The sequence below is a fragment of the Hymenobacter lucidus genome, assembly GCF_020447265.1.
Taxonomy (GTDB): Bacteria; Bacteroidota; Bacteroidia; order Cytophagales; family Hymenobacteraceae; genus Hymenobacter; species Hymenobacter lucidus.
Genome location: NZ_JAJADR010000002.1, coordinates 230,686 through 344,539 on the forward strand (window position 1 = coordinate 230,686; position 113,854 = coordinate 344,539).

Annotated in this window: 98 protein-coding genes and 1 tRNA gene (1 of these 99 cut by a window edge); 37 read left to right on the plus strand and 62 right to left on the minus strand. The window is 60.5% G+C overall.

The genetic code is table 11. The features are described 5' to 3' along the window. Positions 1-86 precede the first annotated feature (86 nt). From LGH74_RS07705 to LGH74_RS07725, 5 genes are all read right to left on the minus strand, one after another. The gene (locus LGH74_RS07705) at positions 87-1,586 is read right to left on the minus strand and encodes an NCS1 family nucleobase:cation symporter-1 (RefSeq protein WP_226174163.1); all 1,500 of its coding nucleotides are present in this window, start codon (positions 1,584-1,586) and stop codon (positions 87-89) included. Positions 1,587-1,818: 232 nt separating this feature from the next. Beyond that, positions 1,819-3,429, minus strand: coding sequence for a family 43 glycosylhydrolase (locus LGH74_RS07710; protein ID WP_226174165.1), 1,611 nt, complete (start codon positions 3,427-3,429; stop codon positions 1,819-1,821). Between the two features lie 260 nt (positions 3,430-3,689). Then, positions 3,690-4,751: a glycoside hydrolase family 43 protein gene (locus LGH74_RS07715; RefSeq protein WP_226174167.1), complete on the minus strand. Its 1,062-nt coding sequence runs from the start codon at positions 4,749-4,751 to the stop codon at positions 3,690-3,692. Between the two features lie 5 nt (positions 4,752-4,756). Then, a complete protein-coding gene (locus LGH74_RS07720; RefSeq protein WP_226174169.1) occupies positions 4,757-5,848 on the minus strand; it encodes a glycoside hydrolase 5 family protein in 1,092 nt (363 codons plus the stop codon). A 60-nt stretch (positions 5,849-5,908) separates the two neighbouring features. After that, on the minus strand, positions 5,909-7,012 hold the full coding sequence (locus tag LGH74_RS07725; protein WP_226174171.1) for a LacI family DNA-binding transcriptional regulator: 1,104 nt from the start codon (positions 7,010-7,012) through the stop codon (positions 5,909-5,911). Positions 7,013-7,335: 323 nt separating this feature from the next. On the opposite strand from LGH74_RS07725, the gene LGH74_RS07730 reads away from it, so the two are divergent. The 3 genes from LGH74_RS07730 (at position 7,336) to LGH74_RS07740 (ending at position 11,636) form a co-directional block, all read left to right on the plus strand. Beyond that, positions 7,336-9,456 carry an alpha-L-arabinofuranosidase C-terminal domain-containing protein gene (locus tag LGH74_RS07730; RefSeq protein WP_226174172.1) on the plus strand — a complete coding sequence of 707 codons (2,121 nt, stop codon included), beginning with the start codon at positions 7,336-7,338 and terminating at the stop codon, positions 9,454-9,456. Between the two features lie 18 nt (positions 9,457-9,474). Beyond that, on the plus strand, positions 9,475-10,476 hold the full coding sequence (locus LGH74_RS07735) for a glycoside hydrolase family 43 protein (protein WP_226174174.1): 1,002 nt from the start codon (positions 9,475-9,477) through the stop codon (positions 10,474-10,476). Positions 10,477-10,640: 164 nt separating this feature from the next. Next, entirely contained in the window at positions 10,641-11,636 is a 996-nt protein-coding gene (locus LGH74_RS07740; protein ID WP_226174176.1) for an arabinan endo-1,5-alpha-L-arabinosidase, read from the plus strand. Positions 11,637-11,716: 80 nt separating this feature from the next. Here LGH74_RS07740 and LGH74_RS07745 read toward each other — a convergent pair whose 3' ends face one another. The 19 genes from LGH74_RS07745 to LGH74_RS07835 form a co-directional block, all read right to left on the minus strand. Continuing rightward, positions 11,717-13,768, minus strand: coding sequence for a glycoside hydrolase family 127 protein (locus LGH74_RS07745; protein WP_226174178.1), 2,052 nt, complete (start codon positions 13,766-13,768; stop codon positions 11,717-11,719). Positions 13,769-14,002: 234 nt separating this feature from the next. After that, positions 14,003-15,760 carry a family 43 glycosylhydrolase gene (locus LGH74_RS07750; protein WP_226174179.1) on the minus strand — a complete coding sequence of 586 codons (1,758 nt, stop codon included), beginning with the start codon at positions 15,758-15,760 and terminating at the stop codon, positions 14,003-14,005. 174 nt (positions 15,761-15,934) lie between these two features. Further along, positions 15,935-17,635, minus strand: a complete 1,701-nt coding sequence (locus LGH74_RS07755; protein ID WP_226174181.1) for a sodium:solute symporter family transporter — start codon at positions 17,633-17,635, stop codon at positions 15,935-15,937. Between the two features lie 190 nt (positions 17,636-17,825). Further along, positions 17,826-19,316, minus strand: coding sequence for an L-arabinose isomerase (gene araA, locus LGH74_RS07760; RefSeq protein ID WP_226174183.1), 1,491 nt, complete (start codon positions 19,314-19,316; stop codon positions 17,826-17,828). A gap of 137 nt (positions 19,317-19,453) precedes the next feature. Then, positions 19,454-20,155 (minus strand): L-ribulose-5-phosphate 4-epimerase, encoded by a 702-nt coding sequence (locus LGH74_RS07765; RefSeq protein ID WP_226174185.1) that lies wholly within the window; start codon positions 20,153-20,155, stop codon positions 19,454-19,456. Continuing rightward, positions 20,152-21,873 (minus strand): ribulokinase, encoded by a 1,722-nt coding sequence (locus LGH74_RS07770; RefSeq protein ID WP_226174187.1) that lies wholly within the window; start codon positions 21,871-21,873, stop codon positions 20,152-20,154. The genes LGH74_RS07765 and LGH74_RS07770 overlap by 4 nt, the downstream gene beginning before the upstream one ends. Positions 21,874-22,006: 133 nt before the next feature. Further along, complete coding sequence (locus tag LGH74_RS07775) at positions 22,007-23,212, minus strand: aldose epimerase family protein (RefSeq protein ID WP_226174189.1); 1,206 nt, start codon at positions 23,210-23,212, stop codon at positions 22,007-22,009. Positions 23,213-23,501: 289 nt separating this feature from the next. Next, the gene (locus LGH74_RS07780) at positions 23,502-25,214 is read right to left on the minus strand and encodes a family 43 glycosylhydrolase (protein ID WP_226174191.1); all 1,713 of its coding nucleotides are present in this window, start codon (positions 25,212-25,214) and stop codon (positions 23,502-23,504) included. Between the two features lie 46 nt (positions 25,215-25,260). After that, positions 25,261-26,334: a glycoside hydrolase family 43 protein gene (locus tag LGH74_RS07785; protein WP_226174194.1), complete on the minus strand. Its 1,074-nt coding sequence runs from the start codon at positions 26,332-26,334 to the stop codon at positions 25,261-25,263. A 101-nt stretch (positions 26,335-26,435) separates the two neighbouring features. Further along, positions 26,436-27,968: a RagB/SusD family nutrient uptake outer membrane protein gene (locus LGH74_RS07790; RefSeq protein WP_226174202.1), complete on the minus strand. Its 1,533-nt coding sequence runs from the start codon at positions 27,966-27,968 to the stop codon at positions 26,436-26,438. Positions 27,969-28,020: 52 nt separating this feature from the next. Then, positions 28,021-31,050 (minus strand): SusC/RagA family TonB-linked outer membrane protein, encoded by a 3,030-nt coding sequence (locus tag LGH74_RS07795; protein WP_226174210.1) that lies wholly within the window; start codon positions 31,048-31,050, stop codon positions 28,021-28,023. A 452-nt stretch (positions 31,051-31,502) separates the two neighbouring features. Beyond that, positions 31,503-35,009, minus strand: a complete 3,507-nt coding sequence (locus LGH74_RS07800; protein WP_226174212.1) for a PAS domain S-box protein — start codon at positions 35,007-35,009, stop codon at positions 31,503-31,505. Between the two features lie 310 nt (positions 35,010-35,319). Then, positions 35,320-35,407, minus strand: a tRNA-Ser gene (locus LGH74_RS07805). Between the two features lie 65 nt (positions 35,408-35,472). Next, the gene (locus LGH74_RS07810) at positions 35,473-36,561 is read right to left on the minus strand and encodes an asparaginase (protein WP_226174214.1); all 1,089 of its coding nucleotides are present in this window, start codon (positions 36,559-36,561) and stop codon (positions 35,473-35,475) included. 118 nt (positions 36,562-36,679) lie between these two features. After that, entirely contained in the window at positions 36,680-37,447 is a 768-nt protein-coding gene (locus LGH74_RS07815) for a TatD family hydrolase (RefSeq protein WP_226174216.1), read from the minus strand. 91 nt (positions 37,448-37,538) lie between these two features. Then, the gene (locus tag LGH74_RS07820; RefSeq protein ID WP_226174218.1) at positions 37,539-38,642 is read right to left on the minus strand and encodes a glycosyltransferase; all 1,104 of its coding nucleotides are present in this window, start codon (positions 38,640-38,642) and stop codon (positions 37,539-37,541) included. 6 nt (positions 38,643-38,648) lie between these two features. Then, positions 38,649-39,290 (minus strand): polysaccharide deacetylase family protein, encoded by a 642-nt coding sequence (locus LGH74_RS07825; protein ID WP_226174229.1) that lies wholly within the window; start codon positions 39,288-39,290, stop codon positions 38,649-38,651. Between the two features lie 47 nt (positions 39,291-39,337). Further along, the gene (locus LGH74_RS07830; protein ID WP_226174231.1) at positions 39,338-40,468 is read right to left on the minus strand and encodes a glycosyltransferase family 4 protein; all 1,131 of its coding nucleotides are present in this window, start codon (positions 40,466-40,468) and stop codon (positions 39,338-39,340) included. Positions 40,469-40,533: 65 nt separating this feature from the next. Then, complete coding sequence (locus LGH74_RS07835; protein WP_226174241.1) at positions 40,534-41,913, minus strand: oligosaccharide flippase family protein; 1,380 nt, start codon at positions 41,911-41,913, stop codon at positions 40,534-40,536. Between the two features lie 302 nt (positions 41,914-42,215). Here LGH74_RS07835 and LGH74_RS07840 point away from each other — a divergent pair, with 302 nt between their 5' ends. Next, entirely contained in the window at positions 42,216-43,304 is a 1,089-nt protein-coding gene (locus LGH74_RS07840) for a GumC domain-containing protein (RefSeq protein WP_226174243.1), read from the plus strand. Between the two features lie 10 nt (positions 43,305-43,314). After that, positions 43,315-44,772, plus strand: coding sequence for an O-antigen ligase family protein (locus LGH74_RS07845; protein WP_226174251.1), 1,458 nt, complete (start codon positions 43,315-43,317; stop codon positions 44,770-44,772). Positions 44,773-44,979: 207 nt separating this feature from the next. On the opposite strand, the gene LGH74_RS07850 is transcribed toward LGH74_RS07845, so the two are convergent. The 6 genes from LGH74_RS07850 to LGH74_RS07875 all read right to left on the minus strand — a co-directional run bounded on the left by LGH74_RS07850 (position 44,980) and on the right by LGH74_RS07875 (position 50,951). Beyond that, entirely contained in the window at positions 44,980-46,233 is a 1,254-nt protein-coding gene (locus LGH74_RS07850; RefSeq protein ID WP_226174253.1) for a PP2C family protein-serine/threonine phosphatase, read from the minus strand. 124 nt (positions 46,234-46,357) lie between these two features. Next, entirely contained in the window at positions 46,358-47,506 is a 1,149-nt protein-coding gene (locus LGH74_RS07855) for an ABC transporter permease (RefSeq protein ID WP_226174255.1), read from the minus strand. A 1-nt stretch (position 47,507) separates the two neighbouring features. Beyond that, complete coding sequence (locus tag LGH74_RS07860) at positions 47,508-47,765, minus strand: hypothetical protein (RefSeq protein WP_226174256.1); 258 nt, start codon at positions 47,763-47,765, stop codon at positions 47,508-47,510. Between the two features lie 106 nt (positions 47,766-47,871). Next, on the minus strand, positions 47,872-48,480 hold the full coding sequence (locus tag LGH74_RS07865; protein ID WP_226174258.1) for a helix-turn-helix domain-containing protein: 609 nt from the start codon (positions 48,478-48,480) through the stop codon (positions 47,872-47,874). A gap of 280 nt (positions 48,481-48,760) precedes the next feature. After that, positions 48,761-49,912, minus strand: a complete 1,152-nt coding sequence (locus LGH74_RS07870; protein ID WP_226174260.1) for a glycosyltransferase — start codon at positions 49,910-49,912, stop codon at positions 48,761-48,763. Next, on the minus strand, positions 49,905-50,951 hold the full coding sequence (locus LGH74_RS07875; protein WP_226174262.1) for a lysylphosphatidylglycerol synthase transmembrane domain-containing protein: 1,047 nt from the start codon (positions 50,949-50,951) through the stop codon (positions 49,905-49,907). The genes LGH74_RS07870 and LGH74_RS07875 overlap by 8 nt, the downstream gene beginning before the upstream one ends. A gap of 89 nt (positions 50,952-51,040) precedes the next feature. Between LGH74_RS07875 and ruvC the strand changes: the two genes are divergently transcribed. Further along, entirely contained in the window at positions 51,041-51,676 is a 636-nt protein-coding gene (gene ruvC / locus LGH74_RS07880) for a crossover junction endodeoxyribonuclease RuvC (protein WP_226174264.1), read from the plus strand. A 297-nt stretch (positions 51,677-51,973) separates the two neighbouring features. Here the strand turns inward: ruvC and LGH74_RS07885 are convergent, their stop codons facing one another. Genes LGH74_RS07885 through LGH74_RS07910 form a run of 6 tightly spaced genes read right to left on the minus strand, consistent with a single transcriptional unit; the run spans position 51,974 to position 56,153 of the window. Continuing rightward, positions 51,974-53,041 (minus strand): tetratricopeptide repeat protein, encoded by a 1,068-nt coding sequence (locus tag LGH74_RS07885; RefSeq protein ID WP_226174266.1) that lies wholly within the window; start codon positions 53,039-53,041, stop codon positions 51,974-51,976. Positions 53,042-53,095: 54 nt separating this feature from the next. Further along, a complete protein-coding gene (locus tag LGH74_RS07890) occupies positions 53,096-53,494 on the minus strand; it encodes a hypothetical protein (protein ID WP_226174274.1) in 399 nt (132 codons plus the stop codon). Beyond that, a complete protein-coding gene (locus LGH74_RS07895; protein WP_226174276.1) occupies positions 53,475-54,224 on the minus strand; it encodes a class I SAM-dependent methyltransferase in 750 nt (249 codons plus the stop codon). The genes LGH74_RS07890 and LGH74_RS07895 overlap by 20 nt, the downstream gene beginning before the upstream one ends. Beyond that, entirely contained in the window at positions 54,221-54,961 is a 741-nt protein-coding gene (locus LGH74_RS07900; RefSeq protein WP_226174278.1) for a DUF2071 domain-containing protein, read from the minus strand. Before LGH74_RS07900 ends, LGH74_RS07895 begins: the two co-directional genes overlap by 4 nt. A gap of 2 nt (positions 54,962-54,963) precedes the next feature. Next, positions 54,964-55,356: a DoxX-like family protein gene (locus tag LGH74_RS07905; protein WP_226174279.1), complete on the minus strand. Its 393-nt coding sequence runs from the start codon at positions 55,354-55,356 to the stop codon at positions 54,964-54,966. Continuing rightward, positions 55,353-56,153 (minus strand): PhzF family phenazine biosynthesis protein, encoded by an 801-nt coding sequence (locus LGH74_RS07910; protein WP_226174281.1) that lies wholly within the window; start codon positions 56,151-56,153, stop codon positions 55,353-55,355. The genes LGH74_RS07905 and LGH74_RS07910 overlap by 4 nt, the downstream gene beginning before the upstream one ends. Positions 56,154-56,362: 209 nt before the next feature. Here LGH74_RS07910 and LGH74_RS07915 point away from each other — a divergent pair, with 209 nt between their 5' ends. The 3 genes from LGH74_RS07915 to LGH74_RS07925 are packed head-to-tail and all read left to right on the plus strand — an operon-like array spanning position 56,363 to position 59,570. Next, positions 56,363-56,923 (plus strand): RNA polymerase sigma factor, encoded by a 561-nt coding sequence (locus LGH74_RS07915; RefSeq protein WP_226174283.1) that lies wholly within the window; start codon positions 56,363-56,365, stop codon positions 56,921-56,923. Further along, positions 56,916-58,562, plus strand: a complete 1,647-nt coding sequence (locus LGH74_RS07920) for a hypothetical protein (RefSeq protein ID WP_226174285.1) — start codon at positions 56,916-56,918, stop codon at positions 58,560-58,562. The genes LGH74_RS07915 and LGH74_RS07920 overlap by 8 nt, the downstream gene beginning before the upstream one ends. Positions 58,563-58,604: 42 nt before the next feature. Then, positions 58,605-59,570, plus strand: coding sequence for a hypothetical protein (locus tag LGH74_RS07925; protein WP_226174287.1), 966 nt, complete (start codon positions 58,605-58,607; stop codon positions 59,568-59,570). Between the two features lie 92 nt (positions 59,571-59,662). Here LGH74_RS07925 and hutI read toward each other — a convergent pair whose 3' ends face one another. Then, complete coding sequence (gene hutI / locus LGH74_RS07930; protein WP_226174289.1) at positions 59,663-60,928, minus strand: imidazolonepropionase; 1,266 nt, start codon at positions 60,926-60,928, stop codon at positions 59,663-59,665. Between the two features lie 267 nt (positions 60,929-61,195). On the opposite strand from hutI, the gene LGH74_RS07935 reads away from it, so the two are divergent. The 4 genes from LGH74_RS07935 (at position 61,196) to LGH74_RS07950 (ending at position 66,274) form a co-directional block, all read left to right on the plus strand. After that, positions 61,196-62,053: a nuclear transport factor 2 family protein gene (locus LGH74_RS07935; protein WP_226174291.1), complete on the plus strand. Its 858-nt coding sequence runs from the start codon at positions 61,196-61,198 to the stop codon at positions 62,051-62,053. A 54-nt stretch (positions 62,054-62,107) separates the two neighbouring features. After that, positions 62,108-62,725, plus strand: coding sequence for a bifunctional nicotinamidase/pyrazinamidase (pncA, locus tag LGH74_RS07940; RefSeq protein WP_226174298.1), 618 nt, complete (start codon positions 62,108-62,110; stop codon positions 62,723-62,725). A gap of 5 nt (positions 62,726-62,730) precedes the next feature. After that, positions 62,731-63,258, plus strand: a complete 528-nt coding sequence (locus tag LGH74_RS07945; RefSeq protein ID WP_226174300.1) for a 2'-5' RNA ligase family protein — start codon at positions 62,731-62,733, stop codon at positions 63,256-63,258. A gap of 223 nt (positions 63,259-63,481) precedes the next feature. After that, positions 63,482-66,274: a TonB-dependent receptor gene (locus LGH74_RS07950; protein ID WP_226174302.1), complete on the plus strand. Its 2,793-nt coding sequence runs from the start codon at positions 63,482-63,484 to the stop codon at positions 66,272-66,274. 8 nt (positions 66,275-66,282) lie between these two features. On the opposite strand, the gene LGH74_RS07955 is transcribed toward LGH74_RS07950, so the two are convergent. After that, on the minus strand, positions 66,283-67,038 hold the full coding sequence (locus LGH74_RS07955; protein WP_226174304.1) for an SDR family oxidoreductase: 756 nt from the start codon (positions 67,036-67,038) through the stop codon (positions 66,283-66,285). Positions 67,039-67,310: 272 nt separating this feature from the next. Between LGH74_RS07955 and LGH74_RS07960 the strand changes: the two genes are divergently transcribed. Then, positions 67,311-68,834, plus strand: a complete 1,524-nt coding sequence (locus tag LGH74_RS07960; RefSeq protein ID WP_226174306.1) for a malate:quinone oxidoreductase — start codon at positions 67,311-67,313, stop codon at positions 68,832-68,834. A 307-nt stretch (positions 68,835-69,141) separates the two neighbouring features. Here the strand turns inward: LGH74_RS07960 and LGH74_RS07965 are convergent, their stop codons facing one another. Beyond that, the gene (locus LGH74_RS07965; protein WP_226174308.1) at positions 69,142-69,945 is read right to left on the minus strand and encodes a class I SAM-dependent methyltransferase; all 804 of its coding nucleotides are present in this window, start codon (positions 69,943-69,945) and stop codon (positions 69,142-69,144) included. Between the two features lie 125 nt (positions 69,946-70,070). Here LGH74_RS07965 and LGH74_RS07970 point away from each other — a divergent pair, with 125 nt between their 5' ends. Beyond that, positions 70,071-70,472 carry a hypothetical protein gene (locus LGH74_RS07970; protein WP_226174310.1) on the plus strand — a complete coding sequence of 134 codons (402 nt, stop codon included), beginning with the start codon at positions 70,071-70,073 and terminating at the stop codon, positions 70,470-70,472. Positions 70,473-70,482: 10 nt separating this feature from the next. Here LGH74_RS07970 and ctlX read toward each other — a convergent pair whose 3' ends face one another. The 8 genes from ctlX to LGH74_RS08010 form a co-directional block, all read right to left on the minus strand. Further along, positions 70,483-71,409, minus strand: a complete 927-nt coding sequence (ctlX, locus tag LGH74_RS07975) for a citrulline utilization hydrolase CtlX (protein ID WP_226174318.1) — start codon at positions 71,407-71,409, stop codon at positions 70,483-70,485. Between the two features lie 174 nt (positions 71,410-71,583). Further along, complete coding sequence (locus tag LGH74_RS07980; protein WP_226174320.1) at positions 71,584-72,570, minus strand: hypothetical protein; 987 nt, start codon at positions 72,568-72,570, stop codon at positions 71,584-71,586. A gap of 315 nt (positions 72,571-72,885) precedes the next feature. Beyond that, on the minus strand, positions 72,886-74,070 hold the full coding sequence (locus LGH74_RS07985) for an acetyltransferase domain-containing protein (protein WP_226174322.1): 1,185 nt from the start codon (positions 74,068-74,070) through the stop codon (positions 72,886-72,888). 110 nt (positions 74,071-74,180) lie between these two features. Next, the gene (locus LGH74_RS07990) at positions 74,181-75,017 is read right to left on the minus strand and encodes a phosphatase PAP2 family protein (protein WP_226174324.1); all 837 of its coding nucleotides are present in this window, start codon (positions 75,015-75,017) and stop codon (positions 74,181-74,183) included. A gap of 90 nt (positions 75,018-75,107) precedes the next feature. Continuing rightward, positions 75,108-75,863 carry a serine aminopeptidase domain-containing protein gene (locus tag LGH74_RS07995; RefSeq protein ID WP_226174326.1) on the minus strand — a complete coding sequence of 252 codons (756 nt, stop codon included), beginning with the start codon at positions 75,861-75,863 and terminating at the stop codon, positions 75,108-75,110. A gap of 23 nt (positions 75,864-75,886) precedes the next feature. Further along, entirely contained in the window at positions 75,887-76,375 is a 489-nt protein-coding gene (locus LGH74_RS08000) for a DUF1440 domain-containing protein (protein WP_226174328.1), read from the minus strand. Positions 76,376-76,477: 102 nt separating this feature from the next. Next, positions 76,478-76,954 carry a hypothetical protein gene (locus tag LGH74_RS08005; protein WP_226174330.1) on the minus strand — a complete coding sequence of 159 codons (477 nt, stop codon included), beginning with the start codon at positions 76,952-76,954 and terminating at the stop codon, positions 76,478-76,480. A gap of 95 nt (positions 76,955-77,049) precedes the next feature. Beyond that, complete coding sequence (locus LGH74_RS08010) at positions 77,050-77,478, minus strand: BLUF domain-containing protein (RefSeq protein ID WP_226174332.1); 429 nt, start codon at positions 77,476-77,478, stop codon at positions 77,050-77,052. A gap of 193 nt (positions 77,479-77,671) precedes the next feature. On the opposite strand from LGH74_RS08010, the gene LGH74_RS08015 reads away from it, so the two are divergent. The 5 genes from LGH74_RS08015 (at position 77,672) to LGH74_RS08035 (ending at position 82,207) form a co-directional block, all read left to right on the plus strand. Continuing rightward, on the plus strand, positions 77,672-78,760 hold the full coding sequence (locus tag LGH74_RS08015) for a mechanosensitive ion channel family protein (protein WP_226174340.1): 1,089 nt from the start codon (positions 77,672-77,674) through the stop codon (positions 78,758-78,760). Positions 78,761-78,875: 115 nt separating this feature from the next. Continuing rightward, positions 78,876-79,433: a cupin domain-containing protein gene (locus tag LGH74_RS08020; RefSeq protein WP_226174342.1), complete on the plus strand. Its 558-nt coding sequence runs from the start codon at positions 78,876-78,878 to the stop codon at positions 79,431-79,433. A 244-nt stretch (positions 79,434-79,677) separates the two neighbouring features. Then, the gene (locus LGH74_RS08025; RefSeq protein WP_226174344.1) at positions 79,678-80,445 is read left to right on the plus strand and encodes a hypothetical protein; all 768 of its coding nucleotides are present in this window, start codon (positions 79,678-79,680) and stop codon (positions 80,443-80,445) included. A 145-nt stretch (positions 80,446-80,590) separates the two neighbouring features. Next, positions 80,591-81,175 (plus strand): hypothetical protein, encoded by a 585-nt coding sequence (locus LGH74_RS08030; RefSeq protein WP_226174346.1) that lies wholly within the window; start codon positions 80,591-80,593, stop codon positions 81,173-81,175. 72 nt (positions 81,176-81,247) lie between these two features. Next, positions 81,248-82,207 carry an NmrA family NAD(P)-binding protein gene (locus tag LGH74_RS08035; protein WP_226174348.1) on the plus strand — a complete coding sequence of 320 codons (960 nt, stop codon included), beginning with the start codon at positions 81,248-81,250 and terminating at the stop codon, positions 82,205-82,207. Positions 82,208-82,265: 58 nt separating this feature from the next. Here the strand turns inward: LGH74_RS08035 and LGH74_RS08040 are convergent, their stop codons facing one another. From LGH74_RS08040 to LGH74_RS08055, 4 genes are all read right to left on the minus strand, one after another. Beyond that, positions 82,266-82,856 carry a GrpB family protein gene (locus tag LGH74_RS08040; RefSeq protein WP_226174350.1) on the minus strand — a complete coding sequence of 197 codons (591 nt, stop codon included), beginning with the start codon at positions 82,854-82,856 and terminating at the stop codon, positions 82,266-82,268. Between the two features lie 126 nt (positions 82,857-82,982). Beyond that, a complete protein-coding gene (locus LGH74_RS08045; RefSeq protein ID WP_226174352.1) occupies positions 82,983-83,504 on the minus strand; it encodes a hypothetical protein in 522 nt (173 codons plus the stop codon). 74 nt (positions 83,505-83,578) lie between these two features. Beyond that, positions 83,579-84,049, minus strand: coding sequence for a hypothetical protein (locus LGH74_RS08050; RefSeq protein ID WP_226174354.1), 471 nt, complete (start codon positions 84,047-84,049; stop codon positions 83,579-83,581). A gap of 134 nt (positions 84,050-84,183) precedes the next feature. Continuing rightward, positions 84,184-84,606: a hypothetical protein gene (locus LGH74_RS08055; RefSeq protein ID WP_226174355.1), complete on the minus strand. Its 423-nt coding sequence runs from the start codon at positions 84,604-84,606 to the stop codon at positions 84,184-84,186. A 248-nt stretch (positions 84,607-84,854) separates the two neighbouring features. Here LGH74_RS08055 and LGH74_RS08060 point away from each other — a divergent pair, with 248 nt between their 5' ends. Next, on the plus strand, positions 84,855-85,685 hold the full coding sequence (locus tag LGH74_RS08060; RefSeq protein WP_226174357.1) for an ion transporter: 831 nt from the start codon (positions 84,855-84,857) through the stop codon (positions 85,683-85,685). A 26-nt stretch (positions 85,686-85,711) separates the two neighbouring features. Here LGH74_RS08060 and LGH74_RS08065 read toward each other — a convergent pair whose 3' ends face one another. From LGH74_RS08065 to hutU, 6 genes are all read right to left on the minus strand, one after another. Continuing rightward, complete coding sequence (locus LGH74_RS08065) at positions 85,712-86,035, minus strand: GNAT family N-acetyltransferase (RefSeq protein ID WP_226174359.1); 324 nt, start codon at positions 86,033-86,035, stop codon at positions 85,712-85,714. Between the two features lie 164 nt (positions 86,036-86,199). Next, the gene (locus LGH74_RS08070; protein ID WP_226174361.1) at positions 86,200-86,928 is read right to left on the minus strand and encodes an NADPH-dependent F420 reductase; all 729 of its coding nucleotides are present in this window, start codon (positions 86,926-86,928) and stop codon (positions 86,200-86,202) included. A 207-nt stretch (positions 86,929-87,135) separates the two neighbouring features. Further along, positions 87,136-87,849: a hypothetical protein gene (locus tag LGH74_RS08075; protein WP_226174363.1), complete on the minus strand. Its 714-nt coding sequence runs from the start codon at positions 87,847-87,849 to the stop codon at positions 87,136-87,138. 449 nt (positions 87,850-88,298) lie between these two features. Next, positions 88,299-89,369: a PIN domain-containing protein gene (locus LGH74_RS08080; RefSeq protein WP_226174365.1), complete on the minus strand. Its 1,071-nt coding sequence runs from the start codon at positions 89,367-89,369 to the stop codon at positions 88,299-88,301. Between the two features lie 176 nt (positions 89,370-89,545). After that, a complete protein-coding gene (locus LGH74_RS08085) occupies positions 89,546-90,169 on the minus strand; it encodes a hypothetical protein (RefSeq protein WP_226174367.1) in 624 nt (207 codons plus the stop codon). An 84-nt stretch (positions 90,170-90,253) separates the two neighbouring features. Further along, positions 90,254-92,059 carry a urocanate hydratase gene (gene hutU / locus LGH74_RS08090; protein WP_226174369.1) on the minus strand — a complete coding sequence of 602 codons (1,806 nt, stop codon included), beginning with the start codon at positions 92,057-92,059 and terminating at the stop codon, positions 90,254-90,256. 357 nt (positions 92,060-92,416) lie between these two features. Here hutU and LGH74_RS08095 point away from each other — a divergent pair, with 357 nt between their 5' ends. Further along, positions 92,417-92,872: a hypothetical protein gene (locus tag LGH74_RS08095; protein WP_226174370.1), complete on the plus strand. Its 456-nt coding sequence runs from the start codon at positions 92,417-92,419 to the stop codon at positions 92,870-92,872. A 200-nt stretch (positions 92,873-93,072) separates the two neighbouring features. After that, the gene (locus LGH74_RS08100) at positions 93,073-94,128 is read left to right on the plus strand and encodes an MBL fold metallo-hydrolase (RefSeq protein ID WP_226174372.1); all 1,056 of its coding nucleotides are present in this window, start codon (positions 93,073-93,075) and stop codon (positions 94,126-94,128) included. Positions 94,129-94,386: 258 nt separating this feature from the next. Here the strand turns inward: LGH74_RS08100 and LGH74_RS08105 are convergent, their stop codons facing one another. The 4 genes from LGH74_RS08105 to LGH74_RS08120 all read right to left on the minus strand — a co-directional run bounded on the left by LGH74_RS08105 (position 94,387) and on the right by LGH74_RS08120 (position 98,347). Next, positions 94,387-95,190, minus strand: coding sequence for a DUF4097 family beta strand repeat-containing protein (locus LGH74_RS08105; protein ID WP_226174374.1), 804 nt, complete (start codon positions 95,188-95,190; stop codon positions 94,387-94,389). Positions 95,191-95,538: 348 nt separating this feature from the next. Next, on the minus strand, positions 95,539-96,348 hold the full coding sequence (locus tag LGH74_RS08110; RefSeq protein ID WP_226174376.1) for a DUF4097 family beta strand repeat-containing protein: 810 nt from the start codon (positions 96,346-96,348) through the stop codon (positions 95,539-95,541). 121 nt (positions 96,349-96,469) lie between these two features. Next, positions 96,470-97,270: a DUF4097 family beta strand repeat-containing protein gene (locus LGH74_RS08115; protein ID WP_226174378.1), complete on the minus strand. Its 801-nt coding sequence runs from the start codon at positions 97,268-97,270 to the stop codon at positions 96,470-96,472. A gap of 159 nt (positions 97,271-97,429) precedes the next feature. Then, entirely contained in the window at positions 97,430-98,347 is a 918-nt protein-coding gene (locus LGH74_RS08120; RefSeq protein WP_226174380.1) for an arginase family protein, read from the minus strand. 140 nt (positions 98,348-98,487) lie between these two features. Between LGH74_RS08120 and LGH74_RS08125 the strand changes: the two genes are divergently transcribed. From LGH74_RS08125 to yiaA, 13 genes are all read left to right on the plus strand, one after another. Further along, the gene (locus tag LGH74_RS08125; protein WP_226174388.1) at positions 98,488-100,395 is read left to right on the plus strand and encodes a T9SS type B sorting domain-containing protein; all 1,908 of its coding nucleotides are present in this window, start codon (positions 98,488-98,490) and stop codon (positions 100,393-100,395) included. Between the two features lie 62 nt (positions 100,396-100,457). Next, positions 100,458-100,910, plus strand: coding sequence for a copper resistance protein NlpE (locus tag LGH74_RS08130; protein ID WP_226174390.1), 453 nt, complete (start codon positions 100,458-100,460; stop codon positions 100,908-100,910). A gap of 44 nt (positions 100,911-100,954) precedes the next feature. Further along, positions 100,955-101,356 (plus strand): hypothetical protein, encoded by a 402-nt coding sequence (locus tag LGH74_RS08135; RefSeq protein ID WP_226174392.1) that lies wholly within the window; start codon positions 100,955-100,957, stop codon positions 101,354-101,356. Between the two features lie 160 nt (positions 101,357-101,516). Continuing rightward, positions 101,517-102,251: a YebC/PmpR family DNA-binding transcriptional regulator gene (locus LGH74_RS08140; protein WP_226174394.1), complete on the plus strand. Its 735-nt coding sequence runs from the start codon at positions 101,517-101,519 to the stop codon at positions 102,249-102,251. A 139-nt stretch (positions 102,252-102,390) separates the two neighbouring features. Next, positions 102,391-102,939: a DUF998 domain-containing protein gene (locus tag LGH74_RS08145; protein ID WP_226174396.1), complete on the plus strand. Its 549-nt coding sequence runs from the start codon at positions 102,391-102,393 to the stop codon at positions 102,937-102,939. Between the two features lie 49 nt (positions 102,940-102,988). Continuing rightward, complete coding sequence (locus LGH74_RS08150) at positions 102,989-104,053, plus strand: serine hydrolase domain-containing protein (RefSeq protein WP_226174398.1); 1,065 nt, start codon at positions 102,989-102,991, stop codon at positions 104,051-104,053. A 114-nt stretch (positions 104,054-104,167) separates the two neighbouring features. After that, the gene (locus tag LGH74_RS08155; protein ID WP_226174400.1) at positions 104,168-104,818 is read left to right on the plus strand and encodes a pseudouridine synthase; all 651 of its coding nucleotides are present in this window, start codon (positions 104,168-104,170) and stop codon (positions 104,816-104,818) included. Between the two features lie 129 nt (positions 104,819-104,947). Beyond that, positions 104,948-106,003, plus strand: a complete 1,056-nt coding sequence (locus tag LGH74_RS08160; RefSeq protein WP_226174403.1) for a proline iminopeptidase-family hydrolase — start codon at positions 104,948-104,950, stop codon at positions 106,001-106,003. A 47-nt stretch (positions 106,004-106,050) separates the two neighbouring features. After that, the gene (locus LGH74_RS08165; RefSeq protein WP_226174404.1) at positions 106,051-106,557 is read left to right on the plus strand and encodes a DUF3800 domain-containing protein; all 507 of its coding nucleotides are present in this window, start codon (positions 106,051-106,053) and stop codon (positions 106,555-106,557) included. 124 nt (positions 106,558-106,681) lie between these two features. Continuing rightward, a complete protein-coding gene (locus LGH74_RS08170; protein WP_226174406.1) occupies positions 106,682-107,209 on the plus strand; it encodes a hypothetical protein in 528 nt (175 codons plus the stop codon). A 50-nt stretch (positions 107,210-107,259) separates the two neighbouring features. Beyond that, entirely contained in the window at positions 107,260-107,607 is a 348-nt protein-coding gene (locus LGH74_RS08175; protein WP_226174408.1) for a hypothetical protein, read from the plus strand. 408 nt (positions 107,608-108,015) lie between these two features. Further along, positions 108,016-109,134, plus strand: coding sequence for a 23S rRNA pseudouridine(2604) synthase RluF (gene rluF / locus LGH74_RS08180; RefSeq protein WP_226174410.1), 1,119 nt, complete (start codon positions 108,016-108,018; stop codon positions 109,132-109,134). Between the two features lie 310 nt (positions 109,135-109,444). Further along, positions 109,445-109,891: an inner membrane protein YiaA gene (gene yiaA, locus LGH74_RS08185; protein WP_226174412.1), complete on the plus strand. Its 447-nt coding sequence runs from the start codon at positions 109,445-109,447 to the stop codon at positions 109,889-109,891. 84 nt (positions 109,892-109,975) lie between these two features. Here the strand turns inward: yiaA and LGH74_RS08190 are convergent, their stop codons facing one another. After that, a complete protein-coding gene (locus LGH74_RS08190) occupies positions 109,976-112,786 on the minus strand; it encodes a TonB-dependent receptor (RefSeq protein ID WP_226174415.1) in 2,811 nt (936 codons plus the stop codon). Between the two features lie 335 nt (positions 112,787-113,121). On the opposite strand from LGH74_RS08190, the gene bioB reads away from it, so the two are divergent. Then, a protein-coding gene (gene bioB / locus LGH74_RS08195) for a biotin synthase BioB (RefSeq protein WP_226174417.1) crosses the window boundary here: on the plus strand, positions 113,122-113,854 show its 5' portion. The gene runs 263 nt beyond the window's last position; the window shows 733 of its 996 coding nt (coding positions 1-733); it begins with the start codon at positions 113,122-113,124; its stop codon lies off the right edge, out of view.

Genomic DNA, 113,854 nt, shown 5'->3' on the forward strand with positions numbered 1-113,854 from the left:
CAACAGGACGTGCCTACCTGCGCAGAGGACGGATTGCTTCGCGTTGCTCGCAATGACGCGGGCCGTTGAACGTCAAACTCACTATCTCACAATTTCACCATCTCACTGGCCGGGGCCCGCTGTTCCTGGGCCATGAGCAGCATATAAATACCGCCTGACACGAAGAAGCCCACAAACCAGGCGTAATCGTAGATGGCCACCAGCGCGGGCCAGAGCGTCTGCTTGTCGACGGCGCCGATGGCGGCCAGAAAGCCCGGGATGTTGGGCAGAATGCCGATGATAAGGGCCACGACAGCGCGCATATTGTAGCCGTTGCGGTAAGCATACTGGCCGTGGTACTGGTACAGCTCGGGCACGTCGAGGTGCTCTTTGCGCAGCAGGTAATAATCGGCCAGCATGATGCCACCGATGGGCCCGAGCAGGCCCGAGTAGCCCACGAGCCAGGTAAAGATGAAGCCTGAGGGGTCGGCAATGAGCTTCCAGGGGAAAATCAGCAGGCCAATGACGCCGGTGATGTAGCCACCGGTTTTAAATGAAATCCGCTCCGGGGCCACGTTGGCAAAGTCGTTGGCGGGGCTCACGATGTTGGCGGCAATGTTGGTAGCCAGCGTACTCAGGGCCACGGCCAGCATAGCCACGCTCACCAGTACTTTGCTATCGAACTTACCGGCCAGCACCACCGGGTCCCAGATGGTTTTGCCGTAGATGACAAACGTAGCCGACGTGACGACCACGCCCACGAAGGAAAAAACCGTCATGGACGTGGGCAGCCCCAGGGCCTGCCCCAGCAGTTGGGCCCGCTGGCTGGTAGCATAGCGCGTGAAGTCGGGAATGTTGAGCGAGAGAGTGGCCCAGAAACCCACCATGCCGGTGAGGGAGGGAAAGAAAAACGCCCAGAACGCGGCGCTGCTCGTGAACTTGGCGGGCTGCGCCAGAATCGGGCCCAACCCGTTGCCGGCCGAAATAGCCCACCACAGCAGTGCCAGAGCTGCTACCGGCAGAAAAAACGCCTTGAACACCAACAGCTTCCGGATGCTTTCGACGCCCAGATACACCACGTACATATTGAGCAGCCAGAATATGAAGAACAGGATGGCTGGCCCCGTTGCCAGGCCCCAGGACGCGGGAAACACGGCCGGCAGCGTGGCCAGGGAAGGCACCCACAGCACGCTCATCTGGTACAGCGCAAAGCCACCAATCCAGGTTTGGATGCCAAACCAACCGCAGGCAATAAGGGCACGCAGCAAGGCCGGAATATTGGCCCCACGCACTCCGAAACTGGCCCGGGCCAGCACCGGAAACGGAATACCGTACTTGGTTCCGGCCCGCCCATTGAGCAGCATGGGTAGCAGCACAATGGTGTTGCCCAGGAAAATAGTCAGCAAGGCCTGCCACCAGTTCATACCGCCTTCGATAAGGGAGCTGGCCAGCATGTAAGTCGGAATGCACAGGCTCATACTGATCCAGAGGGCCGCGTAGTTGCCGGTGCCCCAGCTGCGCTGCGCAAGCTCAATCGGGGCCAGATCTTCACTGCTCAAGCCTGGGTCGGCGGCGGTGAGGGTGGCGCTGGAAGTAGACGTATTCATACCGGTACGTTGAGAGGCAAAAGATGGAAAGAAGCGAAGTGGAGCAGCTGCCAAACAGCCCCGCACCTCAGAAGCTGGAGCAACGCCGAAGCCAGCCAAGACCCAATGGCGCGTTTTGGTCCTTAAAGCTAGAATAAATAGGCAGTTAGCCATATTTTTCACGCTCTGTTGCTCGACCAGCCAGTGCAGTTTACCCTACTGGCTGCATTCGTCCGCCACTTTCTCCTGCCGGCTACGGCTGGGGCAGGAGGCTGAAACTCTCGAAGCTGGCACTGGCCGTGGCCGGGCCCTGCACCAGCAGCCCCGCCCGAATACCCCGGTCCCAGGGCGGCAGGAAGCGCCCATCGACGGCCGTGCCACCGGCCGGCAGGTTTTGCCAGCTGGTACCGTTGGCGCTCCAGGCAAACGTAAACTGGCTGCCTTCCCGAGCCTGTAGGCGCAGCTGTACCGACTGCTTAGAGGCCGGCAGTGGCGCTTCGGCCAGCACGGTGGCCTGGCCTTTTTCGGTTTTGGTTAGAAAGAGCTTTTTGCCATCGGTGAGCAGGGCCAGCACGTTGTCCGGGTCGCCGTGGGCAGCCAGTCCGGCCCGGCTGCCGGTGGGCAGGGCGGCCGGGTTGAGCAGCGTGGTAGTAGCAGTGTAGGCGGGCGTGGTGGTGCTCTGGCCCAGGGCTGCGCCGGCGTGGTCGGGGCGGGCCGAGAGCTGTAGGCGGCCGGCCGTGAGCGTAAACACCGGCCGCTGCTCGATAGGCCACTGCCAGGTAGGCAGCAGAGTTTTACCCTCGAACTCATCGGTGAAGCGGCGCGGCGGCGCGGCTTCGGCGGCAACGGGCGTGCTGCCGCCCCGGAAGGCGGGCCAGCCGGAATCGGTCCAGGTGAATTCGCTGAGCACGCCCTGCCGGCCTACGAATTCCTGGCTGCCAGCCTGATAGGCGTGGTGCAGCAAATACCAGCGGCCCTCATGCTCTAGGGCCGTGCCGTGGCCGGGGCACTTCCAGGTGTCGTTGTTGACCAGCACCGGGTTCTGCGCGAATTTCTCCCAGGGTCCCAGCAGGTTTTTGGCCCGGGCCACGCCGGTGGCGTAGGTGCAGCCGCGGCCGCAGCAGCCGTTGCCGGCATAAAAGGCGTAGAAATAGCCGCCGTGGCGCACCATCGACACGCCTTCCACCAGGTTGCCTTCCCAAGTGGCGGGGTCGTTGCGAAACAGCTCCTGCTTCTCCCCTACCAGCGCCGTGCGCGCGTCGTTCAGGCGCTGGGCCCAGATGGGCGTAGGCTGCTGCACGCTGTTGCCGTCTTCCTTCCAGATCAGGTATAGCTGGCCATTTTCGTCGCGCATCGGGAAGCCGTCAATCGAGCCGACGGGCTGGCCCACGAGCGGGCCGTGGTCGGTGTAGGGGCCTTCGGGCCGGGCGGCGCTGGCCACGCCCACGGCCAAGTTGCCGCCGCGCTTGTGGGCCGTGTAGAAGATGTAGGTTTTGCCTTCTTCCTGGCTGATTTCCGGGGCCCAGAAGTAATAGTCGGCCCAGGCCGGCGGGCCCTCCGGAAACACGTGCCCCACCAGCTCCCAGTTCTTCAGGTTCGTCGACTTGAGCAGCGGAAAGGCCGGGCCCCAGTTTGACGACGTGGCCGTGGCCCAGTACGTGTTGCCTACTTTGGCCACCGAGGGGTCGGGAAAGTCGCCGGGCAGCACGGGATTGGGCAAATTTACTGCTGCGGCTGCCTCACTGGCGCGGGTTGCAGTAGCAGTAGTGGTAGTGGCCGTCGGGCGCTGGCAGCCGGCTAGCAGACTCGCTCCGGCGCTCAGCGCCACCAGAATTTTCACACGAATACCTGAGAAGTTTGTCACGGCGGGGAAGGCTGAAAGGTGAATAATGAGGGCAGGTTGCCAGTTTTTTTGATTTTAGACCGTCATCCAGAGGCGGAGCTGAAGCATTTCGCGGGCAATGCCAATCATATACTATTGTGGTAGAAATGCTTCGGCCAGTTTAGCATGACGTTCCTTTCCAACAATAATCAACAACGTCAGCACGCAAGATTCCTCGGACTCTGCTTGAAGCGCAGAATGCTCGGAATGACGCCCAGACGTTATTCCGAGTTACACCGCTTCTACTCGCCCGAGGGCCGGGGCAGCGGCTTGCCGGCGGGCTGGGGCGGGCCAAAGTTGGGAGTGCCGTCGGGGTGCCAGGTGAAGGGCTGCATGCGGGGGCTGCGTCGGTTGCCGCAGCCTTGGTCGGGCTGACTGTTGGCGTGGTAGAGAATCCAGCTTTGGCGGCCGTCGGGCGAAGTAAAGAAGGAGTTGTGGCCCGGCGCGTACACGCCCGCCGCGGTATCCTGCCGAAACACCGGCACCGGCGACTTGGCCCAGGCGCCCGGCTGCAGTAGGTCGGTGCCGGCGGTGGCCGAGAGCATGCCCAGAGCGTAGGAATCGGTCCAGCAGCCGCTGGCCGAGTACACCAGAAACAGCCGGTTGCCGCGGCGCAGGATTTGCGGGCCTTCGTTCACATCCACGTGGGGCGGGTTCTGGGGGTCGTGCAGGTCGCCATCCCGCTCCCAGTAGTACACCGGCGTCGAAATCTTGCTGCGCGGCCCGGCTACCGTCCAGGGGTTTTGCAGGCGGGCAATGTAGATGCACTGCCGCCCATTGGTGTCGCCCTCCCACCCTGACCACAGCAGGTAGAGCCGTCCCTGGTCTTCGAATACCGAGCCGTCGATGGCCCATTTGTTTGTTTCATCGGTAAGCTGGCCCTTGCTCACCCAAGTGCCCTGCGTGGGGTCGGCCGCGCTGTTTTCGAGCACCCAGAGGCGGTGGGTTTGGTTGGTACCGGCGTCAGCGGCATAGTAGAGGTACCACTTTCCCCCGATGAAATGCAGCTCCGGGGCCCAGATGTCGCGCGAATTGGGCCCAGCGGCCGGCGGCGTCCACACGACTTGGCCGGGCACCGTTGCCAGCTGCGTTAGGGACTTGGTTTTCCAGAGCGTGATGTTGATGCCGGTGGTGTGGGTGTAGTAGTAATAGCCCTTGTGGTAAACAGTCCACGGGTCGGCCCCGGCGGGCAGCAGCGGGTTGGTGAAAGTTGCCGTTGCCGGCGCAGCCATTTGGGCCGGTGCGGAGCCAGCCACCAGACTCAGGAGCAGCAATAGTAGCGACCAACGAAGCCAGGTACCCATAGCTGCTACTTGCCGTTCAGCTTCCGAATCAGGTCTACCTCGTCTTGGCGGTAGGGCGTGCCATCGGGCCGGAACACCTCGTGGAACCACTCCACTGGCTCACTTCCATCGGCCAGCGGGGTGTCCCAGGCATACTTGGTGTTGGTTTTGCCCGCCACGAAGCCCCAATTGATGGCCCCCACATTTTCGCGCCGGAGCATGGGCATGATGGTGGCAAAGCGCGAGTTGCGGGGCCGGGCCATGTATTCGGTGCAAATCAGCGGGCGGCCGTAGGTTTTGAGCAACTGCACTACGCGCAGGTGCCAGGCCTCGTCCTCGTAGTTGTGGTAGGTGATAATGTCGGAGTTGCGGATCTGCACGGCGTTGAGCTCAGCAAAATCCCAGGCCCAGAGGCCCACGCTCAGGGGCTGGTCGGGGCGCACCTCGCGGGCCCAGGCAAACACGTTGCGCAGCAGCGGCAGCGAGGCCGTGCGCTTGCCCGAGTTGCCGGGCTCGTTAAACAAGTCCCAGAACAGGATGCGCGGGTCGTGGCTGAATTCGCGCAATACGTCTTGCACGTAGGGCTTGAGCTGTACAAACGTGGCTGAGTCGCGGGAGGCTGGGTCGCCGGGGTCCTGCACCCAGCCCGAGTTGTGGATGCCGGGTTTCGGCGCGGGCTGCAGGCCAGCCTTGGGCTCCTTGTTCCAGCAGTCATCGAAAAAGACGAAAATGGTCTGGATATGGTGTTTGTCGGATAAGGCCAGGTAGTCGCGCACCCGCTTTTTGAAGCCCTGGGAGTCCTGCTGCCAGGCCAGGCTGTGCAGAAACACACGCATGGTGTTAAAGCCGATGCCCTCGGCTAGGCCCAGCTCCCGGTCGATGGTGGCGGGGTCGAAGGTGGCGGCCTGCCACATTTCGAGCTGGTTGATGGCCGTGCTGGGCGCGAAGTTGGCCCCGCTGATCCAGGGGTGGGCTTTGTACCAAGCCTGGGCCTTGGCGGCCGGCCACACCGCGGCGGCTTCCACCGCCCCCGCGCCCTTCAGCTTGACTTTGCTTTTCTGGGCAAATGTGCCGTTGGCAGCCAATAACAGCCACAGCAAAAGGAATACTTTTCTCATGGGCAGGAATTTTTGGTTGGGTCGGAGCGGGGGGCAGAAAGCAGGGCACAAGGGAAGCCGCTACGGCGTAAAAGAGCTAACCAGTTTGCCGGCCGGCAGCCGGGCTTCGGGCTGCCGCAGGGAGGAGTTGCGCACTAGCAGCTCGGGACGCAGGGCCACCTGCCGGGGCGTAAAAGGCGCGCCGTCGGCATCAATTACCTCCAGCAGCAGCCGCACGGCCGCCTGACCCATTTCCTCGCAACGTTGGTCGATGGAAGTCATGGCCGGCTCGGCGATGAGCGTAAAGGCCTCGTTGCTGAAGCCGGTAATGGCAATATCATCGGGCACAGTGAGACCCTGGCGGCGCGCTTCCTGCATGGCGCCCAGCGCGCTGTAGTCGCCGGCGGCAAACACGGCGTCGGGCGGCTCGGGCAAAGACAGCAACTCGCGCATGGCCGCAATTCCCTGCTCCTGGTTCATGTCGGAGTAATGAATCAGGGCTTCGTCGAGGGGAATTCCGGCTTCAGCCAGCGCATCGAGGTAGCCCTGGCGGCGGTTTTTGTAGATGTTCAGGTGCTGGGGGCCAGCCAGGTGGGCAATGCGGCGGCAGCCCTGACTCAGCAGGTGGCGTGTGGAAACGTAGCCGCCTTCCTGGTCGTCGAGCACTACGGCATTCACTTTGTCGCCCTCCACGATACGGTCGAAAAACACCAGGGGCAGGCCCCGGCTGCGCACTTTCTCGAAGTGGCGAAAATCGAGCGTGGTGCGCGACAACGACACCAGAATACCCGCTACCTGGGCGCTAAGCAGGATTTCGAGGTTGCGCCGCTCCTGGGCCACGTCTTCGTTCGACTGGCAGATGATGACGTTGTAGCCGGCCTTGCTGGCGGCCGTTTCGATGCCGTGGACTACCGAGGGAAAAAAGCGGCCCTCAATGTAGGGCACGATAATGCCGATAAGCTGGCTTTTGCCCTTGCGCAACGCTGAGGCCAGGCGGTTGGGCTGGTAGTTGTACTTTTTGGCCAGCTTGAGCACCCGCTGCTTCATGGCCGGTCCGATACTGTGATGGTCGCTCAAGGCCCGGGAAATGGTCGTCATCGACACACCCAGCTCCCGGGCCAGGTCGGCCATCGATACGGGGCTGGTGGTAGTTGGTTCGGGGGCTTGTTTTTTTCGGGGAGCCATAAAGGGGAGATACTACACAATGCTTTGTGTAAAGATAGTATTATCTGTTATCCATCATAATGAAACGGCCTGTTTCGTGCGTTGTTGAGCTTGTCGAGGCCAGCATGCCGGTAGTGGCCATTGAAGCTTCAAGCAGCACTTCGCACGAAATTTTGCCGGACAGGCAGCCGATGTTGTGAATTTCTTATTACTTTACACAATCGATTGTGCCTATTAAAACCCGGTATTTCTCACCAACCCGGCGACGGCAGCCTTAAAAAGCGGCCCAGGCACTCCCGACGCAGACAGCTGCTACTCCGCGCTTCGTCATTTCAACTCTCCATATGCCCACCTTCCTTCCCACCCGATTTGCGCAGTTGGCCAGTGGCCTCACCTTGTGCAGCACCCTCAGCCTCGCTCCGGCCCTGGCCCAGCCCACCAAGCCCACGGCCGCCAATACCCTCACGGTGCAGGTCAACAAGCCCGGCGCACCCATCGCCAAAACGATGTACGGCTTGTTTTTTGAGGACATCAACTTCGCCGCCGACGGCGGGCTGTACCCCGAGCTGGTCAAAAACAAGTCGTTTGAACTCGACGAGCACCTGCTCGGCTGGCGCGGCATCCGGGGCGCGGCGGCGCTGTCGACTTACACCGTGTCGGGCCAGCAGCCGATTAGCGCCACCAACCGCCACTTTCTGCGCATGACGGCCGCCACGGCCAGCCCCGACGCGGGCTTTATTAATGAAGGCTTCCGGGGCATGGGCATCAAGCAGAGCGCCGAATACACGTTTTCGGTGTATCTGCGGCGCGGACCGGGCAGCGTGAGCGGCCTGAACGTGACCTTGGAAGAGGATGGCCAGCGCGGGGCGGGCCCCGAAGCGGCCGGCTCGGGCCGGGTGCTGGCCCAGACCAAAATTACGGGCCTCACCGGCGAATGGAAAAAGTATACGGCCGTGCTTAAAGCATCGGGCACGGCGCCCCGGGCCCGCCTCAAGCTCACGATGGAAGGCACCGGCACCCTGGATCTGGACGTGGTGAGTTTGTTTCCGAAAGACACCTGGAACAAGCGCGAAAACGGCCTGCGCACCGACCTAGTGCAGCTGCTTAAAGATATGAACCCGGGCTTCCTGCGCTTTCCTGGCGGCTGCATCGTGGAGGGCCGCAACCTGACCGAGCGCTACCAGTGGAAGGAAACCATCGGCGACGTGGCCACCCGCGTGCCGCTGGTCAACCGCTGGAACATGGAGTTTAAGCACCGCTCAACGCCCGACTACTACCAATCATTTGGCCTGGGCTTCTTCGAGTATTTCCAGCTTTCCGAGGACATCGGGGCTGAGCCCGTCCCGATTCTGAACGTGGGCATGGCCTGCCAGTTCAACTCGGCTGAGCTGGCCCCGTTTACCGGCAGCACGGCCGGCGGACCGAGTGCGCCCACGGCCCCGAGTGGCCACAACCACGCCGACGATGACCCGACGCTGGAAACCTTTATTCAGGACGCGCTGGATCTGATTGAGTTTGCCAACGGTCCGGCCAGTAGCCCCTGGGGCGCCAAACGCGTAGCCATGGGCCACGCCGCGCCCTTCAACCTCAAGTTTATCGGTATCGGCAACGAGCAGTGGGGCCCGCAGTATCTGGAGCGCTACGAGCCGTTTATGAAGGCCGTGAAAGCCAAGTACCCCGGTATCAACATCGTGAGCAGCGCCGGCCCGAGCCCCGACGGGGAGCTGTTTGACAAGGCCAGCCAGCGGCTGCGCGAGCTGAAGGCCGAGGTAATCGACGAGCACTACTACGCCAAGCCCGAGTGGTTTCGGCAGAACGTGGGCCGCTACGACAACTACCCGACCACCGGCACCAAGATCTTCGCCGGCGAGTATGCCGCCCAGAGCGTGGCCATCGGCAGCCCCGACAACAAGAACAGCTGGGACTGCGCCATTTCGGAAGCGGCCTTCATGACGGGCCTGGAGCGCAACGCCGACAAGGTAATTATGGCCTCCTACGCCCCGCTCTTCGCCCATGTGGACGCCTGGCAGTGGACGCCCGACATGATCTGGTTTGACAACCTGCGCTCCTACGGCACGCCCAACTACTACGTGCAAAAAATGTATTCCACCAACCCCGGCACCACCATGCTGCCGGTGCAGCGCGGCGAAAATGCCAAAAACGGCCATGACAACCTGTTTAGCAGCGCCGTAGCCGACGACAAAACCGGCGAAATCATCGTGAAGCTGGTGAACTACTCTACCGAGGCGCGGCCAGTAAGCATCAACCTGCAGGGCGTGAAAAAGCTGGGCAAAACCGGTAAAGCTACCGTACTGGCCAGCAACGACTTGAATGCCGTAAATACCCTGGATCAGCCGCTGAACGTGGCGCCCAAAGATGAGTCGTTCAAGGTGGGTTCGGCCAGTGTAACCTACACGCTGGCCCCGCACTCCTTCACGGTGCTGCGCATTCCTGGCAAGCGCTAAGCGTTGATTCGTACCGCTATGAAAACGAATCCAAGGTCCGCTTTCCGCCCGCTGCTCACTGGTCTGCTGCTCGCGGCGGCTCCTACCCTGGCCCCGCAGGTAGCGCGGGGCCAGGCCGCACCGGTGCCAGTAGCCGCCAACCCCATCATCAAGGACAAATACACCGCCGACCCCGCCGCGTTGGTTTACAACGGCACGGTGTACCTCTACGCCGGCCACGACGAAGCCCCAGCCCGGCAGGAACGCTACGTGATGAACGAGTGGCTCTGCTATTCTTCAACCGACATGGTGAGCTGGCAAGAGCACCCCTCACCGCTGAGCGTCAAGGCCTTTGCCTGGGCCAAGGCCGATGCCTGGGCCTCCCAAGTGATTGAGCGTAATGGCAAGTTCTATTTGTACGCGGCCGTGGAGCACGGCACCATTCCGGGCAAAAGTATCGGCGTGGCCGTGGCCGATAGTCCCACCGGGCCTTTCAAAGACGCGCGGGGCTCGGCCCTGATTACCAACGACATGACCACCCAGGCCAAGATCAGCTGGGACGATATTGACCCCACCGTGTTCATCGACGGCAAGGGCCAGGCGTATCTGTACTGGGGCAATACGATTTGCTACTGGGCCAAGCTCAAGCCCAACATGACCGAACTCGACGGGCCCATCAACCAGATTACGACCCTGCCCGGCTTCACCGAAGCGCCCTGGCTGCACAAGGCCAATGGTTGGTACTACCTGAGCTACGCCTACCAGTTTCCGGAAAAAATAGCCTACGCCATGAGCCGCAGCCCGGAAGGCCCGTGGGAATTTAAGGGCCTGCTGAACGAGGTGGCCGGCAATTCCAACACCAACCACCAGTCGATTATCGAGTTCAAGGGCCGGCCCTACTTCATCTACCACAACGGCAGCATCCCCACCGACGGCGGCTCGTTCCGCCGCTCCGTCTGCATCGACTACCTCTACTATAACAAGGACGGCACGATGAAACGGGTGCAGATGACCACCGAAGGCGTGAAGCCGGCGAAGTAACCGCCTGCTAAAAAATGTCATTCCGAGCGTGAGCGAAGCGGAGTCGCAGCATCTCGCGGGCAGTGGTAAGCAAAACAATGCTGACTGCAACGGCAGCCCGCGAGATGCTGCTGCTTGCGCCCCTGCACGACCTTTTTTCCCTGTATCAGCTCCTCCCTCCTGCTATGCGCTTTTCCTTTCTGAACCCGCTTTGGGCCGTATTTCTGCTTCTGGCCAGCTTACGCGGCCATGCCCAAAATGCCCCGGCCTTGATTCCGGCTCACGACCCGGTAATGGCGCGGCACAACGGCACCTACTATATGTTCTGCACCGGGCCGGGCATTGCGGTGTGGTCGTCGAAGGACCGTAAGAGCTGGACGCCGGAGAAGCCTGTTTTCGCCACGGCGCCGGCCTGGGCGGCGCAGGCAGTGCCGGGCTTCAAAAACCACATCTGGGCCCCCGATATTTCCTTTCACAACGGCACCTATTACCTGTTCTACTCAGTTTCGGCCTTCGGCAAAAACACCTCCTGCATCGGCCTGGCCACCAACAAAACCCTGGACCCGAGCGCCAAGGACTTTAAATGGATTGACCACGGCCGGGTAGTGCAGTCGGTGCCGGGGCGGGATATGTGGAACGCCATTGACCCCAACCTGATTCGGGACGAGGCGGGCACACCCTGGCTCACGTTCGGCTCGTTCTGGGAAGGCATCAAGCTCGTCAAGCTGCGGCCCGACCTGACGGCCCCGGCCCAGCCCGAGCAGTGGCGCACGGTGGCCCGCCGGCCCCGCAACCCGCAGCTCAACGACTCACTGCCCGGCGACGCCGCCATTGAGGCGCCGTTCATCTTCCGCAAAAACGGCTATTACTACCTGTTTACCTCGTTCGACTACTGCTGCCGGGGCCCCCAGAGCACCTACAAAATAATGGTGGGCCGCGCCAAAAACCTCACCGGCCCCTACGTCGATAAGGCTGGCATAGCTCTCGACCAGGGCGGCGGCACGCAGGTATTAGCCGGCGACAAAAATTGGTTTGGTCTGGGCCACAATTCTGTCTACAGCTTTGATAACGCGGATTTCCTGGTTTTTCACGGCTACGATGCTGCCGACAAAGGCCACGCTAAGTTGCGGATTGAAAATCTGAGTTGGGACGCGGCCGACTGGCCCATGGTGCAGCCCTGAATGGAAGCTGAGTTTGTTTTACCAGCAAAAAAGCCCGGCGGTATCTGTACCGCCGGGCTTTTTTGCTGAGGCCGAAGAAATTATTTTCCTACCGTCACTTCCGGCGCTTTGCGCGAAATCAGCTCTACATCGGTGAGTTGCTGGGGAAACCAGACGGTCATTTCGCCCTTGCCGCGGTTAGCCCAGGCGTAGTAGGGAATGGCCGTGAGCGTCTGGCGAGTGGTACTGATACTCGAATTGGCCGCGTCAATCTGCACCGCGGGCACGGTGGCCTGGAGCTGCATGATGCCGTTGAGCATTTCGGGCTGGAAGCGGGTAGTGAAGGTGGTAGCGGCCGGCACGAGCAGGTTAGAGGCTTTGCCATTATTGTCTTTCCACTCGGCGCAATACACCACCGGGCCGCGCTGCAGCGCTACTTTGCCCAGGTTGTCCTGCACGCTGGTATGGGCCTGCACCTGCCGCACGTCCATGGGCAGCCGTACCTCTACCACGTCGTTTTTGCTCCACTTACGGGCCAGCACCGCGTAGCCGTTGCGGGTGGTATAGGTCACGGGCTTGCCGTTTACGTTGATGCTGACCTGCTCCTGAACAGGCGCGGCAAAGCGGTACAGATCCGACGGCACGGCCTCGCCCAGGGCCCAGCCGGGCAGGCGCACCAGCAGGTTGAAATCGGTAGCGGTGGCCGGGCTAACGGTGAATTTCAGGTCACCCTGCCAGGGGTAGTTGTTTTGCTGGGTGATGCGGACGACCTTTTTATTGACCGTCAGCTCTGTAGTGCCGCTGATAAACAGGTTGGCGTACACGTCGTTGCCTTTCTGGGCGTACACGTAGCCGGGCAACGAAGGCATGAGGCGGGCCAGGTTGGTTGGGCAGCACGAGCAGTCGAACCAGCCGGCGCGCTGAGGCTCGGTTTGGGGGAAGCTGGCACTGCTGCGGATCTGCATGGCGTTGGAGTAAAAGAACGTTTTGCCGTCGAGGCCCACGCCCGAAATCAGGCCGTTGTACAGCACTTTTTCCAGCACATCCACGTATTTCGCCTCGCCGTGGAGCAGAAACATGCGCTGATTCCAGTACACGTTGGCCACCGCGGCGCAGGTTTCGTTGTAGGCCGTGGTGTTGGGCAGCTCGTAGTTGCCGCCAAACCGCTCCCCGCCCGGCACCGCGCCGGTGCCGCCCGTCACGTAGAGCTTCCGGCTCACCATGTTCTGCCAGATGGTATCCACGGCGGCCAGCAGCTTTTGGTCGCCGGTGAGGGCGGCCACGTCGGCCATAGCCGAGTACAGGTATTCGGCCCGCACGGCGTGCCCAACGGCCTCTTTTTGGTCCACTACGGGCTTGTGGTCCTGCCAATAAGAGCCGTTGCGCCAGGCGTCGGGGCTCTTGGGGTCGTAGCCCTGGTAGTGGCCGCGCTGGTCGATAAAGAACCGGGCAGTACTCAGGTATTCGGGCTTGCCCGTAACGCGGTAGAGCTTCACGAGGCCCATTTCCACGATTTCGTGGCCCGGGGCCACGGCCCGCTTGCCTGGCCCGAATACCGAGCACACCAGATCGGCATTTTTCAGGGCAATATTGAGCAGGGTTTTCTTGCCGGTGGCTTCGTAGTGGGCCACGGCGGCTTCGTAGAGGTGGCCCGAATTGTAGAGTTCATGGCTCAGTTCCCGCTCCTTTTCCCACCGCTCCTTGCCGGCCCAGTTGTGCGGGTGGGCCGGGTCGATGGTGCGGGCCGTGTAAAGGTAGCCGTCGGGCTCCTGGGCCGCCGCTACCTTCCCAATCAGCACGTCCATGTACTGGTCCAGCTTTTCATCAGGGTAGAGCTTGAGCGAGTAGGAAGCGCCTTCAATAGTCTTGTAGATGTCGGTGTCGTCGAAGGGAAAGATGGTGGCAAACTTGCCCTGCCGGGCCGCCGCCATTTCGAAGTTCTTCACCCGATTGGTGGCCTCGCAGCGCTGAAACGAAGCCGGAATCGTGACGTCGGTGTTGGTTTTGAGCCGCGGCAACCAGAAGGAGTCGGCCAGCTTTACCCGGGTAAACGACACGGCCTGAATCGGGTAGTCCGAGCGTTTGACGGACTGCGCCAGCGCGGGCGCCGTGAGCAGTCCGGCGGCTAAAAAGGAAGTCAGTAAGTGTTTCATAGCAATGACGAGAGGCAAAAGGTAAAAGCTAGGGCTAGAAGACTAGCTTTCTTCCTGTGTTTAAGGAAGGAAACTGACGTTCTGGCTTATTTCTTGGCCACTGAAATTCGGTGGAGCCGGGCATTATGGGAGTAAGCAGCTGAAGGCGAGGATTTATCGACAGAGCAACAGCACACGGGACATTGCCTGGGAAGCAGCGGTGGCCCGGTGGCGGCCACCGCTGCTTTGGGCCGGTTACTGCACTACTACTTTCTGGCTAAAAGTGCCCTGTACACCACTGACCTGGAGCAGGTACAGCCCCGCCCCCACCGTAGCTTCTACTGCCACGGCGGCCGCGCCGGTACTGGTGCGCGAGTACACGCGGCGGCCCTGCGTGTCGGAGAGCGTCAGGGTAACGGGTGCAGCTGCCATGGCTGGGCTCAGCTTCACCACGAAGCGGCCCTGCGCAACGGGGTTGGGATACACGCTGAACTGCTCGTTGGCCATCAGTTGCGTGGCTAATGCCCGAGCGGCCGTAGCCGGCGCAATGCCCCACTGCTGGCAGGCATTGCCCAGGTAGTCGTATAAGGCCAGCTGCACGCCGGCGGCGGTAGCGCAGGCTGGCACTTCCACCACCCGCCCCCCGTTCACCGACGACAGCACGTAGCGGCCACCGTTGGTGCGCTCCACTTTAAAGCGCTGATTGGCGGCCCCGCTGTAGGCGTAGAGGGCCAGCTTGGCGCCGTTGTTGGGGTTATTGCCGGTTACGTCGGCAGCCAGCCCGGCGCCCACGGCCGAGGTTATTTTGTACTCACCGTTGCCGTCGGGCGTCAGGTTCCACTGCTGGCAGTTGAGGCCGGCGGCGGGGCCCTGGGCAATCATCTGGCCCGAGGCGCCGGTGCAGCCCCAGGCATCCCAGACCAGGTTGCTGCTCTGGTTGGTGAGCGTGTAGCGGCCCGCGGCCAGCCAGTCGCGGGTGAGGAAGGGCCAGCCCGAGGCCTCCCAGCCCATATTGCCCACGCTCAGGCGGGCCCGGCCGTTCTGGTTGCTGTCGTAGTAGTGGTGGGTGAAGTAGTTGGCGCCGTTTTCCTGGAACAGGCCCACGTGCCCAGGCCCCACGTAGTTGCCTTTAGTAGCCAAGAGCGTAGTGCCGCCATTACGATTCAGGTCTACCCCACTCCTATCCAGGTAGGGCCCGGTGACGCTGGTGGCGCGGCCCACCTGAATGTAGTAAGTGCTGCCGGCGCCCTTGCAGCACAGGCCCTTGTTGATGAACAGGTAGTAGTAGCTGCCATTGCGCACGATGAAGGGTGCCTCGTTGCCGCTGGTATTGCGCGTGACGCCGTCGGCGGCCACGTTGCCGGCCAGCCAGCTGAAGCTCGTGCCCGAGCGTTTGCCGGTGGTGCCATCCAGCTTGATGAGGCCGATGCCCTTGAAAAAGGAGCCGAACGTCATCCACAGCCCGCCGCTGGCGTCGGTTATCAGAGCCGGGTCAATGGCGTTGTAGGCGCTACTGGCCGAGCTGGAAATCACCTCGCCCTGGTCCACCCAGTTGTAGTTGGGGTTGGCCGGGTCGAGCGTGACATTGGTAGCCAGCCCGATGGCCGAAATGTTCTGACCGAAGGCGTCGGTCAGGGAGTAATAGAGGTAGTATTTACCGTTGCGGAAGATGCATTCCGGCGCCCAGTAGTCGCCCTGGAAGTTGGGGGCTTTGGCCGCAATCCAAGCGGGGCGGAAGCCGTTGAACACCGTGCGCGGCCCCGATTCCCACTTCACCAGGTCGTAGGAATACATGGCGTATATGTCGCGCCCGGTGGTGAAAATCCAGTATTTGTTGCCGTCTCTGATGATACTGGATGGGTCGTGGCAGTTGTCGTTGCCCTGCAGGGCCTGGGCCCGGGGGCTAAGCGTGAGCAGCGTGAAAGCCAGCAGCAGCCAGCGCAGCTTAGCGCAGTGGCCCAGCAAGTGGCGGACCCGGCCGGGAGCCGGAGAAGTAGGTAGTGGAGTTTTCATGGTTGTGGGAATTGGGTTGGAGAGACATAGAGCGAGAATTCGGGGGCGGAAAATCAAAACGGGGCCGTGAAGATGAATCACGCCCCCGTTTTGGTGGAATCAGCCGTAGCGGGTAAGCTTCGGCAAAACGCTGGTTTTTCAGCAGCTCAAAAAGACGGTTAGAGTATCCGGCCGCTACCAGAACTTCACGTACAGAGCCGTGAGCAGCAGCATGGTTACCACGATGAGCGACATGGTTTGGGTGCTGACGCGGAACATGCCGGCGGGCAAGGCAATGGCGCGGGGGTTGAGTACCGGCCCGGCCAGGCTCACCGTCACCATCAGCACCATCGTAATGGCAAACGAGAGGCCCATACAGATCAGGAAGGGAATTTCATACACGCCGGCACTGTTGCGGAAAGCCGTGTACAGCAGCGTTTCGGGGCCCAGCACGGAGGGCGCATAGTTGTTGAAGAACACCGACAGCGCGAAGCCGGCCAGAATGCCCACGATGCCGGCCTGAGCCGTGGTGCGCTTCCAGAACATGCCCAGCAGGAACACGGCCAGAATGCCGGGCGAAATAAAGCCGGTGTACTTCTGAATAAACTGGAACCCACCTTCCCCGCCGATGCCCAGCAAATCCTTCCAGGTGAAGGCCACGCTCAGCACCACGGCCGCCAGAATGGTGAGGCGGCCCACCCACACCTGCTTTTTCTCGGTAGCGGCGGGGTTGAGGTAGCGCTTGTAGATGTCGAGGGTGAAAATGGTCGAAATCGAGTTGACCTTGCCCGCCAGCGAGGCCACGATGGCCGCCGTAAGGGCAGCCATGCTCAGGCCTTTGAGCCCGTTGGGCAGGAACGTGAGAATGGCTGAGTAGGCGTTGTCGGAGTTGAAGGCGCCGGTGCTCGACATTTCGGCCTGCAACGAGCCGTTTTTATAGAGCACGTAGGCCGCAATGCCGGGCAGCATCACAATTACTGGCATCATGAGCTTGAGCAGGCCGGCAAACAGAATGCCGGTGCGGGCCGTGTGCAAATCGGCCCCTAGGGCGCGCTGAGTAATGTACTGGTTGCAGCCCCAGTAGTTCAGGTTCACAATCCATTGGCCGGCGAAGTACATGGCAATGCCGGGCAAAGCCAGGTATTTATCCACTTCCACCTGCGGCGTATTGCTAGTGGGCTTGTCAAAAATCATGTGGAAATGGTCGGGTGCCTTTTCCATCAGGGCATTAAAACCCGCCAAAGCCCCGCCCCCGAGGCCAAACTTGTCACTGACCAGCGTGAGGGCAATGTAGGTAGTCACCAGGCCGCCTACCACCAGCACCACTACCTGCACCACGTCGGTGTAGCCCACCACTTTCATACCCCCGATGGAAATGAGCAGCGAGAAAATGGCCAGCAGCACGATGATAAGGTGGAAACTGTCGCCGCCAATGAGGTTGCTGAGCGCCAGCGCGCCGAGGTAGAGAATCGACGTGAGGTTGACCAGCACGTAGAGAAACAGCCAGAAAATGCTCATAATCAGGCTGAGCGCCGAGTTGTAGCGCTGCTCCAGAAACTGGGGCATCGTGAAGATGTGGTTCTTCAGATATACCGGCATGAAGAACACGGCCACGATGATGAGCACCACGGCCGCCACCCACTCGTAGGCCGCCACGGCCACGCCCACTTTGAAACCCGAGCCCGACATGCCAATGAACTGCTCGGCCGAGATATTCGAGGCAATCATACTCGCCCCAATGGCCCACCACGTGAGCGAGCCTTCGGCCAGAAAGTAGTCTTTGGTGCTTTGCTCGGCCTTTTGCTTGCTCTTGTAGATGTAAAAACCGTAGGCCGAAACCCCGATCAGGTACACGAAAAAGACCAGCAGATCGAGCGTAGTAAGGTTATTACGCATGTGGTGGGCGGGAATTTTGGAGGTGGGAGGAAGCGGGAATTGGTTGGTCGTTTTTGCTGCGCTACGTTGCGCCTCACCCCCGGCCCCTCTCCAAAAAGGAGAGGGGTGCCAGTCGTCCGCGCAAAACCGGTGTCCCCTTTCCTTTTCGGAGAGGGGGTCAGGGGGTAAGGCGTAGCGCAGCAAAGAATTTTTACCGGCCGCTGAAAGCCACCTCGTTGTAGCGCAGCTCGTTTTTAAAGGTGCGCAGCTTGGTTTCGTCGTCGATGATGAGGTACTCGATGCCAGCCATTTCGGCGAAGTCTTCGAGGTACTCGGCCGTCAGGTTCTGGCTGTAGCCGGTGTGGTGGGCGCCGCCGGCCAGGATCCAGGCGGCCGCGCCTACACTCAGGCTGGGCTTCACTTTCCAGAGCACCCGGGCCACGGGCAGCTTGGGCAAGTCCTGCTCGGGCGCTACGGCTTCCACTTCGTTTACGACCAGGCGGAAACGGTGGCCGAGGTCCACGATGGTGGCATTCAGGGCCGGGCCGGCGGGGCAGTTGAACACCAGGCGGGCCGGGTCGGCCTTGCCGCCGATGCCCAGCGGATGCACTTCTACCCGGGCTTTGCCCTCGGCAATGCTGGGGCAGATTTCGAGCATGTGGGAGCCCAGTACCTGCTCGTTGCCGGGCTGGAAGTGGTAGGTGTAGTCTTCCATAAAGGAGTTGCCGCCGGGCAGGCCCGCGCCCATCACCTTCATGGCCCGCACCAGGGCCGAGGTTTTCCAGTCGCCCTCGCCGCCGAAGCCGTAGCCCTCGGCCATCAGGCGCTGGGTAGCAATGCCGGGCAGCTGGGCCATGCCGTGCAAATCCTCAAAAGTATCGGTGAAGCCGATGGCCTTCGTGTCCTGCAAAAACTGGCGCATCCCAACTTCAATCTTGGCTGCCTCACGCAACGATTCGCGCTGCGCCCCGCCTTCCTTCAGGGAGTCAGCCAGCTCGTATTCCTGCTCGTAGGTGGCCAGCAACGCGTTTACCTGCTCGTCGGTGGCGGCGTTTATCACGGCTACCAAATCTCCGATGCCATAGGTATTTACCGAGTAGCCAAACTTGAGCTCGGCCTCTACTTTGTCGCCTTCCGTCACGGCCACGTAGCGCATATTGTCGCCGAAGCGCACGATACGGGCACCTTGCCAGTCGGCCCAGGCGCAGGCCGCGCGGGCCCAGATGCTGAGCCGCTCGTGCACATCGGCACTCTGCCAGTGGCCGACTACGACTTTACGCTTCAGCTTTAAGCGGGCCCCGATGAAGCCAAACTCCCGGTCGCCGTGCGCCGACTGGTTGGTGTTCATGAAGTCCATGTCGATGTCGCCCCAGGGAATGTCGCGGTTGAACTGGGTATGCAGGTGGGCCAGGGGCTTCTGCAGAATCTTCAGGCCGTTGATCCACATTTTGGCCGGCGAGAAGGTGTGCATCCAGGCAATCAGGCCCACGCAATTAGCGGTGGTATTGGCCTCCTGAACTAGCTTGGTAATGGCCTCGGGGCCGGTCAGCACCTCTTTATAAACGATTTTAATCGGCAGCGCCGAGCCCAGGGCCTCGGCAATCTGCTGGGAGTGCTGGGCTACCTGCTCCAGTGTTTCGGGGCCGTAAAGGTGCTGGCTGCCGGTGATAAACCAGGCTTCGTAGGTGGAAATGTCTAGCATGGGTGAAATGAGTCGGGTGAAGAGCAACACAAACGATAATGTGCGGGCAGCTCCGGACCGGCGGGTGGTAAGCGTTAGGGAATTCGTGAAATTGGTAAAGGCGCAGCAGCCTGTTGCAGCAGGCCGCCGCGCGGGTTTTAGCTCTGGCCGTAGTAAGAGTGGATGCCGTGTTTACGCTCGTAGTGCTTCCGGATCAGGGCGTCTTTGAGGCGGGGTACGTCGGGGCGTAGGGTGCAGCTGAGGTAGGCCATGCGGGCCACTTCTTCGAGCACCGCGCTGTGGTACACGGCTTTGTCCACGGTTTTGCCCCAGGTAAAGGGCGCGTGGTTGCTGAGCAGCACCATTTCCACTTCCTCGGGCGAGAGGCCGCGGCGCTGAAACTCGTTGATGATCTGCCAGCCGGTCTGGTGCTCGTAGTCGCCGGCAATCATCTGGTCGTCCATCGGTGGCGCGCACGGGATGTCGGCTGTGAGGTGGTCGGCGTGGGTAGTGCCCAGTATCGGAATGTCGAGCTGAGCCTGGGCCCAGGCCGTGGCGTAGGTGCTATGGGTGTGCACGATGCCCCCGATATGCTCCCAGTGTGCATACAGCACGGCGTGGGTTTTGGTATCCGACGAAGGCCGCTTCTCCCCTTCCACCGTCTTGCCCGAGAAGTCGACAATGACGATGTCCTCGGGCCGGAGTGTGGCGTAGGCCACCCCGCTGGGCTTGATGGCAAAGACGCGGTTCTGCCGGTCTACTACGCTGGCATTGCCGAAGGTAAAGAGCACCAGCCCGAGTTGGGGCAGCTGCATATTGGCCTCGTAGCAGGCCTGTTTAAGTTCTTGATACTGGCTCATGCGTGGCTTACCAATTCGGTTTCGGCTACTTCGCCGCCGCGCAACTCGGTGGCCTGTTCTACATACTGCCCAAAGGCCTGATATTGCTCGTAGCGGCGCTGGTAGTCGGCCACGCGGGCCGGGTTGGGCTCGTAGGTTTCGGCAAAGCCGTTGCCCATAGCCTTTTGGGCCGTTACTACATCAGCATGAATGCCGGCGGCCACAGCCGCGTACATGGCCGAGCCCAAGGCCGGCGCCTGGTCTGATTCGGCTACTTTAATGGGACGGTTGAGTACGTCGGCCAGGGTTTGCATCATAAAGGCCGACTTCTTGGCCACCCCGCCCAGCCCGATTACCTGCTTGATGGGAATGCCATTCTGCTCGAAGCGCTCCACAATCTGCCGGGAGCCGTAGCAAATGGACTCCACCAGCGCCCGGAACACCTGCGGGGCCGAGGTGCCCATCGTCAGGTTCATGATGGCACCTTTCAGGGCCTGGTTGGCGTCGGGCGTGCGGCGGCCGTTCACCCAGTCGAGGGCCAGCACCTGCGACTCCTCGGGGTCGACGGCGGCGGCGGCTTTGTTGAGCTCCACCATGATATTGTCGCTCATTTCCTGGCGCAGCGCCTGTTGCTGCTCGGGGCTCAGCACTTTGGATGAAGCCAGCATCGTATTCAGCGGCCACTCCAGCATCTGCCGGAACCAGGCCAGCAAGTCACCCACGGCCGACTGCCCGGCTTCCAGCCCCAGCATGCCCGGAATCACCGAGCCATCAACCTGCCCGCAGATGCCCGGCACAAGCTTCTCGCCTACTTCGTTCATGGGGGCTACCACGATGTCGCAGGTGCTGGTGCCCATTACTTTCACCATCGAGTAGGCTTCAATTTCGCCGGCTACGGCTCCCGCGTGGGCATCGAACGAGCCCACGGCCACGACGGTTTTGGTCGTCAGGCCCAGCCGCGTGGCCCACTCTTCGGAGAGGTGGCCAGCCACTTCATCGGCGGTAAACGTTTGCTGGTAGAGGCGGCCACGCAGCAGGGTTATTTTGGGCTCCAGCTCCACCAAGAACTGCTCCAGGGGCAAGCCGCCCCAGCTTTCGTGCCACATGGCCTTATGGCCGGCAGCGCAGCGGCTGCGCTTGAAGTCGTGCAGGTCGGTGCCGGTGAGCAGCAGCGTGAGCCAGTCGCAGTGCTCCATCCAGGAGTACGCAGCCTGGGCCACCGCCTCGTCCTCGCGCGTGACGTGGATAATCTTGGCCCAGAACCATTCCGAGGAGTAAATGCCACCTTCGAATTTGGTGTAGTCTTCGCCGCCCCAGCTGCGGGCCTTCTGGTTGATTTCGGCCGCTTCGGCCAGGGCCGTGTGGTCTTTCCAGAGCACGAACATGGCGTTGGGGTTTTCCGCGAATTCGGGCAGCAAGGCCAAAGCCACACCCTGCTCGTTCACGGGGCCGGGCGTCGAGCCAGTGGTATCCACGGCCAGGCCCACAATCTGCTCGGCCGGCACGTGGCTGGCTACTTGCCGCACGGTGGCTTCGAGGCCTTCGATATGGTCGAGCGGGTGCTGGCGAAACTGGTTTTTGGCCGCGTTGCAGTACTGCTGGGTTTTCCAGCGGGCGTAGGGATGCACGGCCTGGGCCACTTCGGCCCCGGTGCGGGCATTCACCAGCAGGGCCCGCACCGAGTCAGTGCCGTAGTCAATACCAATAACGTAAGCGTCGGTTGGGGTGGTAGTTTCCACAGAAAAGCGGTGAGTTAGTAAAATGGTGAGTTAGTGAGTTAATGATTTAGCGACGTAAGGAGTTGTCGTTCTGATGGCGCCAATAGCTCCTATCGAACATCAAACTCACTAAGTCGCTACATCACCATTTCACTTATTTGCGCACGCCAAAGGTGTACGCCGTGGTCGACTGCAGGGTCTGGCCGGGCTGGAGCGTGGTGGTCGGGAACTTGGGCTGGTTGGGCGAGTCGGGGAAATGCTGGGTTTCCATGCAGAAGCCTGCATGCTTGCCGTATACGGTACCGCCTTTGCCCGTGAGGGTACCGTCGAGGAAGTTGCCGGTGTAGAACTGCAGGCCGGGCTCGGTGGTCGTTACTGCCATTGTGCGGCCGGTGGTGGGCTCATACACGGTAGCCGCGGCGTGCATACCAGTGGTCTGGTTCAGCAACCAATTGTGGTCGTAGCCGCCGGGCACCTGGGCAATTCGCTCCCCGATGGTGTGGGGCGCGGTAAAGTCGAAGGGGGTGCCCTTGACGGGGCGCAGTTCCCCGGTTGGAATCAGGCCGGCATCCACCACGTTGTAGCGGTCGGCCGGAATAGTTACCTGGTGGCCCAGCACGTCTTTGCTCCCGCTCAGGTTGAAGTAGGCGTGGTTGGTGAGGTTAACAGGCGTAGCCTTGTCGGTCGTGGCCGAGTAGTCGATTTTCAGCGCATCGTCGTTGGTGAGTGTGTACACGACCGTCACGTTCAGATTGCCGGGGTAGCCTTCCTCGCCGTCCTTGCTCAAGTAGATGAGTGTGAGCGTCTGCCCGTCGGCGGAAGTGCCGGGTTCGGCCTGCCACACCACCTTGTCGAAGCCCTTCTTACCACCGTGTAGGTGATTTTCGCCGTTGTTCTTAGCCAGCGTGTATTCTTTTCCGTCGAGGGTAAACTTGCCCTTAGCAATCCGGTTGCCGTAGCGGCCAATCAAGGCCCCGAAGTACGGGCCCGACTTGAGGTATTCCGGGCTCTGGTAGCCGCTCACGTTGTCGAAGCCCAGCACGATGTCGCCCAGCTGGCCATCCTTATCGGGCACGAGCAGGCTGGTGATAGTGCCGCCGTAGTTGGTGATGCTCACTTTCAGGCCGTGGGCGTTGGTAAGAGTGTAGAGCTGCACCTCGGTGCCATCGGTGGTTTTGCCAAACGAGGCCCCCACCGGAGCAGCACCAGGAGCGGCCGTCTGCGTCGAGTCGGCTGTGGCGGCCGAAGTGGTGGCAGCCTGTTCCGTTGGGGCCGACTGATTGCAGCTGGCCAGGGCCAGGAAGCCGGCCAAGCCCAGCAGGCGGCTGGTCAGCAAGGCAGGACGATAAGAATGTAGCATGGCGAAGGAGGTGAGAATTTGGGGAAGCAGCGGAACGGAGACTTGTAAGCGGCAGCACACAACTACAGACAATAGATTGTGTAACTCAGCAATATCTTTATTTTTCTGTAATTCAGGCTGTTGCATGTTACCTCCCGAATACGTTACTGGTTTTCGGAGCAGCTATGCCGACTGAACTGGTGTGTAAAGTAAAAAAAGCTTTTGAATTTGCACAATCGTTTGTGTAGATTATTTACAAAAAAGAGGTGGAGCAGCCCCAAAATCGGCTTCTCCACCTCCCAATTGCGCTTTATTGAATCACCAACTTTTGTGTAGCGGTGCCAGTCTTCCGGCTCACCCGCACTAGGTACACACCCGGCTTCAGGGCCGCTTCTACTGCCAGCGTGGTGAGCTGCCGGCCGAACTCCTGCCGGTGCACTTGCTGCCCGCGCACGTCGTACACCTCCACCAGCGTGGCTTCGGCAGCGGGCGGGCCGCCCAGCGCTACCGTGAAGCCGGCCCGCGTAGCTGGCACCGGGTACACGCTCACACCAGTCAGTTTGCTGCCGGCCGTAGTGGCCAACACGCCGTTGATGGTGAGCAGCCAGTGCTGGCAGGCGCAGCCGTTGTAGTCCCACAAGCCCAGCTGCTGCCCGGCCGTGGCCGAGTTGTTGGGCACCTCCACTACCCTATTGCCATTGGCTGAAGCCAGCACCAGGCTGCCATCATTGGCCCGGTCGATGCGGAATTTCTGGCAACTCGTGCCGCTGTAAGCACCCAGTTGCAATCGGGCACCGGCCGCGGCCGAGCAGCCCGCCACATCAGCGGCCAGGCCACCCAGGGCGTTGGTAATCTTGTATTCGCCGTTGCCTAGGGCCGTAACGTCCCAGCGCTGGCAGTCGAGGCCGGCGGGGGTGCCCTGTGCTATCATCTGGCCCGCCACGCCGGTGCAGCCCCAGGCATCCCACACGAGGTTACTGCTCTGACTCTTGATTTCGTAGCGGCCCGGCGTCACCCAGTCGCGGCTGACGACGGGCCAGCCGGTGGCGTTCCATGTCAGCTTAGCCAAGCCCAATTTAGGCGCGCCATTATCGTCGCTATCATAATAATGGTGGGAAAAATAGCTTACGCCACCTTCTTCGTAAATTCCTGTGTGGCCTGGTCCTACGAAGCGGCCCGATACATTCAGCAGAACTGTACCCCCATTGTTGTTCAGATTTACTCCATTCTGATCCAGAAACGGCCCGCTGGGCGACGTCGACCGGCCTACTTGGATATAGTAAGAACTGTTGACGCCCTGGCAACATGCACCACGGTTGATAAACAGATAGTAGAAGCTGCCATGTTTAGTTAGATAAGCAGCTTCCACCCCACCGTTAGCGACGGTGTAGCCGGTAGTATTCAGGGGCTTGCCGGTGGCTGTATTGAGTTGCAGCATGCGGATACCACCAAAAAAGGAGCCGTAAGTAAACCATACATCGCTGTTAGTGTCCTTGAATACGGCCGGGTCAATGGCATTGGTACTGCTGCTGGCGTTGGAGGATATTACCTCCCCCTCGTCGACCCAGCGATAACTCGGGCTGGTCGGGTCCAGCGTGAGGTTGGTAGCCAGCCCGATGGCCGATACCTTGGAGCCGAACGTGGAGCAGGAATAGTAGAGGTAATACTTGCCATTCATGAAAATACACTCCGGCGCCCAGAAGTTGCCCGCGAAGCCGGGCACTTTGGTGTTGATCCAGCTGGGAATAGCATTGTTGGCAAATACCGGCTGTGGCCCGGCCGTCCAGTTAATAAGGTCGGTGGAATACATGCTGTAGATGCCCTGGCCGGTGCCGAAAATCCAGTACTTATTACCTTCTTTCACAATAGTGGAAGGGTCGTGGATGCCGGTTTGGCCCTGCAGAGCGTAGGTACCGGTGCTGGTCAGCGCCCAGAGCAGCAGCGCCAAAAACACAATCCGGCGCGGCCTGTTTGGAGCAGCCAGCCAGGCAGAGCGGGAAGTAAGCAGTAGAGAGAAAAACATGGGTATTAGAGATTAGCAGTGAAGGGATTCCAGCACCGAGGGCTAACTATTCGCCGCTGGGCTTGGTAAGCGGAGTATTAATAGCTACCGGCACGCCGAAGTTGGGAGTGCCATCGGCGTTCCAGGCAAACTTCTGCATGCGTGGGTTGCGCTTCTCCACGCAACCCTCGTTAGGGTTAGAGTTGGCGTGGTACAGAATCCAATCCTCTTTACCGTTCTTCGACTTGAAAAAGGAGTTGTGGCCGGTAGCATAGGCCCGGCCAGCGGGGTTTTGGGAGAAAACCGGTTGGGCCGACTTGGTCCAGGAAGCCGGTAGCATGGGGTCGGCGGTGTTGCTGGCCGTAAGCAAGCCCAGCGAGTACTGGTCGGCACCGCAGAAGCTGGCCGAGTACACCAAAAAGGTTTTGCCGTCGTGCTTAAGGATTTCGGGACCTTCGTTTACAAAGGGCGGGCCCACATTTTCCCAGCTGTATTCAGGGTGGGAAAGTTCTGTGCGCGGGCCAGTCAGCGTCCAGGGGTTACTCATTCGCGAGATATAGAGGCGCTGCACAGCATCCACTCCATTGTGACCCGACCAGATGAAGTAGCGGTTGCCGTTCTGCTCCAGCACGGTGCCGTCGATGGCCCAGTAGTCGGCCGCGGCACTAAACAAACGGCCTTTATCCACCCACGTGCCCGTGGTAGGGTCGGCGGCTTCATTTTCCAGCACCCAGGTGCGCTGCCGGCCTAAATCGGTACCAGCCGGGCCGGCCGAGTAGTAGATATACCACTTGCCGTCCAGGAAGTAAAGCTCCGGCGCCCAGAGGTTTCCCGAGGCATTACCCGCCGCTGGCGGCTGCCATACTACCTTGCTGGGAGCCGTGCGCAGGTCCGACATTTTCTCCGTCTTCCAGATTACCAGCCGGTCGTTGAGCGTGTGCATATAGTAGTAGAATCCGTCTTTCTGGTATACCCACGGGTCCGGTCCGGAGTTCATCAGCGGGTTCTGAAAGGTGGTGGCCGTGGTAGTGGGCGGTACTACCGGTGGCACGAAAGGCGCGGTCTTGCTTTTCTGGCAGGCGGTGCCGGCCAGCAGCAGCCAGAGCAGTGGCCCATACGCCACGTGGGAAACTATTTTCATGGGTGGGAACAGAGGCGCGGGTGGGAAGGAAAGGCGTTGAAGACCAAACAGCCGCTCTGGCGGGGCCGGAACGGCTGTTGGCGGATTAACACGAACAGAGCTTAGTAGCCAGGATTCTGCTTGATGTTACGGTCAATATCGATGTCGGTCTGCGGAATGGGCAGCAGCTTGGACTTGCCCAGCACGAAGGTGTTGAAATCGGCGTCGCGGGTCTTCAGCTCATTGATTCCAGCTTGGTCATCCAGCAGGCGGTAGCGGTTGATATCGTACCAGCGTACCCCTTCCCCCGACAGTTCCGTAACCCGCTCGTGGCGAATCTGGGTCACCATCTGCTCTTTGCTGAGCGTGGTGGCAATCGGGTTCAGACCAGCACGGGTGCGGACTTCATTTACCAGGGCAGCAGCATCGGCGGGCCGGTTCAACTCGTTGAGGGCCTCGGCCTGCATCAGAAGCACGTCTGAGTAGCGAATCAGACGGATATTGATGCCAGAGAAGAAGTTCTCGAAGTTGCGGGTACGGTCATTCTGGTACTTGCGCCAGAAATAGCGGCTCGGGTTCAGATTCAGCCCCCCCACGCCGAAAGGCTGCCCGTACACCACCGGTGTGCCCACGGCGCTAAACAGCGTGGCATCACGGCGAGGGTCTATCAGATGGCGCGTGCTGCTGCCGGGCGCGAAGGCCGCAGTGGAATCCCGAAACTCATCGAATACCCAGCGCCGGGCCTCCACGTCGGCGTAGCCGATACCGTTGGGAGCAAAGAACTGTGCCCGCTCGTTGCCTTCGGCCGCGCCGGCAAAGTCCTGCCCACCCGTGATGGAAGCATCCGAAAACTGGACCTCAAACAACGACTCGCTGTTGTTCTCATTAGCCATTGTAAAATTATCCACATAATCGGGCATCAGGGAATACTGCTTGGAGCTGATGACCTCAGCGAGTTGGGCGGAGGCTTCCGTCCATTTGCGCTGCAGCATGTAAACGCGCCCCAGCAGCGCCGTAGCGGCCCCTTTGGTAGCGTGCCCTTTCTCATTGGCGCCGTAAGTGAGGGGCAAGTCTGCCTTAGCGGCCAGCAGGTCGGTGATTACCTGGGCCTGCACTGACTCCACCGTACCCTGGGGCACGCGGGTGGCGGCGTCGGCTACCACTAGGTTCAGGGGCACGTTGCCAAAGGTCATCGACATATCGAAATAGCACAGCGCGCGCACGTAGTGGGCTTCGGCCAGCAGCCTCTTTTTCAGCGTCTCGTCCATGCTGATGTCGGGTACCCGGGCAATGATCTGGTTGCAGCGAAAAATTGTCCGGTAGAAGTCAATCCACATGAAGTAGGAGTACTCAAACGTGGTATTGGCCTGCACAAAGCGGGTGTACTGGGCCAGTTCTACGTAGGGGCTCTGGCTAAAGCCCTCGTCCGAGCGAGGAATGGTAGCGAAGTGCCACCGCTGGCTGTACGTACCGATATACTGCAGGCCGGAGTACATGGCCGTAACGGCCCGCACGGCATCGTCCTGGCTTTTCCAGAACTGCCCGGTGCTGGGCTCGTTCGGGTTTACCTTATCGAGTAGGTCATCTTGGCAGCTGCCGGTGCCAAATAAGAGGCTGCCGGCCAGCAGAACAGTGGAAATTTTATGGAGTTTCATGGAAGTAGAGCAAACGTTGGGAAGAAAGGCCGCGCATGTGGCCCGGCCGGGTTTAGAAATTTACCTGCACGCCCCCGGTAAAGGCCCGCACGTTGGGGTAGCTGCCATCATCCACACCCCGGCCAAAGGTGCCGACACCCGGCGTTTCAGGGTCGAAACCGGTGTATTTCGTCAAGGTGAAGACGTTGCGGCCCGTGACGTACACCCGCACGCTGCCCAGACCGGGCACATAGTTGCTCAGGGTTTTGGGCAGGGTGTATCCCAGCTGGATGTTGCGCAGACGCAGGTAGCTGCCATCTTCCACCCAGCGAGTGGTCTGGCGTAGCGTATTCATGCCGTTGCTACCGCCCTGCACCAGGCGTGGCGTGGTAGTCGAGTGGTTTTGCTCGGTCCAGGGCTCAATGTCGCGGCGGAAGTTGCTGCCGCCCTCCAGATTATCCAACGAGGCGCGGGTTGAATTAAAGACTTCATTACCGGTCACTCCCTGCAGGAACACGCTGATGTCGAAGCCTTTGTAAGCGGCAGTCAGATTCAGCCCAAATTGTAAGTCCGGAAACGGATTGCCCACAAAGCGGCGGTCCAAGTCGGTATTGATCACGCCGTCACCGTCCACGTCCTCGTACTTCACGTCGCCAGGCTTGGCGGTGGGCTGAATCACTTTGCCGTCCGAGTTTTTATAATTGTCAATTTCACTCTGCGACTGAAAAATACCCAACATCGGAATCAGGAACAGGCGGCTGATGGGCTGCCCTACCGTGGTGCGCGTCAGGTTGAGCGCGCCGGGAATGTTGGGCTGCAGCTCCGACAGCGCCAACACTTCATTTTTAATGGTCGACAAAGACAAATCGGCCCCATAGGTGAAATCCTTACGGTTGTCATGGTAGCCCAAGGCCAGCTCGAAGCCCTTATTCTGAATTTCGCCCAGATTGGTGTAGGGCGCGGCGTTGTAGCTACCCAGGTAGGTAGGTAAAGGCGGATTTACCAGCGCGTTCTTGGTGTTCGATACATAATAGTCGGCCGCCAGCGTCAGGCGGTTGTCGAGCAGCCCCAGGTCCAGGCCCACATCGGTGGTGTAGCGCTCTTCCCAGCGGATGTCCTTGCTTTCCAACCCGATCTGAATGGCGCCGTTGGTGATGACCTGACCCGAACCGTACACGTAATTCACGTTCTGGTTTACCGTGGCCTGGTACAGGTAAGAGCCGGGCAGGTTATCGTTGCCGTTGACGCCGTAGCTGGCCCGCAGCTTCAGGTTACTTACTTTGGGCAAGGCATCTTTGAAAAACTGCTCCTCACTCACTCGCCAGCCCACGGAGGCCGCGCCGAAGTTGCCGTACTGCCGGTTCCGGTCGAAGCGCGACGACCCATCGCGCCGAAAGCTGGCCGTGAGCAGGTAACGGTTATCGTAGTCGTAGCTGGCTTGAGAAAAGTAGGAGCGCTTGGCCCAGTCGTCCATGAGGCCGCCCACCGTGGCGCTGCTGGCCAGGGTAGCGGCGTTGAGCACAAAGTAGTACTGGGGCACCGATTGAAAGCCAGTGCTACGGCCAGAGGTATTGTCGGCATTATACGTCTGCTCGGAGTAGCCCAGCACCACATTCACGTTGTGATTGCCGAAGCGCTTGTTAAAGTTCAGCGTATTCTCGACCAGCAACGTGCGCTGGGTACCGCGGTTTTCGGCCAGGTAGGTTTGCCCCTGCACCGGGTCACCCAGCCGGATGCTGCCTTCCTTGCGAGCGTCCTTGTCGGCAAACAGGTGCATTTCCAGGCCCAGGTTCAGGCGGTACGAGAGAAAGTCGAAAAACGCAAATTCCGCGTTGGCACTGCCCTGCAGCCGGTCATTCTTCTGGGTCCGGTTTAAAATCTGCTGGGCGCCCACGGGGTTCACCGAGTAGTTGAACAAGGCGGCGCTGCCGTAGCCGAAGCCGCTTACCGTGGTGGGGTCATACACGGGAATACCGGGCAGCATAGTCAGCACGTCCACGAAAGCCACATTGTTAAGCAGCGTCGTATTGACGTGCGTCAGCAGGGCACTCTGACCCAGCTTCAGGCGGCCGCGCCGCAGGCCCGAATTAAGGCGCACGCTGTAGCGCTCAAACTTGGGGCCCTGCACCACGCCTTCTTGGTTGAAGTAGCCCGCGGAAATCAGGAAGTTGCTAGCATTTTTCTCGGCCTGCGTCCCCCCCGAAAACGACAGGTTATAATCCTGCACCCGGCCGGTCTGGAAGAACTCCTTTTGCCAGTCCGTATCCACGGCGTTGGTAAAGGTGCCGCCAGCCTTGTCGGCCCCGGGCAACACGGGCACACCGGCGTTGTTATAGGCCACGGCACTCCGATCTGCCCACTCGCTGTGGTTGGTCAGATCATATTTTTTGTAGATGCTTTCAACCCCGGAATACCCGTTAAAGCTGATCCTGGGCTCTCCAGCCGCGCCGCGCTTGGTCGTAATCAGAATTACTCCGTTGGCCCCTCGCGACCCGTAGATGGCCGTCGAAGAAGCGTCTTTCAGCACCGTGGCCGATTCGATATCGTTGGGGCTCAAATCACGGATATTATCCGTCCATAGCCCGTCGATTACATACAGCGGCTGGCTGGTCAAAGCTAGGCTGCCCACGCCGCGAATAACGATATTGGGTACGGCGCCTGGGGCACCGGAGCCCTCTACCTGCACGCCTGGTGTACGGCCCTGAATTGATTGCGCCAACGTAGGTACGGGAGCTTTGGTGGTTTCCCGGACGTCGAGGCTACTGACGGCACTGGTTACGTTCTGTCGGTCTTGCTGCAGGTAGCCTACCACCACTACTTCGCTCAGGGCTTTCATGTCTTCCGCCAGAGCCACTTCCAGCGTGGTGGTTGCCTCAGTAACGGCTATTTCCCGGCGTACATAGCCTACATAGCTGAATACTAAGGTACCACCTACCGGCGCGGAAATGGTGAACGTGCCGTCCGCGTTGGTCGAGGCCCCGTTGGTAGTGCCTTTCACCAGCACCGTCACGCCGGGCAGTGCGGCCCCTTTCCCGTCAACGACCCGGCCGCTAACGGTTACATCAGCCGCGACGGTTACAGGGTGGCTGGCTGTGGCAGGCACGGGGGCCGCAGCTGCCAGTGCCGACTGCAAAGGCAGGCAGCAAAGCAAAGCCGGAAGGGTAATCCGACCCATTTTTGGTACAGGCTTTTTCATAAAAAATGAATGTGGGAATTGGAGAGAAAGCAACACAATCGTTTGTGCTAAAAAAGGATTTCACAATCGTTTGTGTAGAAGAGCAAAAAAAAAGCGCGTGCTTAGAAAGTTCGTTTTGAGGCCGTTGAGGGCGTTTTTTCGCTCTTCGAGCAAAAACTCAGGGGAGCCATTCCGGAAATAGTGAGTAAGTGTAATGAAATCACAACAAATAACCAACAAATTATTTGCGGCGGCTCCCCTACTATTCCTGCTTGCTACCGCCTGCAACCAGCACTTAGCGGCTACCCGTAAGCTCCAACTATGGTAGCCAGCCTGCGCCCTATCGGAGTCCTTGCCAGCCCAACCGAACCGTGGCTGATTCAGGACGAGCCTACATCCTGGCGGGCCTTCTGCAGCTCCTGCGTCAGGCATTCGTTCAGCTTTTCCAGACCCTGAATCACCTGTTCCAGCACTGGCTCGAGGAGTAGTGGCTCAAACGGACCAGACCAGGTATCCAGCTGCTGCACGGCGGGCAGCAGCTGGTGCACCTGCAGATGCTCCAGGCTGGGCTTTAGCTTGTGGGTAGTGGCCCGCAGCAGCGGCACATCCTGGGTGTGCCCGGCGGTGCGCAGCTCCCGAATTGACTCCTCTCCGCTTTCCAGAAACGACTCTAGCATCAGAACCGTGAAATCGGGGTCGCCGTGGCCGATTTGCTGGATTATGCCCAGATTATAGAAGGCGGTACCCGAAGCTGGCGCGGCCGCTAGTGGTGCGGCCACCACTTCAGTCAACCGCTCGCCCAGCGTCCAGTAGCTAATGACTTTCAGCAGGTCGTCTTCCTGAAACGGCTTGGCTAGGTAGTCGTTCATGCCGGCATCCAGGCATTTTTCCCGCTCACCCTTAATGGCGTTGGCCGTCAGGGCAATGATGGGCGTGGGCAGGGCCAGTTCTTCCCGGATGCGGGCCGTGGCTTCCAGCCCGTTCATGACGGGCATCTGCACATCCATCAAAATCACGTCGAAGTCCTGCTGTCGAACCAGCTCCACGGCCACGGCTCCATTTTCGGCTTCAGTAACGACCAGCGCCGCGTTTTGCAGGAAACCTTTGGCAATCTGGCGGTTGAACGTATTGTCTTCGGTAAGCAATACGCGTTTGCCCCGTAGCCGCTCCCGGGCCTCGGTCGTTACGGCCGTCCGGTAGGGCATATCCTGGTCGGAGCCGATGGGCAGGCGCAGCACGAAAGAACTGCGGGTACCCTCGTTCTTCTCGCTCACAATTTCGATTTCGCCGCCCATCAGGTTTACCAGGCTGCGGCTAATGCTCAGGCCCAGGCCGGTGCCGCCAAACTTGCGGGTGACGGAGGAATCTTCCTGGCTAAACTCTTTAAAGATATCGACCAGGAATTCGGCATCGATGCCGATGCCCGTATCGGCCACCGTGAAGCGCAGCTCTACCTGCCCCTGCTCCTGCCCCACCAGCTCGCAGGCCACCGATACCTGCCCTTTCTCGGTAAACTTGATGGCGTTGCCGGCCAGATTCAGCAGTACCTGCGTGATGCGGTACGGGTCGCCAAGCACTACTTCGGGCAGTTGTGCATCGGCGGTCACCAGAAAGCGCAGGCCTTTCTCCTCGGCCTTGAAGTACAGACTCTTCTCGACCTGCTCCAGCAGTACAGGCAAGCTGAAGCCGATCCGCTCGATAACCAGCTGGCTGGCGCTGAGCTTGGAAAGGTCCAGGATGTCGTTGATAATAACCAACAGGTTTTCGCCAGAAGTCGCAATGGCGTGCAGGTAATTCTGCTGCTCGGGGCTCAGAGACGTTTTGGCCAGCAGCTGCCCCATGCCCAGAATGGCATTCATGGGCGTGCGGATTTCGTGGCTCATGTTGGCCAGAAACTGCTCCTTGCTGCGGGCCGACTCTTCGGCGTAGTCTTTGGCCGCGCGCAGGTTAAGCTCCAGCTCTTTCTGATGCGTGATATCCAGAATGATGCTGATGGAGCCGTATAGCTGACGGGCATCGTTGTAGACCGGGGCCCGGCTGATAAGGGCCCATTTGCGGCGGCCACTTTTGGTGGTAATAACCAGCTCGTAGGTATCGGAAACGCCTCTGCTACGGTTGTCGTCCTTTTCGGCCAGCCACTCCTGGTCTACGTCGCTGAGCACTTGCTGCATGGCATCCCGATGGAGGAACTCCCCGGCCTCAAACTCGGTGATGTCGCAAAAGGCCTGGTTGACGTAGGTGATGCGGCCCTGCAAGTCCCGCTCGACCAGGCCCAGGCGCATGTTCTCGATGATACTGCGGTATTTCTCCTCACGGCGACGCAGGGCCTCTTCGCTGTTTTGCCGGACTGTTACGTCCTGAAATTTCCACAGACAGCCGATGTAGGTTTCGTTTACCCTAATCGGGACGAAGTCACAGGCCAGAATACGGCCGTCCTGCATGGCGAATATCTCACCGGTCAGCAATTCCCGCTTCCGCACGATTTCCTCGTAGCGGGCCATAAAGTTTTCCTCGTCCCGGAACCGGTTTTTGGCCTGACGGCCAAACCGCCGGGCATCCAACCCCACTAGCTCAAGGGGCGAGATACTGATATTGAACAGCTGGCAGATGGCTTCGTTGGCCAGCACCACCTGCCGATGCTCGTCCTCCAGCAGAATTCCCTCCTGAAAGTTGGCAATGGTAGTGGAAAGCCGCAGCCGGGAGGCTTCCACGGCCACGTTGGCCTCTTTAATGGCTGAAATATCGGTGTGCACCCCGGTCATAATCAGGGGCTTGCCTTGCGCATCGACTTTTGTAACTAACCCTCGAGTGAGCACCCACTTATAGACGCCATCCTTGCAGCGCAGCCGGCGCTCGATGGAATAAATTGGTACCTCACCGCGCAGATACGCATCGGAAGCCTGCTGGCTGCCCACGATATCATCGGGATGGACGTGACCGAGCCAAGATTGCGGCTCGCGGGCAAACTCTTCGTCGGTATAGCCCAGCATGGCGCGGTAGGCCGCCGAAAAATACTCCTCTTCGGTTTGATAGTTGAACTCCCAGGCCCCGTCGCCAAACCGCTCCATGGCCAGCCGCCAGCGCTGCTCATTGGCCTGTTCGGCCTGTTCGGCCAGCTTTAGAGCCGTGATATCAACCAGTATACCACTAAATAAGCTGCCGTCCGCGTCAGTAACCGACCTTACAGCATTACCGCGGCACCAGCGCACGGGTTGACCAGGTACTTGGAGCCGGCCCTCAAACGACCAGGTAGTGCCATTGTCGCGCGCCTGCTGCATGGCAAGCCGCCACTGATGCCGGTCCTGGGGATGAATAAAATCGATGGCCGGCTGCGTCGAGTCGGGGTCGATGCCGAAGAGCTCGTGCAGCCGGGGGCTGATGTAGAGCAGGCCTGAAGGCTGGCTGTGGTTTTCGCGCCACTGAAACAATACACCGGGCACGTGTTCGGTGAGGTAGCGAAACCGCTGGTCGCTTTCGCCCAACGCCTGCTGGGTGGCTTTCCACTCGGCAATATCTTCCAGCAGGGCCACAAACTGCGGCGCCTCACCGGCCGCGTTGGGCAGTGGCTGCACTTTTATGCGGAGCCAGCGTGGATTGGCCGTTTGGTGGGGCACTAGGGCCTCGTAGCGGAAGGGTGCCTGCGCCAAAAGCTGCCGCTGCAGATAGGCCGGCGCGACTTTGCCCGCACCCGTGCCCCGTAGTAGTAGCCAGGGCGGTTGGCGCTGCAACTCTGCGGGCTCATAGCCGGTCAGCTCGGTGCAGCCCTGGTTGCTCCATAGCACGTGTCCCTGCTGATCGAGCACCAGCACGGCATCGAAAGCCTGCAGCAACAGCCGCAAGTCCGTCTCCCAGTTACCAGATGGCTTAATGGAGTAGCGCTCAGTCACAACTATCGCCAAATAAGAGGATTAAGGGCACAAGCAGCGTCCTTTTCGCGCCCGGCACTTTGTGGCCTACTGACAACTTCTTCCCAATGTGCCGGCTTACTGCCCCGCCCTCGGTTGTATGTCAGGAGTGCAATCTAGTCGTTCAGTTCTTTTTAACACCTATTTATGGCAAGTATTCTATCTGGAAGCCGCTATTGGGGCATAAAGCCACCGCCAAGTGTCGGGTGGTGGCTTTGGTATGCTGATAAGCTAGGTATTTATCGAAATAAAAGCAAAAACCCCGCCTGCGTGATGCAAACGGGGTTTTATGCAGAGAGGATGGGATTCGAACCCACGATGACCTTTTGAGCCATACACACTTTCCAGGCGTGCTCCTTCGACCACTCGGACACCTCTCTGGGTCAGTAATCGGGTGCAAAGTAACGGCCCTTTTTCCGCAAACGCAAGCTCGGAGCCATTCTGACTAGCCCAAACTGATTTCGCCACGCAGGTCCTGGGTGAGCAGGTGGGCCGTTTCCTGGGGGCTGCGGTTCAGGCCAAGCACAAACATGAGCTTGGTAATGGCGGCTTCAGCAGTAATGTCCTCGCCGCCAATGACGCCCAGATCAGTGAGTTGGGAGCTGGTTTCGTACTGACCCTGAATCACGCGGCCCTCTTCACATTGGCTTACGTTGAGGATGTAAACGCCTCGCGTCTGGGCATCACGCAGGCAATTTAAAAACCAGGGCGCAGTAGGCGCATTACCCGAGCCGTAAGTTTCGAGCACGCACCCGCGCAGGCCTTCTACTTCCAGCACAGCCCGTACTACCTGCTCGGTAATGCCGGGAAACAGCTTGAGAATTACCACCCGGTCGTCGAGGTGCTGGTGCACGTGCAGGGGCGCGGAGGGCAGGTGGCGCATCTGCGGGTCGTTAAACTCGACTTCGATGCCGGCCCGGGCCAGGGGCGGGTAATTCTCGCTGCGGAAGGCATTGTACTGCTGGCTTTCTACCTTCTTGGCCCGGTTGCCCCGGATCAGCAGGTCGTTGAAGAATACGCAGACTTCGGGCACGCGCACGGTACCGGCCGTCGAGTGCCGGGCCACGGCAATATCGAGGGCCGTAATCAGATTGCGGCGGGCATCGGTGCGGATACGGCCCACCGGCACCTGAGAGCCGGTAAAGACCACCGTTTTGCCCAGGTTTTCGAGCAGGTAGCTGAGGGCAGCGGCCGAATAGGCCATGGTATCGGTGCCATGTAATACCACGAAGCCGTCGTAGTGGGCGTAGTTTTCCTTGATAAGCGCGGCCAGCCCCAGCCAGTCGGCGGCCGTGACGTTGGAGGAGTCAATGGGCTCGGGCAAACTCAGCACCGAGAGGTTCATGTTGAGCTGGCGCAGCTCGGGCATTTTCTTCCGGATCTGCTCAAACTTCATGGGCACCAGCTCGCCGCGCTTGTTGTACTCCATGCCCACGGTACCACCCGTGTAGATAACCAGCACCGAACTTGCCGGCCGGGTGTCGGGCCCAATTGGCTTGATATCAATGAGAGGCAGCGTAGCGGGAAGGTTCATGGGAGCGGTGAGTTAGTGAGTTAGGCAGTTAGTGAGTTTGATGGGCTGGTGGCGCAGGCGCAAATGGCGCATATCTCGCAATTAGAACGACAACTCACCGAGTCGCTAAATCACCATTTCACAGCGCGAACAGCGCCTTGGCGTTTTGAGTGGTAGCCTCGGCAATTTCCTCGGGGCTTTTGCCCAGCAGCTCGGCTACGCGGCGCGCTATGAGGGGCAGGTAGGACGGCTCATTGCGCTTGCCACGGTGGGGCACGGGAGCCAGGTAGGGGCAGTCGGTTTCGAGCAGCAGGTGCTCCAGGGCAATGGTGGGCAGAAACTTGTCGGCCCCGCCGTTTTTGAAAGTAGCCACGCCCCCAATGCCCAGCTTGAAGCCCAGCCGCAGTACCCGCTCAGCTTCTTCCGGGGTACCCGAAAAGCAGTGAAATACACCGCGTAGCGTGCCATCCTGGGCTGCTTCGATGATGTCGGCCGTTTCCTGGAAAGCATCACGGGTGTGGAGCACGAGCGGTAAGTTGTGCTTTTTGGCCAGGGCCACCTGCACCCGCAGGGCTTCCTGCTGCTGGGCCAGAGTGGTTTTATCCCAGTATAAATCGATGCCGCACTCCCCCACTGCCGCGAAGGGCCGCTTGCCGAGCCACTCTTCCACCAAGTACAGCTCCCGCTCGAAATCCTTGCCCACCGAGCACGGATGCAGCCCCATCATGGCAAAGCACTGCTGCGGAAAGCGGGCCTCGGTTTCGAGCATCCCGTCGATGCTGGTGTGGTCGATGTTGGGCATCACGATGGTGGTGACGCCAGCCTCGTAGGCACGGTGCAGGGCTTCGTCGCGGTCGGTTTTAAACTGCTCGGAATAAATATGGGCGTGCGAATCGGTGAGTTGCATGGGTTCGTTGTTGGTTGATGATTGTTAGGCTATTGAGTATCATATAAGCCGATTCCTCTATCCTATTTGCTCATTGTGTATTAGTAGTTACTCATTTATAGAGTCGACCCTTCCAGTCGAAGGCAACGGGCAGCAGCCGGAATACGCTCAGACTCACGGTGAGAGCTACAGTGTAGAGCTCAAAGGCGGGCAGCAGGTGCCAAGGCATGCGCAGGCCAGCCCGGCGGTAGCAGCCCCAGGCCAGCAAGCCTTGTAGCAGCATCTTGACTCCCAGCACTGCTAGCGCTGCCAGCGGCCCGGCTGCCCAGACCAGCACCAGCAGCAGCGGGTAAAACATGGCATAAAACAACAGGCCGCTTTGCAGCCACCCCGGCAGGGCTTCCACCCCGCGCAGCCAGCGCCGGCGCTGGTGCAGTAGCCGCAGCGGCGTACCGATGGGCAGCGAATAGGCCAGCACTTCGGGCCGGAATACGTTGCGAAACGTGAAGCCCTTCGCCAGCACGGCCTTAAACAGCTCAAAATCTTCGGTGACGGAAAACGGCAGCGCCTCGTAGCCGCCCGTGACCTCGTAGGCAGCCCGCGTCACGAGCATATTGTTGCCCATAGCCGTCACGGGCCGCCCCTGATCCGACACGACCTGCACCAAACCCAGCGACTGGAGCCAGTCGAGGCCCTGGAGCTGGTCGAACAGGCGGGGGCCGCGCACCACGGTGAGGCCCGTGACGGTACCTACTTTGGGCCCGGCGAAGGGCAGCATGGCCTGAATCCAGCCGGGCGCCACGGCAATATCGGCATCGGTAATAAAGAAATAATCGGACGTGGCCACCCGGGCCAGGTGGGCCAGCACGTTGGCTTTGCCCCGGGCCGTGCCCAGCTGCTCGGTGATGGTGAGGCACTGGAAACGCCCCGCGTAGCCCTGCATAGTACGTTCGGCTACAGCACGGGTCTGGTCGGTGGAGGCGTCGTCGCCGAGCAGTACTTCTACTAAGTGGGCGGGGTAACTGAGCTGACGAATGGCGGTGAGGCAGCGGGCAATGGCGGCTTCCTCGTTGCGGGCCGCAATGAGGATACTGACCCGGGGCCAGGGCTGAGACAGTGCGTCTGGCACGGGCCGCTTCCGTAGCCAGAACAGCAGCGTGCAGGTTGCTAGCACTAGAAACCAGAGCGCAAAATAGCCGGTGAGAAAAAATAGCATGAGGTCTTACAACAGCTCAAACCGGAAGCCCCGCTCGGCGAAATGCGCCAGGTAGCGCGGCAGCACGTAGCGCATGTTGCGGCTGGCCTTCAGGCTGTCGTGAAACACAACCACCGAGCCGGGCCGCGTGAGGCGCAGCGCATCGCGCAGGCACTTTTCGGAGGCATAGTCCCGGTCGTAGTCGCAGGTAAGCAAGTCCCACATCACGATGCGGTAGCGCGGTTCCAGTTGGCGGTTCAGGCCCGGGGTGAGGCGGCCGTAAGGCGGGCGAAAAAACCGGGGCGCGGCAGCGGGCAGCAGGGCGTCGAGGGCCGCCTGGCAGCGGGCAATATCCTCGTAATATACCTCGGCCGGCGTAGTCCAGCCGCTGAGGTGGTGGTGCGTATGGTTGCCGAGTTGGTGGCCGGCTGCCAGGGCGGCGCGGGCAATATCGGGGTGGCGCTCCAGATTGTCGCCGACGCAGAAAAACAGCGCCTTGGCATTATACGCGGCCAGTTGCTCCAGCACCCAGGGCGTCTCCTCCGGAATCGGGCCGTCGTCGAAGGTCAGATACAGTGTTTGCTGCTCACTCTCCGCCGCGTGCGGGCCGCGCCAGATGGTATTGGGCAGCCAACGGTGCATTGCTTCGGGCAAACGGTGAAGGTGCATCAGGTGAAGTTGTGAGTTGGTTAAATGGTGAGTTGTTGGGCGGGCTTTTACCGGGTTGTTACCTCAACAATATTCTGCCAGATTTGCTCCGCGCTACGCACCCAGGAGAAGCGGTGCACGTTTTCCAGGCCTTTGCGCACCAACTCCTGCCGCAGCTCCGGTTCGGCTTCGAGGCGGGTAAGGCCGTCGGCAATGGAAGCTACCGACAAGGGGTCGGCGAGCAGGGCCGCGCCGCCGGCCACCTCGGGCATGGAGCTGCAATTGGAGGTAAGCACCGGCGAGGCGCAGGCCTGGGCCTCAATGATAGGAATGCCGAAACCCTCGAAATACGGCACGTACACCGTGCTCAAAGCCGCCGCGTAGAGCTGCACCAGCTCCACATCCGACACGCGGCCGGTAAGGTGCACGGCCCCGCGGTGCTGCATTTGCTGGTAAGCATCGAACATCGGGCCGGCTTTCCAGGCCGTGCGGCCCACAATAAGCAGCTTGGCGGCCGAGCCCGTGCGGGTTTTGAACTCATCGAAGGCCCGCAGCAGGTTTACCAGGTTTTTGCGCGGCTGCAGGGCCCCCACAAACAGAAAGTAGGGCTTGCCAGCGCTGAACCGGTCCCGCACGTCCTGCTGGTCGGCGGCGGGCAAAGGCCGGAAGTGGGCATCAGCCGCATTATATACCACCCGGATTTTATCGGCGCTGGTGCCGTAGGTCTGTACCAAATCCTGTTTCGTAGCCTCCGATACGGCCAGGATTCGGGCCGAGGCGCGCACGAACTTCGGGGTGAAATAGTGGTAGTACTTGCGCTGCAGCCAATCCACATCCTGCGGGAAATGCTCGAAGGCCAGGTCGTGAATGACGGTGATGCGCGGCACCCGGGTGCGCAGCGTAGTGAAGCCGTCGGGACTCAGGAACACGGCCGGCCGGTTCTTTGTCAGCCAGGCGGCCACGGCGCCCTCAAACCAGGCCACGAACAAAAACGGGTGGCGGGCCGGGGGCAGCAGCACGTGGGGCACTACATTGTCGGCGAAGAGGTAGCGCTGGTCGTAGGCGCGGTCGAAGAGGAAGTGGAAAGTATGCTCGGGGTGCTGGCGGACGAGACGACTGAGCGTTTCGTAGGTGAAGCGGCCAATGCCTTCGAGTTTGTCGCCGGGCAGCAGGAAGCGGACGTTAACGGCAATATTCAACGAGTGCGGGTTTCGGAGGCGCTAAGATGACCGATTTTTGAAAAACTTGCCGGAGTATACGGACCTCAGCGGCGCAGGGCTTTGAGCTCGGCAATTCGTACAATGCCGGTGGCAAACAGAATACCGACGAAGGCCAGCCCCGCTCCCACCGCTTCCAGCAGCCACTGGTTGAGCCACAGCCGCAGGCCCCAGAACACGCCGCAGAGCAGTCCGAAAGCCAGCAGCAGTTGCGCAATGGTAGCCCAGGGAATAGCTACTCCGGCCCGGCGCTGCACCAGCCACAAGTAGCCGCCCGACACGAACACAACGCATAATAAGGTGTTCAGGGCAGCGGCTACGGCTCCGTAGCGCGGCAACAGGAAGAGGTTGAGCACTACGTTCAGCGCGATGCTGCCCGCCACGAGCCAGCTCACCGGCTTTTCCTGGTTGGTGCTGGTGAGCAGCGTGCTATAGATGGCAAAAAAGGCGTGCACCAGCACGTTGACGAACAGAATCTTCAAACTCAGCGTCATGCGGCCCAGTTCCTGGGGCGTGCTGTGGACAAGCTGAAAGAACAGCACTTCGCCCCGAAACAGCACGAAGGCGCACACAAACAGCAGCGGCACCGTGACGACCCGCTGCCCAAACCAGAGCAGTTCCCGCTGCTCCTCGCGCTTGCCGGTGGCAAAGGCAAACTTGGCAAAAAACAGCGGCAACACTGTCCAGAGGTACATCATAATAGCATCGACCCAGCGGTAGGCCGCCGCGTAGTAGCCCGCCTCGGCCGGCGAGGCCAGCCGCTCCAGCATCAGCATATCCACCCGCTCGTTGAGACCATACACCAGCGTAATGAGGGCCAGCGGCAGGCTGGCTTTCAGCAGCCCGCGGGCATGCTCCCACTTCAGCCGGAAGCGCACCCGCCCATACAGCCGCGTCACCAGCGCGTAGAGCACCACGAAGGTGAAGAGCACGGCCACGGCCCGGGCCCCCACGTAACGGTCGAGGGTGATGCCCACTGGAATGAGGGCCAGCACAAAGACCAGCAGCAGCGCCTTTTCCAGCACCGAGAGCAGCGCGTCGGTATTGAAGCGCTGGTGGGCCTGCAGCGTGCCGCGCAGAAACTGGGTGTACTGGGTAACGAGCAGCGAGGCGCCGGTGAGGGCCAGCAGCGTGAGCGTGTGGCCGTGGTAGCCCAGCAGCCAGCCAGTGCCCACCATAATGCCCAGAAACAGCACCGAGAGCCAGCCTTTCAGTGGCAGCAGCGTGGGAAAATACTCGTTCAGAAACTCCGGAGCCGCCGCTACTCGCTTGGTAGTGAGCTGAGTAGTACCCAAATCCGACACCGATGCCACGATGAGCGTCCAGTTGAAGATGGCTGTGAACGTGCCAAAGGCCGCGTGGCCCAGCCGGTCCTGCACCAAGCTTTCGACCATCACCCAGCCTGGCTTCACCAGCAGGTTGAGCAAAACGACGAAGCTGATATTTCCGAAAAACTTTTTGATACTGCCGGGGCCTGAATGGGGGCCAAAATTAAGTAAAAACCGTGGGCACCCCTCATTAATTACGCGGCCAGACCAGCACCGGCTTCTTCCGCCAGTCTTGCGTCACGCACGTTGGGTCAAAACGGCGTGGGGCTCCGGCTAGCGGCTTTCGGGGCGGGAAGCGCCGATAGGCCTATTCAATGCGCGGAATTTGAAGTAGCTTTGCTCCCCAATGTAGTGCGCCGAAAACCGGCTGAAACTGCGTCCGTTGTCCTTTTACCCTCTGCATGTCATCCCGCTCTTATTCGCTACTGGGCCTGTGGCCCGTTGTCAACCGGTGGAAATATCTAGTTGCCGCGGCTGTGGGCCTGGCCCTCATTATCAGCGTGGTCGTCAGCCTTTCGATGCCCAACATCTATAAGTCGACGGCCGTCTTTTACCCCACCAACCCCAATACCACCGACCCCGACCGGATTGTGACGGATGGCGGCAAGCTGGAGCTGGGCGGCCGGGCCGAAGACCTGGACCGGGTCATCACCATTGGCGAGTCGCAGACACTGGCCGAGCTGATGATCAAACGCTTCGACCTGCACGAGCACTACGAAACCGGCGGCGAGGGAACCGACGCGGCCGACCAGGCTGCCCTGGACGAGTTCAACAGCAACTTCACCATCGTGCACAACGACCGGGACGCTATTGAAGTCAACTTTCTGGACCGCGACAAAGCCCTGGCGGCCAAGGTAACCAACGCCATTGTGCAGGCCATCGACTCCATCAACCAGCAGCTGACCTTCGAAAACCGGCGCACGATTATTTCGCTTTACCAGGGCCGCAAGGAGTTTCTGGAGCGTGAGTACCAGGCCGCCCACGACAGCCTGCTGGCGGGCCGCCGCCGCTACGGCATCTACGGCATGGAGAATGAGTCGCGCTACCTGGGCCGGGCCATTATTGAAACCGAAACCAAGCTCCGCCAGGCCGAAGGCGAAGGCAACAGCAACAAAGCGGCCGGCCTGCGCAAGGCCCTGCGCGGCCTCACCAAGGCCGAGGGCGGCAACCACCTCAACCTGGAAAGCTACGTGAAGGGCACCGACCTGATGGCCACCACCTACGCCCGCTTCGCCGATATTCAGGGCCGCCTCATCGGGGCCCGCAACGCCTACGAAACGGCCAAACTGGGTATCAGCGGCAAGATTTCCTCGATTTACGTGGTGCAGAAGGCGTTTCCGGCCACCAAGAAAACCAAGCCCGTGCGCTGGCTCATCGTCGTCTCGTCGGTAGTTGTTACGCTGGCCTTGTCCATTATCTTCATTACTCTGCTCGAGCTCTACCGCGGCAACCTGAGCGTAGGCCGCCCCGGCACCGAGCCGCAGTATTAAACCCGCTCTGATGGCCGCTGCTGCTTCTCTGCTGGCCCGCCTGCGCCCCCAAGATCCGGCCCAGCGCCTGTACGTGGTCTTCATTGTGCTGCTGCTGGGCAGTGGCGCGGCGGCGGCGCTGCTACAGGCCCCGCTGTGGCTGGCGCTGCCCTTTGCCCTGCTGGGGGTGGTGGTACTGCTCGTCGACTGGCGCTGGGTGTACTACTTGCTGCTGACCACGCTGGCCTTCTCGCGGGAAATACCGCTGCCCGGCGGCCTGAGCATGGACGTACCCTCCGAGCCGCTGATGCTGATTCTGCTGGGCTGCTTCGGGGTGAGCGTGCTGCTGGGCCGCACCGAGGTGCCGGCCCGCATCTGGCGGCACCCGCTGGTTATTATCATGGCTCTGGCGTTGCTCTGGTCATCGGTGTCGATGCTGTTTTCGGTGAACACCGTGAAATCGGTGAAGTACCTGCTGGCCAAAACCTGGTATATCGTACCGTTTGTATTCGTGACGGCCTCCATCGTGCGGCGGCCGGCCGATGTGTGGCGGGTGGTAAGCTTTTACGTGGCCGGGGCCTCGCTGAGCGTGCTCTACACGGCCGCCCGGCACGCCACCAAGGGCTTCCGGTTCGACTCCATCAACTGGGCCATTCAGCCGTTTTACATCAACCACGTTATCTACGCCACGGTGATGGCGCTGCTGATTCCCTACGCCTACTTTGCCGCCCGCGACACGCCTAATGCTACCAAGAAGCTGCTGTGGCGCATTGGGCTGGGCGTGCTGCTCTTCGGCGTGGTGCTATCCTACACCCGGGCTTCTATGGCGTCGTTGCCGCTGGCCGGGCTTTTTTATCTGGCCATGCGCCTGCGCCTTACCCGGCTTATTCTGGCCGGAGCCGCCATTGCGGCGGGCAGCGCGGCCTTCTATTTCATGCACCAGAATAACTACATGCTCTATGCCCCCGACTTCGAGAAGACCATCTTCAACGGGCATAACTTCGAGAAGCACCTGGAGGCTACCTACAAGCTGCAGGACGTATCGGGCATGGAGCGGGTGTACCGCTGGGTGGCGGCGGCCCGCATGATCAGCGAGAAGCCCGTGACCGGCAGCGGCCCGAGCACCTTCTACCCCGAATACAAGCACTACACCGTCAAGAGCTTCCGGACCTACGTGAGCGACAACCCGGAAAAGTCGACGACCCACAACTACTTTCTGCTGCAGCTGGCCGAGCAGGGCTTCCCAGGGTTTCTGCTCTTCGTCAGCCTGTTTGGCACGGCCCTGGTGCTGATGGAGAATATGTACCACCGCAGCCGCTCGGCCCAAAACCGACGCGTGGTGCTGGCCGCAGGCCTTTCCCTGGTAGTCATCATCTTCCACCTGCTGCTCAACGAGTTGGTCGAGGTCGACAAAGTCGGCTCGTTCTTCTACATCGCCCTGGCCATCCTTATGCGCGCCGAGGGCTGGATTGAGGAAGAGAGGGTTTAATGTGCTAATGTGGGGAATGTGCTGATGTGCTAATGCTTAATGGGAGTAATATGTCATTGCGAGCAGCGCGAAGCAATCCGTCCTCTGCGCAGTACGACACGCCTTTTTACCAGAAAGCCCTTTACTACACGTACACGCGGTAGTAAAGGGCTTTTCAGTGAAGCACACTCAGCACATTCTTCACATTAGCACCTGAGCACATTACCCTTATTTAAACCGGCAGCTCAGAATTGTGACGTCGTCGGCAAACTGGTTTTTGGTGGTGCTGAAGGCTTCGATTTCGCGCAGCATTTCCTGGTGCAGCTTCGGGAGCGGCAGGTAGCGGTTGCGCCGCATGAGGCTGATGAGGCCTTCCTCGCCGTACTCGGCCCCGCTGGCATCGAACACCTCGGTGAGGCCGTCGGTGTAGCTGAGCAGCAGGGAGTGCGGCGGAATTTCGGTTTCGCCCACGGTCAGCATCGGCAGCTTTTCCATGATGCCCAGCATCACGGTGCCATCCTTGAGGTACTGAATCGGGCCGTGGTCGGGCAGCAGAATCGGGTCGTTGTGGCCCGCATTCACATATTGCAGGTGGCGGGTGGCGCGGTTGTAAATGCCAAAGAACACGGTGATGAACTTCTCCCCGCCTGAGTTGCGAAACAGCAGGTGGTTCAGCTCGTGCACGATGGTGGCCAGGTCCACGTTCTGGCGCAGCAACGTGCGCAGGCCGGCCTGGAAGTTCGACATCAGCAGCGAGGCTGGCACGCCCTTGCCACTCACGTCGGCCACGCAGAACAGAAACCGGTCCTTGTCGATGCTGACCACGTCGTAATAGTCGCCGCCGATGGCCGTGTGGGGCACGTAACTGGCGTGCACCGCCACCTGGGCATCGTTGGGCAGCTTGCTGGGGAAAAGCAGGTTCTGCACTTCCTGGGCAATTTCGATTTCCTTGCGCATGGCGGCGGCCGAAATCCGCTGCCGATTCAGGCGGCGGTTTTCGATGGCACCCACCAGAATGTTGCTCAGCGTTTCCAGGAACTTATTGGCTTCCTCATTGGCGTAGTCTTCCTGCACGTTGCCAATCATCACGTAGGCCCGCACGGCATCCTGCTGGCCCACCGGAATGATGGTTTCGAGCTTCTGCCACTCGGGCCCCAGAGGCAGGCTGGCCACGGGATACGGCCCGGCTACGCAGTTGTCGATGATTTCGTCGGGCAGCTCAATCTTGCGGAAATCGGCCAGCTGAAAGCCGAACGACACCACGCACTGCCAGTGCCGCTCTTCCTTGATGTAGAGCACGATGCGCCGGATGTTCAACTGGCCGAGCAGCGTAAACTGGAAGATCTTGTAAAGCGTGTCCTCCGTCGTATCCTGGTTGATGGCCTGGGTGATTTCCAGCAGGGCGCTCAGCTCCTGCTTTTTCAGCAGCAGCACTTTGCGCAGGCTCAGAACATCCGGGTGCACGTTGGTCGAATCAGGCATCGGTTTTTAGTTGTTAGTTGTTGGTTGTCAGTTGTTAGTTGGCAGTTGTTAGTTGCTGGTTGTTAGTCAATAAATCGGCCTAACAACTGACAAGTAGCAACTAACAACTTAAAACAACTGACAACTAAAACCCAAGTGGGGTTTTAGGATCGTAGGCGTCACGCAGGCCGTTGCCGAGCAGGTTGAAGCTGAGCACCAGCAAGCTGATGGCCAGGCCGGGCAGCAGCGTGAGCCAGAGCCCGGCCTGGGTGCCCAGCAGTTGGAATCCTTCGTTCACCATCAGGCCCCACGAGGGAGCTGGCGGCTGCACGCCCAGGCCCAGAAAGCTCAGGCCGGCTTCGAGCAGAATAGCTGCCGCAAAGTTACTGGTGGCAATGACGATGAGCGGGCCGGTCATGTTAGGCAACAGGTGGCGGGCAATGAGGCGGCCCTGGGGCAACCCCAGCACCCGGCCGGCTTCCACGAAGGTTTTCTCGCGCAGGCTCAGCATCTGTCCCCGCACTACCCGGGCCACGTCGACCCACATCGTCAGGCCCACGGCCACAAACGACGTCCAGACACCTTTGCTGTCGAGGGCTAGGGAAATGGCAATGACGAGCATGATGCCCGGAATGCTCCACACCACGGTCATCACGCCCATCAGCAGCGAATCGACCCAGCCGCCCACGTAGCCGGCCACCGCCCCGATGAGCATGCCCAGGGCCAGGGAAATGAGCACCGCCACCAGCCCGATACCCAGCGAAATACGGGTGCCCAGCAACAGGCGGCTCAGCGTGTCGCGCCCGGCTTTGTCGGTGCCCAGCCAGTAGGTGCGGGTATGGGGGTCTTCATACTTAGGGTTGATGGAAATACTTTGGTAAGCAGCGCGTGGGGCATCGGGAGCCGTCCAGGGGCGGAAGGCCACCGAGTCGTATTTCATATGCGCCACGCTACCCGTAGCAATGGGGATTTCCCGGAACTCCGGGGTTTTGCCCCGGAGCCAGGTGCCCAAAAAACTGGTGGCCTGGTAAGAGGAATCGGGCAGCGGGATGCGCAGCAGCTGCACCTGCAAACCCGGCGGCTGCTTTTGCAGCTGCACAATGCTGTTGTTGGCGTCGGGCGAGTTGTCGGGTAGCACCCAGTAGCCAAGCAGGGCCACCAGGGTGCAGAGCACGATGAAGCCCAGGCCCAGCATAGCGGGACGGTTTTGGAGCAGCCGCTGCCGCACGTAGTAGCCAGGGGGCCGGGCCGGCGGCGCGGCGGCCGGGGTATATATCGGGGCTGAGGCGGCCACCCTACCGAGTGTTGTGGGCCAGCAGGCCGGGCTTGGTAGCCAGGAAGTAGCAGTCGCGGGCCAGGGCTCCAAAGGAAGTGGTTTCGTAGGCCAGCTCAGTATCGGGGTCGGGGTAGAAGCACTTCACGTAGTCCTGCTCGAGCAGCAGGCGCAGGTGGTTTTCCAGCTCCAGCACGGGCAGCCCGGTTTTTTCGAGCAGGGTGCGGAAGGGTGTCACGAAGTACAGCTCGTCGATGATATCGTATTCGGTGTCGGTCACGGGAGGTAGGGCGCGGTGGTAGGTGGAGGTAACAAATGTAGCTCCGGGAGACCGGAAAGGGAAATGCGGGGCGGTTTGGCGGCGGCTATTCAGACAATTCAGCTGCTTACTCCGCACCCCAGGCTGCTTCCAATACTAGTAGCTCGGCTTCAAGGCCGCGCAGGTGGGCCAGGCGCAGGGTATGCTCGGCAGCGCTGAGGCATACCGGAGCGAAGGCCGTATCATGGGCCAGTTCATCGAGCCAGCGCAGGGCCTGAATCGTATCAGGGGGCGGGCCGGGCCAGAAGGACGGCGCGGGGGCGGTCAGCACGGTACGCAACTCAGCCAGCGCCCAGTGCCGGTGCGCTACCCCTTGCGCCAGCAGCCCCCGCTGCTCCAGAGCTGCTCGCGCCGTCAGAATGCCCACGCGCACCTGCTTGAGGCGGAGCCGGAGCCGGTCTTTCTCGTCGGCAGCCAGTGCGGGCGGGCCGTCTTCGGCCGCAACGGTCCCGAACGACGGGCGGGCCGCCCCGTGCCCTTCGGGAGGCGGCAGGTGGTGGCCCAGCAGCAACAAGCGGTAGGTGGCGGTCTGCCCCAGCTCCTTACGGCCCGCTTCAACGGCCGCTAGCATGGAGCGGCTTACGCCTACGAAGCGGGCCAGTTCGGTCTGGGTAAGGGCAAAGTGCTGCCGCACGCTAAATGATAAGGTGTCGGAATACTGGGAACGGCGTGGCATAAACAGTAGGGTAACAATTGAGGGATAAGACAAAGTCGTTTTGTTACCCAGGTGGTAACAAATGATCAAGATAGCAGGAACGTTTGTTACCACCTGGGTAACAAATAAATATGCTTGACTATAGCTTTGTTACCCAGCAGGTAACAAAGCCAGTCGAAATTCAAACAGCTTGTTACCCTCCTGCCGGCGCGCGTCTGCGAAGCGAACCTACCGCGCCGGAAGGGCCGATTGTTCTGGCGGGCGCGTTAGCGGGCTGAGACTAGCCGTGATAGAACAGCAATTACCCCTGTCTCCGCCCCTTCCACTCGTACCGCCCACGCAGCCCCAGCAGGCCGGTGGCCAGGGCATAAGGCGCGTAGAGCAGCTGCAGCACCGCTACCCAACGCAGCCACCAGGGCCGCCCCAGAAACTGCAGCACCGGCCCCAGGAACCAGATATCCGCCCCTAGCTTCAGCGCCCAGGCGGCTAGCACCCAGGGCCAGAGCGAGGGCCGGAAGCCGGCAAATGCTACCCCAAGGAACAGCGCCATATTGGCCCCCAGCACCAGCAGGGCCAGCTGCTGAGAGGCCGGGTGCTGGTAGTGCCGCCACTTGCTGGCCCAGCGCACCCGTTGCGTGAGCAAGGCCCCCAGCGTAGCCGGCGCTGCCGTGTTGACAATAGCGGCCGGGCTTTTTAGAAACCGGATGCTGCCGGGAAAGGCGGCGTGCAGCTTGTGGAGCAGGAATTCGTCGTCGCCGCTGGCCAGGTGCTCATTGCCGGCGAAGCCCTGCACGGCGGCAAAGGCAGCGCGCTGGTAGGCCAGGTTGGCCCCGTTGCACATGGTAGGGCTTTGCCGGCCGATGCTGGCGGCCCCCACTCCTACCAGCCCCGCAAATTCGAGACCCATGAGGTGCTGCAGCGCGGTGGCCGGGCCCGTAAGCAGCACCGGGCCGCTGATGAAGCGCACGGTGGCATCGGTGGCTACTACGGCGGCGTAGCTCCCGAGCCAGTCGGGGCCGAAGCGGCAGTCGGCATCGGTGCAGACCACCCAGGGCGCGCGGGCCAGCCCCAAGGCTGCCTGCAGAGCGGCTTTTTTGCCGGTAGCTCCTGCCGGCTGCTGGCTGAGGCGCACCAACTGCAGCGGAAACGGGCTGCCCGCCACCGCCGCTTCGACAATTTCAGCCGTGGCATCGGTGGAATGGTCATCGACGATGATGACTTCGAACGTGCCGGACTCGAGGCTTTGGCGGCACAAATCGGTCAGCAGGTGGGGCAGGCTGTGGGCTTCGTTGCGGGCCGCCACAAGAACGGAAAACAGCGGCTTCGTTCCAGTCGGGGTTGCGGCGGAAGCAACCGTGGGCAGCTGCTGCCAGGCCCGGCGCAGGGTTACCATCAGGGCAGCATACAGCGCGGGCAATACCAGCAGGGCCAGCCCCGGGCCCAGGCTACCCATCGGCGGGGGATTTGGCGGCCAGGTCCTTTTTGCGGAATACCTTCAGGCGCAGCACAAACAGCAAGCCGGCCGCGCTGGGCAGGGCAATGTTGAGCACCCACAAGCTCAGGCTGGCGCTCAGCACCTTGATGGGCGGCTCGCGCAGCAAGCCAAACAGGTGGGTGGCCGACAGCTCCCGCACGCCCACGTCGGCCAGGGCATTGAGGGAAGGCACCAGGGACTTAATCAGGAAGGTGCCGGCAATGGCGGCCAGCCCCGGCCCGATGGGTGGGGAGGCCCCGTAGGCCCAGAGCAGCAGCCCGAACTGCAGGCAGAACACGGCGTAGCGCAGCATCGAAATAGCCAGCACCGCGTGCAGGGCGCGGGCCGGGTAGGTGGGCATCACGGCCAGAAACCGCCGGAACCGCCGCAACGGCTTGATGACCGTGAGGGCCGAGAGCAGCAGCCGGGAGCGGTACAAAGGCAGTATTACGCCCGCATTCAGCAGCAACGCGGCCACTACCAGGCCCAAGCCGGCCGAGGGGTAGCCTTGCAGGTAAAACGTGAGCAAGAAGTAGAGCAGGCCCGCCGTGCCAGCCACCACGGTAGCCACCAGCTGGCAGTAGCGCCCCAGAAACACCGCGCCCAAGGCATCGAGGCGGCGGCTTTTGAGCTCCATGATGCGGCCGGCGTAGTCGCCCACGCGGTTGGGCGTCACGAAGCCCAGGGTGAGGCCCACGAGCACCGCCCGGAAGCAGCGCCGGAACGAGACGGGCTCCAGGTGCCGGGCCAGTCGCCACCACTTCCAGGCCTCCAGGCCCCAATTCACGGGCACCAGGGCCAGCGCAGCCAGCACCGGCCCCCGGCCCGCCCCGCCCAGCGACGAGGCCAGCAGCTGCCGCCAGGCCGCCGCCGTGGCCGCGTCGGCAAATACGGAGTGGTAGAGCAGCCCCAGCGTGAGGCCGGTGATGAGCAGCTTGCCGCCAATGACGAGCCAGCGCCGGCGCGAGGCGGGTGGTTCGGGCTTTTGGACGTAGTTTTGTAAGTTGGGTGGGGGCAAAACGGCGGCGCATTGGTTGGCCTCGGCAAGTTACCGACGAAAATCAACCGAAGTCCTACTTTACTTATCGTCCCCGCGCTTTCTGGCTTATGCGTCTTCCCTCCTCTTCTTCTTCCGTCGATTTGCTGCCCAAGATTATCATGGGCGTCGACCCCGGCACCCAGATTATGGGCTACGCCGTGATTGAGGTGCAGGGCTCCCGCGTGCAGGTTATCTGCTACGACGTAATCGATATGAAAAAGCTGGGCACTAACCACGCCCTCAAGCTCAAGAAGATATTCGAGCGGATGCTGGAGCTCATCGACGAGTACCTGCCCGACGAGCTGGCCATCGAAGCCCCGTTTTTTGGCGTCAACGTGCAGAGTATGCTCAAGCTGGGCCGGGCGCAGGGCGTGGCCATTGCGGCCTGCCTTTCCCGCCAGATTCCGTACGTCGAATACGCGCCCACCAAGGTGAAGCAGGCCGTGACAGGCTCGGGCTCGGCCAGCAAGGAGCAGGTAGCCAAAATGCTGCGCCAGACCCTGAAGCTGCCGCCCATCGAGGAAGCGCCCAAGTTCTTAGACGCCACCGACGCGCTGGCCGTGGCCATGTGCCACCACTACCAGAAAGGCAACAACGTGAAGGCCGGCACCAAGAGCTGGGACAAATTCCTGACCGACAACCCCGACCGGATGAGCAGCGCCACCGGCACCAAGAAAGCCCCGGCCAAGGCGAAGGCGAAGTAGGTGGTGGGGTAATGTGCTCAGGTGGTTGAATGTGCTAAATATGGGGAATGTGGAAAATGTGTTAAACCCGTGTCATTGCGAGGACGAAGGACGAAGCAATCTGTCCTCTGCTAGTGACAAACATCCTTTTATCAGAAAGCCCTTTCCAGAACGTTCTGGAAAGGGCTTTTCAATTAATAATACTTAGCACATTTCAGAGGACGGATTAGCTGCGCTGTCTTGCTGATGCCACGGCTGCGCCCCGCAATGACACATTCCCCACATTTAGCACATTCAACCACCTGAGCACATTGCCCTTCACCAGTTATAGGCGGCGGCCCATTCCTGCAGCTCCTTTACCTCGCTCGGGTGCTGCTCCAGCCACTGCTGGCACTCGGGGGCGTCGGGGCGAGCGGCCTGAATCAGGTGGACCAGCGTGGGCAGGTAGCCGGCTTTTTTAAGGGTGAGGAAGTAGGGCACGTAGTAGTTCCAGGCAAAGCCCGGATGGCCCTCCAGTTTCTGCTCTTCCAGGCCTTCAAACAGTGACGTAAGCTTTTCACTCAGCCGCTCCGTCGTCGATTTGTCTTTGTTTTTTTCGTCGTAGTCGAGGGCTGAGTCCATGGTGAGCAGCATGTCGGCCCGGCCGAAGTTGTCGGGCTGGTTCTTCTTGCCGTTCACCTGTTTGAGCATGGCCGGGGTCATGCTCAGGGTCACGGCATTTTCACCCGTTTTTGTCACGCCTTTACCCATCAGCTTGTCCAGCATTTCCAAGCCGCCCGCGGCCCGCTTGCCCTGCGGCTCCAGCTGCAGAAAGCGCACCAACGAGAAGACGGAGGCTACCCGGTTCTGCTGCGCCATGAGCAGCGCCAGCATGCGGTGGGCGCTGGCGTGCCGGGGATTTTTGCGCGCCGCCTGCTGCATACTTCCAATGGCCTCGTCGTAGCGCTGCTGACTGGCCTGCGTTACGCCAAGGTTGTAGTAGAGCAACCCGCTTTCCGGGAATTTCTTTAGCCCGGCCTGATAGATACGAATGGCTTCCTGAGGCTTTTTCAGATCATCCAGGGCGGTGCCATAGGTGATGTAGACATTGTCATTGGCGCCTTCATTTTTCAGCAGCTTTTTGCATATCTCCACCACTTCTTCGTGGCGGCCGAGGTTGCCGTAGGTCATGGCCAGCTCGTACTGGGCCGTGGCGTTGTCCGGCTCCAGCTTCAGAGCCTGCTTGTAGCGTAGCACGGCCTCGTCGTACTTGCCCGCATCGTGCAGCACCACGCCCTGTCTGATCAGGGCTTTTACGTCTTCATTGGCCGCCGACTGGGCAGCAGCCCCGAACGAGAGGCAGCAAAAGCAAGCAATACATACCCATTTGGCACCGGAATAGCGCATAGCCGAAAAAGCGGGGAATAAGTGAGGAAGTAGCAGGTGGCTTAAAGCTAGGAATTACAGCCAGTAAACGGCGAAGAAAATCCCCGTCAAATAGGCCCAGAGCCCAACGAAAGCAATGTGGACGGTGGTTTCGAACCGCTTGCCCCGCCAGAGCTCGGCCGAGTAGCCCACCAGCTGCACCACCAGCCGGGCCAGCCAGAAGCAGCCCAGGCCCAGAGCTACCACCCGGCCCAGACGTGTGTGCACAAGGTCGGGGGCGCTGCCCAGGCACAGCAGGCCCATCAGCAGCACCACCAGCGCAATGAACAGCGTGTGGACGTACACCATCTGCCGGTTGATAAGGCTGAGCGGCTTCAGCTCCCCGGCCCAGTTGAAGTAGCGCGGAAAGCCAGCGTGCAGCAGCGCTAGTCCCACCAGCAGCACTCCCACGATTTTAAGTTGCTGCTCCATCATGGGCCAGGATAAAGGCGGATACGAAGGGCGTAATTTTCTTTTCCTGCACGAGCGTCAGGCCGGCCGCCCCAAATGCGCGAAGCCAGGTGGAACGGGAATAAAAGTGCAGAAACCCGATGGTGTAAGCCCAGAAGTTGGCCGCGTCGCGCAGGTGCTCTACCACCACCACGCGCCCACCCGGGGCCAGTACCCGCCGCAGCTCCCGGAAAAAAACCACCCGCTGCTCCTCGCTCCGGATTTCGTGGGCTGCCAGCAGCACAAACACGTAGCTGATGCTGGCGGCGGGCAGCGGCAGCGCGGCCGGAGTAGCGGGCTGCGTACCAGGAAAGGCCGGGTAAGCGGCCCGGGCCCTTCTGATAGAAACCTCGGTGTGAAGCGCGGGGTCGTAGAAGTCGAACACCCGCAGCGGAACCGGGGCAAAGCGCTGCTGCAGCAGACTGCTGGTTTCATCGAAGCCAGCGTGAATGTTCACGAGCTGGGCCCCGGCGGGTAGCTGGGCCGGCAGCCAACTGAGCTTGTAAAGCGCCGAACGGTCGTAGACGTAGTACGACACCAACAAGGATACCAGCAGAGGACCGCCCGCCAGCAGCATCAGCAGCAGGCAGTAAGGCCGCCAGGCGGGGCGGCCAGCGGCTACGGCGGCCAGCACCAGCAGAGCTCCGGCCGCCAAGCCGTAGAAATGCCAGTTGAACCGCACTACGTTCCAGACGCCTTCCAGGGGTTTTCTCATGCCGACCATTGCTCCGTGCGACCTTTCTGCCAGTGGTAAGGAATGTCGGTCATCGTGAAGGCGCTGGCGAGCCGGCACTCCTTCAGGCCCAGCCCGCTGATAAAGCCGACGGTAGCCGCCTCCACCTGCACCGGACGGGGCCGCCACTCCTCACGCACGCCTTCCACAATGGTAACCCGACGCGCGCCAGCATTGTAGGAAAAGGTGAACGGCAGCGGACCAGCAAACCGCCGGGCCTGCGCCCAGCTGGCAAACGGCGACCCGGCCGGTAGCCCGGGTTCCTGCTCCAGCATGGCCACCCGGATATCCAGCCCGGCTTTCCGCGACTGAAACGTGAGCTGACCTTGTGTAGCAGTATGCTCAATATCGATGGTGCGGTAGCCGTAGCTAGTAAACAGGTTGCCCAGCCACTGCATTTTCCGCTTATCGGTATCGGATTGCAGAATGTAGAGGCCGCGCAGCCGCTTGCCGGCCGCCGTGGTGTAGCGCACAAACACCCGGTAGCCGATCAGGAAGAAGTCGTGGCCCAGCCAGGCGGGCAGGCCCCGGGGCCGCAGCTGCCGGGTCTGCACAAGGGCCACGGCCACGAAGCCCCAGGTGTCGTCGAGGGTATCGAGGGTGAGGCACTCCGGAAGCAGGGGCTGCAGCTCGGCCACGGGCACGGCGAAGGTCAGCACGGTGGTGCGGCCCAGCAGGGCCTCGACGGCAAACGGATGGGAAGCAAGCCAGGCCGCCATTTTTAGGAGGTGGGTTGGGAGGAAGAACTCAGCACAAAGCCGTAATAGTACAGCAGCAGCGCAAATAAGGCGGCAAAAACGATGTTGAGCTGCTGCCACAAAAGCAGGTCGGCGGCCAGGGCAAACTCCAGCACGTTCATGCTCAGCACCAGCAGAATCTGCGCCGCCACGCTCAGCCGGAGCCAGCGCCCACTCAGTACCCAGATAGCCATACCTATTTCAGCTACGCCAATGAGCCGAGTAAGCGGCGCGGCGTAGGTTGGCCCCAGGATGCGGGCCACAATGGCCTCGTGCCGGGGCACCAGGTGCAGCACCTTGCACAGCAGGCCGTTAGCCAGCCATACCGCGGCTAGGCCGTAGCGCAGCACCGCCTGCAATCCGGAGTGCGGCTTCACGCCTGGCCCAGCTCAATTACGCCCTTCAGATACGTCACGGCGTAGCCGCTCATCAGGGCCCGGTCGGCGCGCAGCTCGCACCATAAGTCGCCGCCCCGGGCCGACACCTGGCGGGCGCGCAGCTCGTTTTTACCCAGGCGCGCGGCCCAGAACGGAATCAGGGAAGCATGGGCCGAGCCGGTAACGGGGTCTTCGGGCACGCCCACGCGGGGCGCGAAAAAGCGCGACACGAAGTCGATGCCATTAGTACCGGGCGCGGTGGCAATAACGCCCACGTACTCCAGGGCCGCTATTTTGGCCATATCGGGGTGCAGGGCCAGCACTTCGGCCTCGGAGGCAAAGAGCGTGACCAGGTCGCGGGAGGCCAGCACTTCGAGGGGCGTGGCGCGCAGGGCATCGAGCAGGCCGGTGGGGTGCTGAGTTAGCGGCTGGGGCGGGCGCGAGGGAAAGTCGAGGGTGAAGCGGCCGTCGGCAGCGTGGCGTACCCGCAGCGGTCCGCTCTTGGAGTGAAAGGTAATTTCCTCGCCCTGAAAGTTGAGGTGGCGAAACAGCACGTGGGCCGAGGCCAGGGTAGCGTGGCCGCAGAGGTCAATTTCGGCAGTGGGCGTAAACCAGCGGATGTCGTAGTCGGCGCCTTCTTTGAGCACGAAAAAGGCCGTTTCGGCCAGGTTATTCTCGGCTGCAATGGCTTGCATGGTGGCGGCCGGCAGCCACGCGGTGAGCGGGCACACAGCGGCGGGGTTGCCGGCAAAAACCCGGTCGGTAAACGCGTCAATCTGGTAGAGTGGGAGTAGCATAGCAGGCAGAAAAAAACAGAGGGCTAAAGGTACAGGAAGAACCGGATGCGCCGTAGCTTGTGGGCTGCCGAAACAGCCGTTTTTGCTGGCGGCGGCAACCACGGAAATTATTTTTACCCCGGCGCAACCCTGCGGCGGGCGGGCTGGTCATGGGCTTAGAACGTTAACGTGTCCGGTTATTCTTACTTGTTTATCTGCCTCCTCCGCCTATGGCCGAATCTATTGACGCACTCGTGGAAGGTTGCCGCCGGGGCCGGCCAGCGGCGCAGCGGGCCCTCTACGAGCGACTGGGCTATCAGCTCATGGGCGTATGTCTGCGCTACTGCCCCTCCCGAGCCGAGGCGGAGGATGCGCTGCAGCTCACGTTCGTGAAAATATTTACCCGGCTCGACCAATTTCGGCACCAAGGGCCTTTCGAGGCCTGGGCCCGGCGCATTGCCGTGACTACGTCCCTCAACCTGTGGCAGCAGCACCAGCAGCGAGGCCTGCATCTCAATACGGAAGAAGCGGCCGAGGTGCACCATCCCGACGGCACCCCCTTCGACCAGCTTTCGGCCGATGATGTGGTGCAGCTGATTAATACCCTGCCGGCCGGCTACCGCACAGTTCTCAACCTCTACGCCATCGAAGGCTACACACACGCCGAAATCGGCGAGCTGCTGGGTATTTCGGAAGGCACCAGCAAGTCGCAGCTCTCCCGGGCCCGCCGCTATCTGGAAGAACGCCTGCAGCAACAGGCTCATACTCCTACTCCTCACTACCATGACTGATTTCGAATCGGAAAAACTCTACCACGACCTACGCCGCAAGCTGGAGGGCTACGGCAGTGCGCCACCCGAAACGGTGTGGGCAGGCATTCAGGAGCAGCTGCCCAAGCGTAAGCGCCGCCGGCCTGTACTCTTGTTGCTTTTCCTGGGCACTGTGCTGGTGGGCCTCACGGTGGGCACGGGCCAGCTGCGGCCGTTCTTCAGCACCGAGCCAACGGCCCGGCCCGGTGGGCGCTTCGTAGCGGCTACTACCGAGCGGCGGGCAGCTACGGGCATCTCCGAACCAGGCGTAGCCTCCCCCGCCTTAGCATCGACGCCGGCTACCGCTGCCGCTGCCAGGGGCACTACCACAGCGGTGCCGGCCGCAACGGCATCAGCCGCCGCCCATGCCAGCCTTACGGCACCCGTTGAAAGAGCCCGTAAAGCCGCCGGCCGGTACGGTACTTCCCGACTACTACTGGCGGGCGCGCCGGCTTCTACCAAACGCTCGTTGGACCGTGCAACTGGTGGAGCAGCCGAAACCGAGGCGGAAGCTGAAACGGAGGCTGGCTATTCAACAGCAACCACAGCCGCCAACCGCAGGGGACGGCGCAAAACCAGTTGGGCTACCGGCATGCTGGCCAGCGGCACCTCATCCCGCACCCGTATGCCGCGCCTAGGTGCCAGCCGCCGCTCCTCCGAAACGCTAGGTCGTATCAGCAGGCCTTCCCGTAGCTATAGCGCCACTGGCACGAGCAGCACTCTTGGCAACGGCAGCCGCCGGGCGGGCCACGGCCGGGCGGTGAGCAGCCACGCTTCAGGCACCAAAGCAACGGGCTTCCTAGATGGTGAGTCGGGCACTGCCGAAGCTTCTGCCCTGAACGGCAAACGGGCTCGGCAGCCCAACATCAGCAACGCACCACTGGAGCTGCGGATGTTGATTACCGCCGCCCCCGAACCTGAGGAACCGGAGGTACGCACCACACGTCGGCGGCCCAACAAGCGCCCGTCCCGCCGCGAGCTGCGCCTGCGCAACTGGAGCGGGCAGCTGCTACTGGGCTCGGCCCTCACCTACCGGGCTCTGGGCGGCTCACCTACGCAGCTCGAAAAGCTGGAACGCCCCAGTCTGGGCTTCAGCGGGCAGGCAACGGCAACCTATGCCCTCTCCCGGCAGCTGGCCGTTTCCGCCGGCCTGGGCTACACCGAGTATGCCACCGCACTGCGCTACCAGCTCCAGAAAACCTCGCAGGAAAGTGCTATCAACAAGGATTTTCGGGACGTGTACCGGTTTCTGACGGTGCCGATGCAGGCCCAGCTTACGCTGCGTGGCGGCCCGCGCTGGCGCTACGGAGTGCTGGGCGGCGGCACGCTGGCCTTCCTGGCCGGCGCCCAAACGACTGAGGGCTCGGCCTGTAACTGCAAGCAGGTACAATGGCCGAGTGTGCCCGAGGAAATGCCCTTTACCCGCACCAATCTGCTGCTTACCGGGGGGGCTTTTGCCAGCTACCAGTTTGCGCTGGGCCAGTGGCTCACCATTCGGCCGCAGGGTCAAATTTTCCTGAACTCCCTGGCTACTCCGGCCAGTGGCCGCGCCGCCCGCCGCCCCTGGGGCCTGGGGGTGCAGGCCGGCTACAGCTGGGACCTCGACCCGCGCAAGCACTAGCGCCACTTGTATTCTTATTAGCTACTCAACCGACACTTTCTGATGAATCGTTTTTTGCTTGCTTCCCTGCTGGCCTTAGCCAGCCTGCTTTCGGCCTGCCAGTTTGATTCCGGCACTGTTATCTGCGAAGACGGAACTACGCCCGGCCCCACCCCCACTACGCCCGCTTCGCTACAGCAGCTGTATGCGCAGCTGGGGGCTCCCGTCCAGAAAATCACCTACGTTCCGGGTCAGGCCAATAAGTTTACCGGCAGCAAGGGCACCGTTATTTCCATTCCGGCCAATGCCTTTGTTAAAAATGGGCAGCCCTTGCAGGCGCCGCTCCAGCTGGAGTTTCGCGAGATTTTCAGCCGGGCCGACATGGTTCTGAGCAGCATGCCAACCGTTTCCGGAGGGCGGCTGCTGGAGTCGGCGGGCGAAGTATTTCTGAGTACCGGCCAGGATTCGACCATCAATATGGCTCCGGGCGCGTCCATCATGCTGCAAACCCGCAACCCGGCCAACCTCTCCTCTACTGCCGGCATGACGCTGTTTGTAGGTTCGGGCGGCAGCGGCAACAGCTGCTTCGATTGGAGCCTGAACAACGACCCGGGCTCCAGCTTGGTGCCTAGTGCCGGCGGCAATACAATCACCGTCAGCAGTGTGCTGTACAACTCGGGTGTTAGCTGGTTCAACTGCGACAAGTTCTACACCGATCCTAACCCGCAAACCAAGATTACGGCCACCGTAACTGGTACCGACATCAACCCCGCTACTAACACGATGGTCTTTGCCGTATTCCGGACCTTCAACGGCTCCATCCGGATGTGCGACTTCAAGGCACCAGGCACTTTTAGCGCCGGCAATGTGCCCGTTGGCACACCGGTCAGCGTCGTCGTTATCCGTACGGTTGGCTCCAAGCTGTACTATGGCCGCCAGGATGGTACCGTGCAGGCGGGCGTGCCCTTCGCCCCAGAGCTCAAGGAAACAACCTCGGCCGCTATGGTCGACGATTTAAATCGTCTGTAAACCGCTTACAGTTTATAGCTCCTATCACTTATCCAGTAGTTCTTCTGCTTTACGTTATTCAAAAACGGCGGCCAGTGGCGGCCGTTTTTGCTTTAATGGGTACCGATATCCTGCACCTGCCCGCCGATAACTACCTCTTGCACCGGATTCTCGCCCAGCCAGTAGGGTATTTCCTGGTAGTCGCGCACGTCGAGCACGATGATGTCGGCCTGCTTTCCTACTTCCAGACTGCCAATTTCGGCGGCTAGGTTCAGGGCCCAGGCCGCGTTGAGGGTGCCGGCAGCAATGGCTTCCTTGGGTGTAAAGCCCATTTTCAGGCAGGCCAACGACAAAGCCAGCCACAGGTTTTTACTCGGGCAGGAGCCGGGGTTGAAGTCGGTGCTGACGGCCACGGGCACACCCTGCGCGATAAGCTGGCGACCGGGCGCATACTTCTCCTGGCGCAGAAACAACGGCACCAGCGGCAGTAGCACGGCCACCGTCTGCCCCGTGGCCGCTACTTGCGCCGCATCGGCCGCATTAAGGTAGTCGCAGTGGTCGACGCTGGCGGCACCCAGCTCGGCAGCCATAGCGCAGCCGCCCAGGTCGTGGAGCTGTTCGGCGTGGATTTTCAGGCCAAAGCCCAGCACCTGCGCCTGCTGGAGGTAGCGCCGCGAATCGGCCACGCTAAAGGCGCCTTTCTCACAGAAGATATCCACAAAATCGGCCTCGCCCTGCAAGGCGGGCAGCACTTCGGCGGCCAGAAAATCGAGGTAGTCGGCGGGGCGGCCCTTGTACTCGGGCGGAACTACGTGAGCCCCCAAAAACGTGGGCACCACGCGCACGGGCTGCCGGCGGCCGGCCTCGCGGGCCACACGCACCAGGCGCAGCTCGGTTTCCTTATCCAGGCCGTAGCCGCTCTTGGCCTCTACCGTCGTAATGCCGTAGCGGCGAAAATCGTGGAGGTGGCGCAGAGCGTTGGCCAGCAGCTCGGCTTCCGGAGCGGCCCGCGTGGCGCGCACAGTGCTCAGAATACCACCGCCCGAGGCCAGAATATCGAGGTAGGACTCGCCCTGCAGCTTGCGCTGAAACTCGTGGGCGCGGTTGCCGGCAAATACCAGGTGGGTGTGGCACTCCACCAGGCCCGGCATCACCACCCGGCCCTGCACGTCGAGCACCCGGGTTGCGGACGTCACCTGCGTCTCATCCAGCTCGGTCATAATGCCCAGGGCCACGATTCGGTCGTTTTCGCAGGCGACGAAGGCGTTTTCCAGCACCAGCCAGTCCGACAGCTCGGAGCCGGTGAGGGGCCGAGCAGTGGAGCCGCCGCTGAGGGTGAGCAGTTGGCCGCAGTTGCGGATGAGCAGGGAATAAGCCACGGGTGGAAAGCAGCCCGGTATGCTGACGGGCCACGGCGCTAAACTAACCACATTACCCCGAGAGATGCCCGTGGCCACCTTCGACCATCAGTTAGTTTTGCCATTACTTACCTACTCGTCACAATCTTATCGGGTGGCCTCACCCCATCTTTTGCACCGTAGACCTGTGGAATTTTTCGGGGCAAGGCATCTATTGGGGTAACCCGGTGCGTCTATCAATTGCGGTCCGCTTCTTTCCACTCGTCTACTACCTTCTACCCTGCCCCGATGAAAGCACTTCTTCGTTCCGGCTTCCTGCTTGCTATTCTGAGCACCACTCTGAACGCCCACGCCCAGCAGCCGCTGGAGCAGATGGTGGCCGCCGAACGGGCCTTTGCCCAGGCTGCGCTGCAAACCACCACCCGGCAGGCGTTTCTGGCCAGCATGGCCGATTCGGCCATTATGTTCAACAATGGCCAGCCGGAGCTGGGCAAACCCGGCTGGCAAAAGCGCCCCGAGCAGCCCAACGCCCCGAAACTGCGCTGGGCCCCGGCCTTTGCCAGTATGGCGGGCTCTGGCGAACTGGGTTACACCACCGGACCCTGGTATATTGAGCAGCCCAATGGCCAACGCATGGCCCACGGGCAGTTTTTCACCATCTGGGGCCGCCAGCCCGACGGCTCATTCCGGTTCCTGGTCGATGTGGGCGTATCGCACCCGGCGCCGGCCACTGTGGAGCTGCCCACACAGGTAGTTACGGCGTCAACGGCGCCAGCTAAGGCCCGGCCTAAGTCCCTGCCGCCACTGGATGAGCAGCTTTCGGCCGCCGTGCAGCAGTTGGGAGCTGGCAAGGGTTACGCCGGGCTATTGAGCGCCCAGGCCCGGCTGCTGCGCGAAACCCACCCGCCCCTGACTACGCCCAGCGCCATTGCCCCGGTGCTGGCCACCGACCCCGCCCGCCGCTTTACCGTGCGGGGCCAGGGCCTGTCTGGGGCCGGCGACTTTGCCTACACCTACGGCACGTATCTTGCGCCCCAAACGCCCGCCGACCAGGGCGGCTACCTGCACGTATGGCAACAGGAAGCCCGCGGCTGGCGTTTAGTGGCCGAAGTTCTTACTCCTGCCGCGCCCAAACCGAAACCCTGACCAGCGGTAGCCAGGCCTCGGACGTGGCATGTATCCACCGTTATTTCCCTCCGCATGAAAGCACTGCTGCTGATTGATATTCAACCCGATTTCCTGCCCGGCGGCAGTCTGGCCGTGCCCGAAGGCGACGCCGTGCTGCCGCTGGCCAATGCTCTGCAGCCCCATTTCGAGCTGGTAGTAGCTACCCAGGACTGGCACCCGCAGAATCACAAAAGCTTCGCGGCCAACCACGCCGGGCGGCAGCCCTTTGAGCAGATTGACCTCAATGGGCTGCCCCAGGTGCTGTGGCCGGTGCACTGCGTACAAGGCTCGGCCGGGGCCGGGCTGTCGGCCGAGCTGCACTCCAACCGCATCGAAACCATCTTCCGTAAAGGCACCGATCCGGAAATCGACAGCTACAGCGGCTTTTATGACAACGGCCACCGCAAGGCCACAGGGCTGGCCGATTACCTGCGCGGCCGGGGTATCCGGCAGGTGTACGTGGCCGGCTTGGCTGCCGACTACTGCGTGTACTTCACGGCCAAGGATGCGCTGCAGGAAGGCTTCGAAACGTTTCTGATTGAGGATGCCACCCGTGCTATTTCGGCCGAAGGATTCGAACAAGCCAAAGCCGACCTGCGGCAGCTTGGCGGCCACATTATTCAAAGCGCCGAGCTGCTCGGCAACCAGTAGCGCGCATGGCTCCTCCCCTCGCGGCCGTAGATGCGCCGCTGATTCTGACGCTGGGCTTGGCCGAGCCGGCCAGCGCGCTTTTCAATGAGCTGCGGCAGCGGCACTTTCCGCCGGAGCGCAATTATCTGGCGGCCCACCTCACGCTGTTTCATCATTTGCCCGGCACTGAGCAGCAGGCCATTGCCGATGCGCTGAGCACCGTGGTGCAGGCTCGGACGCCCATGCCGCTGCAGGTTTCGGGCCTGCAGTTTCTGGGGCAGGGCGTGGCGTATAAAATCGGCAGTGAGGCGCTGGAAGCCCTGCACCGGGAGTTGCAGCAGCAGTGGTGGCCTTGGCTAACGCCCCAGGATCAGCAGAAGCGCCGCCCCCACATTACTGTTCAGAACAAGGTGCGGCCTGGAGTTGCCAAAGCACTGTACGAGGAGCTGTCAGCTACCTTCGAGCCTTTCGATACCACCGGCACCGGGCTGCAGCTCTGGGCCTACCGCAACGGTCCCTGGGAGTGGCTACACACTTTCCCTTTTGCCGGCTAAGCGCTGGAGGCATACTATATTCGAATTATACTATTAATTAAAATCTGCCGCAACGTCAAACTATCGGAAATAGGTTGGCCGTTGGCGTGGTGCCATTGCCGGACAGCCCCGTGGGTTTCACCGAATAATACCGTGAAACTTCCGTTGATAGAGTAGCTTTGAGATTCTCTTAATCTCACCTAGCTTTGAGATTAGCCCGCTCCCGAATTACCACACCCAGTGCATGCAACATTTTTACTTTCTATTTGCCGCCGCGCTGCTTACCAGCGCCGCGCCAACTGCTGCTGCACCGCCCGGCAGGGCTAAAGCTGCCATCAACTCTCCCAAACATCCAATTACTACACCCATAGAGCAGCCTACTGCTGATGCGGTGGGCGGTACCGTTCTGAACGATGCCGGGGAGCCGGTACCGGGGGCCACAGTCTTCGTAAAAGGCTCTTTCGTGGGCACCAGCACCAACCAGCTGGGCCAATTTCACTTGAACGTGCAGCTGGAAAAGGGCCCTATTACCCTTGTCATAGCGTTTGTGGGCTACGATAGCCAGGAAATCACGCTCACCGAGGCCGACCATACGCTGGTCATCAACCTGGTGCCCAGCGCCACGGCCGGCAATGCCACGGTAATGTCGGCTTCGCGGGTGGAGGAAAATATCCTGCGCACTTCCTTCACCATCGACAAAGTAACCACCGCCCAGATTGAACGGATCAGCACGCCGGAAGTGCTGAGTGCCTTGGGCCAGCTGCCGGGGGTGGACGTGAATTCGGCCTCGATGCTGTTTACCAGCGTCAGCACTAGGGGCTTCAACACGGCCAAGAGTGAGCGGGTGATTCAGCTGGTGGACTACATGGACACGGCCCTGCCGAGCTTGAACCTGAGCCCGGGCAACCTGGTGGGCATTCCCGAGCTGGACATGGAAAGCATCGAGCTGATCCACGGCCCGGCCTCGGCCCTGTACGGGGCCAACGCGCTGAGCGGGGTGATTCTGTTCAACAGCAAGGACCCGTTTGTCTACGACGGGCTGAGTGTGCGCCTGCGCGGCGGCCAGCGCAGCCTGCTCGACGGACAGCTCCGCTACGCCAAAAAACTGGGCAAAAAACTGGCGGTAAAAATCAACCTCAGCGGCATGCAGGCTACCGACTGGACGGCCAGCAACTACGAGGCGGCCAGCTTCTCGCTGAACCCGCAAGGCTCGCCGCTGGGCTACGACGCGGTGAACCGCTCCGGAGAGCTTAGCTTTCAATTCAGCCCCGCCGCCAGTCAGCAACTGCCTGGCGGCACCCACCCCGATTTGTACGGCAAAACGGTGTACATGCCTGGCTTCACGGAGCAAGAGCTGGTGGACGGCGACAATACGACTCGCTCCTACCGCATGCAGGGCGCGGTTTCCTACCTTATCAAAGACAATCTGCAGCTGACGCTGGAAGCCAAGCGCGCCACCGGCACCTCTACCTACCAGAATATCAGCCGCTTTCGGGTGCGAGGCTTGGGCACCAGCCAGTACCGGGCCGAGCTGAAGGGTGCCAAGGGTTTCGTGCGCCTGTATTCTACCGAGGACTTCACCGGCAGCAGCTACGAACTGGCCCAGCTTAGCGCCCTGCTGCTGCGCTCTACGGCCCAGGAAACTTCGCCCTATGGGCCGCTGAGCTATGCCCAGGTTTATTTCAGCACGTATAACTCAGCCTACACCCAAGCCATTCAGCAGCCGGGTGCCACGCGGGAACAGGCGCTGCGGGTGGCTCAGCAGGCCGCCAATGCCACCCAGCTGAAAAGCTCCGACCCGCGCTTCGCGGAGCTACGCCGCCAAATCATTGCTGACGACGTGCCCGGCCGTGGGGCCCAGCAGCGCTTCAACTCATTTCTGAACGACATCAGCGCCCAGCGCAGCTTCCGGGTGTCCGACTTCGGCACCGACCTGATTCTAGGCGGCGCCTACCGCGAATACCGACTGGGCTCGGACGGCAAGTTGTTTGCGGACACTGACGGCAGCCGCATCCGCAACTACGAGTTTGGGGCCTACGGGCAGCTCACTCAGACGCTGCTGCGCCAGCACCTGAAGCTGGCCCTGGCCGGCCGCGCCGACTACTTCCGCAATTTCTCCCCGGCCCTCTCGCCGCGGGCTTCGGCCGTGTATTCCTTTGGGCCCGACCAGCGCCATAACTTCCGGGCCAGCTACAGCGGTGCTTACCGCAGCCCCTCGCAGCTCGAGCAATACGGCCACTCCGACGTCACCTCGTTTATCGTGCTCGGCAACATTGGCAACGGCTTTCGGGGCTATGCTTTCAACGACGCCCAGGGCCGCCCCTACGGTACGCCCGGCATTCCGCTTTCCGCTTTCGAAATCACCCTGCCCAAACTCGCCCTGGAACATGCCAAAACGGTGGAAGTGGGCTACAAAGGCATGCTACTGCCCAAGCTATATGCCGACGTGAGCTACTTCCGCAGTGTGTATACCGACTTCGTGGGCGGCCGGGCTTTTGCGGGCAACGTGGACGGTAGCCGCCCCAGTCAGCAGCAGCTTGATGAAGGCCTGCCCGCCCTCTCCGACCGCGCCAAACCCACGCGCTTTATCTTCACCTGGTACAACAACGCCCAGCTCGTGCGCACTCAAGGGGCCACGCTGGGCTTGGCCTACAAGCTCCACAAAGCGCTGAATCTGAACGGCAACTACTCGCTCAACGTATTGGACCGCCGCAATTTACCAGCCGGATTTCAGACGTTTTTCAACACGCCCAAGCACAAGTATAACATGGGTGCCAACGGCGTAGCGGCCCAAAACCTGACCTACGCCGTAAACTACCGTTGGGCCCAGAGCCACCGCCAGGAAATGCCCTTTGCCAGCGGCTCCATTGGCAGCTACAGCTCCCTCGACGCTTATCTGAGTTACGCGCTACCCAAGCTCGGCACCACGCTACAGGCCGGCGTTTCGAACCTACTGAACAGCAATAACATCCAAATCATCGGGGGCCCGCAAATCGGCCGGCTGGCTTTTCTGGGGCTGCTGGTGGATGTGAAATAACCGAACTTCTAGCGGGTGTTAATCAGCCGGAAACGCGCGTCCAGCTCGGCCCGCGAAGCCAGTCGCGCTTCTTCCGACGTGCCGTAGCCGACTTCCTGCTCCCCATTGGCCAGGCGCTCCATAATCGAGTCGGCGAAGGCATCGACGGGCACTCCGAACGTGTGCAGACCGGCCCCGCCGAGGTCGGTATTCACGGCCGGCGGTACGATTTCGAGCACCTGAATACCCGTAGCTGCCAGCTGGTGGCGCAACGAGAGCGTAAAAGAATGCAGCGCAGCCTTGGTGGCGCTGTAGATAGGCGCAAACGCGGCCGGTGCAAACGACAACCCCGACGTGACGTTGATAATGGCAGGGTTGGGCTGCTCGCGCAGATGCGGAATAAAGAGCATGGCCAGATGAATCGGCGCCTCCAGATTAATGACGATTTCCTGCCGCCGCGCTTCCCAGTCCTCGGTGTCGTCGGCCAGCGGCAGCCGGTTTTGGATGCCGGCGTTGTTGAGCAGTACGTTCACCCGCGGAAACTCGCTTTTCACCCATTTCAGCAGGCTTTTCCGGTCGGCGGCTGAGGCCACGTCGCACACGCGGGTGTGCAGGCCGGGCAACTTGGCCTGGGCTTCCCGGAGCTTGTCGGCGCGCCGGCCCACCACGATAACCTCACTGCCAGCTCGCACGAAACGCTCGGCCAGAGCCAACCCGATGCCTGAGGCACCGCCGGTAATCAATACAGTATTGTTGGCTAGGTTCATAGGAGTAGCGTCGAGCATGGGGAGTAGAAAGGCCTGCTGCTTATACCGGCAACTCAGCCGTTTTGTTGATTTACCGCGTGCTGGGGCACAATTTTATCCGGTGAAAAGGCCCGAATGCCTGTTCTTCGACTGCAGCCCTACGTCCGGCCATGCAGCAGGCCAGTAGGCGCGGCCAAACCGGCCTGTTGAGCTTGCCGCACGGTTTTTTGCGCTAAGCTCCCAACAAAAGACCCTTTTTCCGCTTTTCGACGTAGGCACTACCTTCGCCCACTTTTCCGCGACGCTACGTTATGAACACTACCGATAACTCTTCCGAAAGCACCGTCGACGTTGTCCTCATCGGCGCGGGCATCATGAGTGCCACGTTGGGCATCATGCTCAAGGAGTTGCAACCCGACCTGACCATTACCGTGCTGGAGCGCCTCGACGTGGCGGCCGCCGAAAGCTCCGACGCCTGGAACAACGCTGGTACCGGCCACTCGGCCTTCTGCGAGCTGAACTACACGCCCGAGCGGCCCGACGGCAGCATCGACATCAGCAAAGCCATCGGCATTGCCGAATCGTTTGAAGTTTCCAAGCAGTTCTGGGCATTTCTGGCCGAGAAATACGCCGTTAAAGAGCTGCAGCGCTTTATTAACCACATTCCGCACATGAGCTTCGTGTGGGGCGAGCAAAACGTGGAATACCTGCGCAAGCGCCACGCCGCCCTCGTCCAGTCGCCCCTGTTTCAGGGTATGGAATTCTCCGAAGACCGGCAGCAGATTGAGCAGTGGATTCCGCTGGTGATGGAAGGCCGCGACGCCAGCCAGTCGGTGGCCGCTACCAATATGAACCTGGGTACCGACGTGAATTTCGGCTCCCTCACCCGCGGCATGTTCTATCTGCTGCAGGAAAAGCCCGGCGTTACGTTTCACTTCAACCACGAAGTAGAAAAGCTCAAGCGTAAGGAAGATGGCTCGTGGCGCGTGAAAGCCACCGACCGCCTCACCGGCCAGACCCGGAAAGTAAATGCCCGGTTCGTGTTTATCGGCGCGGGCGGCGGCTCCCTTACCCTGCTCGAAAAATCGGATATTCCGGAGGGCTACGGCTTCGGCGGATTCCCCGTGAGCGGCCAGTGGCTGAAGTGCGTCAACCCCGCCGTTATTGAGCGGCACGAGGCCAAGGTGTACGGCAAAGCGGCCGTCGGCTCGCCGCCTATGTCGGTGCCCCACCTCGATTCGCGCATGATTAACGGCAAGCGGGAGCTGCTCTTTGGCCCCTACGCGGGCTTCAGCACCAAGTTCCTGAAAAAAGGCTCGTTCCTCGATTTGCCCGCCTCCATCCGGGCCGGCAACCTGCGCCCCATGATTATTGCCGGCCTCAAAAACATTCCCCTCACCCGCTACCTCATCAATCAGGTGCGCCAGTCGCCCGAAGACCGGCTGGCGGCGCTGAAGGAGTACCTGCCCAACGCCCGGCCCGAAGACTGGCAGCTCGAAATTGCCGGCCAGCGCGTGCAGGTCATTAAAAAAGACGCGAAGGAAGGCGGCGTGCTCGAGTTCGGCACCGAAGTCGTGAGTGCCGCCGATGGCTCCATTGCGGCGCTGCTGGGTGCTTCGCCGGGCGCTTCCACGGCCGTTTCCATCATGGTCAGCCTCATCCAGAAGTGCTTCAAGGCGCAGGGCGCGTCACCGGAGTGGCAGGCGCGGTTCAAGGAAATGATACCCTCCTTCGGCCAGAAGCTCAACGACAACCCCAAACTGCTCCACCAGATTCGCAGCCACACCAGCACCGTGCTGGGCCTGGCCGACGAGGAGACGGTAGCCAGCAAGTAGCCGATTGGTTTGTCGATGGTTGCGTTGTTTCTGCTACCATCCTGAGTAAAGCGAAGAACCTTCCCCGCCTACCCCATTATAGTTTTTGCCAACATGAAAAAGCCCTTTACCGCGCAGGTGGCAAAGGGCTTTTTCATGTGGAAGAACGGTTGATACTTATCAGAGGAAGGTCCTTCATTCCGCTGCGCTACACTCAGGATGACAGCTGAAACCACATCAGCACGCGAAATGCTTCGGACTCTGCTTGAAGCGCAAAATGCTCGGAATGATGATTCTATAAAAAACGTAGCAAAACCCCAACCCCGGGCTACGGCTTCACGGCTACCACCGAGTACACCAGCGGGGCCTGGTCGCCGAGCGGACCGATGCGAAAGGTGCCGTCGGGCTGGGCTACGGTGTGGGCAAAGCAGTTGTAGGGCGAATAGTCGTACTCGGCGAAATGGGTGAGTTGCAGGCCCGCCGTCAGTAGGCTGCCGATAACCTCGCTCAAGCTATGATTCCAGGTAACGGACTGGTGCGTGATGTCTGCGTCCTGGTCGGCGTAAGTGCCCACCTCGGTTTCCTCAATGGGGCCAGTGTTGAAATAGCTGTATTCCAGGCGCTGAAAATCGTTGTCGAACATCCAGACCACCGGGTGAAACTCGACCAGTACCAGCCGGCCGCCGGGCCGCAGGTAGCGCTGCACCAGCGCGGCCCAAGGCGCCAGGTCGGGCCACCAGTTCAGCACGCCGTAGCTCATATACACCACGTCGAACTGCGCTCCGGGCAGATAGAGGGGCAAGTCGTGCACGTCGCAGCAGATGAACTCGGCCGGCACGCCCAGCTCGGCACTCAGCCCGCGGGCCGCCGCAATGGCAGCATCCGATAAATCGACGCCCGTCACTACAGCCCCGAGCCGGGCTAGGGAAAGGCTATCCTGCCCGAAATGGCATTGCAAATGCAGCACACGCTGGCCGGCCACGTCGCCCAATAGCGCCAGCTCGATGCCGTTTAAAGACGATTTGCCGGCTTTAAACGCCTCCACGGCGTAGAACTCCGACGTGAGGTGCAGGCCGGTGCGGGCATTCCACAGGGCCCGGTTCAGGGCGAGGTAATCGGGAGCGGTAGACATAGCGCGGGTGGGTAAACGGGCAGAATAGAATCGAAAATAGGCAGAAAACAGGCAGAAAGAAGCAGGAAGCCGCCAAACCAAGCTCAACCCTAGCCGTAAGCAACTATTAATATCTTCGTTGCCCTATGTACCACACCTTACCAGCCCGCGAGTATCAGAACCTGAGCTACCGGGATGACGTCTGCTTTATCATCAACCGCATCCTGCGCCCCCTGGATACCACCGAAATTCAGGAAGCTTACTCCGTAATGCTGGAAGCAGCCGGCCACTACGGCTGCCAGCACTGGCTCATCGACCTGCGCCGCGACGCCACCTACCGCCCCCGGCTGCTTACCACATTTTTCCCCCAGCCCGGCGACCAGGCCGGCTCCCTCACTTACCTAGCCTACCTCGTGTCGCCGACGCTGCTGGCCGAAATGGAAGCACTGGGCGACGTGCCAGCCCCCGATTTTTACGAGGGCCTGGCCTACCGCGCCCGGATCTTCGTGGACGAGCAGGCCGCCCAGGATTGGCTAGCTGGCCACTGAGTGCTAAAACTTACTGCTTCACCGGCAAAAACACTTCTGCCAGCATACACCGTGCACTACCGCCCCCAATAGTTTCGATGGTGGGAATGGGCAGCGGCACCAGTTCGCAGTATTGGCCGAGCGTGGCGCGCTGCGCCGGCATGAGGGCCTCGAAGGCACTCTGTGACATTGCCAGCAGCTCTCTGGCGCCAGCGGCGGGCTGCAGCGTGAGCATATTGCCGGCAAAGCGCGCCACCTGCGCCAGCGAAATAGGCACGATTTCGTGACCCGTGCTTTCCAGCGACTCCGTTACGGCGGCCTGCTCGGTGGCATTCGTTATGCTTTCCAGGCATACTACCGCAAACCGAGCGCCCACGCACATCATCACATTAGTATGGTAAATTTCCTGCCCCTGCTGGTCGTAGGAGTGAAAAGCCACCGGGCGGTAGCCTAGCTGCGCCGCCACGTCGGCAAACAGTCCCGCATCGGTGCGGGCCGATACGCAGGCGTAGGCCACGCGGTGCAGATGGTCGAAGATGATGCTGCCGGTGCCTTCCAGAAACCGATTCTGCGCTTCGTAGTGCGACAAATCTACGACTTCGGTGAGGGCAAACTGCTGGCTGAGCTGGGCCAGAATATCGGGCCGCCGCTCGGCGCGGCGGTTGGGCGCACACATGGGGTAAAGCAGCACGCGGCCATCGGGATGAAACGTGCCCCAGTTGTTAGGAAATACCGCGTCGGGCTTGGCCGGCTCCGGCGTGTCGTCGAATACCAGCACTTGCATGCCCTTGCCGCGCAGCGTAGCAGCTAAGTTGTCGAATTCGGCAAAGGCTTTTTCCTGCACCTCCGCATCCGAGAGGCCGGCTATGGCCTGCTGAAAGTGGTTAGAGGCCGCCGTTTCGGCATTAAAGGCAAAGCGGACGGGCCGCACGAGAAACACGGTGGAAGCAGACTGCATAGCGCGGGGCAGTGAGTGAAGGCGCAAGTAGGCGAATATAGGGCTGCCGGGCAATGCGGCTATTGGCCCAATTATACCCTTACCCTAAAACGCAGACACCTCCCGGCAAAGACGCGTTAGCCTTCACCGGGAGATGCTGACGTAGTTAACGGATTGCAGCCGCTACTCTACCGGCTACAGGTAAATAGTGTGAATACCTTCGCCCTGTCCTTTCGAGCCGACGCCGGATACCGACGCACTGATTTTCACCGGGCTGCCATCGTAGGAGAAGCTGAAGCTGCCCGTGGGGGTGGCCCAGCCGTAGGCCCAGGTGAGCTGGGCATAGGTGTTGCGCAGTACGTAGCGACGCTGCCGGGCATCGGCCGAGCCCACTGACATCCAGGCCGTAGCCGTGCCGGAGTTGGTCGTGATTCTGCCGCTCTCATACAGAATACTGTGTTTCACGGTGATGTGGCCGCGCTGGCCACCCCACACCCACTTGATGTCGAAGCTGAGCACAGTAGCCGTAAAGGCTGAAGCAGTTACTTTGGCCTGCTCACCGGCTGCGGCGCTTTTCAGCTGGTTGTCGATGGTGAAGACGTTGGCCAGGATGTTGTCGTAGATCAGGCCTTTTTCGTTGTAGAGGCACAACGAGGTAAAGCGCTTCCCGTTCCGCTCCCACACCAGCTCTGCCTGCCCCTGTCCCGGCTGCACCATTTTATCGAGGTAGCTGCTGATGCCGGTGCGCGCATCGGCCACGGTGCCAATGGCCGTCGTGTTCTGCTTGCTGGCCGCGGTGCTTTCCTGCAGCGTCAGGAGCTCAAACGAGGGCGTCCTATTGGCTTTCAGAGCATCTTCGGCGCGATTATAGACCGGAATTACGCTACCGGCATCCAGAATGCGGGCTTTGGCGGCAGCCACGTCGGCCGCTTTATCCAGCCGGGCCCGAAACGAGTACGACACCAGCTTCAGGTTCAGAGCCGGATTGGAGTTGCCGAAAGCAATGGTGGAGTCGAGCTGGCCCTGAATCCGGGCATTGCCCATCTGGGTCAGCGGATTGAGGCCCCGGGCATTGCCGTCCTGAGCTACGGGCTCGGGCAGGTTTTGCTGCTCTTTCTGGCAGGCAGTGAGCGACGCGGCCGCGAGGGCCGCCCACAGCAGGGAGGTGGTAAGTGTTTTCATGTGAGTTGGTTGGAAAGGGTAGGAATGGATGAGTACTTACCAAAGATGCCCCCAAACCTTCACCAACAAAAGGAACAATATATAATAATTATATATAGTATAAATTAAATAAATACTTAGCTATAATTCAGCAGCTCGACGATTGAATTGTGGAAAAGGTAAATTTTGCGCTGGTCTTGTGCACCGCTTCCCAGAAGAAACCTCTGGCAAATGTGACATACATTGGCTTCGATTTCAGGTGCATAGCGGCACCTCATTTCGTTGTGAACGAGAGCTCCGGCAGCCCCTCCTCCTGACCAGCGCCTCACCCGCGGGTTACAGATACGACAGCCACCAGTAGGCATGGCGCTGCTTGAAGCGCTGGTACCAGCGGCAGGGCCAATATAAGGCTACCACCACCAGCAGCCAGACAACATAGGCTCGCAACAGGCTCGGCTGGTAAGCGGCGGGCCATTCTTTAGGGTTGAGAAAACCCAGATTCACCGGCTGCCCAAACTGCCAGTATGTCCACAGCAAGGCGCTGGCACTGATGAGCAGCAAGTGGAGCAGGTAGTAGAAGAACGGCACCCGGCCAAACGTGCGCAGCACCTCGCTCAACCGGTTTTGCGCCGCCCCCAGCGGGCTGCTGAGCAGCAGCAGGGCCGTACCCAGTGTGAGGCTCAGAAACAGTAACGACGGTGGATATTTCGCCACGTTCAAAAACGATAATACACTGTAGGCCAGTCCGCGTACCTGTGGGCTCCAGGGGGCCGGGTCGCCGTACCAGTTGGTAGCGCGCAGCACCACAAACCCCAGCAGCAAGCCCACTCCGGCCAGGCGCAGGCGGCGCGTACGCTCGGGAGGCGGCAGCAAAAACCAGGGCCCCAGCCAGTAACCGGCCGCCAGCACCGCCGCCCAGGGCCCGATGGTATAGGCCATCAGAAAAGCCGGTAAGCCGCTGGGTGGAATCAGAAAAGGGGTGTGGTAGAAAAGCCCCAGCGCTACGGTAGCCGGGGTAGTGGTTTCGAAGCCGGGCAGCAGCAGGTGCTGGCCGGCCAGCATACCAAAGGCCAGCACGCCCAGCAGCCAGCGCGGCAGCCACAGCAGCCCGGCCAGCAGTACCATGCCCCAGCCCACGGCCCAGATTACCTGCAGCAGAATCATTTGGTAGCTCCACTGCAGTATGGGACTGATGACGAGCAGCTCCAGGGCCACCAGCCACAGACCGCGCGTGAGCAGAAACCAGCTGACACGCCGCCGGTTGGGCTGCTTCTGCTGGTAGAGAAAAATACTGACTCCGGCCAGCAACACAAAGGTTGGGGCGCAGAAATGGGTAATCCAGCGCGAGAAGAACAGCAGTATCGAAGTCTGCGCTATATCCTCGGGCCGCACGGGCGTCGGACTCCAGAATTCGCGCACGTGGTCGAGGGCCATGATAACCATGACCAGGCCCCGCACCAGGTCGATAGCGGGTACGCGGGCAGCCGCCACGCGGGCCGGCAACGGAGAAACCAGGGGCATAAGCAGCGGATTGAATCAGCTGCCAAGGTTGATAAAAGCACGGATAGTTGCCCGGCTTTTTTCACCGGCCTTTTGCGCCACCCGCTTAGCAGGCCAGCGCCCGGCTTATACTACAACTGCTTGGTTATAAGCAATCCGCCGTAGGAATAGCCATTCACATTCACTCCCTGCAGCGGCGAGAAGGAATAGCCTGTGCGGCGGCCCGACTTGTGCAGCTGCGGCACGACCACACCCACAGTAGCCCCTAGAGCGTAGCCTACGAGGTTGTCGGAGAGGAAGTGCTTGCCGGCTTTCATCCGCGAATAGGCCACAGCGGCGGGCAGCACAGCCGCCGCGCCCCATACGAAGGGCTCGGCGCGCGAGTCGGGGTTGAAATCGTGAAATACCTTGGCGGCGAAAAACGTGGCGGTAGCCGTGTGGGCTGTGTGGCCGGCAAAGAAGGAGTTGGTGGCAATCTTGCTGCTACGCTCCGAGGGTGAGCCGCCGGGGCCGTAGGTAAAAGGCCGCAGCCGGTGCACGGTGCCCACCGTCATGGTGAAGACGGCGGCGGTGGTAGCCATCGTTTCGAGGTACAGACCCAGCACCTGCCCGTAGCGGCCCCGGGCGTTGGGGTTCAGGGCCAGCAGGCCGGGAGCCGCCGCCAGGGAGCCATAGCACATCAGGTCGCCGGCCAGCTGGGCCCGCTCACTGTAGTTGCCGGCCACGAACCGGTCGAATTTGGGCACATCATTCTTGTTGAGAGCCGCCAGCTCGGCTTCCGTAGGTCCGTTCTTTTGCTGCACCAGGTACAGCCCTACTCCGCTGAGAGCACCCAGGCCCATAGTAATGGGACCATCGACGGCAAAGCGGGTGCGGTAAGGCGAGTTGGGAGCTTGCTGGGCGGTGGCGGCGGGAGCAGCAGTGAGCAGCAGCGCTCCGGAGAGCAGCAAGGGTGAGAACAGCTTCATAGGGAGGAGAAAAATATGAGGCTGAAACGGGTAACTCAACAGTAGGGTTGGCCGGAGTATTTACTATTATCAACCAACTAGCCAGGCCGCTCAGCGGCGCAGGAAGGCCGCAATTGCCGCGGTTATTTCCTGCTGCTGCGCCTTGGTGGCCCCATCCCACATATCGTTGTGGAGGGTAGCAGGCAGCTGCACGATGCTTATTCCCAAACCTTTCTGCTCTTCCGGCCCAGGCAGTACGCCTGGGTCGGCGAGCTGGTCGCTGGAGCGGATGGTGAGGATGCGCGGCTGCCGGACGCGCGGCAGCGGCATGCGGCGGTGGTCGAGCGAGATGAGCTTATCGACCAGTGCCGGGTGTTCGTGGGCAAAGAGTACGGCCATGTCGCCGCCGTTGGAATGGCCCAGCAACAGCAAGTGGCCGGTATCGAGCCGGGGATAGAGTTGCTGCAACTGCTGGCGCACAAAGAGCATATTCTGCACGCCTCGCGCCCAGTTGGGCCGGCGGGTTTCGCGCAGGTTGCCGGCGGTGGCAATGGGCTCGTCGGTGGGCAGCTCGTGCTGAATACTAGCCACCAGATAGCCGTGAGCCCCCAACTGGCGGGCCAGAAAGGAGTAATCTGAGTTGTGGCCGCCGTAGCCGTGGCTGAGCAGGGCCAGCCGCCGCCGGCCAGTCACGGGCCCGTAGAGCAGCACTGGCACCGGCCGGCGGCGGGTGGTGTCAAACAAACTGAGCGCCTCGATACGAATAGCGGCCGGGGCAGCAGTAGGCGCAAGAGGCATCGAATGCTGGTAGCCGGGCGAGCAACTACCAGCTAATAAGCTAGTAAACAGGACGAAGGCGTATTTCATTACGAGCAAATAGCAGCCAAATTTCAGCGGCGGGAGTTGTAGTAGCGGGCCGTAAGCAGGGCAATGGGCAGGCCGATGCACAGCATCAGAATGGCAGCCGCCATCAGCGCTTTGAGCGGTATGAAGGGCTGGGGTGCCACGCCGGACAAGGGTACGACCATTCGGTTCATTATCAGCCACACAACTACGCCGTAGCCCAGCCCGGCCGCTACCGGGTGCCGGCCCAGCCACGGCAGGCGCGGATAGAGCCAGAAATAGGCCACGGTGAAGATGGTAGCAATGAGAAAATGCAGCAGCAGACCCCACACCGCCATTGCCGGTCCGCCCGTGAAGGCCGCTTTGCCAAACACGCCGCTGGCGACAAACTGCAGCACAATGACCGGACTCTTGCCGGTCGTCAGCGCAAACTGGGTGCAGGCGGCCACAATATCGAGCGTGCCGGCTACCAGGGCGGTAGTGGCTATGGCCCGCAGCAGGTGGCGGGACGCGGGGCGGCTGGCGGTGGGGCTCATGGCAAGAAAGGCGTTGGGAGCAGTCAAAATAACGCATTTAGCGCAGTCATCCAGTCCGGGCCCAGCTAGTTGCGGCCCCGTCATTGCTACTGAAACCAGTCCTTAGCGCGGCTCGGCCACCGGCAGCCAGGGCCGGATGGCGGCGGCCAGCTCGGGGCTGGTGAAGCTGAACCGGGTGGTACCCGAGTCGCCAGTGCGGATGTGGGTGGTATAGGAGGTCAGCCACAGCATTTTTTCGCCCTCTACCGGCTCCAGCGCGTCCCACGGAATGAGCAGCGGCGGGTGCCCAGTGCCAAATGGGAAGCCCGAGGCCAGAGCCAGTCCCGCCGGCGTGGCCGCCGCTTCGAGTACGCTCTGGTACTTCATCGACCCGATATAGGCTTGTCCCAACCCAAACCAGGAACCCGGCGGCCGGCTAGCGGTCTGAAAATGGTTGGCCAGCTTCTGCCAGCCCATCAGTGCAACCAGCTTCACGACCAGGCACCAGAAGCCGATAAAGCCAGCCAGCGCCAGCGGAATAAGTAGTAGCAGCCAATAGTTCATGCTACCGATACGCAAGCCAGCGCCGGAAGTCAGCATCGGAGGCAAAGGCCAGGCGGTATTTACCATTGGAACGCCACTGCCTGAGCCCGGCCTTTGCGGCCCAAACAGCCCAGGCTATGCTCCCACCCGGCTCAAAGCTGGTAGCCGTCATTCACCACGAAAGACTTGAGCAGAAACAGCATTTCCTCGTCGATGGCGGGACGCTGGGCATCCAGAAAATTGGTGCGGTACGGGTCGATGTAGCCCGTGAGGCGCACGAAATCTTGCTCCGACAGCATCTGAAACCCCATCGACCAGTCGGCAAAGACCCGGCCCGCCACCGGCCCGTCGGCCAGCGTGGTGACGCGCGTGTGGCGGTAGTCGTGCTGGATGGTGGCGTACACCTGTTGCACGGTAGCAGCCTCGCCTTCCAGCACCTGCATGAAGCTACCATTGCCGTAGAGGAGCAGCCCGGTAATGGAAAGCCGGTAGTTTTTGGTGCGCGACTGCCGCAGCAGCACCCGCAAATCGGCGGTAGTGGGCACGCCCACGGCCGTGCTTTGATAGACGATATGGTGCATAGTTCACAACGGAATTTCCTGCTTCCAACAGCCGGCCGGCAGGTGGTACCGAGAGCCGCCAGAATTAATGTACCCATTCAGCGCCCGGAATACAAGCTGGACCGGTGGGGCCGACCTGTAGCTAACCTTTCGCCGCCGGCATGGGTACACCTCTCACCCGGGCCGCACCTACCACGCCGGCCCCGCTCCTATCATGCAGCAACAAGTCACTCACCTACTCTCCCATTTTCCTGAGATTTTCGCTGCCCTGGGTATTCTGCTGGGCGGGCTGATTCTCGGCCTGGTGCTGAAATACGTGGTTTTTGGCGTGCTGCGGGCCTTTGGTCGGCGCGAAGACTCGACGCTGGCCCGTTCCGTAAACGAGCACCTGAGCCAGGCCAGCGCCTGGTTTTTTCCGGTGCTGGCCGTGTCGCTGCTGCTGCCGCTGGTGCCGCTGCCGCCCAAGCCATTTGAGGTGCTACGCCGCGTGGTCGAAATTGCCCTGGTGCTCACCTTTGCCTGGGGCTTGGTCAAAACCGTGGACGTGCTCCAGGACCTGGTACTGCGGCGCTACCAGCTGGGCTCCGACAACAACCTGCGGGTGCGCAAGCTCTTCACCCAGCTCCAGTTCGTCAAGAAGCTGGCCGTCAGCCTGATTTTGTTCGTGGCGGTGGGCCTGGTGCTGATGAGCTTCGAAACAGTGCGGCGCCTGGGCACGGGCCTGCTCACCTCGGCCGGTATTGCCAGCGTCATTGTAGGCTTTGCCGCCCAGCGCTCTATCAGCAACCTGCTGGCCGGCTTCCAGATTGCCTTCACCCAGCCCATCCGCATCGACGACGTGCTGGTGGTGGAGGGCGAGTGGGGCCGGGTCGAGGAAATCACCTTTACCTACGTCGTACTCAGCATCTGGGACGAAAGGCGGTTGGTACTGCCGCTCAATTATTTCATCGAAAAGCCCTTCCAGAACTGGACCCGCACCAGTGCCCGCCTCACTGGCACTGTGTTTCTGCAAACCGACTACACCGTGCCCGTGGAAGCCGTGCGCACCGAGCTGCGGCGCATTCTGGAGGCCCACCCGCTCTGGGATAAGCGCGTGTGCGTGCTGCACGTAACCGATGCCAAGGAACGCACTCTGGAGCTGCGGGCCCTGGTCAGCGCCGCCGACGCGGGCTCGGTATGGGAGCTGCGCTGCGCCGTGCGCGAGCAGCTGGTCACGTTTCTGCAGCAGCACTACCCGGCCAGCCTGCCCCGCACGCGGATACTACTCGACAACGATGACAACCGCGCCGGCGCCCCCGGCTAAGGCAAGTCGGACGCTGTCTGGTTGGTCCAACGGAGGATGCGCTGCCCAAACAAAGCAAACACGCTTTTATCAGCTACTTAGTTTATATATTTATAATACACTATATGACTTCACTATGCAACGACGCGCCTTCCTTCACCTGCCCCTGCTGGCCCCCGCGGCCTACGCCCTGCCTTGGTGGGCCGGCCCACTGGAGCCCGCTGCGGCCGATGAGCTAACCGGCAAAGCCGTGCTGGTGCGCAGCAAGCAGGACCGCTCCAACAAGCCCTTCCGGTTTCTGGATGCGACCTTCACCGTTAAGGTTTCGGGGCAGGATACGGGGGGCCGTTGCGTGATTTTCGACACGCTCCGCCATGAGAAAGTGGGGCCCTTCCTGCATTTCCACAAGAATTGCGAGGAATGGTTTTACGTGGTAGAGGGCGAATTCAAGTTTCAGGCGGGGGAAGAAATGATGCGCCTGCAGGCCGGCGACTCACTGCTGGTGCCCCGGGGAATGCAGCACGCCTTCGTAAAAACCAGTGAAGGCACGGCCCGCCTCATCGTGATGCACCAGCCGGCCGGCACGCTGGAGGAGTATTTCCGCACCTCGGGCGAACTACCGATGGACACCCGCAAGGCTTTGGGCGTCAAGCACGACATTCACTACACCGGCCCACCGCTGAAACCGGACTGACGCCTTGGTGATGAATCCCAACGGGGCCGGTGGACTTGCTTCCGCCGGCCCATTGTTTTTTATACAAAGCCAGCCGGATGGCCATTCGGTGCTGGCGGCGCTGCCCGGGACCCGTAGAAACCCGGCGACCTGGCGCCGGGCGGCGGTACAAAACGCTGCCGAATTAAACCAAGCGCTATATAATCCAACGGGTATATTTGTCCGCGCTGTGCGCCGTGGCACAGCCTGACCCCATCCCGTTGTTATGCGTAATTTTCTGGCGACTCTGACGGCCGTTACCCTGCTGGTCTTACTCATCTTCACCGGCCTGCACCTGCTTCACCTCACCACGGGCACGCTCGTCGACTGGATTATCGGCATTGGTATCTTTTGGTGGCTGGCCGCGGTGGTAGTATTACCCTGGAACACGCACTTTGCGGCCAAGGATGTGCTGGAAGAAGCCCGCCAGTCGCGCGAGCATGGCATTGCGGTGAGCGAGGAAACCGTGGCCTTTGCCCGGCGCCTGGCCCAGCGCTTTTTGTGGCTGGCCATTGGGTTGCACCTGCTCACGGCCCTCACGCTCTACCTGCTGGCTTACTATCAGCTTACAGTGGTGGGCTACGCTGCCTCGGTGGCCGCGCTGCTGCTCACCTTTGCCAGGCCGGCCCAGCGGGCTTACGAGCACCTGAGCCGCCGTCTGCAGGCCATGACGCACCAGATTCACTATCCGCGGGAAGACGTGGTGGAGCTGCGCAGCCGAATGCTGGATGCGGAAACCAAGCTGCGCGACCTGCGCACTATGCTGGACGTGAGTGAGCCTACCTCCTGGGCCCACAGCCAGACCCAGGAGGTGGCCCACCTGCGCCTGCAGCTCGACCGGCTCGATGGCCGCCAGGAGGAACTGACCCGCCAGAACAGCCGCGACCACGAAGCCCTGGCCCGCCAGACGGCCGCCGACATTGCTCGTCTCTCCGAAGACGCCCAGTTTCTCAATCAGGTCCGGGAACTGATCCGCTTCTACAAAAGTGCCTAGCGCGCCGGTAGCGGTCTGAATGGTCAACCCAGCTGGTTAGGTGTGGCTACAACCTTCTGAGCACGGCCCTTTTCCGACCCGGCACCGTTGGGCTGCGTATGAAGGCTTCGGCAAAAGGAACAGCAAACCTTTGCCGGCGCTCCGCATGAAAAAGCTTCTGTCGTTTCTACCGCTGCTGCTGGCCGGCTGTGGCCCCTGCCAGGAAATAATCCTCTCGCCGCCCGAGCGGGCTTGGCTGGCCGCCTACCAGCCGGGCGAGAAAATCACCTTTCGCAGTAACCGGGGCCGCACCAACACCCTGACGATGCTGCCGCCTAAAGAATGGCATGAGAATACGGACTGCAACCGGCTGGAGTCGGGCAATTACCAGCCCATCTTCTCCCAGATTATCTTGCAGTCTGCCACCGTGTACAACGCCCGGAACCCGTATTTTCTGGTGACGATGCGCAAAAACAACCCCGACCGGCCGGGCTACCTTACCTTCAGCATGGCGGGGGTAGAGTGCGGCACAGCCGCCGAGGAAGGCCAGCCCACCTCGAAGCTGCAGCAACGCTCCTGCACCCTGACGACCACCGGCCAAGTGTACCCAAGGGCCTATTTTTTTCAGGACGGGCAAAACGCCACGCACTACGGCACCGGGCCGGTACGGGCTTTCTACTGGGACCGGCAGGCCGGCCTGATCCGCTACGACTTGGCCGACGGCGAAACATTTGAGCTAGCCGCGGATTAGTCAGTGCCGGGCGCGGCCGGCTTTTGTGCCAGCACCCACCAGCCCCTTCTGAATTCCACCCAAGCCAGGTTTATGATTCCCCAATCAGCAGAAAATACCGCTACTTCTCCCACCGGCAGCCTTACCGAACCCGCCACCATTGTGCTGGCCGGCGCTACCGGGGCCCTTGGCCTGCTCATTGCCCACCACCTGCGCCGGCGTGGCGCGGCCGTGCGGGCCCTGGTGCGTTCGGCCGCCAGCACCACCGCCGAGGCCGACTCGCTGCGGCTGCAGGGCGTGGAAGTAGTAAGCGTAGATTACAACGACGCGGCAGCCCTTACCCAAGCCTGCGCCGGCGCCAGCTGCGTGGTATCGGCCCTGTCGGGGCTGCGGCCGGTGATTGTGGATGCCCAGACCCAGCTGCTCGAAGCGGCCATTGCGGCCGGCGTGCCCCGCTTCATTCCTTCCGACTTTTCGGCCGACTTCACCCGGCTGCCCGAAGGCTCCAACCGTAACTTCGACCTGCGCCGGGAGTTTCAGCGCCGGCTCGATAAAGCCCCCATCCGGGCTACTTCCATCCTCAACGGCATGTTTACGGAACTGCTCAAGGGCCAGGCTCCAGTGGTGCTGCAGGGGCCAAAGCGGGTGGCTTACTGGGGCGACGCCGACCAGCCTCTGGACTTTACCACGATGGTAAACACGGCCGAGTACACCGCTGCCGCTGCTCTTGATGCTACCACGCCCCGCTACCTGCGCGTGGCCGGCGAAGTAGCTAGCATTCGGGGCCTGCAGGCCGCCGCCCAGGCCGCTACGGGTCAGGATTTCAAGCTATTCCGGGTGGGTAGCCTGGGCTTTCTGGGCACCATGATTAAGGTGACGCGCACCCTGATGCCCGCCAAGAACGAAGTATTTCCGCCCTGGCAGGGCATGCAGTACCTGCACAACATGCTCAGCGGGCAGGCCAAGCTGACCGAGCCGCTGGACAACGGGCGCTACGACGGCATCCAGTGGACGCCCGTGCGGCAGGTGCTGGCCGCCAAAGACAACGCCTAGCCCGCTTTACTTGCTGCCGCCAATGGCGGCGGAAGCATTCAGGGAGCTACTCAGGGAGCTACTGGAAGTCGGCTGGCAGCTGCCAGCCGACTTTGTCGGCCCAGAGACTCGCCGCTTCATAGATGAGGTGAAACACGGGCTCTTTCAGAAACAGGTAGCCGTCGATGCTGTTGGGGAAGAGGGTGGCGGCGCGGTGCTTGGCCAGCGCATACTCAGCCCGGGCACGGTCATTGGCCCGCAGGTAGTCGCGGAACAGCAGGGCGTAGCGCGCATTGAAGCGCCCCGCCTCCCGGATGTGTATATGAGTGCGCCGCTCCCCCGCCGGCTCGCGCATATAGAGCTTGCGCTGCTCCACATCCGCAGCGGGCAGGTAATGAAACTCGTCGTACTGAAACGCCTCGGCCTGCCGGAAACCAGCCTGCCAGAGCGGCTGCGTGAGGTCGGCCACCGCGGCCAAGTCAGCCACGGTCAGCTGCAGGTCGATGACGTCCTTGGCGCTGAGGCCGGGCACCGCCGTGGACCCGATATGGTCGATGCGCACCACAGCCGGGCCCGCCAGCGCCCGGATGCGCTGTGCCATAGCCTCGTACTCGGCCACCCAGCCCGGCTGATAAGGCAGCAGCACAACCGGCCTCGAGGTAGGGAACATAGGCTTTGGGAGAAATCTGGGGAAGCCCGAAAAGTAAGATGTACGCCCGATTACGACTACAGCCGCAAGTGAGCTACTCTGTACCCGAATCTCAAAGCCACCGGGCTGCTAATGGCCATCCTTTTGTCACCAGGCATTAACGGTAACGGTTGCTCCATACTGGTCGACGGTGAACAGCGGCTCTCGATTGAGCGGGCTGCCGGCTACAAACTGCGCGCCTTCCTCTACCACCACTATTTTCTTGCCCAACAACGCAGCCACGCTGGTCAGGAAATGCAGCAGCTGCGCATGGTCGTCCTGCTCCTTTATTTCCCGGGGGTCAATGTCGCAGTCGATAGTATCGTCGCTGAGAAAAAAGCAGTTGAACTGGATACGGCCAATGGTTACGTAGGCAAAAGGGGCATTACCCGGCAAGTCATTGTCCCAATAGGTAAATACGGCCGCCAGGTCAATCTTTTCCTGTTCCAACGGCTCCTCATCACCCCGATATAGAAACCGGACCGGGTAATTGGCCTGCACAAAATCAACCCAGCGGCGCCAATCGTCCCGGTTCGTATCCAGCACGATGACGTCGGGCAAGGAGCCATCGGAGCGGTAGACGTGCTTTTTAAGAACTTCCCAGCTCAAGTCGGCTATGTTGGTCGGCATCGGGCTGGTTGTATGGTTGGCTGTATGAAGGATAGCAGCGGCAGAATGAAAGCGGGACGGCGCTATCCAGTACGCTACTTCGGCGCCAGCTGCCACCGAAAGCTGATGCCCTTCGAGTCGGGGGTGCGGATATCCACCGCGCCGGAGCTGGGCTTGGGCGGCGCGTAAGGCTGCGGGGTGCCATCAGCACCTACCACCGCCAAGTTCTGGTAGGCAATAAACACGTAGATCTGGTCACCGGGCTGGATGCTGCTCGCCAAGGCCCGCAGGTCTACGTTGGGCTGGCTCACGACCAGTGTAGGCAGGGCCGGGCGGCCGCGTCGGATCAGCGTCAGCTCGGCATTTCGGAACCGGTAGGGCTGCTCCGGACACCCCGCCGCCGCTGCTACCCGCAACGTAACGAGCGGCACGAAGGCGCTGCCCGCAGCTGGTATTTCCGCATTTTTGCTCAGCAGCTTCACCACCGGCCGGGCGCAGTCAGTTTGGGCAGTAGCCGCGGTGGCCGTAGCCAAGCTGACCAGCACCAGAAGTAGTTTATTCAGCATGGCAGGCGGGGTAACTAAGCAGTACAACGATAGATAGGCAAACCAACCGCGGCAAACAAGCACCGGGAGGTAATCCTCAACGGCCCCGGACCCACGCGCAGTATATATGTGTAGCAGTAAGCCGTGAAGGACACTTAAGGCTGGGCAACTGGTGGTGCGGGCCGGGCACCAAGGGCCAGACGCAGGCTCAAAAGCGCCAATAGCAGCGTCAGCGGGGTGAAGACAGCCTTTTCCGTGACATTGGTCGAGAATAGGTTACCCACCGTATTCAGCCCAAATAGGCCCACCATCAGCCAGAGCGCTACCCGCAGTACCCGGGAGCTGACGCTCACCTTCCAGTAGCCCGCCCACACGGCTACCACTGCCAGCATCAGCGCGTTCAGGGCTATGGATACGGTTTCGAAAGCCAGCATCTGCGCGTGGGTTTGCAGCCGCCCGCCCCACACGACGCCGAAGGGAATGACGCCCGTGATAACCAAGCCGTGAAAGAGCAGGATCAGGACGAAAATAACCAGTAGGCTGGCAGCGGCCAGGCGTTCGGAAAACAGCTGCTTCATGGCAGAGAAAAGCAATGGGAGGAAGACCAATAGAGCGTGGCACTCGCCCGGCAGCCAATGCCGCCTGGCAGCTGCGAAATAAGCAATTCCAGCACAAAAGCGGCCGGGCTTGCCAGGGCGTCAGCCAGCCGGGCAGTGCATGCTGGGCAGGCAGCCCCCTCAAGCAGGCTCATCTCGCAACGGCTGGTTTGCGTAAGCCCGACCTACACCACCGGCCCCGGCAAAGCCCGACCGGCCCCTGCTTCTCTATGGATATTCGCCCCCGCGCCAACGCTTCTTCCTGGCAACAAAAGGCTTACCGCGTCATCTTCGAGTCGGACACCCGGGCCGGGCAGCTCTTCGATATTGCCCTGCTGGTGGCCATTGTGCTGAGCGTGCTGGCCGTCATGCTGGAAAGCGTGACCAGCATCAGTGCCCGCTACGGGCCGGGGCTGCGGGCGGTAGAGTGGTTTTTTACCGGCCTGTTTCTGCTCGAATACCTGATGCGCCTGCTGGTGGTGCGCCGGCCCCTGAACTACGCCCTGAGCTGGCTGGGCATCATCGACTTTCTGGCCATCGTGCCCACGCTGGCGGCCCTGGTGCTGGCCGGCAGCCGCTACCTGCTCGTTATTCGCACGCTGCGGCTGCTGCGGGTGTTCCGCATCTTCAAGCTGGGGCAGTTCATTGGCGAAGGTGAGTTTATCCTGAGCGCCCTCAAGGCCAGCCGCTTCAAGATTCTGGTATTTCTAAGCTCCGTCATCACGCTGGCCGTAGTAGTAGGCACGCTGATGTACGTAGTGGAAGGCGGCCAGAATGGCTTCACCAGCATCCCGAAAAGCATTTACTGGGCCATCGTAACCATGACCACCGTGGGCTACGGCGACATCTCCCCGGCCACAGTGCTGGGCCAGACGCTGGCCTCGGTGCTGATGATTATGGGCTACGCCATCATTGCCGTGCCCACCGGCATCGTATCGGCCCAGATGGCGCTGCCCGCCGCCGGCCGGCCTACCTACAAGCAGGTAGTGTGCCACGTGTGCCAGGCCCAGGACCACCGCAACGACGCCGAATACTGCTGGCGCTGCGGCGAGAAACTGTAGGCGACCGGAAAAGCCACGCGCTCCTGCTACGGGGCCGGCTGAAACCAGCGCTGATACGCCGGCGCCACCAGCCGCTGCCACTCCGAGTGGCGCTTCAGGTAGCTGGTCACGAAGGGGCACAACGGAATCAGCGGCTGCCCGCGCCGCTCTACTTCGGCCAGCACTTTTTCTACCAGGGCCGTGCCTACCCCCTGCCCTTCCAGCTGCCCCGGCACTTCGGTGTGAAACAGGGCCAGGGCACCTTCCCGGTCGCCGTATTCCATAAAGGCCGTGGCGTAGTTCACGGTCAGCTCGAAGCGGTGGCTGCCGCTGTTGTCGACGAGGGGCAGGTCCTGGAGTTCGGGTTTCATAGCATGGAAGTTGATGGTAGCGGGCTAAAAATAGTGGTGATTGGGAATAGTAGGTCACTCTGTCCGCGTAAAACGAAAAGCGCCGCCCCGGTTTCCCGGGGCGGCGCTTTGCACTACATACTGGTTGGCCGGTTATTTGGCCGGCAGCTACTTCAGCCCTGTGGCTATTTTAGCTTCACGCCCTGGGCTTGCAGAGCCTGCTCCTGCTGGGCCTGGTTGGCCAGGAACTCGGCGTGCTGGGCTTCCGTGCGCTCGGTGCCCAGGCTAGCCAGGTGCTGTTTCACTTGGTCGGCCGGCAAATCGTTGCAGTAAATGGGGCCGCCGGGCTGCTGCCGCCACGACTCGCGCATCGTGCCGCCGTCCAGGGCGTCGAAGCCCAGCTCTTCCACCAGGGCCATTACTTTTTGCTTGGCCGCGGCATCGTCGGAGGCCACGGGCAGGGCAATGCGGCCGGGCGTGCCGGCAGGCTGGCCGTTGTTCTGGAGGTTGGCAGCGAAGATGTTGTTGAACACCTTCACCACGGGGCGGCCCAAGTGCTGCTGCACCCAGCCGCTTTCGGTCAGGTCGCCGGTTTCCAGCTCGGGGATGTGGCCGTCGCGCAGCAGCGGGTAGTAGTTGCTTGTGTCGATGATGGGCACTTTGGGAGCTACCCCTGCGAACAAGTCTTTCGGTAGGTCGGGGATTTTCTCCAGCGGGATGGTCACCACGAGGAGGTCGGTGCCGCGTTGGGCGGCTTCCTGGGCCGTGACGGGCGTAGCGCCGGTTTTCTGGGCCAGGTCCTGCAGCGTCTCGGGGCCGCGGGAGTTGGCAATGTAAACGGTATGGCCGAGGCTGGTGAGCCGCACGGCGAGGGCGCTGCCGATGTGGCCGGCCCCGATGATTCCGATGTTCATAGTTGGGTAAGGTTAGTTTGTGCCCCGGCGCTGTGCCGTTGCAGGTGGTTAAACAGCGGTGGCGCGGTTTTGCTTTTTCAAACTGGAGAGCAGCTCGGTAAGCGGCAGTGGTTCACCCAACAAAAACGCCCGGCCTCCCCTACGGGAAACCGGGCGCCGGATAGCTGCACTAGGTATAGAATGAGGCGCGACACCAGGGCGGGCGGGTTAGTTTTGCCCCAGCGGGGCCGGCTTGGCTTCAGTGGCGGGGGCAGCAGCGCGGTGCTGGTTGAAGTACTTCTTTTCGAAGTACGTGGCGGCCTGCCCGGGCTGCTCGTCGAAGGTGAGGCCCAGCTGGCGGGCGTTGCGCGAGAGCTGCCGGGTGAGCAGGTCGCGCTCGGCGCGGGAGCCCACGCGGGCGTCGGCCTGCGCCTTCTTCTGCCCGGTTTGGGTGGTGAGGGCGGCCAGCAGCGCATCGCGGTGCTGAGTGTAAGTAGTCTTAAAGTCGGCCTCGAACCCCTGCCCCACTTCGGCCAGGGCCGTATCGAAACGCTCCAGCAGACCGGGCCAGGCAGGCTGGTCGGCCTGGTGGTACTCGTTGGCGCCCTTCGGGAAGAAGCGCAGGCGCTGGGCTTTGTCCTTGAGCTTGTAGTCGACGTAGTCGCGGCCGGAGCCCACGAGCCACTGCACCATCGCCTCGCGGGCGGTGCTCAGCGTGAGGGTGCTGCTTTTGCCCGTGCTGCTGGCCGTGCCCGCCTGGCTGCGCTGCCCGAAGTAGGCCTCGTAGCGGGCCTCGGTGGCCGTAACCAAGGCGTCGAAGCGGCCCTGGTCGTTGTCCTGCCGCAGCCGCTCCAGGTGGTCCCGCGTGCCCGCCTCCAGGTCCTGGGAGCTGATGGCGTCGTCGGCAAACCAGTCATCAAAAATTCTGTCAAACGCTAACATAGATGGCTAATAAAGTGAAGGTTAAAGATCCTCCTAGCTACCCAGAATATTCTGCAAATCCTATCTATAAACGTCTGGTTGTCTTCCAGAAGTCTGTAAATGCCTCCCAGGTTTCCCGGTGTGCCTTTCAGAGTTCTGTAGATGCCTTCTAAGTTTCCAGGTAGGGTTTCCAGAGTTCTGGAAGGTGCCCCTGAGTTTCTAGGTCGGTCTTCCAGAGTTCTGGATGGTATTTCGGGAAACTTCAGGAGGTGTTCCAGAGGTCTGGAAGGGTATCAGAAGTTTCTGGGAGGGTCTGGGACAGTTGTAGCGGGATATCCAAAGTTTCTCGGGGGGCTGGGTCCGGTAGTTATAGCTGGTCCCTCTTAGAACGACCAACGCCGCCGGAGTTTCCTCGGGCGGCGTTGGTGAGGGCTACTAGTGAGGCAGTGGAAGTGTAACATTCACTAAAATCATTTTAATACCTCGATAGAATCAACACTAAAATTATAAGGCTTTTCATCTATATCATAGCTAAATGAAAACCCTATCTTCATATTCAATTCCTTCTCACCAATCAACATATATTCATTCTCTATTTCACTATCAGCGGAGTATCCATACCCCTCAGCATCACATGATATACTCAAAATCCCAGAAATCACACACTCTTCGTCCATAATATCAACTTGAATGCCCATTAAATTATACATGTGAAATTTATCATCAAATGAAATAAAACCTTTTGCATCATAATCAAGATCAAATATATAATTTAGGTCGTAGTATTTAAATTTATTCTTTACCTCTATCTTTATATCTTCACCTAACAAATTTTGTATTATATCAAAAATAAACCAACTATCAAAGTCTTGATAATTTAACCATTTTTTAAAAACAGAAGAACGCTCGGTTATCATCAACTCATCTTTCTGAACTAATTCTTTGAAAGAACGGCAAATCTCAAGTCTTTTCGTATCAGAAAGCAGATCAGCATGAATTTCCCAATTTCCTTTTTTCAATTTTTCAAGATCACAAAAATCATTCACATTATCTGTCATAAAGTAACAATTGTTTAGCTCATATTCTTCCACGAATGCAGAATACACAAGCCAATTTAATGCATCTTTTAATTCATTTTTGTTATCAGCAAATGGCTTTACCCTACCCACAGCTCTGCGAACTATCTCAGGCAGCAGAGAGTTATCATGATGCAAAATCTCTAAAACACCTTCATTGTATAAGTTTTGATAGAATCTTTTCAGGCCTTCAACAGATACAGTTATATCAATAATAATATTAGATGACATACTGAAGTTATAATTCTTTGCATCATATAATATCTTTTCTAATTTATCATTTTCACCCTTAATTATTTTTTCATAATTCCTAATAAGCTCATCCAGAACTATCCTTGACATATAAAGGAAAATTTTAGAACTCTTAATTCTTGCTAGAGAAAGAATGTTACTAGAAAAGCTTCCCTTGAAAAAAGGATCTTTATACAATACTGAAGTATCAAGAAATATGTGCAGGCCTTGCATTTGCGTTTATCAAAATTATTAGCAGTATTTGTTACCCATAGCCGCATTATTTCGCAACATCACAAAGCTATTTTGTACTTTATAATACAATTCCAGTGACTAGATTAAGTTGAGTATTTTCGTAGCCCACGTCGGCGTGGCGGAAGGTACTTCTATCCGGGATGATAAGCACGCAGTTAGCAAGGGAAGAAAAACTCCACTTCCTGCAGCTTGCCCTTCTTGAATATCAGGCTTAAGGATCCTTCCGTGGGGGCTCCTTTGTAGGAGTACTGCAAATTCATTACCTCCCCTGGCTGGCTGGTAGAGGGCACGTCGGCTTCCTTGGCCGATACCGGGTAGTAGCGGCGGACGTCCTCCAGGGTGGTGTTTTGGTTGAGCACGAGCTGGCCCACCTTTCCCTGGAATTTGCCCGTCGTCACGTCGAAGCTGGCGAGGATGGCCTGGTTGCCGGCCACCTCGTAGCGGGTGTTGCCATAGTACCAGAAGTCGCCGTTGCTGTTGTCGGCGGTTTCCAGCTCGCCGCCGCACTCTACTGCGCCCTTGGCAATGCTGTCGGGGCGGCCCAGCTGGCTGGTGAGCAGCTTGGTGCTCAGCTCGTCCCGCGCCTTCCCATTGACGATAATCATGTTCGCCTCGATGTACTCCGGGTTGGCCGTCTCGGCAGTGGCTGATGCGGCCTGAGTTTTCTCAGTGGTATTCTGGGCCGGCGTGGCAGGTTCGGTAGTGGTTACGTCGGTGCCGGAGTTGCTTTGGCAGGCGGCCAGGCACAGCAGTGCGGAAGCCAGGAAAAGGTATTTCACAAGGATTAATAAGGTGGTAAATACAAGAAATCAATGCATAAAAAGGGCGGGGCAAACTTACGAAGCATGCCCCGCCCCTGCTGATTACTCCCGGCCCGGAATCTTTACCCCACGCTCATCGGCCACTTGCTGGGCCAGCTCGTAGCCCGCGTCGGCGTGACGGAAGACGCCCATGCCGGGGTCGGTGGTGAGTACCCGCTTGAGGCGCTCAGCTTTTTCGGGGGTTCCGGTGGCTACTATCACCATGCCGGAGTGGGTCGAGTTGCCGATGCCCACGCCGCCGCCGTTGTGCAGGCTTACCCAGTCGGCACCGCTGGCGGTGTTGGCCAGGGCGTTGAGCAGGGGCCAGTCGGCCACGGCGTCGGAGCCGTCTTTCATACCTTCGGTTTCGCGGTTGGGCGAGGCCACCGAGCCGCAGTCGAGATGGTCGCGGCCGATGACGATGGGGGCAGAAACTTCGCCCCGGGCCACGAGGTCGTTGATGACCAGGCCAAACTTTTCCCGCTCGCCGTAGCCCAGCCAGCACACGCGGGCCGGCAGGCCGATGAAGGGCACCTTGGCCTGGGCCTTCTCAATCCAGCGGGCCAGCATCTTGTTGTCGGGAAAGGTTTCGAGCAGGGCCCGGTCGATGCGCAGAATGTCGGCTGGGTCGCCACTGAGGGCCGCCCAGCGGAACGGACCTTTGCCCTCGCAGAACAGAGGACGGATGTAGCCGGGCACGAAGCCGGGGTAAAGAAACTGGCCGTTGTCGTCGCGCACCTTCAGGCCACCTTTTTCGGCCTGTCCGCGCAGGTTGTTGCCGTAGTCGAGGGCCACGGCCCCGCCGGCCTGCATATCAATGATGGCCTGGCAGTGCTTCATAATGGAAGCCAAGGCCTGGCGCTTGAACTCGGCCGGGTCAGTGGCGCGCAGGGTCAGCACCTCGTGAATGTCGCCTTCGGGAATGTAGTCCATCAGGTCGTGGGCCGAAGTCTGGTCGGTTACGATATCCACCTTAAAGCCCCGGGCCAGCAGCTCGGGCAGCACGGTGGCGGCGTTGCCGGTGAGGCCCACCGACCAGCCGATGCCGTCGTCTTTGGACTGCGTGCAGATTTGCAGGGCGTGGTCCAGGTCGCGGGCCTGGGCGTCGAGGTAGCCTTCGCGCACCTTTTGCTTTACCCGCTCGTCGATGGGCTCGATAACCAGGCACACCCCGTCGTTCATCGTCACCGACAGCGGCTGGGCCCCGCTCATGCCGCCCAGGCCCGCCGTAACGGTAATCGTGCCGCGCAACGTGCCGCCGAAGTGCTTGTCGGCCACGGCGGCGAAGGTTTCGTAGGTGCCCTGCAGGATGCCTTGGGTGGCAATGTAAATCCAGGAGCCGGCCGTCATCTGCCCGTACATCATCAGGCCCAGCTTGTCGAGCTCGTCGAAATACTCCTGGGTGCTCCAGGCGGGCACAATGTTCGAGTTGGCAATGAGTACCCGCGGGGCGTGGGCCCAGGTGCGTAGCACGCCCACGGCCTTGCCGCTCTGCACGAGCATGGTTTCGTCGGGCTCCAGGTTTTTGAGCGTCTTGACGATGGTCTGGTACTCCTTCCAGTTGCGGGCAGCGCGGCCGGCGCCGCCGTACACAATCAGCTCGTCGTAGACCAGGCTCACGGCTGGGTCGAGGTTGTTTTCCAGCATCCGCAGGGCCGCTTCGGCTTCCCAGGTTTTGCAGCGCAGTGTGGAGCCGTGCATGGCGCGTACGGTTTCCTCGGGCTTGTACTCGTAGTACATCGGGCGGCCCGGACCGTTGGTTTTGGGCGCGGACACTACCGGGGCGGGCGTTTTATCGGATTGGCTGTTGGCTTCGAGGTTGAGCTCGGGCGTATCGAGGGGAGCGGGGGCGGCGGGCTGCTGAGACATGGCAGAGTAGCGGTTTGGGAAGGTGGGTGGAGCGGCGAATATAGCGTTTTCGAGGCGGGAGCCGGCAGGATTTTGCACCCCGCCCGCCCGGCCCGCTACCGGTCCACCGCTAGTTATGCTGGGCTGCTGGCCTAACGTTGAGCTTGATAATACTGATAGCTCAGCAGCTGGGCTACGTTAAGCTGAACATTAGAATAGTCTTAATCAACCTACTTATAGATGAGCTTAATCACATATTATCAAAATATTTTTATAAAAATCAGGTTACCAAGGGTAAGAAATCAGTATAAAGCTTCCGATACCTCTTTCCGATGTATCGAGCATTCCAATCTACCTCACCAAACACTTTATTCTATCATGAAAAAGACCTTGTTTTTCGCCCTGGCGGCGGCCTCGTTTACGTTTGCCTCCTGCGGCGGCAATAACCAGGAAGGTAGCACCGGGGGCTCCACCAGCGGCTCAGGCACCGAAGGCACCTCTTCTGATGCCTCCACTTCCGACATGGGCGCTAATTCTGACATGAGCGGCGACACCACAATGAGCGGCGGCGTGGGCGGCACCACGGCGGGTACGGCCACCGGCACCACGTCTGGCACCAGCACTTCGGGCAGCACTGGCGGCACTACCGGCAGCACGGCCGGCGGCAGTACTTCGGGCAGCGATATGGGTGGCAGTGGCTCCACGGCAGGTGGCAGCACGGCTGGTGGCTCTACTACTGGCGGCAACACCGCCGGCGGCACGGGCTCCACGGCGGGCGGCAGCACGGCAGGTGGTACCGGCTCTACGGGCGGCGGCACAACTGGCGGCCAATAGCCCTCACGACACCTTAGGTTTGCAAAAAGCCTCTCGTTTCACGGGAGGCTTTTTTATGTTGGCGCCCGAAGCCCGACTTGGCAACTGCACCCTAGCAGCACTGCCGAAAGCCTGCTTTTTGCACCGTAAAAGCCAACAAGTCTATCCTCCGGCCGGAATTATGCGTAATCCTTTTTCCGTCCAATCAATTTGCTGATCCTATGAAACAAGTAGCCCCTGGTGTTCACCAGCTCACTATTCAACGCTTTGTCAATCTGTATTTCGTCGAAACCGGCCGCTCGGGCGAGTGGGTACTGGTGGATACGGGGTTGCCGGGCGCGGCCAAGGACGTCATTGCTGCCGCCGACAAGCTGTTCTACCCCGGCACCCATCCCGAGGCCATCATCCTGACCCACGGCCACATGGACCACGCCGGCAACGCCCGGGAGCTGGCCGAGCACTGGAAGGTGCCGGTGCTGGCCCACCCCCTGGAAATGCCCTTTCTGACCGGTAAAGCCGTGTATCCGCCCGCCGACCCCACCGTGCAGCACGGCGGCACGCTGGCCTTCGTGGCGCGGTTTTTCCCGCCCCAGTCGTTCCAGCTTACTGATGTAGTGCAGGCCCTGCCCGCCAACGATACCGACCCACCCTTTCTGCCCGACTGGCAGTGGCTGCACGTGCCGGGCCACGCGCCGGGCCAGATTGCCTTGTTCCGCGAGAAGGACCGCACCCTGCTCGGAGCCGATGCCTTTGCTACGGCCAACCACGAGTCGGTGCCGGCATTGCTGCTGCAACTGCCGTGCATCAGCGTGGCTGGCGCCCCGTTCAACTACAACTGGGAGCAGGTGCGCGAGTCGGTGCAGAAGCTGGCGGCATTGCGGCCCGAGTACATCGGCTGTGGCCACGGCCCGGCCATGCAGGGCGCCGAGGCCACAGAAGGCCTCTCGGCGCTGGCCGCTAACTTCCCGATGCCCACGCACGGCCGCTATGTGCAGGACCCAGCCCGCATCGACGAAACCGGCGTGCAGTACGTACCCCAGGCCGCCGTCGACACGCTGCCGGCCAAGCTGGCTATGATTGGCGCGGGCGTTGGGCTGGCCATTACGGCCGTGGCGCTGCTTTCCGGTAAGAAAAAGCACAAGAAGCGCCACGCCCGCCGCAAACACGCCGCCCCTGCGGATGAGTACGAAACCGGCTACGGCGAGCAGCCCGACGGTACCATCGTGGGCCCCGGCCCCAGCCGCCCCGAGTGGCGCAAGGGTGGCGTCGGCGACTAGCTGGTTGTCTAGCGTGAGGAACCGGAATCTACGCGTCTTTTGTCGTTTGTCATTGTTCCATCTGTTATCCTGAGCTTGCGAAGGACCTTCCTCTCCTACCCCACTATAGTTCGTGCCAAAGTATAAAGCCCTTTTCCATGCGCTGGGAAAGGGCTTTATGCATTTAATGAGGCTTGTCACTTAGGCGAGGAAGGTCCTTCGCAAGCTCAGGATGACAGACGAAGCAACAATCAGCTAAGGATATAAGGCACTACCACCCTATAGCTGCGTGAGCTTGATGCTGCCTTTGGTGGTTACGGCTTTCAGGGGGGCACCGCCCTGGCCCAGGGTAGCCGTTACTACTTTCTGCAGGGTTTCGGAGCTGGTGACGGGCAGCTTACCGGCGCTGATGGAGCCCACGGTGGTGGCGGCAAACAGGCGAGCGGAGTAGTTTTTGGGCAAATCCCAGGTGATGCTGCCGTTCTGGGTCGTCACGTCGAGGCCCTCGCCCACCCATTTGGGGCCGCTGAGCTTGATTTTGACGCCGCCATTCACGGTGCGGCCCTTCACGCTGCCGCCCACGTTAACCAGGGAAATACCGCCGTTGGCGGCTTCGAACGTTACGGCGCCGGTCAGGTCGCTCAGGTTGATGCCGCCGTTAAGAGTGCGCAGCGTGAGAGCCATGGCGCGGGGCACGAATATCTCGTAGCTCACGGCCCAGCCCAGCTCACCCTCAGCCGAGCTTTCGGCGCGCAGGGTGTAGTCTTTGGCCTGAATGGTGATGCTCTTGCCCAGCTGTTGCGCTTCCGCCTCGTTTTTGCCCCAAGCCAGAATCTTGGCCCGCACCCGCACGTCCTTGCCGTCCCAGCCCTTCACGGTGATGCCGCCGTTGGAGCGCCCGTCGATGGTGATGCCCTGACCGGCCGGCGCGGGTAGAATTTTGTCGCGGGTTTCGCAGTAGCGCTTGCTGCTGCTGCTCGTGAAGGTGCCGTCGCCGCAGGTGGTAGTGAAGACGGGCGCCGTCTGGGCCCGCGACGAGTAGGCCACCAGGCTCAATAGCACGGCTAGAAATGCGGTTTTCATGCGAAAAAGCGGGGAAAGAGGCGTAAGGTAGCGGCCTTATTGCCCACAAGCCGAATTGCCGCGAAATAGTTGCCGGCTGGGGTGATTTGGCTGCTTAAAGCAGGCGGCAGGGTAGTTAAGCTCCTGCACCGTCGGTCATCCTGAGCAGAGCGAAGGGCCTTCCTCACCTACCCCACTGTAGGTGGTACCAACGCGAAAAAGCCCTTTACCACCGGCGCGGTAAAGGGCTTTTTCACGTTGAAGTGGGTTTGCCACTTATCAGAGATAGATCCTTCGCAGGCTCATGATGACAGGTTAAAACAACATCAGCCCATTCTGCATGACCGTTCTTCTGCTACCACCGCACACCTACTGCTGATTTACTTTGATGCCGCCGTTGGTGGTTACCGCTTTTACCGGGGCGCCGCCCTGACCCAGGCTGGCCGTAATTTCCTTGTGCATCATGCCCGACTTGGTGATGGGCAGGTTATCGGCTTTGATGGAGCCGATGGTGGTACTGGTAAACAGCTTAGCCGAGTAGTTTTTGGGCAAATCCCAGGTGATGCCGCCGTTGGTGGTTTCCACGTCGAGGCCCTCGCCTTCCCACTTGGTGCCGGCCAGCTTGATGTTCAGGCCACCATTTACGGTGTGGCCTTTCACGTTGCCGGCTACGTTGTCCAGCTTCACGCCCCCGTTCACGGCGTCGAACTTAATGGCCGAATTCAGGTCCTTGAGGCTAATGCCGCCGTTGACGGTGTGCAGGGCCAGGGCCGTTTTGCGGGGCACAAACACCTCGTAGCTCACCGCCCAGCCTTCGTTGCCCTGGGTGGGGCCATCGGCGCGCAGCGTGTTGCCGGCCGACTTCACCGTCACCTTTTTAGCCAGTTGGCCGGCCTGCTCGTCGGTGGCGGCCCAGGTACTCACCTTGGCCCGCACCATCACCTGATTACCGTCCCAGCCTTTCACCGAAATTCCGCCGTTGGCCTGCCCGTCGATGGAGAGCGTAGCGCTGCCAGGGCTGGCCATAGTCAGGTCGCGGGTTTCGCAGTAGCGCTTGGTGCTGTTGGGGCTGGTGTAGGTGGCGCCTTCCTTGCAGCTCGAGGTAAAAGCGGGGGCAGTTTGGGCAAAGGCCGCGGCAGAAGTAAGGGCCAGCAGCAAGGTGGTAGTGAAAGATTTCATAGCTCAGAAAATGAAAAGTGGGAAACTAGTTGACAGCCTTCCGGACCGGCCGGCAGCGTACATGGTAGAAGCCCCGACGCGGCCAACCGTTGCCTGGCCGAAGTAAAAATCCGGACCGTTTTTACTTGGCCCGCCGGATGGAAATGCCGCCGTTGGTCGTTACGGCCTTCACCGACGCGCCGCCTTTGCCCAGGTTCACGGCTATTTCCCGGCCGATTTTACCCTGTACCGACGTCCCGAAATCGGTGTCGACGGCGCCGTGCTGGGTGCTGCAATACAGCTGGGCCGAGTAGTCGGCGGGCAGCTTCCAGGAGATGCCGCCGTTGCGGGTCGTTACGTCGAGGCCTTTGCCGTCCCACTTTTTGCCGGCCAGCGTGATGCTTAACCCGCCGTTCTGGGTGCGGCCCCGCACGTCGCCGCCCGAGCCCGAAATGCTGATGCCACCGTTCTGAGCCTCGAACGTGACCGGGCCGCGCACATCGTGCAGACTAATGCCACCGTTATGGGTTTTCAGGTCGAGGGCCATTTTTTCGGGCACAAAAAGCTCGTAGCTCACTGCCCAGCCGTTGTCGTCGCCGGGGCTGCTGGCCTGCAGCGTGTTGTCGGCCGTCAAAATCTGGATGCTGCCCACGCGGGCCTTGGCGGCGGCCTCATCCTCGCCCCACACCTGCACCCGGGCCCGCACCCGCACGTCGGAGCCAGCCCAGCTTTTCACCGAGATGCCGCCGTTGCGCTGCCCGTTCACCGTCAGGGGCCCGGTTTTGGGCGCGGCCAGCACCAGGTCCCGGGTTTCGCAGTACTGCCGGCGGTTATTGTACTTGTTATTGCCCTCCTCGCAGGTCGAGGTGAAGGCCGGCACCGACTGGGCCACCGCCGTCAGGGCGCTGGCGCAAAGCACGAAAGCAGTAAGCAGGTTTTTCATGGTAGAATAGGAAGGTGAGAAGTGGTTTTTCGAATGGACACGCCCGAAGCGCCAACCGCTGCACAAACAACGAACATTTTCGTACATATCACGAAATATTTCGTACTTCTTTTGCAGCAAAACTCCTTTCCAAATTGCAAAAACCTTATTTACAACTACTTATTTACTAGCCAATCTTTTCGCCAGCCCCGTCAGGAAAGCCGTAATGATGGTAGCGCCGAGCCGGGCCGTCTGGTTGTCGCGGTCGAAGTTGGGGTTGAGCTCTACCAGCTCAAACAGCCGCACGGCCTCGTGGCGGCCGGCCAGAAAAGCGGCTTCCACGGCCTGGCGCGGCGTGAAGCCATCGGCGCTGGGCGCCGATACGGCCGGGGCGTAGGCTTCAGCGCAACCGTCAATATCAAAGCTCACGAAGGCTGCCCCGGCGCTGGCCGCGCGGTGCAGGGCGCGCTCCATAAACAGCGGCATGCCATCCTGCTGCATGTGGGTCAGCGGCACGATGGTGGCCTGCTGCTGGTGCAGAAAGTCGATATCCTCCTTGGTATTGAGGTTGGAGTGCAGCCCGATTTCGCTGAAGTGTGCCCCAGCCAGCACCTTTTCGCGCAGCAGCTTGCCAAACGGCGTACCGCTGCTGATGAGGCCGGGCTTGTCTTTCACGTCGGCATGGGCATCGAGGTTGATGCCGCCCACCGGCTGCCCGCCCGTGGCCTCAAACAGCCCACGCACGGTGCTGTAGGTGCCGTCGTGGCTGCCGCCCAGCACTACTACCTGCGGGTACTGTCGGAGTAGCTCGGCCAGGCGGCGGCGGATGGTGTCGTGGTTGACGGCGTGGTCGGGGTGGCTGAGGGCGAGGTTGCCGGCATCGGCGATGCGCAGCGCGGAAAGGTCCACGTTGTGCTCCAGGTTGTAGGTTTTGTGGTAGCGGCGCAACTCCCGGCGCAGGGCGTCGGGGGCGTGTACGGCCCCGGCCCGGCCGCCTTCGAGCACGGTCCCGAAATCGAGGGGCAAACCGACCAGGCAGACATCGGCCTCGGGCAGCTCGGCGGCGGGGCGGATTAATTCGCGGAGAAACGTGGGCATATTTTTTCTTGTATAACTTACCGGTGAAGGTATGTAGTTGTGGAGCAAGGCCGCTTGGCCCGCGTAATTCCAGGCCTGGCTGGCCAGGGCGGGCAGAAGCCGAAATAAGAAGTTACAGTGGTATCCAGTAAATCGTTAGCATGAAGAAATATGTACTACTGCTGGGCCTGCTCCTGGCCCTCACATCCGGCTTTACCGTGCGGGCGCAGGGAGAAAATGACGTATGGTGCTTCGGACTGCGAGCGGGGTTAAAATTTCAAAAGGGCTCGGCCGTACCCACTTACCTGGTCAGCGCCATCGAAAGCTTCGAGGCTTGTGCTTCCGTAGCCGATGCCAGTGGCAACCTGCTTTTCTATACCGATGCCACCTCCGTCTGGACCCGGCAGCACACGCTCATGGCCAATGGCACGGCGCTGGGCGGCAGCACCTCGTCCAGCCAGGGCGCGCTGATTGTGCGGGCCGTGGATTCTAGTCAGGAATACTACATTTTCACCCTCGACGACAAAGAGCACAACCTGAAGGCCGGCCTGCGCTACTCCCTGCTGCATATGGGCCTGCAAAATGGAATGGGAGCCGTAACGCAGAAAAACCAGCCGATTGCGCTACCCGGCGGCAAGCTGCCGACCGAGCATCTGGCCGCCATTCCACAACCCAATGGCCACGACTACTGGATTGTGGTGCATGGCTTCAACACCAACGAATTTTATGCCTACTCGCTAACCAAAGCCGGCCTAGCTGCCACGCCGGTTATTAGCGCCGTGGGGGCTGTTTTTACCTCTGTCACTACGGCTGAAACCGGGATTATGCGTTTTTCGCCCGATGGCCGGCGCCTGGCGGTTACCCGCCTCATGGGTGGTTTGGAGCTGTTTGATTTCGATGTCGCTACCGGCCAGCTAAGCAACGGGGTGGTCGTAACGGCGCCGGCTGCCAACACTCCTATTCTGCAGGGTCGCATGGTAGGGGCAGAGTTTTCGGCCGATGGCACGCTGCTCTATACCCACGAAGGGCCCAATATTCTGCAGTTCGATCTGCTGGCCGGCTCACCGGCGGCGGTGCGGGCTTCCCGGCGCCGGCTCGGCAGTATTGAGCGGCCCATCGGTGATTTTCTGCGCGGGTCGGATGGCCGTATTTACATAGCGGCCCTGTACGAGTCCGCGCTGAGTGTCATCGAAAACCCCAACCAGGTGTTGGGGGCGCGCTTTCTTTTCCGCGGCCAGCGGCTCAACGCCTACGTTGACCCCAACAGCACAATGCCGCCCTGCTCGCAATATGGGCTGCCCAACTACCGACTCAATCCGGTACTGGCCACCCCCGAGGTAGAAGAAGCGTTTCGGATAGTTAGCGCGCCGGGCTGCGTAGGCTCGCCCTCCTCTTTCCGGGTGGTGGGCCGCGACCCGCAGCGCACCATCAGTCGGGTTACCTGGACGTTTGCACCCGATGCTACCGTATACTCGGGACTGGCTATTGCGCCCGTATTCACGCAGCCCGGCAGCCGGGAGCTGCTGGTGGTAGTGGAGTTCACCAATGGTACCCGGCAAAGCCAGCGGCTGACGGTATCTGTGCCACCAAACGTGTCGTTTCGGCTCCGGGCCGAGAATTCTACCGGTAGCTTTGCCTGCGGCGAAAGGGAAGTGGTACTGACGGCGGAAGCCACTACGCCCGGCACCTTTCACTGGGCCGATTCGCCTACTACCGAGCCGGTACGCCGTATTACGGCGCCCGGCCTGTATCGGGTCCGCTTCGAGTCGGAAGCCGGCTGTGCAGCCCTCGACTCCATTGTGGTAGCGCCCCCGTCCGGCACCTGCACGCTGCCCAACATCATTACGCCCAACGGCGACGACGCCAACCAGCGGTTTGTGCTGACGGGCTACGAAGCCGGCCACTGGGCCATTACGGTGTATAACCGCTGGGGCCGCGCCGTTTATGAGCAGGTAGGCTACCAGAACGATTGGCAGGCCGACAACCAGCCGGCCGGCGTGTATTACTATCAGCTGCGCCACCTCACCACCAACGAGCGGCTGAAGGGCTGGGTAGAAGTAGTGCGCTGAAGCCCGGCGCCGGCGCCAAAGACGGCCGCTTTTCGCCAACGGGTTTTCTCGTAGCTTGCCGTATGATCTGTCGTTTTCTCGCTTTAGCAACTGCGCTGCTTCTCCTCGGGGCGGCTCCCGTAGCCGCCCAGCAGCGCCCCGCCGCCAAGCCTGCGGTGGTGGCACCCTCGTTTTTCACGTCCTACACCTACCTCTCCTACTCGGTGCTCGACAAGGGCACCAGCGCCAAGCCCATGGCGGCCCAGGGCGTGGGCGGCACCCTCACGCTGCACCCCGACGGCACTTACCAGAAACGGCTGCAGCTCTCGGGCAACGGCGGCGTGATGAACTTCAGCCAGGACGGCCGCTTCACCTTTTCCGGCGACCAAATCACGTTCAGCTACACCGACAGCAAAGGCCAGGCCCGCACCGACCAGGGCTCGTTCCGGTTTCAGCCCAAGGCCCGCACCCTCACGCTCACCCTCATCGGCTACCCCACCGGCAACCAGGGCATCTACACGCTGCGGGCCGATTGAGATTTTCCGGCAACTAGTCAGTACTTGAATTTACCCTATCGGTAATGACCAGATCTACTTATTTACTACTCCTGCTATTGCTTAGCTCCGCCTGTACTGAGAAGAGAAGCGCTTTTGAGACGGTCTTAACAAGTGACCGGAACTGCTGGGGTTATATTTCACACCCTCGTAAGGGAGAGAAAATAAAAAGAGAGCAATACTTAAGCTGCACCAGATTTCTTGAGGACGGGACGTGGCTGGCTTTCGATGTGGTGGAGAACCGCCTGAAAGAGCCCTTTAATCTTGAGGGAGATTTTCCTAACGAGGGCAAATGGAGCTTTTCCGACGATAGCCTTTTTACAGCGGCCGGCCACCACTTTAAATTGATTCGGCACACTGCCGACACGATAGTGGTGGCTAACCTGGATCAAAAGAACTACATCCAGAACTTCGTCCGCCTCCAATAGTGCTTCGGCAACAGGTACCGCGTTGCGCGGGCCAGCCCTACCGGATATAGCGTAACCACCAATTGCGCCCCGCCGGCCTTTCTGCTAACTTGCCGCCCCTTTCCGGGCTTCGGCCCGCCTAACCCCACTCACTACATCACCATTTCACTAATTCACATAAATGGGAAGAGCATTTGAATTCCGCAAAGGCCGGAAGATGAAGCGCTGGGACAAGATGTCCAAGGACTTTACCCGCATCGGCCGCGAAATCGTGATGGCCGTGAAGGAAGGTGGCACCAATCCCGATGCCAACTCCCGCCTGCGCACGGCCATGCAGAACGCCAAGGGCGTAAACATGCCCAAGGACCGCGTGGAAGCCGCCATCAAACGGGCTAGCAGCAAGGAGGAAAAAGACTACCAGGAAGTGGTGTACGAGGGCTACGCGCCCCACGGCGTGGCCGTAGTCATCGAAACCGCTACCGACAACCCGACCCGCACCGTAGCCAACGTGCGCATGTACTTCAACCGGGGCAACGGCGCCTTAGGCACCGCTGGCTCCAGTGACTACACTTTCACCCGCAAGGGCGTGTTCCGCCTCGCCGCCGAAGGCCTCGACCTCGACGAGCTGGAGCTGGAGCTCATTGACGCCGGCGCTGAGGACGTGTATGCCGACCAGGAAGAAGATGAGCACGGCGCAGTAAAGGACTTCATCGTGGTAGAAACCGCCTTCACCGACTTCGGCCAGATGCAGAAAGCCCTGGAAGAAAAGCACCTCAACGTGGTGTCGGCGAATCTGCAGCGTGTGCCCAACACTACTGTGAGCCTCGACGGCGAGCAGCTGGAAGAGGTAATGAACCTGATTGAGAAGTTCGAAGAGGACGACGACGTGCAGGCCGTGTACCACACGCTGGGCTAGACCACGGATTCCTCGAATTTTGTGGCCGACCAGCAACGTACAGACGCGGGCCGCTCCGGTTGGGGCGGCCCGCGCTTGGTTTCAGCCAGTGCCCGACGCTATTCAGATTTTCATTGTATAGCTGATATCTGTTCGACCGATGCTCTTTATTCTGCTGGCTGCGCTTTCGGCTTATCTGCTTCTTGGCATTGCTTACTTCGGCTTCCGGCGGTCCGGCTACTCCCAGCTGCGCCATACCATCAGTGAGCTGGGCGAAGCGGGGGCGCGTCACCAAAGAGCCGTCAGCTGGGGGGTGTTTTTTCCGGTGGGTGCGGGCCTGCTACTGCTGGCCACCTGCTGCGCCGATACCCAGGCCCTGCACGGCTTGCTCCTGTGCCTGGGTGCCGGCTATGTGGTAGCGGCTGTGTTTCCCTGCGACCCCGGCTCCCCCTCCAGTGGCTCGCTCCGGCAGGCAATACACAACCTGGGCGGGGCCCTGGAATACGTTGGCGGCATCTATTTTCTGTACCAGGCGCAAAACGGGCTCTTCCTGCATGAAACCATTGGCCCGCAGGCGCAGCTGGCCGTGCTGGGCGGCTGCGTGGTGGCCACCTCTTTTCCGGATTTTCCGCTTCGCGGCCTGGCCCAGCGCGTGGCCGAGCTATTTTTGTTTGGGCAAGCCCTGTGGCTCAGCAGCCAGCTGCCCTGACCAACACATGTTAACTACGCTCCTTATCCCACTGCCTTCTTCCCTCAGTATGAAAGTATTGCTCACCTGCCTGCTGCTTTTCCTGGGGTTCAACAGCCTGGCCCAACAAGCCGAATTGCAAGCCCTGCTCAACAAGGAAAACGTCACTGGCATGCAGCTGGTGTATACCAAAAAGGGCGAAACCAAGCAGTACAGCCTGGGTTTGCGCAAGGCCGGCACCCAACAGGCCGTGGCAGCCACTACTACCTTCCAGGCCGCTTCGCTGGGCAAAGTAGTGCTGGCCTACACCGCCCTACGCCTGGTAGACCAAGGCCAACTCGACCTCGACAAGCCCCTGCTGACGTATGCCCCGTATCCTCGCCTTGCGCAAGAGCCCCGGGCCGCTACCATCACGGCGCGCATGGTGCTGGGCCACACCACCGGCCTGCCCAACTGGGCCGGCTACCCGCTGGCCGAAAGCTGGAAAACCTCGAAGCTCACCCTGAATTTTGCGCCCGATAGCTGCTGGAGCTACTCGGGCGAAGGCTACGTGTGGCTGCAGCGCACCCTGGAGCACATCACCGGCCAAACGCTGGAGCAGCTGGCACAACGGGAAGTATTCGGGCCGCTGAAAATGCCCGGCAGCAGCTTTATCTGGCAGGCACGTTTTGCCGCCAACGCCGCTTTCGGCCACGACAAAGCCGGTAAGCCCACCGAAATCAAGCAGTTCACGGAGCCCAACGGCGGCTTTAGCCTGCTCACGAATGCGGCCGACTACAGCCGGTTTCTGCAAGCACTGATGAGCGGCCGAGGCCTGAAACCCGCCACGGCCAAGCTGCTCACTACGCCCGCCACTGCCGCTACCCGCTGCACCACGCCCGTCACCGCTACCGATGCCAATATTGCCTGGGCCTGGGGTGTGGGCCTGGCTACCACCAGCCACGGCCCTGCCCAGTGGCACTGGGGCGACAACGGCGACTTCCGCGGCTTCTTCATGACCTTTCCCGACACCAAGGAAACCCTGCTCTTCCTCACCAACAGCGCCAACGGCCTCAACATCACCGACGAAATCCTGCGTCTGTTCGTAGGCCCCGGCCAGTACCAGGCCATGCAGTGGCTAGCCGAGGAAAAGTAGCCCCGTAGCGCGAACTTTGTAGTTCGCGTACCAGAACGACAATCGTTTTATCGGCGTGGGGCACGCGAACTACAAAGTTCGCGCTACTGGCGCGCTTACTCCTTTACCAGTACCATGTTTGAAGAACACCCCGAACCCGAAGCCGCCGCAGCCGAAATAACCCACCGCCACTTTATGGTGCATAAGCCCTGGGGTTACATGAGCCAGTTTGTGTGCGAGCTGAAAAAGAAAAAGCTGCTGGGCCTGCTCCACGACTTCCCGGCCGGCACCATGTCCATCGGCCGCCTCGACGAAGCCAGTGAAGGCCTGCTGCTGCTCACCACCGACGGCAAAGTAAGTGAGCGGGTGCGCGACAAAAAGGTGGAAAAGGAATACTACGCCCAGGTCGACGGCCTCATTACCGACGAAGCCGTGGCCCAGATGCAGCAAGGCGTCGAAATCGGGCTGCACGGCGAGAAGTACCAGACCCTGCCCTGCCAGGCCTTCCGCCTCGAAAACGCCCCCACGTTTGGCGACCGGGGCCGCAAAATCCGCGACGACCGGCACGGGCCCACCAGCTGGGTGTCCATCATCGTGACCGAGGGCAAGTTCCGGCAGGTGCGCAAGATGACGGCCGCTGTGGGCTTTCCTACCCTGCGCCTGGTGCGGGTGCGCATCGGCGGCATCGAGCTGGGCAGTCTGGCGGCCGGGGAGGTGCGGGAAGTGGCGGGCTTCTTTCCCCTGGCCGCCGAGCGGCGGGCCGTGGCCCCCGCCGTAGCCGGGTAAGTCCAACTACCTTGGGTAAGGCCGGATTTATCGGTAGGTTTAACTTCCCGGCAAGCGCGGAATGCTGCTCTGTTTTCCCCGCCTACCCTCCTACCCCTTACCCTCCTAAACTCCCTCCTTCCCACGCTCATGCTGAAAAAGCTTTTCGCCCCGGCCCTGCTGTTGGCTGGCCTCGGCACCGCTGCCTGCACCCAGCAAACTCAGGACGCTCCCGCTGCCACCACCACGCCGGCCACCTACTTCCAGAGCCAGGAAACCGGCGTGCAGGACGGCGGCGTGCAGGTTATTCCCATTACCACACCCAAGGGCAAGTTCAACGTCTGGACCAAGCGCGTCGGCAATAACCCCCGTATCAAAGTACTGCTGCTCAACGGCGGACCCGGCGCGACCCACGAGTATTTCGAGTGCATGGAAAGCTTCCTGCCCCAGGAAGGCATCGAGTTTATCTACTACGACCAGCTCGGCTGCGGCAACTCCGACAACCCCAAGGACACCGCCATGTGGAGCCTGCCGCGCTACGTGGAGGAAGTGGAGCAGGTGCGCCAGGCCCTCAAACTCGATAAGAATAACTTCTACCTGTTGGGCCACTCCTGGGGCGGCATCCTGGCCGCCGAATACGCCTTCAAGTACCAGCAAAACCTCAAGGGCCTCATTATCTCCAACATGATGATGAGCTGCCCCGACTACGGCCGCTACGCCGACGAGGTGCTGGCCAAGCAGATGAAGCCCGAAGTGCTGGCCGAAATCCGTCAAATTGAGGCCAGGAAAGACTTCAGCAATCCGCGCTACATGCAGCTGCTCGAACCCAACTTCTACGCCCAGCACCTGTGTCGCATCGTGCCCAACCCCGAGCCCGTGACCCGCTCGATGAGCAAGATGAACTCCTCGCTCTACGTCACCATGCAGGGCCCCAGCGAATTTGGCATCTCCGGCAAGCTCACCACCTGGGACCGGGTTGCCGACCTGTCCCAGCTCTCGGTGCCGGTCCTCAGCATCGGCGGCAAACATGATACCATGGACCCCGAGCACATGCGCATGGTGGCCCAAAAGGTGCAGCACGGCACCGCCCTCATCTGCCCCGAAGGCAGCCACATGAGCATGTACGACGACCAGCAAACCTACATGGCTGGCCTCACCAAGTTCATTCTGGCCGTAGATAAGGGCGAGAAGAAAGTGGCTTTGTAAGAGATGTTTGACAGGAGTAACTCAACACACTATAGCAGAAAGAAATCATGAGTGCACAAAACGCAAACATATATGTTGATGAGTTTGGAAATACTGCACTCAACATTGACAAACCAGGAACATTTTCACATTTCGTATATTGCTCAATCATAATAAACAGTAATGACAAGCAAAAAGCCGAGGACCTTAGAAAAAAGGTAGCAAAAGATCATAACCTTGGCAGTGACATAAAGTCTAAAAATATTGGCGAAAAACTCTTTGACAGAAGAATCCGAATCCTGTCGCAGCTTGTTGAAAATCTAGATTTCACTATAGATGTATTAGTAGTTGACAAATCAAAATTAGCAGAAGCACAAGGATTAAAACACAAAAGAATATTTTATAAATACTTTCAAAATTTCTTCGTCAAAAAATACAATGACAAGTATGAATCATTTTCAATATGGGCAGACAAAGTAGGCGAGGACTTTCAGTTTGAATTACAAGCTCACATAAGAAATAACAGCATATCACCTTCGCTCTTTCATCAAGATAGATTCTTTTTTTATATCTGACGACATTGAAAAAGAGAAGCTGATTCAGCTTGCTGATATTCTTTGTGGATCGATAGGAAAAATATTTTGCACCAGTCATACACATCCTAGAGCACAAGAAATATTTGACATTCTTCACACTAGAATGAGTGTTGACTTTTTTCCATTTCAATCTACTGAAGATGACCCCCAACTATTTAAATACAATGAACTAGATCCGCAAATATCAGAAATTACACTCCGCATAGCAAAAGAGCACCTGATTATTGCGCGGCGCAAAGACAATCCCGAAGAGGCTAGAATGCTTGAATATTTAATATTAAACCACAGAGTAAGCCCAAACAGGCTTGTCCTCACATATGACATAACTAATTACCTATCTAATTTTTCAAACAATGCATCTGATGAAAGAACAAGAAATATAGCTAGAAGCTTAAGATATGAAGGAGTATTTGTAATAAGTCACTCTGGAAAATCGGGTTATAAACTAGCCAATTCATACTCAGATATTACACAGCAATTTGAACACTATCTAAAGTATGTCATTCCGATGCTACAAAAGATTAAAATACTTAACTCGAGTATTGCTGAACAGACATTTAATTCTATCAATATCCTTGAAAAGGATAGAGCGTTTCAAGAGTTGAGACAAATGCTTACAGGTATTAAGTAGTAGTTACAGCACACGCCCACCCCCGGCCCCACTTCCTTCCTCCAACCACAATGCCCGTCCCCTACCGCACCCTCTTCTTTCTCGACAATGCCACCACCAGCATTATCGAAGTCAAGCGCCTCGATTTGCCCGACGAGCAGTCCCCCGACGTGCTCTACCACTGGCTGCTTTTCGACAAAGCCGCCCGCACCATCACCAAGCTCGAATTCCTTTCTATGAACTCCCTGCCCCAGGCCGAGGAGCGCGAGTTTGAGCAGGGCAGCCTGCGCTTCGACCAGCACTCGGGCGCCTACACCAGCGCCACCACCGGCCAAACCCAGCAGCTGGCCGCCAGCCGCCACACCGCCCTCCCCGATACCCTGGCCCAAGCCACCGAAGCCTATTTGCAGAGCCTGTAGCCAAGCCGCCAGCCTACCCGCTAGCCCCCGCGGGGCGACACCATCGGTCCAACGATTAGGTGTCGCCCCGCGGGGGCTTTTCTTGTGCTATGCTTCTATATACTACCGATATGCCGCTCCGCTGGAGCTTATTAAGCAACCCGCAATACCCTGCAACCAATGCAAAACAGTCCGTACCTAATCCAAAACACCCTGCAAGCAACCCGCAACACCACGCGCCCATTGCGAAACTCTACTCTGCTGAACTATTAGCCGTCGTCTGGCTCCCCCTCTCCTCTTTCATTCCGCGCATCAAGCGGCGGAGGGGGCCGGGGGGTGAGGCGCCCCACCTGCCAACACGGTTCTGCGTAACTTGCGGCCCCGTCCGCGCCGTATGCGGGCCGGTTACGCTTTGCTGCCTCCTGCCTTATGCCCAGTCCCGAAACCACGCGCCTCAACAAATACATCAGTGAAAGCGGCGTCTGCTCCCGCCGCGAGGCCGACAAATACATCGAAGCGGGCACCGTGTTCGTGAATGGCAAGCGCGCCACCATCGGTACCCAGGTCAGCAGCAAGGATAAGGTCATCGTCAACGGTGCCCTCATCGAGCCCCGCGCCCCCGAAGACGCCATCTACATTGCTTTCAACAAGCCGCCGGGCATCACCAGCACCACCGAAACGAGCGTCAAGGACAACATCATCCGCTACATCAAGCACAGTGAGCGGATTTTCCCCATCGGCCGCCTCGACAAAGACTCCCAGGGCCTGATTCTGCTGACTTCCAACGGCGACATCGTCAACAAGATCCTGCGCGCCGGCAACAAGCACGAGAAGGAGTACATCGTGATGGTCGATAAGCCCATCCGGGACGAATTCATCGAGGGCATGAGCAAGGGCGTCTCCATCATGGGCATCATGACCCAGAAGTGCGAGGTGAAGAAGGAAACCAACTACATCTTCCGCATCACCCTCATTCAGGGCATGAACCGCCAGATCCGCAAGATGTGCGAGGCTTTCGGCTACGAAGTCGTGCAGCTCGAGCGGATCCGGGTTATGAACATCACCCTCAAGGGCCTGGGCGTGGGCGACTGGCGCGAGCTGACCGAAAAGGAGCTGGCCGGCATCCTGGAGATGACCAAGAATTCGTCGGGCACCAAGGAAGCCTCCCTGCCCAAGCGCCGCGCCCCGGTCGTCAAGCAGCTCGGCTGGGATGTGAAAGGGCCCCGCACGGCCGAGCAGGAAGCTTTTGAGCAGCCCGCCCGCGCCCCGCGTGCCCCCCGCGCCGGTGGCGCCAAGCCCGCCGGTAAGTCCGCCGCCGGCAAATCGGCTTTCCCCAAAGCCAAGAGCAAGTTCAAAGCCCCCACCGACCCCGACTTCTTCGACGGTAAGCCCCTGAAGCCGACCAAGAAGCAGGCCGCCAAGGCCGCCCGGCCCAGCATAGCCGGTGGCAAGCTCCGGCCCGCCGCCAAAACCCTGAACCGCGCCCCCAAAGGCAACGCCGGCAGCCGGGGCAGCAGCCGCACCACCAGCCGGGGCGGCAAACGGTAGCCTTCATTCGGGCTGTTTCCCCGCAATTTAGCGCCGGGCATGGCCCCATAAATTCAGATTTTGCAGTATTCAAAAAGTCCGTTGGAGCGTTGGCCCCAATGGACTTTTTTGTTGCCATTAATCCATTTAAGTACTCCAGGACAGGTTTTCAGGAATCTTCGCCAACAAAAATTCTCCGTTTGTAAAGTCCCATATTGCCCAAATTACTACCCCGTATGCTGTTGCGGCTACCAACTATATGAGTAGGTTTGAACGGCCGCTCAGGTGAGTCAGGCCCCGTATTCTTTCTATCCATTCTACACTTTTTGCAATGAGTCAGAAACCCTCCAACGCATTTATCGGGGCCTCCTGGGTGGCCCTGCTGGCCGGTATGGTAGCCTACAACGTGGGCCTGTGGAACGCCACGATGCAGCTGAATGAGAAGGGCTACTACTTCACGATTCTGCTCTACGGGCTGTTTGCGGCCGTGAGTCTGCAAAAGTCCGTGCGCGACCAAATCGAGGGCATCCCGGTTACCAACATCTACTACGGCCTGTGCTGGTTTGCCACCCTCTCGGCGGTGTTGCTGCTGAGCGTGGGCCTCTGGAACGCCCGCCTGGAGCTCAGCGAGAAAGGCTTCTACGCCATGGCCTTTATGCTGAGTCTGTTTGCCGCCATTGCCGTGCAGAAAAACACCCGCGACAGTCGCCTCGTCGGCAGCGGCAACGAGCCGCCTGCCACGCCCGAACCGCCGTTTGGCAACCTCAACGAGCGGTAAAACCTACCCGGCTTCGTACCCACAAAAAAACGGCCCGCGTCACTGACGCGGGCCGTTTCTGTACAAGCCATTGGGTAGGCAGGGCTACTTCACGTTGACGAGCACGCCTAAGAAAGCCAGCCGGCCGATTTGCGGGCCCCCGATGATCTGGGTATTGTTGGCGTCGAACAGGTTCGAAACGCCGGCCTGCAGGGTGGTAGCCATCTTGGGCACGGTGTAGCCCAGGTAGGCATCCGTGGAGCTGTAGTCGCGGATGGTGCCCGAGGCGAAGGGCAGCTCCTGCAGGTGGCCCTGGGCCCAGCGGTAGTTCACCGAGTAGCTCAGGTTCTTGAGCACCGTACCGCCCACGTTGAAGTTGTACTTGTGCTTGGGCGTGTTGAAATACGTCCGGAAGCCAGCGGGCAGGTTGCTGCGGTCCAGCACGTTGAGCGAGTAGTTGCCGCCCACGTTAAAGGCCTTGTGCGCATAGTAAGTAATGCCAAACGTGGCACCCTGGGTCCGCACTTCCTGGTGGTTGTTGTGGGAAGCGTAGATGATGCGGGCCGGCGAGGCACTGGCGTCAGTGAAGTTGGACGGAATAGCTGCGTTTACCTGGGCCGCCGTGGGGCGGGTGCCATCCACGTTGCCCACGAAGGCCGAGCCGCCGATGAAGTCGTTGTAGCGCGAGCGGAAGTAGCTGGCGTCCACGTACACGTTGGGGATGATGGCGCCTTTGTAGCCTACTTCCACGGTGTTCACGCGCTCCAGCTTCAGCTTCTCCAGTGTCAGCTCGTAGCCGGCCAGCGAGGTGCCGGGCGTGTAGGCCTTGCCCTCGGCATTGGTGAAGCTATAGCCCTGGAAGCCGTGGAGGTTGCCCAGCAAAATAAAGGTATTCACGTCAGAGCGCAGGTACTGGTCGGTCTGGGACGGGCTGCGGAAAGCCTGCCCGTACGAGGCCCGGAAGTTGTGCTGCTTGTCGGGCCCGAAGGAATACACGGCCGAAGCCCGGGGCGAGAACGACGGGGAGAAGTTCTGGAAGAAGTCGACGCGGCCAGCCAGAGCCAGCTTAAGATGACTGTCGAGCAGGGTCTGAGTCAGCTGCCCGTAGGCGCCGTACTCGTAGTTGCGGATGCGGCTGCCATCGGTGTCGGCAAACAGCTTGCCGCCCGAGCCCAGCCGGTATTCGCGGTAAGCGCCGCCCAGAATCAGGTCGGTGCCGGCCTCGGAGAGCTTGAAGCTGCGCTGGGCGCTGACGTCGTTCAGGAACGAGTTGAAGTTCTGCTGCGCGCCGCGGCCGGGCTGGTCGTCGTTGGAAATCTTGTCGCGCAGGGTAGCAAAGCGCGGGTCCGAGCTTTTCAGTTGGGTGGCATCGGCGGCGGCTTTGGCCGCAATTTGGGCCGCTTCCACGCTCATGTTGGCCGCCCGGGCCTGGGTGTAGGCCTGGTTGAAGACGAAGAAATACTGCTGGGTGTACTTCGTAGTGCCGCCTTCGGTGGTGGGCGAGTTCTGAATCTGGGCGCTGAGCTGGGTCAGCTCGTAGCTGCTGCCGGTGAAGTCTTCCGTTGAGTAAGCCCGGATAAAGCCCTTCGAGCTCTTCAGCTCGGCCCGGTACTGGTTGGTGCCCAACCCCTTGATGCGGAAGCGGCTCTGGTTTTGGTAGGTAGAGGTACCCACCCCGCGCTTGGCTTCCAGGGTCAGCTTCAAATCGTCCTTAATGAGGTACGACACGGCACCCTGCACGCGGTAGGATTTGGTTTTCTGGTCGGAGCCAATGAGCTCCTGCTCCGTGAAGCCGGGCATGTACACCGTTTTGCCGTACAGCTCGGGGTTTACCTTGTAGGCGGGCGTGGTTGGGGTGGCGGGACGATTCTGGAAGGGCGAGAAAACGTTGCTGATTTCGCCGTAGCTGCTCACCGCGTCATAGCCCAGCGGCGACTCAGCCGCGTTGGTGGAGAAGCTGGCAGCGGCCCGGTTGTTGGCAATCCAGTCGTTGGCTTGAAAAGCACTGGCGTTGAGCTTGATGGCAAACTTATCGCCCAGTTTTTTGGCGTAGCGGAGCTGTCCGTCGAGCAGGCTGCGCTGGCCGCCACGCAGGCGCACACTCAGCCCGTCGTAGACAAACGGGTCCTTGCTGTTGAACAGAATCACCCCGCTTAGCGCGTTGGCCCCGTACAGGGCCGAGGCCGGGCCGTGGATCAGCTCGATGCTTTCCATGTCCAGCTCGGGAATGCCCACCAGGTTGCCCGGGCTCAGGTTCAAGCTCGGCAGGGCCGTGTCCATGTAGTCCACCAGCTGAATCACCCGCTCACTCTTGGCCGTGTTGAAGCCCCTAGTGCTGACGCTGGTAAACAGCATCGAGGCTGAATTCACGTCCACCCCCGGCAGCTGGCCCAAGGCGCTCAGCACTTCCGGCGTACTGATCCGCTCAATCTGCCGCGCGGCTACCTTATCAACCGTTACCGGGGCGCTCAGGATACTTTCCTCCACCCGCGAGGCCGATACTACGGTTTCGTTCAGCAGCGTGGCACTGGGGGCCATTACTACGCTGAGCAGGTTGTCGGGCTTGCTGAGCTGTACCAGCTGGGTTTCGTAGCCCACGTAGGCTACTAGCAGCTCTACCGGGCCGTTGTCGAACGAGGCGTTGAGCTTGAATTTGCCGAGCTGGTCGGTGCTGGTGCCAATAAAGGTACCTTTGATGAAGATGGTGGCCCCGGGCAGCGGGTCGCCGGCTTGGGTCAGAATCACACCGCCAATGGTGGCTTCCACCGGGTCGGGGGCGTTAGTGGCGGGTTTGCGTTTAACGGCCGCCTTGGCTTTGGCCGTGGCGGGCGTAGTGCCGCCCCCGTTCGGGGCAGCGGCCAGCGGCGCGGCTTGCAGAAGCGTAGCGGCCAGCAGAACTGGATAAATTTGTTGCATTCGGTGTGGGGTACTGTAGATCAGAAACCACAAACCTATATCCACCGGCAGGCACGCCGCACCCATTCTGTGCGAATGGCCGGGTTTTGCTGGCTGAACGATCTTCTGCGCTGGCCCAACGACAATGCAGGCGCCGCTAGGCGGGGCCCGACAACGTGCGGCGACCCGACCAGCCACAGCTTTCCACCAGCCGATTTGCGGGCTAAGAACAGGCCCCGGGACCGGATAATCGGCTTCTCGCGTAACTTGCGGCCGTTAGCGTAGTTTTCAAGCGGGCTGCTCCTACCTACCGCCCGCTGTTGTCCCTTTCTTTCCCCAACCGAACTCCCCGCCCCATGCTCCGTACCGACTGGACCCTTGACGAAGTAAAAGCCATTTATTATCAGCCCGTACTGGAGCTGGTAGCCCAAGCTGCCGAAGTGCACAAGCAGCACCAGGCCACCGGCGAAGTGCAGGTTTGTACCCTGCTGAGCGTGAAAACCGGCGGCTGCCCTGAAGACTGTGCTTATTGCCCCCAGGCCGCCCGCTACCACACCGGCGTGCAGGCCCACAAGCTGCTGCCCGATGCCGAAGTAATTGCCGCCGCCCAGCGTGCCAAGGATTCGGGCTCGACCCGCTTCTGCATGGGCGCCGCCTGGCGCGAAATCCGCGACAACCGCGACTTCGACCGGGTATTGGGTATGGTAGAGCAGGTGAATGAGCTGGGCCTGGAAGTGTGCTGCACCCTGGGCATGCTCAACGAGTACCAGGCCGAGCGCCTCAAGCAGGCTGGCCTCTACGCCTACAACCACAACCTGGACACCAGCGCCGAGCACTACTCCGAAATCATCACCACCCGCACCTACGACGACCGGCTGAATACGCTGGAGCACGTGCGCAAAGCCGGCATTTCGGTGTGCTCGGGCGGCATCATCGGCCTGGGCGAAACCGACGAGGACCGCGTGGCCATGCTGCACACGCTCTGCACCCTGCCCGCCCACCCCGAGAGCGTGCCGGTAAATGCCCTGGTACCCGTGGAAGGCACGCCCCTGGCCGAGCAGCCCCGCGTGAGCGTGTGGGAAATGCTGC

What these genes read in the sequence shown, in the direction of transcription:
- LGH74_RS07705 (WP_226174163.1), bottom strand. Translation starts at nt 1,586, where the DNA reads ATGAATACGTCTACTTCCAGCGCCACCCTCACCGCCGCCGACCCAGGC.
- LGH74_RS07715 (WP_226174167.1), bottom strand. Translation starts at nt 4,751, where the DNA reads ATGGGTACCTGGCTTCGTTGGTCGCTACTATTGCTGCTCCTGAGTCTG.
- LGH74_RS07720 (WP_226174169.1), bottom strand. Translation starts at nt 5,848, where the DNA reads ATGAGAAAAGTATTCCTTTTGCTGTGGCTGTTATTGGCTGCCAACGGC.
- LGH74_RS07725 (WP_226174171.1), bottom strand. Translation starts at nt 7,012, where the DNA reads ATGGCTCCCCGAAAAAAACAAGCCCCCGAACCAACTACCACCAGCCCC.
- LGH74_RS07730 (WP_226174172.1), top strand. Translation starts at nt 7,336, where the DNA reads ATGCCCACCTTCCTTCCCACCCGATTTGCGCAGTTGGCCAGTGGCCTC.
- LGH74_RS07735 (WP_226174174.1), top strand. Translation starts at nt 9,475, where the DNA reads ATGAAAACGAATCCAAGGTCCGCTTTCCGCCCGCTGCTCACTGGTCTG.
- LGH74_RS07740 (WP_226174176.1), top strand. Translation starts at nt 10,641, where the DNA reads ATGCGCTTTTCCTTTCTGAACCCGCTTTGGGCCGTATTTCTGCTTCTG.
- LGH74_RS07745 (WP_226174178.1), bottom strand. Translation starts at nt 13,768, where the DNA reads ATGAAACACTTACTGACTTCCTTTTTAGCCGCCGGACTGCTCACGGCG.
- LGH74_RS07750 (WP_226174179.1), bottom strand. Translation starts at nt 15,760, where the DNA reads ATGAAAACTCCACTACCTACTTCTCCGGCTCCCGGCCGGGTCCGCCAC.
- LGH74_RS07755 (WP_226174181.1), bottom strand. Translation starts at nt 17,635, where the DNA reads ATGCGTAATAACCTTACTACGCTCGATCTGCTGGTCTTTTTCGTGTAC.
- araA (WP_226174183.1), bottom strand. Translation starts at nt 19,316, where the DNA reads ATGCTAGACATTTCCACCTACGAAGCCTGGTTTATCACCGGCAGCCAG.
- LGH74_RS07765 (WP_226174185.1), bottom strand. Translation starts at nt 20,155, where the DNA reads ATGAGCCAGTATCAAGAACTTAAACAGGCCTGCTACGAGGCCAATATG.
- LGH74_RS07775 (WP_226174189.1), bottom strand. Translation starts at nt 23,212, where the DNA reads ATGCTACATTCTTATCGTCCTGCCTTGCTGACCAGCCGCCTGCTGGGC.
- LGH74_RS07780 (WP_226174191.1), bottom strand. Translation starts at nt 25,214, where the DNA reads ATGTTTTTCTCTCTACTGCTTACTTCCCGCTCTGCCTGGCTGGCTGCT.
- LGH74_RS07785 (WP_226174194.1), bottom strand. Translation starts at nt 26,334, where the DNA reads ATGAAAATAGTTTCCCACGTGGCGTATGGGCCACTGCTCTGGCTGCTG.
- LGH74_RS07790 (WP_226174202.1), bottom strand. Translation starts at nt 27,968, where the DNA reads ATGAAACTCCATAAAATTTCCACTGTTCTGCTGGCCGGCAGCCTCTTA.
- LGH74_RS07810 (WP_226174214.1), bottom strand. Translation starts at nt 36,561, where the DNA reads ATGAACCTTCCCGCTACGCTGCCTCTCATTGATATCAAGCCAATTGGG.
- LGH74_RS07815 (WP_226174216.1), bottom strand. Translation starts at nt 37,447, where the DNA reads ATGCAACTCACCGATTCGCACGCCCATATTTATTCCGAGCAGTTTAAA.
- LGH74_RS07820 (WP_226174218.1), bottom strand. Translation starts at nt 38,642, where the DNA reads ATGCTATTTTTTCTCACCGGCTATTTTGCGCTCTGGTTTCTAGTGCTA.
- LGH74_RS07825 (WP_226174229.1), bottom strand. Translation starts at nt 39,290, where the DNA reads ATGCACCTTCACCGTTTGCCCGAAGCAATGCACCGTTGGCTGCCCAAT.
- LGH74_RS07840 (WP_226174243.1), top strand. Translation starts at nt 42,216, where the DNA reads ATGTCATCCCGCTCTTATTCGCTACTGGGCCTGTGGCCCGTTGTCAAC.
- LGH74_RS07845 (WP_226174251.1), top strand. Translation starts at nt 43,315, where the DNA reads ATGGCCGCTGCTGCTTCTCTGCTGGCCCGCCTGCGCCCCCAAGATCCG.
- LGH74_RS07850 (WP_226174253.1), bottom strand. Translation starts at nt 46,233, where the DNA reads ATGCCTGATTCGACCAACGTGCACCCGGATGTTCTGAGCCTGCGCAAA.
- LGH74_RS07865 (WP_226174258.1), bottom strand. Translation starts at nt 48,480, where the DNA reads ATGCCACGCCGTTCCCAGTATTCCGACACCTTATCATTTAGCGTGCGG.
- LGH74_RS07870 (WP_226174260.1), bottom strand. Translation starts at nt 49,912, where the DNA reads ATGGGTAGCCTGGGCCCGGGGCTGGCCCTGCTGGTATTGCCCGCGCTG.
- ruvC (WP_226174264.1), top strand. Translation starts at nt 51,041, where the DNA reads ATGCGTCTTCCCTCCTCTTCTTCTTCCGTCGATTTGCTGCCCAAGATT.
- LGH74_RS07885 (WP_226174266.1), bottom strand. Translation starts at nt 53,041, where the DNA reads ATGCGCTATTCCGGTGCCAAATGGGTATGTATTGCTTGCTTTTGCTGC.
- LGH74_RS07890 (WP_226174274.1), bottom strand. Translation starts at nt 53,494, where the DNA reads ATGATGGAGCAGCAACTTAAAATCGTGGGAGTGCTGCTGGTGGGACTA.
- LGH74_RS07895 (WP_226174276.1), bottom strand. Translation starts at nt 54,224, where the DNA reads ATGAGAAAACCCCTGGAAGGCGTCTGGAACGTAGTGCGGTTCAACTGG.
- LGH74_RS07900 (WP_226174278.1), bottom strand. Translation starts at nt 54,961, where the DNA reads ATGGCGGCCTGGCTTGCTTCCCATCCGTTTGCCGTCGAGGCCCTGCTG.
- LGH74_RS07910 (WP_226174281.1), bottom strand. Translation starts at nt 56,153, where the DNA reads ATGCTACTCCCACTCTACCAGATTGACGCGTTTACCGACCGGGTTTTT.
- LGH74_RS07915 (WP_226174283.1), top strand. Translation starts at nt 56,363, where the DNA reads ATGGCCGAATCTATTGACGCACTCGTGGAAGGTTGCCGCCGGGGCCGG.
- LGH74_RS07920 (WP_226174285.1), top strand. Translation starts at nt 56,916, where the DNA reads ATGACTGATTTCGAATCGGAAAAACTCTACCACGACCTACGCCGCAAG.
- LGH74_RS07925 (WP_226174287.1), top strand. Translation starts at nt 58,605, where the DNA reads ATGAATCGTTTTTTGCTTGCTTCCCTGCTGGCCTTAGCCAGCCTGCTT.
- LGH74_RS07935 (WP_226174291.1), top strand. Translation starts at nt 61,196, where the DNA reads ATGAAAGCACTTCTTCGTTCCGGCTTCCTGCTTGCTATTCTGAGCACC.
- pncA (WP_226174298.1), top strand. Translation starts at nt 62,108, where the DNA reads ATGAAAGCACTGCTGCTGATTGATATTCAACCCGATTTCCTGCCCGGC.
- LGH74_RS07945 (WP_226174300.1), top strand. Translation starts at nt 62,731, where the DNA reads ATGGCTCCTCCCCTCGCGGCCGTAGATGCGCCGCTGATTCTGACGCTG.
- LGH74_RS07950 (WP_226174302.1), top strand. Translation starts at nt 63,482, where the DNA reads ATGCAACATTTTTACTTTCTATTTGCCGCCGCGCTGCTTACCAGCGCC.
- LGH74_RS07955 (WP_226174304.1), bottom strand. Translation starts at nt 67,038, where the DNA reads ATGCTCGACGCTACTCCTATGAACCTAGCCAACAATACTGTATTGATT.
- LGH74_RS07960 (WP_226174306.1), top strand. Translation starts at nt 67,311, where the DNA reads ATGAACACTACCGATAACTCTTCCGAAAGCACCGTCGACGTTGTCCTC.
- LGH74_RS07965 (WP_226174308.1), bottom strand. Translation starts at nt 69,945, where the DNA reads ATGTCTACCGCTCCCGATTACCTCGCCCTGAACCGGGCCCTGTGGAAT.
- LGH74_RS07970 (WP_226174310.1), top strand. Translation starts at nt 70,071, where the DNA reads ATGTACCACACCTTACCAGCCCGCGAGTATCAGAACCTGAGCTACCGG.
- ctlX (WP_226174318.1), bottom strand. Translation starts at nt 71,409, where the DNA reads ATGCAGTCTGCTTCCACCGTGTTTCTCGTGCGGCCCGTCCGCTTTGCC.
- LGH74_RS07980 (WP_226174320.1), bottom strand. Translation starts at nt 72,570, where the DNA reads ATGAAAACACTTACCACCTCCCTGCTGTGGGCGGCCCTCGCGGCCGCG.
- LGH74_RS07985 (WP_226174322.1), bottom strand. Translation starts at nt 74,070, where the DNA reads ATGCCCCTGGTTTCTCCGTTGCCGGCCCGCGTGGCGGCTGCCCGCGTA.
- LGH74_RS07990 (WP_226174324.1), bottom strand. Translation starts at nt 75,017, where the DNA reads ATGAAGCTGTTCTCACCCTTGCTGCTCTCCGGAGCGCTGCTGCTCACT.
- LGH74_RS07995 (WP_226174326.1), bottom strand. Translation starts at nt 75,863, where the DNA reads ATGAAATACGCCTTCGTCCTGTTTACTAGCTTATTAGCTGGTAGTTGC.
- LGH74_RS08000 (WP_226174328.1), bottom strand. Translation starts at nt 76,375, where the DNA reads ATGAGCCCCACCGCCAGCCGCCCCGCGTCCCGCCACCTGCTGCGGGCC.
- LGH74_RS08005 (WP_226174330.1), bottom strand. Translation starts at nt 76,954, where the DNA reads ATGCTGACTTCCGGCGCTGGCTTGCGTATCGGTAGCATGAACTATTGG.
- LGH74_RS08010 (WP_226174332.1), bottom strand. Translation starts at nt 77,478, where the DNA reads ATGCACCATATCGTCTATCAAAGCACGGCCGTGGGCGTGCCCACTACC.
- LGH74_RS08015 (WP_226174340.1), top strand. Translation starts at nt 77,672, where the DNA reads ATGCAGCAACAAGTCACTCACCTACTCTCCCATTTTCCTGAGATTTTC.
- LGH74_RS08020 (WP_226174342.1), top strand. Translation starts at nt 78,876, where the DNA reads ATGCAACGACGCGCCTTCCTTCACCTGCCCCTGCTGGCCCCCGCGGCC.
- LGH74_RS08025 (WP_226174344.1), top strand. Translation starts at nt 79,678, where the DNA reads ATGCGTAATTTTCTGGCGACTCTGACGGCCGTTACCCTGCTGGTCTTA.
- LGH74_RS08030 (WP_226174346.1), top strand. Translation starts at nt 80,591, where the DNA reads ATGAAAAAGCTTCTGTCGTTTCTACCGCTGCTGCTGGCCGGCTGTGGC.
- LGH74_RS08035 (WP_226174348.1), top strand. Translation starts at nt 81,248, where the DNA reads ATGATTCCCCAATCAGCAGAAAATACCGCTACTTCTCCCACCGGCAGC.
- LGH74_RS08040 (WP_226174350.1), bottom strand. Translation starts at nt 82,856, where the DNA reads ATGTTCCCTACCTCGAGGCCGGTTGTGCTGCTGCCTTATCAGCCGGGC.
- LGH74_RS08045 (WP_226174352.1), bottom strand. Translation starts at nt 83,504, where the DNA reads ATGCCGACCAACATAGCCGACTTGAGCTGGGAAGTTCTTAAAAAGCAC.
- LGH74_RS08050 (WP_226174354.1), bottom strand. Translation starts at nt 84,049, where the DNA reads ATGCTGAATAAACTACTTCTGGTGCTGGTCAGCTTGGCTACGGCCACC.
- LGH74_RS08055 (WP_226174355.1), bottom strand. Translation starts at nt 84,606, where the DNA reads ATGAAGCAGCTGTTTTCCGAACGCCTGGCCGCTGCCAGCCTACTGGTT.
- LGH74_RS08060 (WP_226174357.1), top strand. Translation starts at nt 84,855, where the DNA reads ATGGATATTCGCCCCCGCGCCAACGCTTCTTCCTGGCAACAAAAGGCT.
- LGH74_RS08065 (WP_226174359.1), bottom strand. Translation starts at nt 86,035, where the DNA reads ATGAAACCCGAACTCCAGGACCTGCCCCTCGTCGACAACAGCGGCAGC.
- LGH74_RS08070 (WP_226174361.1), bottom strand. Translation starts at nt 86,928, where the DNA reads ATGAACATCGGAATCATCGGGGCCGGCCACATCGGCAGCGCCCTCGCC.
- LGH74_RS08075 (WP_226174363.1), bottom strand. Translation starts at nt 87,849, where the DNA reads ATGTTAGCGTTTGACAGAATTTTTGATGACTGGTTTGCCGACGACGCC.
- LGH74_RS08080 (WP_226174365.1), bottom strand. Translation starts at nt 89,369, where the DNA reads ATGCAAGGCCTGCACATATTTCTTGATACTTCAGTATTGTATAAAGAT.
- hutU (WP_226174369.1), bottom strand. Translation starts at nt 92,059, where the DNA reads ATGTCTCAGCAGCCCGCCGCCCCCGCTCCCCTCGATACGCCCGAGCTC.
- LGH74_RS08095 (WP_226174370.1), top strand. Translation starts at nt 92,417, where the DNA reads ATGAAAAAGACCTTGTTTTTCGCCCTGGCGGCGGCCTCGTTTACGTTT.
- LGH74_RS08100 (WP_226174372.1), top strand. Translation starts at nt 93,073, where the DNA reads ATGAAACAAGTAGCCCCTGGTGTTCACCAGCTCACTATTCAACGCTTT.
- LGH74_RS08105 (WP_226174374.1), bottom strand. Translation starts at nt 95,190, where the DNA reads ATGAAAACCGCATTTCTAGCCGTGCTATTGAGCCTGGTGGCCTACTCG.
- LGH74_RS08110 (WP_226174376.1), bottom strand. Translation starts at nt 96,348, where the DNA reads ATGAAATCTTTCACTACCACCTTGCTGCTGGCCCTTACTTCTGCCGCG.
- LGH74_RS08115 (WP_226174378.1), bottom strand. Translation starts at nt 97,270, where the DNA reads ATGAAAAACCTGCTTACTGCTTTCGTGCTTTGCGCCAGCGCCCTGACG.
- LGH74_RS08120 (WP_226174380.1), bottom strand. Translation starts at nt 98,347, where the DNA reads ATGCCCACGTTTCTCCGCGAATTAATCCGCCCCGCCGCCGAGCTGCCC.
- LGH74_RS08125 (WP_226174388.1), top strand. Translation starts at nt 98,488, where the DNA reads ATGAAGAAATATGTACTACTGCTGGGCCTGCTCCTGGCCCTCACATCC.
- LGH74_RS08130 (WP_226174390.1), top strand. Translation starts at nt 100,458, where the DNA reads ATGATCTGTCGTTTTCTCGCTTTAGCAACTGCGCTGCTTCTCCTCGGG.
- LGH74_RS08135 (WP_226174392.1), top strand. Translation starts at nt 100,955, where the DNA reads ATGACCAGATCTACTTATTTACTACTCCTGCTATTGCTTAGCTCCGCC.
- LGH74_RS08140 (WP_226174394.1), top strand. Translation starts at nt 101,517, where the DNA reads ATGGGAAGAGCATTTGAATTCCGCAAAGGCCGGAAGATGAAGCGCTGG.
- LGH74_RS08145 (WP_226174396.1), top strand. Translation starts at nt 102,391, where the DNA reads ATGCTCTTTATTCTGCTGGCTGCGCTTTCGGCTTATCTGCTTCTTGGC.
- LGH74_RS08150 (WP_226174398.1), top strand. Translation starts at nt 102,989, where the DNA reads ATGAAAGTATTGCTCACCTGCCTGCTGCTTTTCCTGGGGTTCAACAGC.
- LGH74_RS08155 (WP_226174400.1), top strand. Translation starts at nt 104,168, where the DNA reads ATGTTTGAAGAACACCCCGAACCCGAAGCCGCCGCAGCCGAAATAACC.
- LGH74_RS08160 (WP_226174403.1), top strand. Translation starts at nt 104,948, where the DNA reads ATGCTGAAAAAGCTTTTCGCCCCGGCCCTGCTGTTGGCTGGCCTCGGC.
- LGH74_RS08165 (WP_226174404.1), top strand. Translation starts at nt 106,051, where the DNA reads ATGAGTGCACAAAACGCAAACATATATGTTGATGAGTTTGGAAATACT.
- LGH74_RS08170 (WP_226174406.1), top strand. Translation starts at nt 106,682, where the DNA reads ATGAGTGTTGACTTTTTTCCATTTCAATCTACTGAAGATGACCCCCAA.
- LGH74_RS08175 (WP_226174408.1), top strand. Translation starts at nt 107,260, where the DNA reads ATGCCCGTCCCCTACCGCACCCTCTTCTTTCTCGACAATGCCACCACC.
- rluF (WP_226174410.1), top strand. Translation starts at nt 108,016, where the DNA reads ATGCCCAGTCCCGAAACCACGCGCCTCAACAAATACATCAGTGAAAGC.
- yiaA (WP_226174412.1), top strand. Translation starts at nt 109,445, where the DNA reads ATGAGTCAGAAACCCTCCAACGCATTTATCGGGGCCTCCTGGGTGGCC.
- LGH74_RS08190 (WP_226174415.1), bottom strand. Translation starts at nt 112,786, where the DNA reads ATGCAACAAATTTATCCAGTTCTGCTGGCCGCTACGCTTCTGCAAGCC.